102 protein-coding genes and 2 tRNA genes (1 of these 104 cut by a window edge) are annotated in these 115,343 nt (G+C 70.6%); 62 read left to right on the top strand and 42 right to left on the bottom strand.

Annotated elements, in window-relative coordinates; translation table 11 throughout:
- From D473_RS0106260 to D473_RS0106280, 5 genes are all read left to right on the top strand, one after another.
- Positions 1-618 carry the 3' portion of a DUF5941 domain-containing protein gene (locus D473_RS0106260; protein ID WP_017608229.1) on the top strand. The gene continues 27 nt to the left of window position 1, outside the view, so the window shows 618 of its 645 coding nt (coding positions 28-645); its start codon lies off the left edge, out of view; it ends in the stop codon at positions 616-618.
- A gap of 16 nt (positions 619-634) precedes the next feature.
- Positions 635-1,366, top strand: coding sequence for a phosphocholine cytidylyltransferase family protein (locus D473_RS0106265; protein WP_017608230.1), 732 nt, complete (start codon positions 635-637; stop codon positions 1,364-1,366).
- A 5-nt stretch (positions 1,367-1,371) separates the two neighbouring features.
- Complete coding sequence (locus tag D473_RS0106270) at positions 1,372-2,421, top strand: iron-containing alcohol dehydrogenase family protein (RefSeq protein WP_017608231.1); 1,050 nt, start codon at positions 1,372-1,374, stop codon at positions 2,419-2,421.
- Positions 2,399-3,169 carry a CDP-alcohol phosphatidyltransferase family protein gene (locus tag D473_RS0106275; protein ID WP_017608232.1) on the top strand — a complete coding sequence of 257 codons (771 nt, stop codon included), beginning with the start codon at positions 2,399-2,401 and terminating at the stop codon, positions 3,167-3,169. The genes D473_RS0106270 and D473_RS0106275 overlap by 23 nt, the downstream gene beginning before the upstream one ends.
- Before the next feature lie 340 nt (positions 3,170-3,509).
- On the top strand, positions 3,510-4,376 hold the full coding sequence (locus tag D473_RS0106280; protein ID WP_026126659.1) for a glycosyltransferase family 2 protein: 867 nt from the start codon (positions 3,510-3,512) through the stop codon (positions 4,374-4,376).
- A 355-nt stretch (positions 4,377-4,731) separates the two neighbouring features.
- Here D473_RS0106280 and D473_RS0106285 read toward each other — a convergent pair whose 3' ends face one another.
- The 4 genes from D473_RS0106285 to D473_RS0106300 form a co-directional block, all read right to left on the bottom strand.
- Positions 4,732-5,337, bottom strand: a complete 606-nt coding sequence (locus D473_RS0106285) for a malonic semialdehyde reductase (RefSeq protein ID WP_017608234.1) — start codon at positions 5,335-5,337, stop codon at positions 4,732-4,734.
- 104 nt (positions 5,338-5,441) lie between these two features.
- Positions 5,442-6,611 carry a glycosyltransferase gene (locus D473_RS0106290; RefSeq protein ID WP_017608235.1) on the bottom strand — a complete coding sequence of 390 codons (1,170 nt, stop codon included), beginning with the start codon at positions 6,609-6,611 and terminating at the stop codon, positions 5,442-5,444.
- Between the two features lie 271 nt (positions 6,612-6,882).
- Positions 6,883-8,244: a nucleotide sugar dehydrogenase gene (locus D473_RS0106295; protein ID WP_026126660.1), complete on the bottom strand. Its 1,362-nt coding sequence runs from the start codon at positions 8,242-8,244 to the stop codon at positions 6,883-6,885.
- A gap of 99 nt (positions 8,245-8,343) precedes the next feature.
- Positions 8,344-10,071 carry a glycosyltransferase family 4 protein gene (locus tag D473_RS0106300; RefSeq protein ID WP_017608237.1) on the bottom strand — a complete coding sequence of 576 codons (1,728 nt, stop codon included), beginning with the start codon at positions 10,069-10,071 and terminating at the stop codon, positions 8,344-8,346.
- Positions 10,072-10,262: 191 nt separating this feature from the next.
- Between D473_RS0106300 and wecB the strand changes: the two genes are divergently transcribed.
- The 3 genes from wecB (at position 10,263) to D473_RS0106315 (ending at position 15,623) form a co-directional block, all read left to right on the top strand.
- Positions 10,263-11,375: a non-hydrolyzing UDP-N-acetylglucosamine 2-epimerase gene (gene wecB, locus D473_RS0106305; protein WP_017608238.1), complete on the top strand. Its 1,113-nt coding sequence runs from the start codon at positions 10,263-10,265 to the stop codon at positions 11,373-11,375.
- A 233-nt stretch (positions 11,376-11,608) separates the two neighbouring features.
- Complete coding sequence (locus tag D473_RS0106310) at positions 11,609-13,351, top strand: hypothetical protein (protein WP_017608239.1); 1,743 nt, start codon at positions 11,609-11,611, stop codon at positions 13,349-13,351.
- Between the two features lie 55 nt (positions 13,352-13,406).
- A complete protein-coding gene (locus D473_RS0106315) occupies positions 13,407-15,623 on the top strand; it encodes a glycosyltransferase (RefSeq protein WP_241474717.1) in 2,217 nt (738 codons plus the stop codon).
- 6 nt (positions 15,624-15,629) lie between these two features.
- Here the strand turns inward: D473_RS0106315 and D473_RS0106320 are convergent, their stop codons facing one another.
- On the bottom strand, positions 15,630-16,916 hold the full coding sequence (locus tag D473_RS0106320) for a sensor histidine kinase (RefSeq protein WP_026126662.1): 1,287 nt from the start codon (positions 16,914-16,916) through the stop codon (positions 15,630-15,632).
- Between the two features lie 69 nt (positions 16,917-16,985).
- Positions 16,986-17,654 (bottom strand): response regulator transcription factor, encoded by a 669-nt coding sequence (locus D473_RS0106325; protein WP_017608242.1) that lies wholly within the window; start codon positions 17,652-17,654, stop codon positions 16,986-16,988.
- A 418-nt stretch (positions 17,655-18,072) separates the two neighbouring features.
- Here D473_RS0106325 and D473_RS27600 point away from each other — a divergent pair, with 418 nt between their 5' ends.
- From D473_RS27600 to D473_RS0106365, 8 genes are all read left to right on the top strand, one after another.
- Positions 18,073-18,855, top strand: a complete 783-nt coding sequence (locus tag D473_RS27600) for a hypothetical protein (protein WP_193373256.1) — start codon at positions 18,073-18,075, stop codon at positions 18,853-18,855.
- 322 nt (positions 18,856-19,177) lie between these two features.
- Positions 19,178-19,744 carry a hypothetical protein gene (locus D473_RS0106335; protein ID WP_017608243.1) on the top strand — a complete coding sequence of 189 codons (567 nt, stop codon included), beginning with the start codon at positions 19,178-19,180 and terminating at the stop codon, positions 19,742-19,744.
- A 138-nt stretch (positions 19,745-19,882) separates the two neighbouring features.
- Positions 19,883-22,108, top strand: a complete 2,226-nt coding sequence (recD2, locus tag D473_RS0106340; RefSeq protein WP_017608244.1) for an SF1B family DNA helicase RecD2 — start codon at positions 19,883-19,885, stop codon at positions 22,106-22,108.
- Between the two features lie 49 nt (positions 22,109-22,157).
- Positions 22,158-22,583 (top strand): (deoxy)nucleoside triphosphate pyrophosphohydrolase, encoded by a 426-nt coding sequence (locus D473_RS0106345; RefSeq protein ID WP_026126663.1) that lies wholly within the window; start codon positions 22,158-22,160, stop codon positions 22,581-22,583.
- Between the two features lie 106 nt (positions 22,584-22,689).
- Complete coding sequence (gene typA, locus D473_RS0106350) at positions 22,690-24,579, top strand: translational GTPase TypA (RefSeq protein WP_017608246.1); 1,890 nt, start codon at positions 22,690-22,692, stop codon at positions 24,577-24,579.
- Positions 24,580-24,687: 108 nt separating this feature from the next.
- A complete protein-coding gene (locus tag D473_RS0106355) occupies positions 24,688-25,353 on the top strand; it encodes a DUF6758 family protein (RefSeq protein ID WP_338044135.1) in 666 nt (221 codons plus the stop codon).
- 48 nt (positions 25,354-25,401) lie between these two features.
- Positions 25,402-26,277 (top strand): PHP domain-containing protein, encoded by an 876-nt coding sequence (locus D473_RS0106360; protein ID WP_017608248.1) that lies wholly within the window; start codon positions 25,402-25,404, stop codon positions 26,275-26,277.
- A 107-nt stretch (positions 26,278-26,384) separates the two neighbouring features.
- A complete protein-coding gene (locus D473_RS0106365) occupies positions 26,385-27,311 on the top strand; it encodes an MBL fold metallo-hydrolase (RefSeq protein ID WP_017608249.1) in 927 nt (308 codons plus the stop codon).
- A 77-nt stretch (positions 27,312-27,388) separates the two neighbouring features.
- Here the strand turns inward: D473_RS0106365 and D473_RS0106370 are convergent, their stop codons facing one another.
- Positions 27,389-28,303 carry an alpha/beta fold hydrolase gene (locus tag D473_RS0106370; protein WP_026126664.1) on the bottom strand — a complete coding sequence of 305 codons (915 nt, stop codon included), beginning with the start codon at positions 28,301-28,303 and terminating at the stop codon, positions 27,389-27,391.
- Positions 28,304-28,500: 197 nt separating this feature from the next.
- Complete coding sequence (locus D473_RS0106375; RefSeq protein ID WP_017608251.1) at positions 28,501-30,018, bottom strand: DEAD/DEAH box helicase; 1,518 nt, start codon at positions 30,016-30,018, stop codon at positions 28,501-28,503.
- Between the two features lie 560 nt (positions 30,019-30,578).
- Between D473_RS0106375 and D473_RS0106380 the strand changes: the two genes are divergently transcribed.
- The 3 genes from D473_RS0106380 to D473_RS0106390 all read left to right on the top strand — a co-directional run bounded on the left by D473_RS0106380 (position 30,579) and on the right by D473_RS0106390 (position 32,243).
- Positions 30,579-31,268 (top strand): ferritin-like fold-containing protein, encoded by a 690-nt coding sequence (locus tag D473_RS0106380; RefSeq protein WP_017608252.1) that lies wholly within the window; start codon positions 30,579-30,581, stop codon positions 31,266-31,268.
- Between the two features lie 148 nt (positions 31,269-31,416).
- Positions 31,417-31,728: a DUF6401 family natural product biosynthesis protein gene (locus tag D473_RS0106385; RefSeq protein ID WP_017608253.1), complete on the top strand. Its 312-nt coding sequence runs from the start codon at positions 31,417-31,419 to the stop codon at positions 31,726-31,728.
- Positions 31,729-32,000: 272 nt separating this feature from the next.
- Positions 32,001-32,243 (top strand): hypothetical protein, encoded by a 243-nt coding sequence (locus tag D473_RS0106390; RefSeq protein ID WP_017608254.1) that lies wholly within the window; start codon positions 32,001-32,003, stop codon positions 32,241-32,243.
- A gap of 112 nt (positions 32,244-32,355) precedes the next feature.
- Here D473_RS0106390 and D473_RS0106395 read toward each other — a convergent pair whose 3' ends face one another.
- The 3 genes from D473_RS0106395 to D473_RS0106405 form a co-directional block, all read right to left on the bottom strand.
- A complete protein-coding gene (locus D473_RS0106395) occupies positions 32,356-33,141 on the bottom strand; it encodes a mechanosensitive ion channel family protein (protein ID WP_017608255.1) in 786 nt (261 codons plus the stop codon).
- A 262-nt stretch (positions 33,142-33,403) separates the two neighbouring features.
- Positions 33,404-34,072: a TetR/AcrR family transcriptional regulator gene (locus D473_RS24305; protein WP_051042983.1), complete on the bottom strand. Its 669-nt coding sequence runs from the start codon at positions 34,070-34,072 to the stop codon at positions 33,404-33,406.
- A gap of 263 nt (positions 34,073-34,335) precedes the next feature.
- Positions 34,336-34,572: a hypothetical protein gene (locus tag D473_RS0106405; protein WP_017608257.1), complete on the bottom strand. Its 237-nt coding sequence runs from the start codon at positions 34,570-34,572 to the stop codon at positions 34,336-34,338.
- Positions 34,573-34,850: 278 nt separating this feature from the next.
- Here D473_RS0106405 and moeZ point away from each other — a divergent pair, with 278 nt between their 5' ends.
- From moeZ to nudC, 8 genes are all read left to right on the top strand, one after another.
- Positions 34,851-36,014 (top strand): adenylyltransferase/sulfurtransferase MoeZ, encoded by a 1,164-nt coding sequence (gene moeZ, locus D473_RS0106410; protein WP_017608258.1) that lies wholly within the window; start codon positions 34,851-34,853, stop codon positions 36,012-36,014.
- Between the two features lie 194 nt (positions 36,015-36,208).
- Positions 36,209-36,589 carry an SPW repeat domain-containing protein gene (locus tag D473_RS0106415; protein WP_026126665.1) on the top strand — a complete coding sequence of 127 codons (381 nt, stop codon included), beginning with the start codon at positions 36,209-36,211 and terminating at the stop codon, positions 36,587-36,589.
- Positions 36,590-36,678: 89 nt separating this feature from the next.
- Entirely contained in the window at positions 36,679-37,044 is a 366-nt protein-coding gene (locus tag D473_RS0106420) for an MGMT family protein (protein ID WP_083917922.1), read from the top strand.
- A 72-nt stretch (positions 37,045-37,116) separates the two neighbouring features.
- Positions 37,117-40,272 (top strand): ATP-dependent helicase, encoded by a 3,156-nt coding sequence (locus D473_RS0106425; protein WP_017608261.1) that lies wholly within the window; start codon positions 37,117-37,119, stop codon positions 40,270-40,272.
- Positions 40,265-43,663, top strand: a complete 3,399-nt coding sequence (locus D473_RS0106430; protein WP_017608262.1) for an ATP-dependent helicase — start codon at positions 40,265-40,267, stop codon at positions 43,661-43,663. The genes D473_RS0106425 and D473_RS0106430 overlap by 8 nt, the downstream gene beginning before the upstream one ends.
- Positions 43,664-43,751: 88 nt before the next feature.
- Positions 43,752-43,982: a hypothetical protein gene (locus D473_RS0106435; RefSeq protein ID WP_017608263.1), complete on the top strand. Its 231-nt coding sequence runs from the start codon at positions 43,752-43,754 to the stop codon at positions 43,980-43,982.
- A 179-nt stretch (positions 43,983-44,161) separates the two neighbouring features.
- Positions 44,162-45,538: a dipeptidase gene (locus D473_RS0106440; RefSeq protein ID WP_017608264.1), complete on the top strand. Its 1,377-nt coding sequence runs from the start codon at positions 44,162-44,164 to the stop codon at positions 45,536-45,538.
- A 112-nt stretch (positions 45,539-45,650) separates the two neighbouring features.
- On the top strand, positions 45,651-46,601 hold the full coding sequence (gene nudC, locus D473_RS0106445; protein WP_017608265.1) for an NAD(+) diphosphatase: 951 nt from the start codon (positions 45,651-45,653) through the stop codon (positions 46,599-46,601).
- 400 nt (positions 46,602-47,001) lie between these two features.
- Here the strand turns inward: nudC and D473_RS0106450 are convergent, their stop codons facing one another.
- Both D473_RS0106450 and D473_RS0106455 read right to left on the bottom strand, forming a co-directional pair.
- Positions 47,002-47,415 (bottom strand): ANTAR domain-containing protein, encoded by a 414-nt coding sequence (locus D473_RS0106450; RefSeq protein ID WP_193373258.1) that lies wholly within the window; start codon positions 47,413-47,415, stop codon positions 47,002-47,004.
- A 188-nt stretch (positions 47,416-47,603) separates the two neighbouring features.
- Complete coding sequence (locus D473_RS0106455; RefSeq protein ID WP_026126668.1) at positions 47,604-47,864, bottom strand: mycoredoxin; 261 nt, start codon at positions 47,862-47,864, stop codon at positions 47,604-47,606.
- Between the two features lie 272 nt (positions 47,865-48,136).
- Between D473_RS0106455 and D473_RS0106460 the strand changes: the two genes are divergently transcribed.
- The 6 genes from D473_RS0106460 (at position 48,137) to D473_RS0106485 (ending at position 53,116) form a co-directional block, all read left to right on the top strand.
- Positions 48,137-50,257, top strand: coding sequence for an ATP-dependent DNA helicase UvrD2 (locus D473_RS0106460; RefSeq protein ID WP_017608268.1), 2,121 nt, complete (start codon positions 48,137-48,139; stop codon positions 50,255-50,257).
- Positions 50,250-51,152 (top strand): acyl-CoA thioesterase II, encoded by a 903-nt coding sequence (gene tesB, locus D473_RS0106465; protein ID WP_017608269.1) that lies wholly within the window; start codon positions 50,250-50,252, stop codon positions 51,150-51,152. Before D473_RS0106460 ends, tesB begins: the two co-directional genes overlap by 8 nt.
- 198 nt (positions 51,153-51,350) lie before the next feature.
- Positions 51,351-51,716, top strand: coding sequence for a hypothetical protein (locus D473_RS0106470; RefSeq protein ID WP_017608270.1), 366 nt, complete (start codon positions 51,351-51,353; stop codon positions 51,714-51,716).
- A 198-nt stretch (positions 51,717-51,914) separates the two neighbouring features.
- Positions 51,915-52,193 (top strand): WhiB family transcriptional regulator, encoded by a 279-nt coding sequence (locus tag D473_RS0106475; RefSeq protein ID WP_017608271.1) that lies wholly within the window; start codon positions 51,915-51,917, stop codon positions 52,191-52,193.
- A gap of 40 nt (positions 52,194-52,233) precedes the next feature.
- The gene (locus tag D473_RS27605) at positions 52,234-52,398 is read left to right on the top strand and encodes a hypothetical protein (RefSeq protein WP_017608272.1); all 165 of its coding nucleotides are present in this window, start codon (positions 52,234-52,236) and stop codon (positions 52,396-52,398) included.
- A 154-nt stretch (positions 52,399-52,552) separates the two neighbouring features.
- A complete protein-coding gene (locus tag D473_RS0106485) occupies positions 52,553-53,116 on the top strand; it encodes a M48 metallopeptidase family protein (protein ID WP_017608273.1) in 564 nt (187 codons plus the stop codon).
- Between the two features lie 48 nt (positions 53,117-53,164).
- On the opposite strand, the gene D473_RS0106490 is transcribed toward D473_RS0106485, so the two are convergent.
- Genes D473_RS0106490 through D473_RS0106500 form a run of 3 tightly spaced genes read right to left on the bottom strand, consistent with a single transcriptional unit; the run spans position 53,165 to position 55,554 of the window.
- On the bottom strand, positions 53,165-53,500 hold the full coding sequence (locus D473_RS0106490) for a hypothetical protein (RefSeq protein ID WP_241474718.1): 336 nt from the start codon (positions 53,498-53,500) through the stop codon (positions 53,165-53,167).
- A gap of 29 nt (positions 53,501-53,529) precedes the next feature.
- Positions 53,530-54,108 carry an NUDIX hydrolase gene (locus tag D473_RS0106495; RefSeq protein ID WP_017608275.1) on the bottom strand — a complete coding sequence of 193 codons (579 nt, stop codon included), beginning with the start codon at positions 54,106-54,108 and terminating at the stop codon, positions 53,530-53,532.
- Positions 54,109-54,111: 3 nt separating this feature from the next.
- The gene (locus D473_RS0106500; protein ID WP_017608276.1) at positions 54,112-55,554 is read right to left on the bottom strand and encodes a zinc-dependent metalloprotease; all 1,443 of its coding nucleotides are present in this window, start codon (positions 55,552-55,554) and stop codon (positions 54,112-54,114) included.
- Between the two features lie 123 nt (positions 55,555-55,677).
- Here D473_RS0106500 and D473_RS0106505 point away from each other — a divergent pair, with 123 nt between their 5' ends.
- The 3 genes from D473_RS0106505 (at position 55,678) to D473_RS0106515 (ending at position 58,387) form a co-directional block, all read left to right on the top strand.
- A complete protein-coding gene (locus D473_RS0106505; protein ID WP_017608277.1) occupies positions 55,678-56,745 on the top strand; it encodes an NAD-dependent epimerase/dehydratase family protein in 1,068 nt (355 codons plus the stop codon).
- A 58-nt stretch (positions 56,746-56,803) separates the two neighbouring features.
- Positions 56,804-57,241: a molybdenum cofactor biosynthesis protein MoaE gene (locus tag D473_RS0106510; RefSeq protein WP_026126669.1), complete on the top strand. Its 438-nt coding sequence runs from the start codon at positions 56,804-56,806 to the stop codon at positions 57,239-57,241.
- An 81-nt stretch (positions 57,242-57,322) separates the two neighbouring features.
- Complete coding sequence (locus tag D473_RS0106515) at positions 57,323-58,387, top strand: YlbL family protein (protein ID WP_017608279.1); 1,065 nt, start codon at positions 57,323-57,325, stop codon at positions 58,385-58,387.
- A gap of 93 nt (positions 58,388-58,480) precedes the next feature.
- Here the strand turns inward: D473_RS0106515 and D473_RS0106520 are convergent, their stop codons facing one another.
- Positions 58,481-59,017 carry a PPA1309 family protein gene (locus D473_RS0106520; protein ID WP_241474719.1) on the bottom strand — a complete coding sequence of 179 codons (537 nt, stop codon included), beginning with the start codon at positions 59,015-59,017 and terminating at the stop codon, positions 58,481-58,483.
- A gap of 298 nt (positions 59,018-59,315) precedes the next feature.
- On the opposite strand from D473_RS0106520, the gene D473_RS0106525 reads away from it, so the two are divergent.
- From D473_RS0106525 to D473_RS0106535, 3 genes are all read left to right on the top strand, one after another.
- Positions 59,316-62,246 carry a UPF0182 family membrane protein gene (locus D473_RS0106525; RefSeq protein ID WP_026126670.1) on the top strand — a complete coding sequence of 977 codons (2,931 nt, stop codon included), beginning with the start codon at positions 59,316-59,318 and terminating at the stop codon, positions 62,244-62,246.
- A gap of 241 nt (positions 62,247-62,487) precedes the next feature.
- A tRNA-Met gene (locus D473_RS0106530) sits at positions 62,488-62,564 on the top strand.
- Positions 62,565-62,684: 120 nt separating this feature from the next.
- Positions 62,685-62,761: transfer RNA gene (locus tag D473_RS0106535), tRNA-Met, on the top strand.
- A 301-nt stretch (positions 62,762-63,062) separates the two neighbouring features.
- Here D473_RS0106535 and D473_RS0106540 read toward each other — a convergent pair.
- Together D473_RS0106540 and hisN are read right to left on the bottom strand one after the other, a co-directional pair.
- On the bottom strand, positions 63,063-63,572 hold the full coding sequence (locus D473_RS0106540; protein WP_033352846.1) for a hypothetical protein: 510 nt from the start codon (positions 63,570-63,572) through the stop codon (positions 63,063-63,065).
- Positions 63,573-63,650: 78 nt separating this feature from the next.
- A complete protein-coding gene (hisN, locus tag D473_RS0106545) occupies positions 63,651-64,457 on the bottom strand; it encodes a histidinol-phosphatase (RefSeq protein ID WP_017608283.1) in 807 nt (268 codons plus the stop codon).
- A 134-nt stretch (positions 64,458-64,591) separates the two neighbouring features.
- Between hisN and D473_RS0106550 the strand changes: the two genes are divergently transcribed.
- Together D473_RS0106550 and D473_RS0106555 are read left to right on the top strand one after the other, a co-directional pair.
- A complete protein-coding gene (locus D473_RS0106550) occupies positions 64,592-65,197 on the top strand; it encodes a TetR family transcriptional regulator (RefSeq protein WP_026126672.1) in 606 nt (201 codons plus the stop codon).
- A 24-nt stretch (positions 65,198-65,221) separates the two neighbouring features.
- Positions 65,222-65,512 carry a DUF2087 domain-containing protein gene (locus D473_RS0106555; protein WP_017608285.1) on the top strand — a complete coding sequence of 97 codons (291 nt, stop codon included), beginning with the start codon at positions 65,222-65,224 and terminating at the stop codon, positions 65,510-65,512.
- 126 nt (positions 65,513-65,638) lie between these two features.
- Here the strand turns inward: D473_RS0106555 and rsgA are convergent, their stop codons facing one another.
- Positions 65,639-66,646, bottom strand: a complete 1,008-nt coding sequence (gene rsgA, locus D473_RS0106560) for a ribosome small subunit-dependent GTPase A (RefSeq protein WP_017608286.1) — start codon at positions 66,644-66,646, stop codon at positions 65,639-65,641.
- Positions 66,643-67,935, bottom strand: coding sequence for a 3-phosphoshikimate 1-carboxyvinyltransferase (gene aroA / locus D473_RS0106565; protein ID WP_017608287.1), 1,293 nt, complete (start codon positions 67,933-67,935; stop codon positions 66,643-66,645). The genes rsgA and aroA overlap by 4 nt, the downstream gene beginning before the upstream one ends.
- A 74-nt stretch (positions 67,936-68,009) precedes the next feature.
- On the opposite strand from aroA, the gene D473_RS0106570 reads away from it, so the two are divergent.
- Positions 68,010-69,182, top strand: coding sequence for a cysteine desulfurase family protein (locus D473_RS0106570; RefSeq protein WP_026126673.1), 1,173 nt, complete (start codon positions 68,010-68,012; stop codon positions 69,180-69,182).
- 30 nt (positions 69,183-69,212) lie between these two features.
- Here D473_RS0106570 and D473_RS0106575 read toward each other — a convergent pair whose 3' ends face one another.
- Positions 69,213-69,866: a peptidylprolyl isomerase gene (locus D473_RS0106575; RefSeq protein WP_017608289.1), complete on the bottom strand. Its 654-nt coding sequence runs from the start codon at positions 69,864-69,866 to the stop codon at positions 69,213-69,215.
- 88 nt (positions 69,867-69,954) lie between these two features.
- On the bottom strand, positions 69,955-70,374 hold the full coding sequence (locus D473_RS0106585; RefSeq protein ID WP_017608290.1) for a PLD nuclease N-terminal domain-containing protein: 420 nt from the start codon (positions 70,372-70,374) through the stop codon (positions 69,955-69,957).
- Positions 70,375-70,559: 185 nt separating this feature from the next.
- Between D473_RS0106585 and D473_RS0106590 the strand changes: the two genes are divergently transcribed.
- The 3 genes from D473_RS0106590 (at position 70,560) to D473_RS27610 (ending at position 73,018) form a co-directional block, all read left to right on the top strand.
- Positions 70,560-71,390, top strand: coding sequence for a helix-turn-helix domain-containing protein (locus D473_RS0106590; RefSeq protein WP_193373260.1), 831 nt, complete (start codon positions 70,560-70,562; stop codon positions 71,388-71,390).
- Positions 71,391-71,457: 67 nt separating this feature from the next.
- Positions 71,458-72,672, top strand: coding sequence for an amidohydrolase (locus D473_RS0106595; protein ID WP_026126675.1), 1,215 nt, complete (start codon positions 71,458-71,460; stop codon positions 72,670-72,672).
- Positions 72,673-72,853: 181 nt separating this feature from the next.
- A complete protein-coding gene (locus D473_RS27610; RefSeq protein ID WP_017608293.1) occupies positions 72,854-73,018 on the top strand; it encodes a hypothetical protein in 165 nt (54 codons plus the stop codon).
- A 46-nt stretch (positions 73,019-73,064) separates the two neighbouring features.
- Here D473_RS27610 and D473_RS25555 read toward each other — a convergent pair whose 3' ends face one another.
- A complete protein-coding gene (locus tag D473_RS25555; RefSeq protein ID WP_017608294.1) occupies positions 73,065-73,934 on the bottom strand; it encodes a DUF3592 domain-containing protein in 870 nt (289 codons plus the stop codon).
- Between the two features lie 117 nt (positions 73,935-74,051).
- Positions 74,052-74,855, bottom strand: coding sequence for a TIGR03089 family protein (locus tag D473_RS0106610; RefSeq protein WP_017608295.1), 804 nt, complete (start codon positions 74,853-74,855; stop codon positions 74,052-74,054).
- Positions 74,856-74,997: 142 nt separating this feature from the next.
- On the opposite strand from D473_RS0106610, the gene D473_RS0106615 reads away from it, so the two are divergent.
- Genes D473_RS0106615 through D473_RS0106625 form a run of 3 tightly spaced genes read left to right on the top strand, consistent with a single transcriptional unit; the run spans position 74,998 to position 79,109 of the window.
- A complete protein-coding gene (locus D473_RS0106615; protein WP_017608296.1) occupies positions 74,998-77,049 on the top strand; it encodes a hypothetical protein in 2,052 nt (683 codons plus the stop codon).
- Between the two features lie 21 nt (positions 77,050-77,070).
- Positions 77,071-78,009 carry a glycosyltransferase family 2 protein gene (locus tag D473_RS0106620; RefSeq protein WP_017608297.1) on the top strand — a complete coding sequence of 313 codons (939 nt, stop codon included), beginning with the start codon at positions 77,071-77,073 and terminating at the stop codon, positions 78,007-78,009.
- A complete protein-coding gene (locus D473_RS0106625) occupies positions 78,006-79,109 on the top strand; it encodes a glycosyltransferase family 4 protein (RefSeq protein WP_017608298.1) in 1,104 nt (367 codons plus the stop codon). Before D473_RS0106620 ends, D473_RS0106625 begins: the two co-directional genes overlap by 4 nt.
- 23 nt (positions 79,110-79,132) lie before the next feature.
- Here the strand turns inward: D473_RS0106625 and D473_RS0106630 are convergent, their stop codons facing one another.
- Entirely contained in the window at positions 79,133-80,065 is a 933-nt protein-coding gene (locus D473_RS0106630; RefSeq protein ID WP_026126676.1) for a lysylphosphatidylglycerol synthase domain-containing protein, read from the bottom strand.
- Positions 80,066-80,228: 163 nt separating this feature from the next.
- Between D473_RS0106630 and D473_RS0106635 the strand changes: the two genes are divergently transcribed.
- Positions 80,229-82,856 carry a bifunctional FO biosynthesis protein CofGH gene (locus tag D473_RS0106635; RefSeq protein WP_017608300.1) on the top strand — a complete coding sequence of 876 codons (2,628 nt, stop codon included), beginning with the start codon at positions 80,229-80,231 and terminating at the stop codon, positions 82,854-82,856.
- A gap of 76 nt (positions 82,857-82,932) precedes the next feature.
- Here D473_RS0106635 and D473_RS0106640 read toward each other — a convergent pair whose 3' ends face one another.
- Complete coding sequence (locus tag D473_RS0106640; protein ID WP_017608301.1) at positions 82,933-83,961, bottom strand: chitinase; 1,029 nt, start codon at positions 83,959-83,961, stop codon at positions 82,933-82,935.
- A gap of 375 nt (positions 83,962-84,336) precedes the next feature.
- On the opposite strand from D473_RS0106640, the gene D473_RS0106645 reads away from it, so the two are divergent.
- A complete protein-coding gene (locus tag D473_RS0106645) occupies positions 84,337-85,290 on the top strand; it encodes a methyltransferase (RefSeq protein ID WP_083917923.1) in 954 nt (317 codons plus the stop codon).
- Here D473_RS0106645 and D473_RS0106650 read toward each other — a convergent pair.
- The 3 genes from D473_RS0106650 to D473_RS0106660 are packed head-to-tail and all read right to left on the bottom strand — an operon-like array spanning position 85,268 to position 86,826.
- Complete coding sequence (locus D473_RS0106650; protein ID WP_017608303.1) at positions 85,268-85,960, bottom strand: tRNA-dependent cyclodipeptide synthase; 693 nt, start codon at positions 85,958-85,960, stop codon at positions 85,268-85,270. The two genes, D473_RS0106645 and D473_RS0106650, sit on opposite strands and share 23 nt — an antisense overlap.
- Positions 85,961-85,973: 13 nt before the next feature.
- Positions 85,974-86,294 carry a DUF6092 family protein gene (locus tag D473_RS0106655; RefSeq protein ID WP_017608304.1) on the bottom strand — a complete coding sequence of 107 codons (321 nt, stop codon included), beginning with the start codon at positions 86,292-86,294 and terminating at the stop codon, positions 85,974-85,976.
- Complete coding sequence (locus D473_RS0106660) at positions 86,275-86,826, bottom strand: nitroreductase family protein (protein ID WP_017608305.1); 552 nt, start codon at positions 86,824-86,826, stop codon at positions 86,275-86,277. The genes D473_RS0106655 and D473_RS0106660 overlap by 20 nt, the downstream gene beginning before the upstream one ends.
- Positions 86,827-86,926: 100 nt before the next feature.
- Between D473_RS0106660 and D473_RS0106665 the strand changes: the two genes are divergently transcribed.
- Positions 86,927-87,970 (top strand): methyltransferase, encoded by a 1,044-nt coding sequence (locus D473_RS0106665; protein ID WP_033352858.1) that lies wholly within the window; start codon positions 86,927-86,929, stop codon positions 87,968-87,970.
- A gap of 39 nt (positions 87,971-88,009) precedes the next feature.
- Here the strand turns inward: D473_RS0106665 and D473_RS0106670 are convergent, their stop codons facing one another.
- A complete protein-coding gene (locus D473_RS0106670) occupies positions 88,010-89,305 on the bottom strand; it encodes a coenzyme F420-0:L-glutamate ligase (protein ID WP_017608307.1) in 1,296 nt (431 codons plus the stop codon).
- Positions 89,302-90,282, bottom strand: coding sequence for a 2-phospho-L-lactate transferase (gene cofD, locus D473_RS0106675; RefSeq protein ID WP_017608308.1), 981 nt, complete (start codon positions 90,280-90,282; stop codon positions 89,302-89,304). The genes D473_RS0106670 and cofD overlap by 4 nt, the downstream gene beginning before the upstream one ends.
- 272 nt (positions 90,283-90,554) lie before the next feature.
- On the opposite strand from cofD, the gene D473_RS0106680 reads away from it, so the two are divergent.
- The 4 genes from D473_RS0106680 to D473_RS0106695 all read left to right on the top strand — a co-directional run bounded on the left by D473_RS0106680 (position 90,555) and on the right by D473_RS0106695 (position 97,586).
- A complete protein-coding gene (locus D473_RS0106680; RefSeq protein WP_241474721.1) occupies positions 90,555-91,715 on the top strand; it encodes a hypothetical protein in 1,161 nt (386 codons plus the stop codon).
- Between the two features lie 238 nt (positions 91,716-91,953).
- Positions 91,954-92,241, top strand: coding sequence for a WhiB family transcriptional regulator (locus tag D473_RS0106685; protein ID WP_026118359.1), 288 nt, complete (start codon positions 91,954-91,956; stop codon positions 92,239-92,241).
- Between the two features lie 264 nt (positions 92,242-92,505).
- Entirely contained in the window at positions 92,506-95,994 is a 3,489-nt protein-coding gene (locus D473_RS0106690; RefSeq protein ID WP_026126680.1) for a glycosyltransferase family 2 protein, read from the top strand.
- A gap of 2 nt (positions 95,995-95,996) precedes the next feature.
- The gene (locus D473_RS0106695) at positions 95,997-97,586 is read left to right on the top strand and encodes a DUF5719 family protein (protein ID WP_017608310.1); all 1,590 of its coding nucleotides are present in this window, start codon (positions 95,997-95,999) and stop codon (positions 97,584-97,586) included.
- Positions 97,587-97,604: 18 nt separating this feature from the next.
- Here D473_RS0106695 and D473_RS0106700 read toward each other — a convergent pair whose 3' ends face one another.
- On the bottom strand, positions 97,605-97,991 hold the full coding sequence (locus D473_RS0106700; RefSeq protein ID WP_017608311.1) for a metallopeptidase family protein: 387 nt from the start codon (positions 97,989-97,991) through the stop codon (positions 97,605-97,607).
- Positions 97,992-98,213: 222 nt separating this feature from the next.
- Here D473_RS0106700 and D473_RS0106705 point away from each other — a divergent pair, with 222 nt between their 5' ends.
- The 4 genes from D473_RS0106705 (at position 98,214) to D473_RS0106720 (ending at position 101,768) form a co-directional block, all read left to right on the top strand.
- The gene (locus D473_RS0106705) at positions 98,214-98,579 is read left to right on the top strand and encodes a DUF3499 domain-containing protein (RefSeq protein ID WP_017575242.1); all 366 of its coding nucleotides are present in this window, start codon (positions 98,214-98,216) and stop codon (positions 98,577-98,579) included.
- Between the two features lie 80 nt (positions 98,580-98,659).
- Positions 98,660-100,012, top strand: coding sequence for a phosphomannomutase/phosphoglucomutase (locus tag D473_RS0106710; protein ID WP_017608312.1), 1,353 nt, complete (start codon positions 98,660-98,662; stop codon positions 100,010-100,012).
- A gap of 71 nt (positions 100,013-100,083) precedes the next feature.
- Positions 100,084-100,260 (top strand): Trm112 family protein, encoded by a 177-nt coding sequence (locus tag D473_RS26375; RefSeq protein ID WP_017608313.1) that lies wholly within the window; start codon positions 100,084-100,086, stop codon positions 100,258-100,260.
- Positions 100,261-100,418: 158 nt separating this feature from the next.
- On the top strand, positions 100,419-101,768 hold the full coding sequence (locus D473_RS0106720) for a serine/threonine-protein kinase (protein WP_026126681.1): 1,350 nt from the start codon (positions 100,419-100,421) through the stop codon (positions 101,766-101,768).
- Positions 101,769-101,793: 25 nt separating this feature from the next.
- Here D473_RS0106720 and D473_RS0106725 read toward each other — a convergent pair whose 3' ends face one another.
- Together D473_RS0106725 and D473_RS0106730 are read right to left on the bottom strand one after the other, a co-directional pair.
- A complete protein-coding gene (locus tag D473_RS0106725; RefSeq protein ID WP_017608314.1) occupies positions 101,794-102,924 on the bottom strand; it encodes a hypothetical protein in 1,131 nt (376 codons plus the stop codon).
- 114 nt (positions 102,925-103,038) lie between these two features.
- Complete coding sequence (locus tag D473_RS0106730; protein ID WP_017608315.1) at positions 103,039-103,464, bottom strand: MerR family transcriptional regulator; 426 nt, start codon at positions 103,462-103,464, stop codon at positions 103,039-103,041.
- A 128-nt stretch (positions 103,465-103,592) separates the two neighbouring features.
- Here D473_RS0106730 and ahcY (D473_RS0106735) point away from each other — a divergent pair, with 128 nt between their 5' ends.
- Positions 103,593-105,029 carry an adenosylhomocysteinase gene (gene ahcY / locus D473_RS0106735; RefSeq protein ID WP_017608316.1) on the top strand — a complete coding sequence of 479 codons (1,437 nt, stop codon included), beginning with the start codon at positions 103,593-103,595 and terminating at the stop codon, positions 105,027-105,029.
- Positions 105,030-105,046: 17 nt separating this feature from the next.
- Positions 105,047-106,309: an adenosylhomocysteinase gene (gene ahcY / locus D473_RS0106740; protein ID WP_017608317.1), complete on the top strand. Its 1,263-nt coding sequence runs from the start codon at positions 105,047-105,049 to the stop codon at positions 106,307-106,309.
- A gap of 43 nt (positions 106,310-106,352) precedes the next feature.
- Here ahcY (D473_RS0106740) and D473_RS0106745 read toward each other — a convergent pair whose 3' ends face one another.
- Positions 106,353-107,195, bottom strand: coding sequence for an RDD family protein (locus tag D473_RS0106745; RefSeq protein WP_088177545.1), 843 nt, complete (start codon positions 107,193-107,195; stop codon positions 106,353-106,355).
- 115 nt (positions 107,196-107,310) lie between these two features.
- On the opposite strand from D473_RS0106745, the gene D473_RS0106750 reads away from it, so the two are divergent.
- The gene (locus tag D473_RS0106750) at positions 107,311-108,318 is read left to right on the top strand and encodes a stage II sporulation protein M (protein WP_017608318.1); all 1,008 of its coding nucleotides are present in this window, start codon (positions 107,311-107,313) and stop codon (positions 108,316-108,318) included.
- A 40-nt stretch (positions 108,319-108,358) separates the two neighbouring features.
- On the opposite strand, the gene D473_RS0106755 is transcribed toward D473_RS0106750, so the two are convergent.
- From D473_RS0106755 to D473_RS0106780, 6 genes are all read right to left on the bottom strand, one after another.
- Complete coding sequence (locus tag D473_RS0106755) at positions 108,359-109,579, bottom strand: ATP-binding protein (RefSeq protein ID WP_152436779.1); 1,221 nt, start codon at positions 109,577-109,579, stop codon at positions 108,359-108,361.
- Positions 109,580-109,688: 109 nt separating this feature from the next.
- Positions 109,689-110,987 (bottom strand): DUF58 domain-containing protein, encoded by a 1,299-nt coding sequence (locus D473_RS0106760; RefSeq protein WP_017608320.1) that lies wholly within the window; start codon positions 110,985-110,987, stop codon positions 109,689-109,691.
- Entirely contained in the window at positions 110,987-111,973 is a 987-nt protein-coding gene (locus D473_RS0106765) for an AAA family ATPase (RefSeq protein ID WP_017608321.1), read from the bottom strand. The genes D473_RS0106760 and D473_RS0106765 overlap by 1 nt, the downstream gene beginning before the upstream one ends.
- Before the next feature lie 55 nt (positions 111,974-112,028).
- Positions 112,029-113,174, bottom strand: coding sequence for a DUF4350 domain-containing protein (locus tag D473_RS0106770; protein WP_017608322.1), 1,146 nt, complete (start codon positions 113,172-113,174; stop codon positions 112,029-112,031).
- Positions 113,171-113,806: a DUF4129 domain-containing protein gene (locus D473_RS0106775; protein WP_017608323.1), complete on the bottom strand. Its 636-nt coding sequence runs from the start codon at positions 113,804-113,806 to the stop codon at positions 113,171-113,173. The genes D473_RS0106770 and D473_RS0106775 overlap by 4 nt, the downstream gene beginning before the upstream one ends.
- The gene (locus D473_RS0106780; protein ID WP_017608324.1) at positions 113,803-114,798 is read right to left on the bottom strand and encodes a glycerophosphoryl diester phosphodiesterase membrane domain-containing protein; all 996 of its coding nucleotides are present in this window, start codon (positions 114,796-114,798) and stop codon (positions 113,803-113,805) included. The genes D473_RS0106775 and D473_RS0106780 overlap by 4 nt, the downstream gene beginning before the upstream one ends.
- Positions 114,799-115,343: the final 545 nt, after the last annotated feature.

Below are 115,343 nucleotides of genomic sequence, written 5' to 3' on the forward strand. Positions count from 1 at the left end.
CCACGCAGGCCGGACCTTCGCTTTCTCCGTGATGACAGTCACATCGGGCTCCTCCTGGGGAGGATCGCCCCGGGCGCCTTCCCACCTCTGCTCACCGCACTCACGGGCGCCCTCGTCGTCGGCATCCTCCTCCTTGCAGACCAAGGGCGGCTGACAGGCATTACCCTGTGCGCACCGGTCGCATCCCTGCTACTGTCCGGCCTGACCTCGGGCCACCCCCACGACGGACGGTTCGACTGGCTCGTCCCACCCGTGCTGCGCCTCACCGAGTACGGATTCCTGACGGTTCTGGGGTCGGCGTCCGGTGTACCCGGTCCCCTGGTGTTCGTACTCTTGGTGGCGGTCGTCCTCCACCATCGCGACGACGTCACCCGACCCGCGGTCGGTATGGTCCGACCCGGACGGGTACGCGCCGCAGCCCTCGGCTGGGACGGGCGCATGCTCGTCGTCGCCGCTGGGGGAGCGCTGGAGTCGCTCACGGCCGCCTACGGCTTGCTCGCCGCGTACCTGGTGGCACTGCTCGTCCGCGAGTCCGTGCGCACCTGGAGCGCGACACCGGTGACCGACGTTCGTGACGGCCACAACGACCGAGGAGGCGTGGACGCCTCCTCGACCTAAGGAGGAACACGCCCTCATGCTCGGAATGGTTCTCGCCGCGGGCGCAGGACGCCGGCTGCGTCCCTACACCGACACCCTGCCCAAGGCCTTGGTGCCCGTCGACGGTGAGACGACCATCATGGACATCTCGCTGCGCAACCTGGCAACTGCCGGGCTGACCGATGTGGTCGTGGTGGTCGGGTACGCCGCGCAGGCCGTCGAGGAACGCAAGGAGCTCCTCGAGGAGCGCCACGGCGTCAAGATCACCCTCAGCTACAACGACAAGGCCGAGGAGTGGAACAACGCCTACTCCTTGTGGACCGCGCGTGAGTTCTTCTCCGAGGGCGTCCTCCTCGTCAACGGCGACACCGTGCACCCGGTGAGCGTCGAGGAGACGCTGCTGGCCGCCCGCGGCCCCGAGCTGCTCCTGGCGGTCGACAACGTCAAGAAGCTCGGTGACGAGGAGATGAAGGTGACCCTGGACGAGTCCGGGAACCTGGAGAACATCACCAAGCTGATGGACCCGGGCGTCGCGTCCGGCGAGTACATCGGTGCCACCCTCATCGAGAGCTCCCTGGACGCCCGCCTGGCCGACGCGCTCAAGGCGACGTGGGAGCGCGACCCTCAGCTGTACTACGAGGACGGCTACCAGGAGCTCGTCAACCGCGGGGAGAAGCTCTCCATCGCGCCCATCGGCGACGTCGACTGGGTCGAGGTCGACGACCACGACGACCTGGCCGAGGCGAGGGAGATCGCGTGCCGCTACTAGCCCGAATGCTGCAGTCCCCCCTGGCCATCGACGTGCGCCGGGGGGCCATCGCCCGGCTCGGCGACGTCCTGGCCGACCGCCGCATCGCCACCGAGGGCCGCATCGCCCTCGTGGTCGGCCCCGGCCAGGGTGAACGTATCGAGCACGACGTCGACCTGCCCCAGTGCGAGGTCTTCCAGGTCAGTGAAGGCACCGTGGATGCCGCCACCGACCTCGGTAAGAAGCTGCGCTCGGGTGCCTACGAGGCCGTGGCCGGTATCGGTGGCGGCAAGACCATCGACGTGACCAAGTTCGCCGCGACCATGGCGGGCATCCCGATGGTGGCCGTGGCCACCAACCTGGCACACGACGGCATCGCCTCCCCGGTGAGCTCCCTGGAGCACGAGGGCGGCAAGCCGTCGATCGGCGTCACCATGCCGATCGCCCTGGTCATCGACGTCGACTACGTCCAGGCGGCCCCCTCCCACCTGGTGCGTTCCGGTATCGGCGACGTGGTCAGCAACATCTCCGCGATCGAGGACTGGGAACTGGCCGGCCGCGTCAACGGCGAACCGGTCGACGGCATGGCGGTGACCTTCGCCCGTGTCGCGGCCGAGGCGATCCTGCACCGTCCCGACTCGGTGGAGTCCGACGCGTTCCTGACCGTGCTCGCCGAGGGCCTGGTGCTCTCCGGCATGGCGATGTCGGTGGCCGGCTCCAGCCGTCCCGCCAGCGGCGCCTGCCACGAGATCCTGCACGCGGTCACGCAGCTCTACCCGGGCACCAGCAACCACGGCGAGCTCGCCGGTCTGGGGACGCTGTACGCGTCCTTCCTACGTGTGGACCGACTGGGCTGGTCCGAGCCGCGCATGCAAGAGATCCGCGACTGCCTGCTCCGCCACGACCTGCCCATCGTCCCCTCGGACGTGGGTCTGTCCCAGGAGGAGTTCGCCAAGGCAGTGGCCCTCGCGCCGGACACCCGTCCCGGCCGGTTCACGATCCTGGAACACCTGAACCTCTCCGAGGACGAGATCGGGCGGAGTGTCGCTGAGTATGTCGAAACCGTCGGTCGCTGAGGTCCGCGCGGGCGGCCAGCCCGTGGGGATCAAGGAGCGCACCAACGAGGAACACTGGGCCGGACGGCTCTACATGCGGGATCTCTCCCCGTACGTGAGTACCGTGTTCGTCCGTCTCGGAGTCCCCCCGAACCCCATCACCTACCTGATGATGGCCTTCGGCGTCCTGGCCGGTGTGGTCGTGGCCTTCGGCGGACTGTGGTCCGCGATCCTGGCCGCCGTGATGGTCCAGGTCTATTTGCTCCTGGACTGCTCGGATGGCGAGGTCGCCCGGTACACCGGACGCACCAGCGTCGCCGGGATCTACCTGGACCGCATCGGGCACTACGTGTCCGAGATCGCCCTGCTCATCGGTCTGGGCATCCGTGCCCAGGGTGAGTTCGAGGCGGGCGGCTGGCTCGTCCTGGGGATGGCGGCCGCCCTCGGCGTGGCCCTGATCAAGGCCGAGACCGACAACGTGGTGGTGGCCCGTGCCAAGGCGGGCCTGCCCGAGGAGGTCACCGATGCCGCGATGAGCCCGCGCTCGTCCGGTCTGAGCCTGGCCCGGCGCATGGGGTCGGCGCTGAAGGTGCACCGCGTGATCCAGGCGGTCGAGCTCTCCCTGCTCGTCGTCGTGGTCGCGGTCGTGGACGCCTTCCTGGGCGACCTCACCGCCACCAGGATCCTCGTCGCGGTCTGCGCGTTCGTGGGTGTGCTCATGAGCGCGGCCCACTTCGTGAGTGTGGTGGCCTCCCGCCGCCTCGAATAACACGATTGTGATGCTTTCGTCACATCGGGGCCGTGGACGATACCCTGTTCACGGCCCCTTACACTTCCACTTTAGGCTTTCGTTGGCCCGGGTCCGCGATTCCTTTAGGCCTTCGTTAGTCTGTTTCTGCGACCGTTGCTGGTACTTCACCTGCCCGTCGCACGTCGTCCACTGATCGGTCGAACACATGGCTACTCCTGTCATTCCGCCCGCATCTGGTTCCGGTACGTCCGAGGCGGAGGACACACGGTCCACCGCTTCCGTCCCTTCCGTACCGGGTCCCGGTACGCCCGAGGCGGTGGACTCCCAGCCCACCGCAGCTGAACGGAGCCGCTCCGAGGTGTCCGCACCCACGCTGTCCTGTGTCCTGCTCACGATGGGGACCCGCCCGGCCGAACTGCGCCGTGCGATCACCAGCGTGTTCGAGCAGGAGGGCGCCGATGTCGAGGTCCTCGTGGTCAGTAACGGCGCCGAACTGCCGGAGCTGCCCGAGGGCGTCCGGATCGTCCAACTGCCCGAGAACGTCGGTATCCCGGCCGGCCGCAACGAGGGTGTCCGCGCCGCCGAGGGCGACGTCGTGCTGTTCTTGGACGACGACGGCTGGTACCGCTCCACCGACCTGGCCCGCCACGTGCGGGAGCGGTTCGGCTCCGACCCGTCGCTGGGTGCGATCTCCTTCCGCATCGCCGACCCCGACGGCGGCCCCGACCAGCGCCGCCACGTGCCGCGGCTGTGGGTGGGCGATCCGCGCGAGTCCAGTGTGGTGACCACGTTCCTGGGCGGGGCGTGCGCGATCCGGCGTTCGGCCTTCGAGGCCGGGGGCGGGCTCCCGGGCGACTTCTTCTACGCCCACGAGGAGACCGACCTGGCCTGGCGCATCATGGACGCCGGCTACACGATCGAGTACGACGCCGACGCGGTCATGTACCACCCGGCGGTGGCCCCCACACGGCACGCCGACTTCTACCGCCTCAACGCCCGCAACCGGGTGTGGCTGGCGCGCAGGAACCTGCCGTGGGCGCTGGTGCCGCCGTACCTGGGCACCTGGGTCGGGCTGACGCTGCTGCGCGAGCGTGACGGCGAGGCGCTGCGGGCCTGGTTCCAGGGCTTCCGGGAGGGCTGGCGCGAGGACGCCGGGCCGCGTACGCCGATCGGTTGGCGCACCGTGTGGCGGGTGACGCGGGCGGGGGGCCCCCCGGTCATCTGACCCCGCCGCAGGGGCCTCGGACGAGGACGGAGGGTCCGCACACCTCGGGTGTGCGGACCCTCCGTCCGTGTGGTGACCTCCGGGTCAGGCGGGCCGAGGGGGCCTCCACCTCCGCTTCCTCGCCCTGGGCGGCCGCCTCCAGACGGTCGCAGAGCCTGCTGGTGGAGGGGGCGGTCGCCCCAGGCGCCCGGTGACGTTGCCGGACTCGGCCATCAGCTCCAGGAACCGTGCGGAGACGGCCCCGTTCTTCCTTGGAAAACGACACGGTGGTCGCAACCTCCTGAGAGTCAGGGTGTTGCGACCACCGCTAGAACCCAAGCGGGAGGGCCCCTCTCGTGTGTTCGGCTGCGGCCGATCAGATCTCGGTGACGACCTCGTCGTACTCCAGGCGCGGCTGGCGGTCGAACCAGGCGTCCGGGCCGGGCTTACCGATGTTCATGACCACGAGCGGCTGGAGAGTGGAGTCCTCGCCGAAGAACTCCTTGCGGACACCGTCCATGTCGAATCCGGTCATCGGGCCGGCGGCCAGGCCCGCGGCGCGCACACCCATGATGAGGTAGGCGACCTGCAGCATCGCGTTCTCGAAGGCGGCCTTCTCGCGGGCCTCGGCGGGCATGCCGGCGAAGGTCTCACGGGCGTCCGGGGCGACGGGGAAGGTCTTCGGGAAGAGCTCGTGGAAGGAGCTGTCGGCCGTCAGGATCAGGGTCAGCGGCGCGGCAGAGGTCTTGGGGGCGTTGTTGCCGCCCATGTACTGCACCAGGCGCTCCCGGGCTTCCGCCGAGCGCACGGCCGTCACACGCAGCGGCTGGTTGTTCATGGAGGTGGGGCCGTACTTGACCAGGTCGTAGATCGTACGCACCTGCTCCTCGGTCACCGGCTCGTCGGTGAAGGTGTTGGCCGTACGGGCGTCACGGAACAGCAGGTCCTGGGCGCTCTTGTCGAGGATCAGTGCGTCGCTCATGGGGAAACCTCGGTGGTCGTGGGTGCCGGGTGCGGGTCCCGGTCCTGTCACGATCCCCAACCTAGTTGACGAGGAAGATATTTCTGCAGCCACTAAATGTGGCCTCACTCACTCGCCAGCGCCGTACCCGTCGGCGCGCGTCTGCTTTTCCGGCGCTGGCGTGGCACTCGCACGGCCCGCCCGGCCGCCTCGTCCACCCAGCTCTCCAACCGCTTGACGAAGGTACGTGCCTGCACCGGCCAGTGGAAGGAGGTCTGGGCGATGGTGTGCCCGGTGCGGGCGTACTCGGCCCGCAGCTGAGGGTCACGGCGCAGCTGCAGGATCGCCTGCGCGGCGGCGAAGGTGTCCCCGAAGGGCACGACCGCGCCGGCCGGCCCCTCCGGGCGCTCTCCGACCAGGGAGGTGGCCACCGGGCCCGCGGTCGTGATCACCGGTAGACCGTGTGCCATGTACTCCACGATCTTGGTCGGCATCGAGTGACGGTAGTTGGGCTCGTCGTGCAGCAGGCTCACCCCCGCCATGGCACCCGCGCATATCCGCAGCGCCCGGTCGTTGGGCACGTAGCCGTACCAGTGCAGCGCGCCCTCCTGCGCGGCTTCCCGCAACAGGGGACGCACGCTCGGGTCCGCTCCGCCGATGACCTCCAGCCGGATGCCGTAGGGCCGCAGGAGCCGTCCCAGGTCGACCAGCTCGTGGGCGCCCCGGGCCACCGACACGTGCCCCAGGTAGACGACCCGGTCATTGCCGGGCGCGCGCGCCGGGCGTTCGGGGACCTCGGTCGTGTTGGGCACCACCGGGTGGTCGAAGCGGAACCGGGAACGGTATCCCTCCTCGGCCAGCAGCAGGCGCATGTTCCGTTCGGCCCGGCGCTCGAAGAGCCGCATGATCCCGCCCAGGGGCTTGCGCAGCGGTTCGGGCACCCAGGGTTTGGTCAGCAGCGCCGACGCGGTGTCCTCGTGCACGTCCCACACGGTCAGCGGCCGGTTCTCCGGAAGGGCCAGCATGAGTTCGGGGTCGTGGAACAGCAGCAGGTCCGCGCGGGGCGCGTGTTCTGCCAGGGTCGCGCGCGCCGCCCGCAGCGACGCCAGGCGTTCGCGCCCGGAGGCCCGGGGTACGTCGACCGCCTGCACCTCGTTCCACGGGATGACCCCGCACTCGCGGAAGGGAGCCACATAGGTGACCGTGTGCCCCGCGTCGAGCAGTGCCCGGATCTGGCGGTGCAGGATGCGCGCGTCCTCGGGGTGGTGCACGACCGTGGCCACGAGTACGTGCATGGAGATCACCTACCTGTATCGCCTGGAGCCTGTGTCGCTTGGAGAAGGGCCGCCTCAACCGATGATCTGCTCTCCGGCGGCGTGACCTGCTTTTCGACACGGTATTCACCTGCGGAAACGTGGCGAGAAAAGCCCGATGGACACAAGGGGGGCATTCGGTGAACCCTCGTGCAGGAGAAGGTGAACGGCGAAAGGCACGCCGGGGGACGCGAACCGTCCCCGACGTGCCGTCGGTGGTGCGGGGCCCTGACGGCCCCTGTGGGATCCGCTCTCAGAGCACCTGCAGACCCTCGCGGTCGACGTGCCGACGTACCTGTGCAGGTACGTCGGCCTCGGTCTCGGGCGGTGTGCGGCGCAGCACCCCGCGGGTGTCCAGCAGCAGGCGGGCGTACTCGGCCAGCCGCTTGGGTTCGTAGTCGGCGTGGTCGGTGAGCAGCACGGTCAGGTCGGCGTCGGCCAGGGCCTGGTCCAGATCGGTGGATCTGGGGACCTCCACGCCGTCGACCGTCCACGACTCCACGTGAGGGTCGTGGTAGGTCAGGGTGGCGCCCTTGGCAGCGAGCCTGCGCGCCACCGGGCGGGCCGGCGACTCGCGCTGGTCGGCGATGTCGGCCTTGTAGGTCACGCCCAGGACCAGCACCTTGGAACGCGACAGGGCCAGGCCGCTGTCGTTGAGCAGCTCCTGGGCGCGCTGGGTGACGTAGGCGGGCATGCGCCCGTTGATCTCCTGGGCCAGTTCCACGAACCGGAACGGGTAGCCCAGGGTCTTGACCTTGTACGACAGGTAGTTCGGGTCGATGGGGATGCAGTGCCCGCCCACGCCCGGTCCCGGGTAGAAGGCCTGGAAGCCGAACGGTTTGGTGGCCGCGGCCGAGATGGAGTCCCAGAGATCGACGCCGAGCTCCTGGCAGAAGACGGCCATCTCGTTGACCAGGGCGATGTTCACGTGCCGGTAGGTGTTCTCCAGCAGTTTGGCCATCTCCGCCTCACGCGTGCCGCGGGCGCGGACCACGGTGTGGACGAAGGAGCCGTAGAAGTGCGCGGCACGCTCACCGCAGGTCTCGGTGAGGCCGCCCACGACCTTCGGGGTGTTGGCCACGCCGAAGGCCGCGTTGCCCGGGTCGATGCGCTCGGGCGAGAACGCCAGGTGGAAGTCGGCGCCGGCGACCAGGCCGGACTCCTCGAGGAGCGGGCGCACGACCTCCTCGGTCGTACCGGGATAGGTCGTCGACTCCAGGATCACCAGCGTGCCCGGGGTCAGGTTCCCGGCGATGGACCCGGCCGCGGAGGTCACCGCGCTCAGATCCGGGCCGCCCTCGGGCGACAGAGGCGTGGGAACGCAGATGACGACGGTGCGGGCCGAGGCCAGGCAGGCCGGATCGGTGGTGGCGCTGAACCCCTGGTCGAGCATCATGGAGATGTTGTCAGGGGACAGGTCGTCGATGTGCGAGCTGCCCTGGTTGAGGCTTTCCACGACCGAGGTGCTGACGTCCAGTCCCACGACGCGCAGACCTGCGGCGGCTGCCTCCGCTGCCAGGGGCAGTCCTACGTAGCCCAGGCCCACGACGACGAGGTCGCTCGCTGGTGGCCCGGGCCGTTCGGCGTTTGCTCGGTTGGAGGATGCGGCATCCACTTCGCTGTCACACTCGCATTCGTTCGAGAACGGGCGTACGTCGGTGAGGTCTGCTTTGTCGGCGCCGGCCGTCCGAGTCTAGGCGTCCATTTGCCGGTATTACGGGATGTGGCCTGGTCCGGACATTTTTTGGATGAGACCTCTGTACGCCCCGTCGTAGCGGTATGCGGCTCCGGCCCAGGTTCGTTCCTCTTCGACGATCCTTCTACCTGCGCATCCGTAAGAGGTGCGCGTTTTATGACTATAAGAGAGCTTTGAGAGAACATCGGCGAGACATACCGATTGTCCTGCCGGAATTAACTCACCGGTCACTCCGGGTTCGACGATCTCTCGCAATGCGGGAAGATCACTGGCCACAATGGGAAGGCCTCCAGCCATAGCTTCCACGGGTTTGAGCGGAGTGACGACACGACACACCCGTTCGTCCCGACGCGGCACCACGAACACGTCCAGAGCACCGTGGTGTTCACGAACCCGGCCGGACGGGACACGGCCGGTGAAATGGGCCGACCCCGCCAGGCCCAGGGCCTCCGCCCGGGTGCGCAGAGCGGGCAGTTCCGGGCCGTCGCCGACCACCAGGGCATGGGCGTCCTCGCCGCGCTCCCGCATCAGGGCCACGGCCTCCAGCAGGGTGTCCAGCCCCTCGTAGCCGAAACAGCTCGTCGTCGTGCCCGCCACGAACGCTTCCGCACCGATACCGAGCGGCTCGCGCACGCTGTCGGCCGGGGGCAGGGGTTCCAGGAACGAAGGATCCACGGCGTTGGGCACCACGAGGATCCGCTCGGGGTCCACCCCGCGGTCGACGATGTCGGCGCGCATCGCCCCTCCCAGCGTCACCACGAGGTCGGCCGCGAGCATGCACGCGGTCTCGCGCGCCCGCTCGGCCCGGTAGAAAGCGTCCTCCGTGCTGCGCTCGGGATCGCGCGAGAGCCAGGACTCCTCCAGGAACCCGCGCACCTCGTAGACCACCGGCAACCCGAAACGTTCTCCCAGCGCCAGCGCCAACCGTGCGTTGTGGTGGTTGCTCGCCGCGTGCAGCACGTCCGGGCGCAACGCCTCCACCAGGTCCGAAGCCATACGCAGCCCCGCCTCGAACTCCGCGTCGGTGTCGGCGGGGGCCGTCCACGGGATCATGCGGTGGTAAGGAACCCCGTCCACCGTCACCAACGGACGCGGGTCGCTCACCCCCTTGGTCAGCGGATACCCCGTCCGCGTGACCACGTGGGCATCGATACCCAGCTCTCGCTGGGCCACCGCGATGCGGTGCGTGCGTTGTGTGTAACCGGCGTTGGTGTGCGGCAACGCGTTGGTGACCAGGTGCAGCACCCGCGGCGATTCTCCGGCGCCGGGCGGTCGCCGAGCGTTCACCGTGTCGTCGGGCCGCGTTCGGTCACCGCGGGTTAACGTGATCCCGTGATGATCAGGCGATACGGACGAAGCGGGAACGGCACGACCGGTGGCCAGCTCCGTTCTGTGTTCGGCCGTGTCCCTGGTCGTCCCCCGGGGCAGCCGCTCCACCAGCTCTCGGGCGGTGGCGGCGTCACCCGCGGCCAGGCAGGCCGTCACCAGACGGCCGACCGCGCGGTCCCCGGCGCCATCGGCCGCGGTGAGCACCGCCTCGCGGGCCTCCTCGCGCCGGCCCTGGTCCCACAACGCGTAGGCCAAGGGGAGACCGCCGAGCCGGGACGCGGTCGAGCGCACCGCCCGGCGAGGCGCTCCGGGGACCAACCGCAGCGCCAGCAACGGCAGCCGGGCCGGTTCGGCGCGCAGATGGCGCCAGGCCAGGGACGCGCTGAACGTCAGAGCGCGCGGCCATCGGGCGCGCACGTGCGGTACGTGGGCTTGGTGAGTCCGGTTCTCGTGCACGGTCAGAAACACAACCACGCGGACGTGGCCGAGCGGTGACGCCACGGCGACGCGCGGTGGACGGCTCGGGCAAGGCCCGGGCACTCCGCCGCGGGCCGACCGCGGCGCCGCACCGGCGAGCCGATCCACAGCAGAAGGAGACGTGAACAGTCGTGGCAGCGAGCGCTCCCCTCGGAACCAGGGAAACCGGGATCGTGCACGTCGTCGGCGCACGGCCCAATTTCGTCAAGGCCGCACCGGTCGTCTCCGCCCTCCGTGAGCGCGGGGCCCACCAGTCGGTCGTGCACACCGGACAGCACTACGACGACCGCATGTCCGCGGTCTTCTTCCGCGACCTCGGCCTGCCCACACCCGACATCGACCTCGGTGTCGGTTCCGGTTCGCACGCCTCCCAGACCGCCGCGCTCATGGTCGGGCTGGAGGAGGAGTTCACCCGCCGCGAGCCGGGTCTCGTCGTGGTCTACGGCGACGTGAACTCCACGGTGGCCGCCGCCCTGGTGGCTGCCAAACTCGGGGTTCCCGTCGCCCACGTCGAGGCGGGGCTGCGTTCCTTCGACGACAGCATGCCCGAGGAGATCAACCGCCGGGTCACCGACCAGCTCAGCGACCTGTGTTTCGCCACGAGCCCGGAGGCGGTGGGCCACTTGGCCAAGGAGGGGATCGACACCGACCGGATCCATCTGGTCGGCAACCCCATGATCGACACCCTGCTGGGCAATCTGGACCGCTTCGATGCCGACGCCCTGCGCGTACGGTTCGATCTGCCCGAGCGCTACGCGGCGGCGACCCTGCACCGGCCGGCCAACGTGGACGATCCCGACAACGTCGCCCGCTTGACCGGGCGCCTGCACAGCATCGCCGACCAGATCCCCGTGGTCATGCCCGTCCACCCGCGCGGCAAGACCGCCTTCGACCGGGCCGGCCTCGGCGACCATCCCGGTGTACACCTGCTCGATCCCCTCGGTTACCTCGACTTCGTCGCGCTCACCCGCGGCGCGGCCGCCGTGGTCACCGACTCCGGGGGCGTTCAGGAGGAGACGACCATCCTCGGTGTCCCCTGCCTGACCCTGCGCCCCAACACCGAACGGCCCGTCACCATCACACACGGAACCAACCAGCTCGTCACCGAGGACGACCTCGTCCAGGCCCTGGCCAAGGTCCTGGACGGCCGGCCCGAGAGCCGAAGCGGCGACGGCGTCCCGCCCCTGTGGGACGGACGCTCCGGCGAACGCATCGCCGCCGTGCTGTCGGGGTGGGTCCGATGAACCCCCGGCCCCGCACTCTCCCCCTACAACGAACTCCGGTCGAGGTGATCTCCCCATGCCAGGCCCACCAACCGCCGAGCGCGGACGTCCCACGAGTTCGGGCGTCCGGGACGCGCACAGCGGACACGCCCCGACCCGCCTGAAGCAGGGCATCCGCTCCCAGCCGGGGACGCGTCGGACCCACCCGCGCGCCCTGCTGATGCCGACCCGACCAGAACACAAGGTGGCAGACCGTGAAACGGCGTGAACAGAGCCAGACCGAACAGCTCCGACAGGCCCTGGCCGAGCGTGAGGCCCAGCTCCAGGAGGCGCAGGTGCGGCTGTCCTCCCTCGAAGGGTCGACGTCGCTCCAGGTCGGCCGTGCCCTGACCAACGCCGCCAAACGGCCGGGCCGCTCCCTGGTCCGTCTCCCACGCGACCTCTACCGGCTCTGGCGCAGCAGCGGCAACACCAACCACTCCAAGCGGCGCCGCGCGGAACCGGTGCGCTCCTTCGACGCCGACCGCCAGGAGGCGCGTCTGCTCAGCGGCCTCGTCGGCCAGGGCGAGGAGCACCTCGTGGCCGCCACCGTCGTCGGCGCCGGGATCCAACAGGCGGTCGACCCCTACCTGAGGTCGGTCCCGCTGCGTCCCCACGACGCGCAGATCGTCATGGACGGTGTCGACATCGACCTCGTCCTGGTCTCCTCGTCGGCCGCCGCCCCCGGCTCGCCGTGGGCGCATGTGGGTGACCCCGCCGTCGCCGACCGCACCCGCGCCCTGAACTGGGTCCTGGAATCGGCTGCCTCCCGCGGTGTTCCGGCGCTGCTCCTGGAGGACGCGCCCACCCCTCCGGCCCTGCGCCGACTGGGCTTCGACCGCATCCACCACGGCGACGCCGGTGTGCCGCTGCACTTGTTCAACCCCGTCGCCGCCGACCTGGCCCCCGGGCCCGAGGCGGTCTACGTGCGGGACGATCCCGGGGAACGGGTCCCCGACGTGCTCGCCGACCTGGGTGTACGCGTGGTCGACGCCGACGCCCCGGACCTCGCCGAGACCCTGCGTGCCGCCAACGTCGCCGTCGTCCCGGGCAGCGGCCCCGGGAGCGGACCCCTGCACCGCCGGGCCCGTGCGTGCGGAACGCGCACCATCACCCATTCCGCCGCAGCCGCCCTGGCGGGGGAGGAGGACCTGGCGGTGTCCGTGCCGCGCCTGCGCGCGGACGAGCCCACCGCCGCCGAACAACGCGAGATGCTGCGCCGGGTCTTCCTCGACGAAGCCACCCCCGTGCGCCTGTCCGAGGTCCTGGGCGGGCTCGACTTCCCGCCCGGCACCCCCGGCACCGAACTGCCTCTGCGCGGACGTGCCGTGGCGGTGCTGGCCGACCCCTCGGGGGAGGACGAGGCCGAACGCCTCGCCGACGACCTGCTCTCGTTCCGCCTGCCCCCGGCCGAGGTCGTCGTCCCGGCCTCCGCGGCCCGCCTGTCCGGGGTCCGCCGCCTGCGGGCGGAAGGCCTGACCGTGCGCACCGCGCGTTTCACCGCACCCGACACCCCGGAGGAACTCACCCGAGACACCGCCCGCGACGACGGGTTCGCCGTCGAACGTTGGGCCACCCTCGCCCACCGCGCGAGCGCCCGGTGGGCCCACCCCTGGACCGCGTCCTCGGGCCGGCACCGTCTCGCCGACCTGGTGTGCGCGGCCGAATGCTCCGGGGCCGACGCGGTCGGGGCCCGTCCCCGGAACGCCGTCCCGGACGGCGCCGGTGACCGCGGTTTCTTCGATCGTCCCCGGGACGAGGGGAACCAGTACGTTTTTGTCAGCGAGATCAGGCCCGAACTGGCCCGTACCGCCCTGCTCCGGCAGGGTTGGCCGCCCGTGCAGTGGTACCGCCGCGGCAGCCGCCTGCTCGCCCTGGGGCCGGAGACCGGGCCCGGCCGGGCCACCGGCGCCGACGGATCCACCCACACCTCCGCCGACGCGGGTGCCGTCGGTTGACCGCGGCGAACTCCGGCGCCGTCAGGGCCACTCGAAAGCATCCGAAGGGAAGATCGTGAGTACTCCTCCTCCGCGCGCGCTCCTGTACGGGGACGTGGATCTCAACATCATCGACGGTTCCGCGATCTGGGCCCAGTCCATGGCGCAGGCGCTGGCCGCCGCGGGGTGCGAGGTCACCGTGCTGCTCAAGGCACCCGTGCGCACCGACCGGCTCACCGAACCGCTGACCCGTATCCCGGGAGTCCGCCTCCTGCGCCCCTACGAGGACAAGCTGCTCGGGGACCTGGGCCCGCGCGGGCTCACCCCGGAGCAGGCCGTCGGCCTCATCCGAACCCGGGACGCCCGTGACCCCTTCGACCTGGTCGTGGTGCGCGGGCGGCGCCTGGCCGGGCTGGCCGCGCAGGAGGAGTCCCTCTCCGGCCGGTTGTGGACCTACCTGACCGACTTTCCGCACACCGTCGGGGAGATGAGTGCCACCGCTGCCGCCGAGCTCACCGAGATCGCCGTGGCCTCCCGGTTCCTGCTGTGCCAGACCGAGGAGCTGCGGGCGTTCCTGGAGTCGAACGTGCCGGCCGTGTGCGGGCGCGCGGAGCTCTTCCCGCCGGTGGTCGTGGTACCCGAGGGCGTGCGCGCCGACGGCGAGGTGCACGCCGGAGCCCGCCTGGCCTACACCGGCAAGTTCGCGCCCGAGTGGAACACCCTGGAGATGACCGGGCTGCCCGAGGAGCTGTCCCGCCGAGGCGTGGACTCCGAGGTCGTCATGATCGGCGACAAGATCCACGCGGAACCGGCCGACTGGGCCAAACGCATGCGTCGTGCCCTGGAGAGCACCCCCGGCGTGGACTGGCGCGGAGGCATGTCGCGGGCCGAGGCCCTGACACAGTCCGCCGAGTGCGGGTTCGGTCTCTCCTGGCGGGACGAGTCCATGGACGCCAGCCTGGAACTGTCCACCAAGGTCCTCGAGCTGGGTGCCCTGGGCCTTCCGGTCGTGCTGAACCGCACGCCCATGCACGAGAACCTCCTGGGCGCCGACTACCCGCTCTTCGTCGGCGAGGACGTCGACTCCGTCGCCGATGCCGTGGCCCGTGTCCACAACGACCGGAACGTCTACGCCGACGCAGCCGAGCGGTGCCGTTCGGCTGCGGCCGAGCACACACTGGACCGGGCCGCCGAGCGCCTGCGCGGTCTCCTCGACGAGGCGCTGCCGTCCGCCCCGGCCGGGGCCGACCCCGGCCTCCCGCTCAAGGTGGTCGTGGCCGGGCACGACATGAAGTTCTTTACCCGGCTGGCCGAATACCTGAGCTCCCTGCCCGGGCTGGACGTGCGCATCGACGAGTGGGAAGGGTTGCGCACCCACGACCAGTACCGCTCCCGTGAACTCGCTGCCTGGGCCGACGTGGTCATCTGTGAGTGGTGCGGCCCCAACGCCCTCTTCTACGCCAAGTGGAAACGTCCGGGCCAGCGCCTCATCGTGCGCCTGCACCGGTTCGAGCTGTACGCGGAGTGGCCGCGCAAGCTCGAGATCGACAAGGTCGACGCCGTCGTGTGCGTGAGCCCGCACTACGCGTCCCTGACCAGGGAGCTCACCGGCTGGCCCGACGACAAGGTGGTGGTGCTGCCCAACTGGGTCGACGACCGCCAGCTCGAGCGGCCCAAACTCGCCGGCGCCGAGTACTCCCTCGGCATGATCGGTATCGCGCCCTCACGCAAACGCATCGACCGGGCCCTGGACGTGCTCGCCGAACTGCGCCGTCTCGAACCCCGGTTCACCCTGTCGGTCAAGACCAAACAGCCCTGGGACTACTGGTGGGTGTGGAACCGGCCCGAGGAGCGTGCCTTCTTCGAGCAGGCCTACCGCCGTATCCAGCGCGACGAGGCCCTGGCCGGATCGGTGGTCTTCGACCCGTTCGGGCCCGACGTGGCCACCTGGCTGCGCCGTATCGGTTTCACGCTCTCCACCAGTGACGACGAGTCCTTCCACCTGGCCCCGGCCGAGTGCGCCGCCTCCGGCGGGGTGCCCGCCGTGCTGCCCTGGCCCGGTGCGGACACCATCTACGACACCGAGTGGATCCACGAGGACCCGGTCGCCATGGCCGAGGCGATCCACGACGTCGTCGCCGAAGGGCGGTTCACCGAGGCGGCCGAGCGTGCCCGGTCCCAGATCACGGGCTCCTACGGCCTGGGTCGGGTGCGATCGCTGTGGGTGGATCTCGTGGTACGGGGCAAACACCCCGACGGGACCGAGGCGACCACTGCCGCCGCGATCCCCTGATCGGAGTCACACGGGGCCGCTCGTCTTCGACAGTCCGTCGGCCCCGGCGGGCAGGAACACGGCGAACGTGGCGGGGCGGCTCTGCACGAGCTCGATGCGGGCCCCCTCGGACTCGGCGATGTGGCGGGCCAGCGCCAGACCGAGCCCGGTCCCTTCGTCGCCGCTGACCTCGCGGTCGAAGATGCGGCCGGACAAGTGGTCGGGCACGCCCTCGCCCTCGTCACTGACCTCGATGCGCACGGAGTGGCCGGTGTCGATACGACGGATCGTGACCTTGCCGGCGCCGTGTTTGTAGGCGTTCTCGACGAGGGTGGCGAGGATCTGCGCGAGGTCGGCGGGCACGGTCATCGCAGTGAGCCCGGGGTCGCCGGCGATGAGCAGGCGGCGGCGTTCCTGCTGGAGGACGGGTTCCCACTCGGCCTGGAGATTGTTGAGGAGCGGGTCGAGCTCGACCGGTTCGACCTCGGCGTTCTGGCTCTTGCGCGCCCGGCCCAGGAGGCTCTCGACGGTCTCCACGAGGCGTTCGGTCTGGGCGAGGGCCGCCTCGCCCTCCTCGCGGACGACCTGGGGGTCATCGGCCACGGCGATGATCTCTTCCAGGCGCATGGTGAGTGCGGTGAGCGGTGTGCGCAGTTGGTGGGAGGCGTCGGTGGCGAAGTGGCGTTCGGTGGCGATGAGGCCGGCGATGCGTTCGGCACTGCGGTCCAGGACCTCGGCGACCCGGTCGGCCTCGGGGATCCCGTACCGGTGCCCCCACGGAGTGGCCACGCCGGACCCGAGGCGTTCGGCGGTGGCGGCGAGGTCCATGAGAGGCAGGGTCAGGCGCCGGGCCTGGAACATGGACAGTCCTACCGCGACGCCGATCGCCAGCAGCGACAGCGACGCGATGCCCAACCAGGCACGTATCACGCTGTTCTGGTAGTTGTCGGAGGAGGCCCAGACCTCGACCTGGGTGCCGAGCGTCGTCGACGTGCTCCCGTGCACCGTGTCCGGGGCGCCGGGAGCCTCGGGGCTCAGATCGGGGTCACCGGCCGTCACGGGTTCCGAGCCGTCCGACGGGCTCACGCGGATGTACCGCTGCGGATAGTCCTGCTCGAATCTGGCCGTGTCGACCGCGCCCTCCAGCTCGAGCATCGTGTCGCTCTCGGCACCGATCAATTCCGCCTCGCCCTGCAGCTGGCGGGCGGCTTCCTCGTGGATCAGCTGATAAGTCAGCGCGCCCAGGGGCAGCCCGAGCAGCATGACGGCGATGACGGTCACCACCAGGGTGGAGAAAACCATCCGCCTGCGCATGTCACCTCATGTCCGTCCCACCCCGGAAACGGTCGACCGGCGCCGAGCGCGTCACATCCGGAGGTCGTGTCAGTCCTTCTCGAACCGGAAGCCGACCCCCCGCACGGTCGTGATGAACGACGGTTGGTTGGCGTCGTCCCCGAGCTTGCGGCGCAGCCAGGAGATGTGCATGTCCAGGGTCTTGGTCGAGCCCCACCAGTTGGTGTCCCACACTTCCCGCATGATCTGCTCCCGGGTGACCACCTTTCCGGCATCGCGTACGAGCACGCGCAGCAGGTCGAACTCCTTCGTGGTCAGTTGGAGTTCGTCGTCGCCCAGCCACACGCGGCGCGAGTCGTTGTCGATCCGCACACCGTGCACCACCGGTACCTCGGCACCGCCCCGGCGCAGCAGAGCCCTGACACGGGCCAGGAGCTCTGCCAGCCGGAACGGTTTGGTGACGTAGTCGTCGGCGCCGGCGTCCAGGCCGACCACGGTGTCGACCTCGTCGGCGCGGGCGGTCAGGATGAGGATCGGCGTTCCGTGGCCTTCGGCGCGTAGCCGCCGTGCCACTTCGAGGCCGTCCATTTCCGGCAGCCCGAGATCCAGCACCATGAGGTCGATGTCTCCCGCACGGGCACGGTCGAGTGTCTCAATGCCGTTGACGGTCACGTCCACCGTATAGCCCTCGCGGCGGAGCGCGCGCGCGAGGGGCTCGGAGATCGAGACATCGTCTTCGGCCAGCAAAACGCAGGTCATGATGCCGATCGTAGATCTGGGGTGGCGCATTTCCCTATTATGCGCGCCGGATGCCCCAAGGTTGGCCGAAAATGCGCTAATCACATACCTGGCGAAAAGGGCAATTGGCCGGTATCTGTCTTTTCTTTGCGCTTTATTGGTGAAACTGGGAAACTAGGGGCAGCGTTGGGGCGGAACCGCCCATCTGGAACGTCTCACCCCACGTCGTCCCTGACTGAACGCACCCCGAGGAGCCTGCCCAGTGAACCCCCACCACATGCCAGGAGCGGACGGGGGAGGACACGAACCCTCCGCCCATGGAACCCCGGAAGGTCCCGGCGCTCCCTCCCCGTACGCGTCGCAGGGACACCCGCAGCGCCCGAGTGGGGGGACCGGGCAGCCACCGCCGCAGGGCCCGCCGTACGGGGGCGGGGCGGGTATGCCCCCGCAGGGCCCGCCGCAGCAAGGGCCGCCTCCGCCGGGCCTCTACGGCCCCCAGAGCCACTACGGCCCACAGGGGCCGCCCCCGCAGGGGCCGTACGGCCCGCAGGGACCGCCCCCGCAGGGGCCCGGTGGCAGCGGTGCTCCCAGCGGCCCCGGCCGCTACGGCGCGGGCATGCTCGCGGTCCTCACGGTGATCGCCGTCCTCGCCGGCGCGAGCGTGGTCGGCGGCACCCTGCTGGCCGGCAACGCGGTCACCACAGCCATCGCCGGTGAGGACGAGACGGTCGAACCCACGGACGAGCCCTCCGCGACCCCTCCTGCCTCGGAGAGTCCCTCCCCGAGACCGTCGCCGACCCCCACGCCCACCGAGGAACCCTCCCCGACCGAGGAGCCCTCGCCGCCGGACATCACCGCACCCGAGGACCTGCTCACCGCAGAGGAGGTCATCAACGAGCTGCGCGGCGACCACGACATCCAGCAACGGGTGGACACCACCGAGGAGCAGTGCGAGGAGCAGGACGAGGAGAACCCGCTGGGCGACCTCTTCAGCTGCTCGAGCGCCGTGGACACCGACCTCGTCCGTGTCATCGCCTTCGACAGCGACATCATCGCCGGCTCCATCTCCGAGAACATGGTCGACAACCTCGACGACGGGGACGCGATCGACGTCCAGGACGCGTGCCACGTGGTGCTGGTGTGGTTCGAGGAGAACGGCACCGACCAGGATCAGCGCGACACCATGGCCGACGACGCCACCGAGGCCATCGGCTGCGCCTGAACCCCGGGCACAGGAAACGCCACGAGGCCGCACACAGAGGCGGGGCCCGCTCCACCGGAGAACCCACCGGAAGGGGCGGGCCGGCCAACGTGGTGCCGGTCGTGGGCAGGGCCCCGGTAGCGCTCTTGTCGCCCTCCTCGTGTCCGTCGCCGGGAGAGGGGCACCTCGAGGCGTGGGATGCGGGGAGGCACGGCCCGCACGGTGACGTTTTGCAGAACCTGCGGTTGCGGCGGCGGTTTCCGATACCGGTGTCGCTGTAGGACGGGGATCCGCACGCCTACCATGGGGACGAAAGCTCACGCCGAACTCCCTCGGAGGACCCGTGTTTCCCTCTGGCCACGACCCGAACGACCACGACGGGGCCCGGGACGGAGGCGAAGTGCCGCTGCAAGGGGGATTCTCCGGATTCGGGGGTCACCTGAACGCCATGCGGCCCGACGCACCCACCCCGAAGAAGGTCATGATGGTGCGCACGCTCATGTTCATCGGCGGTGCGTGCGGCCTCGGTCTGGCCCTCATGCTGTTGCTGTCGGTGAGCGTGCCCGAGGACGCCATGCGGGAGGCCCTCGCCGAGCAGGAACAGGCCATGGCCGAGCAGCAGGGCGTCGAGGTCGACATCGACGTCGGGCTGATGCGCTCCCTCATGATCAACATGCTTGCCGTGACCGGTGTCTACGGTGCGCTGTCGCTGTTCCTCGCGAGCCGGATCCGCAACCGCACCGTCGGTGTGTTCTGGGGCGTCGTCCTCTTCCAGGGGCTGGCTGCCGCGTTGCTCGCCTTCGCCCTGGTGTCCGGGGACTTCCTCATGCTCGTCCCGCTGGGCTTCACCGTGACGATGATCGCCTTCATGCTGTCCAAGGAGGGGCGGGCCCACTACGGGCTGCTCTGACCGGAGCTCCCCGCCCGCCCGGTCGGCGGCGCGGACCACCCCGTCCCGCAGCGGCCCTCCACCGGCGGCCGCACGGGCCGCCGTGTGTCGTAACGTCGGGGCAGGATCGGACTCCTCGGCGGACGAAGGGGTGGGCAGGTGTCGGAGCAGGGGCCCCGCGGGGCCGTCGTCCAGGGCGTGCTCGAACGCGTCACCTACGCCAACGAGGAGAACGGCTTCACCGTCGCCCGGGTCGACACCGGCCGCGGCGCTGACCTGCTCACGGTCGTCGGCTCCCTGCTGGGTGTGCAGCCGGGGGAGTCCCTGCGCATGCAGGGCCGCTGGGGCTCCCATCCCCAGTACGGGCGCCAGTTCCACGTCGACGACTACACCACCGTGCTCCCCGCCACCGTGCAGGGCATCCGCCGCTACCTCGGTTCCGGCCTCATCAAGGGCATCGGCCCGAAGATGGCCGAACGCATCGTGGAGTACTTCGGCACCGACGCCCTGGAGATCATCGAGGACGAGCCCGACCGGCTGATCGAGGTCCCGGGGCTGGGCCCCAAACGCACCGCGGCGATCGCCGACGCCTGGGAGGAACAGAAGGCCATCAAGGAGGTCATGGTCTTCCTGCAGGGGGTGGAGGTCAGTACCTCACTGGCCGTGCGCATCTACAAGAAGTACGGCGACACCTCGATCGACGTGGTCCAGAAGGAGCCCTACCGGCTCGCCACCGACGTGTGGGGCATCGGGTTCAAGACCGCCGACACCATCGCCCGGGCGGTCGGTATCCCGCACGACAGCCCCCAACGTGTCATGGCCGGGATCCAGTTCACCCTCTCGGAGTCCACCGACGACGGGCACTGTTACCTGCCCGAGGAACAACTCATCGCGAAGGCCGTCAAGATCCTCTCGGTCGACTCCTCCCTGGTCATCGACTGCGTCACCGAGCTCGTGGAGACCGAGGGCATCGCCGGCGAGACGGTGCCCGGCCCCGACGGGCTCCCCGTGCGTGCCCTGTACCTGCTGCCGTTCCACCGGGCCGAACTGGGCCTGGCCGGAGGGCTGCGCGCACTGCTCGGCGAACCGGCCGACCGCATGTCCTCCTTCGCCGGCGTCGACTGGGACGTGGCTCTGGACTGGCTGCGCGGGCGTACCGGCGCCGACCTGGCCGAGGAGCAGGAACGCGCGGTCCGCTTGGCTCTGACCGAACGCGTGTGTGTGCTCACCGGGGGGCCCGGGGTCGGCAAGTCCTTCACCGTCTCCTCGATCGTCACCATGGCCCTGGCCAAACGGCACACGGTGATGCTCGCCGCCCCCACCGGCCGGGCCGCCAAGCGCCTCTCCGAACTCACCGGGGTCGAGGCCTCCACGGTCCACCGCCTCCTGGAATTGCGCCCCGGCGGGGAGGCCGCCCACGACCGCGACCACCCTCTCGACTGCGACCTGCTGGTCGTGGACGAGGCCTCCATGCTCGACCTGATCCTGGCCAACAAACTCGTCAAGGCCGTACCGCCGGGAGCACACCTGGTCATGGTCGGCGACGTCGACCAGCTTCCCTCGGTCGGGGCCGGACAGGTCCTGCGCGACCTCCTCGACGACGGGGTGCACCTTCCCAACGTGCGCCTGACCCACGTCTTCCGGCAGGCCCAGCAGTCCGGCGTCGTGACCAACGCCCACCGCATCAACACCGGCGAACCGCCCCACGTGCGGGGCCTGGACGATTTCTTCCTGTTCCCCTGCGAGGAGGCCGCCGAGGCCGCAGAGATGACCGTGGACGTGGTCGCGCGCCGTATCCCCCGCCGGTTCGGCCTCGACCCGCGCCGCGACGTCCAGGTCCTGGCACCGATGAAGGGGGGACCGGCCGGTTCGGGCAACCTCAACGCTGCCCTGCAGGAAGCGCTCACCCCCGCCGCCGACCACGTGCCCGAACGCCGGGCCGGAGGACGGATCCTCCGTGTCGGTGACAAGGTCACCCAGATCCGCAACAACTACGAGAAGGGCCGCAACGGTGTCTTCAACGGCACCCTCGGAGTGATCACCGGTGTCGACCAGGTGGCGCAGGAGATCACCGTGCGCACGGACGAGGACGAGGAGGTCGCCTACGACTACGCCGAACTCGACGAGCTCTCCCACGCCTACGCCGTCACCGTCCACCGCTCCCAGGGCAGCGAGTACCCGGCCGTGGTCGTACCCGTCACCACCAGCGCGTGGATGATGCTGCAGCGCAACCTGCTCTACACCGCGGTCACCCGCGCCAAGAAGCTCGTGGTCCTCGTGGGATCGCGCCGTGCGCTGGCCCAAGCGGTGCGCAACGCCTCCTCCGGGCGCCGCCACACCGCGCTGGCCCACCGCCTCCGAAGCGCCGCCCCGGGTGCCGGCTGAGCCGGCCGGGGTCCCGAAGCTCTATTTCCTTCCCCTACCCTGGAAGACTGTGCAAGAGACTCTCGTCGTGGTCGGCGCCGCCGTCCTCCGGAACGGCCGTGTGTTGGCGGCCCAGCGTGCCCGGCCCGAGGCCATGCGCGGATTCTGGGAGTTCCCGGGTGGGAAGACGGATCCGGGGGAGACCCCGGAGGCTGCGCTGGTCAGGGAGTGCCGCGAGGAATTGGGCGCACACGTGCGGCCGTTGGAACGGGTGGGACCCGATGTCCCCCTGCCAGTGCGTGCGGCGGGTCCACGGGCCGTTCTGCGTCTGTGGACGGCCGAGCTCGTCGAGGGCGACCCTCGTCCCTTGGAGCATCTGGCCCTGCGGTGGTTGTCGGCCGGAGAACTGTGCACGGTCGACTGGCTGATCGCCGATCTGCCCTTCCTCGAACCGGTCGGGGCGCACTTGGCGCACCGGTCGGCACGGTCGGAGTGATGACCAGCACACACGCCGACCAGATACCACATTGACCACTTAAACTGGCGAGTGGGCCGTGGCACCCTGCGGTCTCTACCCAGTATCAGGAGATCGAGACTTACCCATGTCCAGCGCTACGCCCGTCGAAGGCTCCGCCCGCCGAACAGACATCCGCAACGTGGCCATCGTGGCTCACGTGGACCACGGCAAGACGACCCTCGTTGACGCCATGCTCTGGCAGTCCGGTGTGTTCCGAGAGAACCAGGACGTCGACGTGCGAGTCATGGACTCCGACGACCTGGAGCGCGAGAAGGGCATCACCATTCTCGCCAAGAACACCTCGGTGCACTACACCACGCCCGAGGGCGAGGACGTATTCATCAACATCATCGACACTCCCGGCCACGCCGACTTCGGTGGTGAGGTCGAGCGCGGCCTGTCGATGGTCGACGGTGTCGTCCTGCTGGTCGACGCCAGTGAGGGCCCGCTGCCCCAGACACGTTTCGTCCTGCGCAAGGCGCTCGCAGCCAAGCTCCCCGTCATCCTCGCCATCAACAAGGTCGACCGTCCCGACGCCCGGATCGCCGAGGTCGTGGACGAGGTCTACGAGCTGTTCATGGATCTGGACGCCGACGAGTCGCAGATCGAGTTCCCGATCGTCTACGCCTGCGCCCGCGACGGAAAGGCCTCACTGGAGCGTCCCGCCGACGGCTCGGTGCCCGAGAACGACAACCTCGTGCCTTTCTTCAGTACTCTGATGGAGACCGTCCCGGCCCCCGAGTACGTACCGGACTCGCCGCTGCAGGCGCACGTGACCAACCTCGACGCCTCCCCGTTCCTGGGCCGCCTCGCGCTGTGCCGCATCCAGCAGGGCGAGATCCGCAAGGGCCAGCAGGTGGCGTGGATCCGTACCGACAGGTCCGTGCAGCAGGTCAAGATCACCGAGCTGCTCAAGACCGACGGCCTGGAGCGCAAGTCCGCCGAGAGCGCCGGCGCCGGTGACATCATCGCGATCGCCGGGATCAGCGACATCATGATCGGCGAGACCCTCGCCGACCTCAACGATCCGCGGCCGCTGCCGCTCATCCAGATCGACGAGCCGGCCATCTCGATGACCATCGGGACCAACACCTCGCCCCTGGTCGGCAAGGCCAAGGGCACCAAGGTCACCGCACGCCTGGTCAAGGACCGCCTCGACAAGGAACTCGTCGGCAACGTGTCGCTGCGTGTACTGCCCACCGAGCGCCCCGACACCTGGGAGGTTCAGGGCCGTGGTGAACTGGCCTTGGCGATCCTGGTCGAGCAGATGCGCCGTGAGGGCTACGAGATCACCGTCGGTAAGCCGCAGGTGGTCTCCCACACCATCGATGGCAAGGTCCACGAGCCGGTCGAGCGCCTGACCGTCGACGCCCCCGAGGACTACCTCGGCGCCATCACCCAGCTGCTCAGCGTCCGCAAGGGCCGCATGGAGAACATGGTCAACCATGGCACCGGCTGGGTGCGCATGGACTGGCTGGTGCCCTCCCGCGGCCTCATCGGTTTCCGTACCGAGTTCCTCACCGAGACCCGCGGCACCGGCATCGCCCACCACGTCTTCGAGAAGTTCGAGCCGTGGTTCGGCGATCTGCGTAGCGGATCCAACGGGTCCCTGGTGGCCGACCGCGCCGGACAGGCCGTGGCGTTCGCGATGTTCAACCTGCAGGAGCGCGGCACTTTGTTCGTCGACCCGGGTACCGAGGTCTACGAGGGCATGATCGTCGGAGAGAACTCCCGCTCCGACGACATGGACGTCAACATCACCAAGGAGAAGAAGCTCACCAACATGCGCTCGGCCACCGGCGACGAGCTCGAGCGTCTGATGCCGCCACGCCGTCTCTCCCTGGAGCAGGCGCTGGAGTACTGCAGCGAGGACGAGTGCGTGGAGGTCACCCCGGAGGCCGTGCGCATCCGCAAGGTGATCCTGGACCACAAGGAGCGCGGCCGGAGGAGCGCCGGCAAGAAGCGCCAGTCCTAGAGGACCACAGGCCGGTCCTGAGGGCCGGCACACCACGGGGGGCGGGCCGCGCGTGCGGTCCGCCCCCTGCGTTTTACCGCAGGTCGGCCGGGTAGGGCCCTTACCAGCATGAAGTCTGATCCCTCGTGTCCCAGATGCGGGCGCATGGTCCGACCTCCGGGGTTGTGGACCAGCGCCTGGCAGTGTGACGCGCACGGTCCTGTCGCCCCGCTCCAGCCGGTGCGGGAGCCCAGGGCTGCCACCCTCGAGACGCTTCTTCCGCAGGCCCAGGTCCCGTTGTGGGTCCCGTGGCCGCTGCCGACCGGATGGGTGGTCACCGGTTTCGCGGACGCCGGCGACGAACGCTCGGGCGCCGTCGCGATCGCCGTGGCCCTGTCCGGCCCCGGACCCTTGGGCGGGATCGGCGAGTGTGTGGTGGTCGCAGAGGATCCGGGGGTGGGTCTGGGGGCGCGCCTCGCCGGGTTGGCCGGGACCGACCCCGATGCCGGGTTCGACCGCCGGCCCTCCGACGACAAACTCCGCTTCGACGGCCACGACATCGCTCTGTGGAACCTCGACCTGGGACGCGGGCGCGCCGTCTACACCGGTGAGGCGCTCGCCCACTGGTTGTGGATCGTCTTCGCCGACGCCGACACCGGCATGCTCATGGGCGAGATCCACGCTCTCAGGGACCTACGGGGCATCAACGACGGAGGCGTGGCGATGGAGCCCCCGTTCGGCGCCTTGAGCCCCTTCCTGGCCGAAGAACTCGCGGGCCGCGAAGAGACCGATTGACACCATCGGCGCCGGTGACAGGTCCCCCTTCTTACGTACAATCACTCAGTGACACGTATCGACCTGCATTCCCACAGCTCCGTCTCCGATGGGACCGACACCCCCGCCGAAGTCGTCGATCAGGCGGTCACTGCCGGTCTGGACGTGCTCGCCCTGACCGACCACGACACCGTCGGCGGGATCGGGGAGGCCGCAGAACACCTGCCACCCGGACTCACCCTCGTGCCCGGTATGGAACTGTCGTGCGCCCACGCCGGGTCGAGCGTGCACCTGGTCTCCTACCTCTTCGATCCCGATGACCCCGATCTGCTCGCCGAGCTGCGCAGAGTGCGTTCCGACCGTGCTTCTCGCGCTCGGGAGATGGTCGGGAAACTTCAGACCCACGGGGTCGAGGTGACCTGGGAACGGGTCCTGGAGATCGCCGGCGCAGGCAAGGGCGAGTACGCCGACGCCAACACCATCGGCCGTCCCCACCTGGCGCGCGCCGTCGTCGAGGCCGGGGCCGCGCGCGATGTGCAGGACGCCTTCGACCGCTGGATCGGATCGGGCGGGCCCGCCTACGCTTCGCGCTACGCCATCGACCCCGTGCGCGCGGTCGAGCTCGTACGGGGTGCCGGAGGGGTGTGCTCCCTGGCCCATCCCGGCCGTGCGGAGGGTGCGCTCAACGGGGCGGTCCCCCTTGACCTGGTGAAGCGCATGGCAGCGGCCGGGCTCGGCGGGATCGAGGCCGACCACCCCTCGCACAAATCCCGCGAGGCACGGTTCTGGCGCGGGGTCGCCCACGACCTGGGTGTGGTCGTCACCGGCTCCAGTGACGACCACGGAGCCCTGACAGGGCACCGCCTCGGCCGTTGTACGACCGCTCCCGAGGCCTTCGAACGCCTCGTCGCCCCCGCGACCGGAGCCTCCCTCATCGAGCGGTGAGCGTCGGTCCCCGGACGGTTCGGTACGGTACGGATCACTGCGCGGGGGCCGCCACAATGGGTCGCAGCGCGAAAACCCGTACCCGGACGATGCGAGAGGTCTGAGCCGTGTTCTGGAAGCGGAAGTCGAAGAAGAAGGACGGCCAGGAGGCCACCGGTTCCGCTGCGGAGGCGGCGGGGTCGACCGAGGAGGTCGAAGAGCCCGAGGAGACCGAGGAGACCGGGACGGCGGCCGGTGACAGGACCGACGGCGAGGCCGGGGACAAGGCCGAGGCCGCTGGTGCGGACGAGGCCTCCGAAGGCGGGGACAAGGACGACGGCGAGGAGGAGTCCGGCGGTGAGGCCGGGGCAGAGCCGGAATCCACCGACGTCTTCGCCGACGAGGGCGAGGAGCCCGGTGTGACCGGCCCCGACGACGAGGGCATCACCCGCGTCCGCACCGCCGGGACCTTCGAGTTCGACGGTGAGAAGTTCGAGGTCCTCAGCAACACCTGGATCGTCGATGCCGACAAGGACGGTGTCATCGTCATCGACCCGGCACACGACTCCGAGGCGATCCTCGAGGCCATCGGCGAGCGCGACATCTACCTCGTGGCCTGCACCAACGGCTACGCGCCGCACATCGAGTCGGCCATCGCCGTCGCTGAGGAGGCCGAGGCCCCCATCGCCCTCCACCCCCGCGAAATGCGTGTCTGGCGGCGTTTCCACGGTGCCGAGCACCGCCCCGAGATCGAGGTCGAGGGAGAGGGCGCCCTCGACGTGGGCGACCTGCACATCGATGTGCTCGCCCTGCCCGGAAGTTCCCCGGGCACCGTCGGTTACTACATCAGCCAGAAGGGCGTCGTCTTCAGCGGCGACATCGTCCGCGCCGGCGAGCCCGGCATGGTCGGTGACACCTACATCGACTACACCGCGCAGCTCGCCTCCATCGGCGAGAAGCTGCTCTCCCTCCCGCCGGAGACACGCCTGCTCCCCGACCGCGGGCCCGCGAGCACCTCGGCTGCGGAGAACCGTAACTTCGACTCCTGGGTCTGATCCCCGACCCGCACACGGACGCCGTGCCGCCGCCCGGACGATCGGGTGGGGCACGGCGTCCTCGTGTGTGGTCGGGTTCAGCGCTTCCCGACGGACTCGCAGTCGTTCCAGAACGAGGTCAGGGCGGTGGAGGTGGTCTCGGGGGCCTCGACGTTGGGGGAGTGCCCGGCGGCCGGAACGACGATTCGCCTGGCATCGAGCCGGCCGGCCATGTCCTCCTGCTCCTTCGTGGACCAGGCGTCGTCGTTCTCGCCGTACAGCACCATCGTGGGCACGTCCGCGGCGGCCAGCTCCTCGGTGCGGTCCGTGGCGCTCAGCAGGTCCTCGGCGCTGCGCAGCAGTCCCTCGGGGCTGCTGGAGAGCAGACGGTCCCGCAGGAAAGCACGGACCTGTGTGTCCGGGACCCGTGCTTCGAGTCCGTCGGCCATGTGTTCCTCCCACAGTTCCCGCATCCGCTCGGGTGTGGGTTCGGCGGCCGAGAGCGCCGCGATGAGCATCCGTACCCTGGCGGCGCCCTGCCCGCCGAGCGCGCCCGGGCCCGAGCACAGCAGGGTCAGCGAGGCCAGCTCCGTGCTGTGGGACAGGACGGTCTCCCGTGAGACCAGACCCCCCATGGAGTGGCCGGCCAGGTGGGTGGGGCCACCCGAGCCGACGCTGTCGCAGACCTCGGCGACCACCATGCCGAGGGACGGCAGCCGGTAGTCGGGCAGCAGTGTTCCGGGGGCGGGCGTGAGGGTCTCGAAACCGGGGGAGCGGTAGGTGCCGGGCAGGTCGATCGCGACCACTTCCCGGCCGACCTGCGCCAGGCTCAGCAGGAGCGCGATGAAGTCTTCTTTGCTCCCGGTGTAACCGTGCACGAGCACGGCGGGGCAGAGTTCGGGGCTGCTTCCAGAGGGAGGAGTCGCGCGCAACGCCGCCACCGGTCCGTGGGACAGCGGCAGCTCCACAGGGAAGACGCCCGGCGGCAGGGTCAGGAACTGGGGTGTACTCACGTCGGGACACCCTAGACGATCAGCGGTCCTGACGGAGTGAGGCCGCAACCGGGGGTGACGGGAAGATCCGTCCCGGCGCCGTCGGATCTCCGTGAGCGGGGCCTTCCGGGAACGTCCGTGGAGGGGCGGGGGGGGTCCGCCNGCACGTCCGCGTCAGCCGTGGCGCCCGCGGTGGAGCGGGCGCGGCACGGCCCTGATCAGGTGTTCTCGGGGTCCCGTCGAGCAGCGCGCACGCCCCCGCGGGTCCGACGGCGGCGCATACGGCGTTCGCCGCCTTCGCCGGAGGACCCCTTGTCGGCCTTGTCGCTCTTGGCGGCCGTGGTGGTGCGGTCCCCGCCCGAACGTTCGGCGGAGGCCTCGGTGGAGGCTCCACCGCGGGTGCGCTTGCGCGAACGGTTGCGGCCGCCGCGGCGGCCGCCGCCGTCCCCGCGGTCGTTGCGCTGCTCCTTGCGCTGTTCCTTGCGCTCGGACCGCTGGCCGGTGTCGCCGATGTCCTCGACCTTCTCGGCCTCCAGACCGGCGTGCTCACCACGCTTCTCGTCGGAGAGCCGGCCCTTGGTCCCGGCCGGGATCCGCAGGGCCTCGAAGAGGTGCTTCGAGGTGGAGTAGGTCTCCTCGGGCTCGGCCTTGTCCAGGTCGAGGGCGGCGTTGATGAGCTTCCACCGCGGCATCTCCTGCCAGTCCACGAACGTGACGGCGGTCCCGCTGCGGCCGGCACGGCCGGTACGGCCGATGCGGTGGGTGTAGGTCTTCTCGTCCTCGGGAGTCTCGTAGTTGACCACGTGCGTGACGTCGTCCACGTCCAGGCCCCGGGCGGCCACGTCGGTGGCGACCAGGATGTTGATCTTGCCGTTGCGGAACGCGCGCAGGGCCCGCTCGCGCTGGCTCTGGCCCAGGTCGCCGTGGACGGCGGCAGCGGCGAAACCGCGCGATTTCAGATCGCTGGCCACCCTGTCGCAGGCACGCTTGGTCTGGCAGAAGACCATGCTCTGGCCGTGGCCCTCGGCCTGTACCAGACGGGCCAGCAACTCCGGCTTGTCCATCTGGTGCGTACGGAACGCGTGCTGGGTGATGCCCCCCGGCATGCTGCTGCCGTCGATCTCGTCGTCGTCACCCACGCGCACGTGTGTGGGGCGCGTGAGGTAGTTGCGCGAGAGCGTGACGATCTCACTCGGCATCGTGGCCGAGAACAGCATCGTCTGGCGCTGCTCGGGGATCTTGGTGAGGATGCGCTCGATGTCGGGGAGAAAACCCAGGTCGAGCATCTTGTCGGCCTCGTCCAGGACCACGGCCGAGACCGCGTCCAGACGCAGGTGCTTCTGGTTCTCCAGGTCCAGCAGGCGGCCCGGGGTACCGACGACGACGTCGGTGCCCTCCTTGAGACCGTTGATCTGCGGTTCGTAGGAGCGGCCGCCGTAGACGGTGAGGATGCGGCTGCCGCTGCGCTTGCCGGCCGTGGTGAGGTCGGCGGCGACCTGGATGGCGAGTTCGCGGGTGGGGACCACGATCAGCGCGCGGGGGCGCTTGGCGGTACCCGGTTCCGCCTGCGCCGACTGGAGCAGGGGGAGCCCGAAGGCCAGGGTCTTGCCGGTGCCCGTACGCGCCTGCCCGATGATGTCGCTTCCGTTGAGCGCGATCGGCAGGGCCTGTTCCTGGATGGGGAAGGGTTCGATGATCCCCTCGGCCTCCAGGGCATCGGCGATCTCGGTGTGCACGCCCAGACCACGGAAAGTGGTCCGGGGTTTGTTGGTCTCGTCTGTACTGCTCAGGGTTCAAGCCTCCATCTTGGCGGGCCGCAACATCGGCGTGGCCGCGGCGTGCGGTCGCGGGCGGCGTTCTGCCGCCGCGGGGGCGCGGCTCACCGGCGTCACGACGTCGTGACGTCGCACGAGCACGGTGGCGCTGCCTCCTGGTCCCGGCCGGCTCGGGGGTGCCCGGCCGCGGATCGCCGGAAACCATCCGCAGGTCTGTCGTGTGTGGTCGGGGTCGACCGACCCCGCGTGGGCGGGATCGTCTCGGGCCGTCGTGGGGCGGTCGCGCGTGGCGCCGTGAACGAGGCCCGGGTGCCGCCGTCCTTCGGCGGAGCAGGTGGCCGCGTTCTCTGCACACGCTCGTCATCACGCAGAGTCTAGCCGCAGACCCCACCGGTCGACATGCCGGTTGACCGGCCCGTGGACGGCAGGGACCGTACCCTCTTCCACGCTGTGCAACCGTGTTGGCCGTCCGTTTAGTCCCCGCTACCGTCGAGACGAGCGCGGAAGATACTCTGACGAGCATGAATCCAGGCCCCTCCGCCGACCCGGCCGTGACCGATCTGCTCGGCCTGCTCGCCTACGCCGAGCTCGGCTCCTTCTTCCGACTGGCCGACGACGCGGCGCTGGCGCCCACCCTGCGGGACAAGGGGCGGCTCGCTTCGCTCGCGGCCGAGGAGGAGCGGCGCTACGAGCGCCTGCGCGAGCGGCTCGTCGAGCGCGGGGCCGACCCGGAGGAGGCCATGGAGCCCTTCGTGGCCCCGCTGGACGCCTGGCACGCGCGTACCGAGCCGCAGAGCTGGGTGGAGAGTCTGGTCAAGACCTGTGTCGGAGACGGCATCGCCGGTGATTTCTATCGCAAGGTCGCCGAGTTCGCCGACACCGGAACCAGCGCGCTGGTGGAAGGGGTGCTCGCCGAGGAAGGGCGCGGAACCCTCATTTCCGGGATGGTGCGCGCAGCCGTGCACGAGGATCCCGCGCTGGCCGGGCGCCTGTCCCTGTGGGCCCGCCGCCTGGTCGGTGAAGCTCTGAGCCAGGCCCAGCAGGTGGCCGCGGCCCGCCCGCGCCTGGCCGCGTTGCTGGCCGACGGCGGCGCGGGTGAGAGCGCCGTGGACGGCGCGGGGATCGGCGACCTCGCCTCGGTCACCCGCCTGTTCGGTTCCATCGCGGACCGGCATGCGGAGCGTCTGGAGGCCATGGGGCTGAGCGACTGACAGAGGCCGGGCCCCGGTTTGACCGACCGTTGGTGACGGCTTGGTCAAATACGGGTAATTTCCGACACTTCCGTGACGAGCGGTTGGTGGCCAGACATACAGTAGAGGACGCTCGTCCTCTCCCGACCAATTACTAGTAGGTACCTCCATGCCCATCGGCACCTCTGTGCGCCACCCGCTGGCCGGGCTCACCAGAGACTTCCACCGGATCGGTCCGTTGGACGCGCCGCTCGAGCCCTGGATGGGGGCTGAGCTGGACCAGCACGCCGCCGAGGTGAGCGACGGCATCACCGGTGCCGGCAGTGAGCTCAACGCCCGGACGCTCGGTACCTACCTCCACGGTTTCCTCGACGGGTGCCTCGAGCGCGGCTGGGACTCCGAGACCGCCGACTACGACTGGGAGACCCTGCGGGTCCTCGCGGTCTGCCGCCTGGCGAAGGAGCGCGGTTTCGTCCACTAAGGTCGTGACTTCCGCAGGACGGTGCGATTCCCGATCCGAAGCACGCCCCTTGGCACCTTCGCGCTCTCGGAGCCGGGCCTTTTCCCGTTCCCCGGCGAAATCCCGGTGTCGGGCGTAGGCTGAGAAACGGGCGGTCGCCCGGTCCACCCTGCTCGCTGCACGGGCCCTGCGGAATGCAACGTGGGACCCTCGGCGTTGTGCCGGTCCGGGAGACGGGGCAGGGCACCGCCGAACGGCGGAGCGGTCCTGGAGGCCGCGAGAAAGGAATGCGAATGAGGAGCGGTCGGCACGGGGCGGCGCGCCCACCGGTCGGCGTCCTGATCCAACAGGACCGCATCGACTTCGCGCTTTTCGTGCTCATTTTCGTCATCGCACTGGTCTCGATGGTCTTCAGCGGGCCCGGGAGCATCGTGTTCTGGTTGGGGCTGCCGACCATCGCCGCGAGTGTGGTGCTGACCTTCCGCAGGATGGAGCAACTGTCCAAGACGGAGCTGAGGGACTCGGAGTTCCTGTAGGTGTCGCTCACCGGCCCGGGGCCGGTGAGCAGACGACACGAGGGCGGAACCGGATGGTTCCGCCCTCGTCGTGTGCGGCCGCCGTACGTGCTCGGCCGCGCTCAGAGATGGATCACGGGGTGGACTCGCGCCCGGGGGCCGACGCGCCCTCGCGGCTCTCCTCCTCCGCCCCGGAGCGCTCCGTACCCGGGCGGCTCATCGCGGCCTCCCGGCCGGCACGGTAGCTGGACTCCTCGCTGAGCCGGCTGGTCTCGCGCTCGGCGACGTCCAGCCATCTGGCCCAGCGCTCCTGCATCGGCTTGATGAGTCCGCCGCCGGCACCGACGACGAGGATGCCGCCGACCGTTGCGAGCACGGCCACCAGCACCGGAACGGTCACGGCCTCGGCCACACCGGCCTGGTTCAGCGCGGCGATGATACCCAGGCCGAGGATGAACACGGCCGCCGCGTTGGCGAGCAGCCGACCGTAGGACAGGCCACCGAGGGCACCGGAGACGACGTTCCGGACCGCCTTGGCGATCATCGCGGTCACCACCACGATCACCAGTGCGATGATGCCTTGCGGGATCCAGGCGATGACCTCGTTGAGCAGGGTGCTGACCGGGTTCGAGCCGAACACGTTGAACGCGAACGAGAACGTGAACAACAATCCGACGTAGTAGATGATCTTGCCGCACAGCTCACTGGCCCCCCAGCGGCTGCGTTCGAAGTATTCGCCCACACCACCGCGGTGCAGGGCACGGTCCAGGCCGACCCCGTGGAGGCCCTTGCCGACGGCCTTGCCGACGAGCCACGAGATCAACCAGCCCAGTGCCAGGACGACCAGGAAGCCGATGAGCATCGGCACGAAGGAGGCGATCGCCTCCCAGGCCGACATCAGGCCCTGACCCATGTCCATACGTGTTCACCCCCGATTCGCTTGCTCCGCCGAGGCCCGGAGGGCCGGGGCGGATACGTCGCGGAGAAGTCGGTACTTCTCATTCCGGCGATACCCGTCGAAAGAGAATTGAACCACGGCACGGGAGGGGCCTGTGGGCAATTCTCTTTATTGGCGCATTCTTGGTCGTCTGTTGACCCTTCTCAGGAATGCGGGTGGGAAGAGTGGGAAGTGGGGATACGCGTCGTTATCGGGCGCCCTGGAAAAAGCGGCGGGGGGGGNTTCAGGAGGTGGGAGTCTCGCCCCCGTCGATCTCCTCGGCCTCCTCGGCCCCGCGCTGCAGGCCCCATCCACTGATACCGCGCCAGGCCAGGCGTGCCACCAGCTGCTCGGCAGCCTCCTTGGGCACGGTGCCGTGGTTGTTGAGCCAGTACCGGGCGCTGGTCTCGGCCATGCCGACCAGCCCGATGCTCAGCAGGTGCGCCTCCTCGTCGGAGATGCTGGTGTCCTGGCGGATCACCTCGCCGATGAGCTCGGCACAGCGCTGCATGGTCTGCTCGCTCTTCTCCCGCACCGCGGGCAGGTTGCGCAGGTCGGACTCGAAGACCAGGCGGAAGGCCTCACCGTCGCCCGCGACGAAGTCGAAGTAGGCCTGGAAGCTCGCAGCGACGCGCTGGGCGTTGTCCTCGGTGCCCTCCAGGGCCTCGCGCTGCTTCTCGACCAGGGACTCGGAGTGTTCCTCCAACAGCGCCAGATAGAGCTCCAGCTTCCCTGGGAAGTGCTGGTACAGCACTGGTTTGCTGACCCCGGCGCGGTCGGCGATCTCGTCCATGGCCGCGGCGTGGTACCCGCGGGCGACGAAGATCTCCTGAGCCGCGGCCAGGAGCTGGCGGCGGCGCCTGACCCGGGGCAAGCGGGTGCCCCGGGAGCGGGCGTCTGAAGGAGCTGTCACACCCACACCCTCCGAACTCGGCATGGCAGATGCACGCCATCACCGAACATCTGCGTGGCTAGTTCTGTACGCCGCGCCGTGTGTCGGTGACGCGCCGCACAGTTTCTTCTCATCCTACTCCGGCGTAAGTTCCTCATGGGTAGTGCCCGGGGCACGGATGTATCAGGGGACCTGGACGGGACCGCCCGTGCAGGGGCGATGCGCGCCGCGACCGGCGGCGCGGCCGGGTTCTTGCTGAGGGCGAGTTCACACACGCGCCGGTCTCAGCGGTACTCGTCCTCCTCCTCGTCGTCACCGGCCTCCCTGGCCTGCTCGACGACGTCGCCCTCCGAGCCCTCTGCGAAGGGGAGCCCTGCGGCACGCTCCACCCAGTCCTCCTCGTCGTCCCCCTCGGTGACGTCTGCGTGCTGCTCGGCGGAGTCGGCCTCCGGGGCGGCTCCGGCGGGGTCCACCTCATCCGGGTCCCGCTGCTGATCGTCGGTCTCGTCGTGAGTGTTCACGAGGTCCTCCCTACTGTCGCGGGTCTCGCGGACACTACTCTTCCCGCCCTCCGCAGGGGGCAACACCCCGGAATGAAGTCGGGGGAGGCGGTGGTTGTCAACGAGTGGGACGGGCTGCCGTGCGGCTGCGTGACCCACACCTCCCCGAGATGGGAATGGAATACCCCACCCGTTAGGTTGGGTATAAGTGCAAGCACGCTTCGCTCCCCGCCCCCTCGCCCGGTGGTCCTCTCGGATGCGGGCGGTGTGAAGCAACCAACAGACTTTGAGGAGTCACCGTGTCGCTGCCGCCGCTGGTCGAACCAGCCGACGAGCTGACCGTGGACGAGGTGCGCCGCTACTCGCGCCACCTCATCATCCCCGAGGTGGGGATGAGCGGGCAGAAGCGCCTCAAGAACGCCAAGGTCCTGGTCGTCGGTGCGGGCGGCCTGGGATCCCCGGCGCTGCTCTACCTCGCTGCCGCGGGTGTGGGCACACTCGGCATCATCGACTTCGACGTCGTCGACGAGTCCAACCTTCAGCGCCAGGTCATCCACGGCCAGAGTGACGTGGACCGTCCCAAGGCCGAGTCGGCGCGGGACAGCATCAAGGACGTCAACCCCAACGTCGAGGTCGTCCTCCACCAGGACCGCCTGGAGTCGGACAACGCCCTGGAGATCTTCCGCGGCTACGACCTGGTGCTGGACGGGACCGACAACTTCGCGACCCGCTACCTGGTCAACGACGCGTGCGTCATTCTGAACATCCCCTACGTCTGGGGCTCGATCTTCCGCTTCGACGGTCAGGTCAGTGTGTTCTGGAACGAGCACGGTCCCCAGTACCGCGACCTCTACCCCGAACCGCCGCCGCCCGGCATGGTCCCCTCCTGCGCCGAGGGCGGTGTCCTCGGTGTGCTCTGCGCCTCCGTCGGCTCGGTCATGGTCAACGAGGCCGTCAAGCTCATCACCGGCATCGGTGAGCCGCTGGTCGGCCGACTGCTGATCTTCGACGCCCTGGAGATGACCTGGCGGGAGGTCAAGGTCCGCAAGGACCCCGACACGGAGCCGGTCACCGAGCTCATCGACTACGAGGCCTTCTGCGGCACCGTGTCGGAGGAGGCCACCACTGCTGCGGCCGACTCCACCATCACTGCGCCCGAGCTCAAGGAGCTCCTCGACAAGAAGCCGGACGACATCTACCTCGTGGACGTGCGCGAACCCCACGAGTACGACATCGTCAACATCCCCGGCGCCACGCTCATCCCCAAGGGCGACTTCCTCAGCGGGAAGGCGCTCGAGCAGCTCCCGCAGGACAAGCGCGTGGTTCTGCACTGCAAGTCCGGTGCGCGCTCGGCCGAGGCCCTGGCGGCGGTCAAGTCCGCCGGCTTCGCCGACGCCGTCCACGTCGGCGGCGGTGTCCTGGCCTGGGCCAACCAGGTCGACACGAGCCTGCCGACCTACTGAGGCGGCGCCCGCGCGAGGCCGCTCCCGGCAGCGCGCGAGCCGTACCGGCAGCAGCCGGTCGGGCAGTACACGCAACGGCGCCCGGACTCCGGTCCGGGCGCCGTTGCGTGTCTTGTGAACTGTGACGAATGGGTACAAACCCTTCCAAGGCCACCGGGCCGACCGGCGGTGGCCCGCTGCTGGGAGGTGGCGCGATGCGAAGGGGACGTTGGGACAACTGGGTGGCGATCGCAGCAGGACTCGCCCTCGCACTGAGCTGGACCTGGCACTACGTGCTGGGCTTGCCCGGCGGGTTCATGATGGTGCTGGGCCTCATCACGATCTTGTTCTCCACCATCTCCATCACGCACCCCGGAGCGATCTCGAGCGAGGCCGCCGTGGTCGGGGCCGGTGTGTTGGCCTTCCTCCTGCCGTGGCTGCTGTCCTTCACCGGATCGACGGCGGCGGCAGCGACCGCCTGGGGGCTGGGCGCCTTCATCGCGGTCCTCGGGGCCATCGGGCTGCTCGCGGCTCGTGCCAACCGCAAGCGCGACCCCGAACTGGCCTGGTCCAATCACATGCCCGAGGCAGCCTGAGACCGCCGCGCACGGGGAGGCCCGACCGAGCCGCACACCCATGGGGCCGCTCCTTCCGGGGCGGCCCTCTTCCGTGGCGCCGGTTCCCGATGGCATGTGTCCCCGGTGCAGACACCGGTTCCTCTAGGGTTGGGCGCGTGGTGGACCCCGAACCCGACGAATACAGCCAGGACGTCCTCGACCTGGTGGAACGTATCCCCTCCGGGCACGTGATGAGCTACGGCGACATCGCCGAGTACCTCGAACGCGGCGGCCCCCGCCAGGTCGGCGCCGTCATGGCCGGCTGGGGCGGCGCCGTTCCCTGGTGGCGGGTGGTGCGCGCCGACGGCCGGCCTCCCCCCGGACACGAGGCGCGTGCGCTCCCTCACTACGCGGCGGAGGCCACACCCCTGCGTCCGCGCAGCGCCCGTGTCGACATGCGCAAAGCGCGGTGGGAGGGGCCCCAGGGCCCCTGAAGGGGACCGGGAACACCCCGTTCTTCCTGGGTGATGGCAGAGACGGTCTTTACCCTTTGATGAACTGGTGGAGTGAACACGTCCTCCTACCGTCTCGTGCGGCGCGCCCAACAGGTGCAGCCGCCGCCTGTGCTGGACGAGAACCAGGCCCGGGTGGTCGAACACAAGGGCGGTCCCCTCCTGGTGCTGGCCGGCCCCGGCACCGGCAAGACCACCACCATCGTCGAGGCCGTCGTGGACCGCATCGAGCACCGCGGCATCGACCCCTCCCGAGTGCTGGTGCTCACCTTCGGACGCAAGGCCGCCCAGGAACTGCGTGAGCGCATCACCGGCCGGTTGCGCCGGACCACGCGCGAGCCCCTGGCCATGACCTTCCACAGCTACGCCTATGCGCTCATCCGACGCGAGTTCCAGCGCATGGGCGACCTGCCGCCCCGGCTGCTGTCCGGGCCGGAACAGCTCATGGAGGTACGCGAGCTGCTGCGCGGTGAACTCGAGGACGGCGCCGACGGCTGGCCCGAACGCCTGCGCCCGGCCCTGGACACCCGCGGTTTCGCCGAGGAGCTGCGCGACTTCCTCATGCGCGCCCAGGAACGCGGACTGCATCCCGAGTCCCTGGACCAGCTCGGGCAGGAGCGTGACCGCGAGGACTGGCGCTCCGCCGCCGGGTTCCTGGACCGCTACACAGGCCGCTTCGACATCGCCCCGGCGCCCACCCTCAACTACGCCGAGCTCGTGCGGGTGGCCGCCGACATGCTGTCCGACCCCGAGATCCGCGAGCGCGAACGCAACGCCCACGAGGTCGTCTTCGTCGACGAGTACCAGGACACCGACCCCGCCCAGGAACAGATGCTGCGCGCGCTGGCCGGGAGCGGGCGGGACCTGGTGGCCGTGGGCGACCCCGACCAGTCGATCTACGGGTTCCGCGGTGCCGAGGTACGCGGCATCCTCGAGTTCCCGCAACGGTTCCCGACCGTGCGCGGGGAGGACGCCGACGTCGTGGCCCTGCGCACCTGCCGCCGCAGCGGGGTCGGCCTGCTCGCAGCTTCCCGTGCGGTGGCCCGCCGCCTGCCCGCCGTGTCCGGGGGTGCACCCGGGCTGATCAACGAACACCGCGACCTCGTCCCCGGCGGCGACACCGGCGACGGCACCGTCAAGCTCCTGCAGGCCGACAACGCCGCCCAGGAGGCCGCCGTCATCGCCGACACCCTGCGCCGCGCCCACCTCGTGGACGGGGTGCCGTGGTCGCACATGGCGGTGCTCGTGCGTTCGTCGGTCCGCCAGACCCCGGTGCTGCGACGTGCCCTGACCGCCGCCTCCGTGCCCGTCGTGGTCGGCGCCGACGACCTGCCCGTGGCCGACGAACCCCTCGTGCGGCCCCTGCTGTCGCTGATCCGGTACGGGCTCGCTCCCGCCGAACTCGACGACACGTCCGCACGCGAGCTCCTCACCAGCCCGTTCGGGGAGGCCGACACCGTGGGGTTGCGGCGGCTCCTGCGAGCCCTGCGCCGACTCGACCTGGACCGCGCCCGGTCCGAGGAGAACGAGGAGGGGTACCGCCCCACCGGGCGCTTGCTCGTGGACGCCCTCCTCGATCCCCGCGACCTCACGCTGGTCGACCGCGAGGTGGCCGCCCCCGCCACACGGGTGGCGCAGGCCCTGGCCACCGTGCGTGAGCTCGCCGCCGACGGGGCCGACGCCGAACAGGTGCTGTGGCGGCTCTGGCGCGACAGCGGCCTCGCCGACCGGCTCCTGCGCGCCAGCCTGGCCGGCGGGCGCCGCGGTGCGGCCGCCGACCGCGATCTGGACGCCGTCGTCGCGCTCTTCGAGAGCGCTGCCCGCTACTGCGACCGCCTCCCGCCCGGCTCACCCGAAGGGTTCCTGGAGGACCTGGCCGCCCAGGAGATCCCCGGGGACAGCCTCGCCGAACGCGCCCCCGAGGGCGAGGCGGTGCGGATCGTCACCGCCCACCGGTCCAAAGGGCTGGAGTGGGACCTGGTCGTGGTCGCCGGGGTCCAGGAAGGGGACTGGCCCGACCTGCGCCTGCGCGGTTCCCTGCTGGGCGTGGAGGAGCTCGTCGACGCCGACGTGCACTCGGCCGACACCTCGGGTGCGGCCCTGGCGTCCAAACTCCTGGTCGAGGAACGCCGCCTGTTCTACGTCGCCCTGACCCGGGCCCGCCACACCCTCGTCGTCACCGCGGTCGGAGGGCAGGACAGCGACCAGCGTCCCTCTCGTTTCCTCCACGAGATGGGGGTGGGCGACCCCGAACCGGTCGGTACCGGCATGCGCTGGTTGTCCCTGCCCGCGCTCGTGGCCGACCTGCGCTCGGTCGTCACCGACCCCGACGCCCCCGGGCCGCTGCGCGAGGGCGCCGCCACCCATCTGGCCCGTCTCGCGGAGGAGGGCGTGCGCGGCGCCGACCCCTCCGAGTGGTACGCACTGGTGCCCTTCAGCGACGACCGGCCCCTGGCAGGGGAGGAGGAGACCATCCGTGTCTCGCCCTCCCAGGTGGAGAGCTTCACCAACTGCCAACTGCGCTGGTTGCTGGAACGGGCCGCCGGGGCCTCCTCCGGCGACTCCGCTTCCGCGTTGGGCACCGTCGTGCACGCCGTCGCCGTGCTCGTCGCCCAGGGCAGCACCGTCGGCGAGGTCGGCCGCCGTATGGACGAGATCTGGGCCGACCTCGACTTCGGCGGCCCCTGGCAGGCCGACAAGCAGCGTGAACGCGCCGACACCATGGTCCGCAAGCTCCTCGATTGGGAGTCGGAGAACCCGCGCGAGCTCGTCGTCACCGAGCAGGGGTTCCGGGTCGAGGTCGGCGGTGTCGAGATCACCGGCCGCGTGGACCGGCTCGAACGCGACGCCGAGGGCCGTGCCGTGGTCGTGGACCTCAAGACCGGCGGGGCCAAGGCCGAGGAGCTGGGGCGCCATCCCCAGCTCGGCGTCTACCAGATGGCCGTCCTGCGGGGTGCCTTCGAACGCATCGGCCTGATCGAACCCGGGGGTGCCTCCCTCGTGCAGCTCGGCGAGAAGATCAAGAAGGCCCGGGAACAGGCCCAACCACCCCTGTCGCAGGACCCCGATCCCCGATGGGCCGAGAGCCTCGTGCACGAGGTCGCCTCCGGAATGGGCGGCTCCCGCTTCACCGCCACCCTCAACCAGGGGTGCAGGTCGTGCGCCGTGCGTGCCTGCTGCCCGGTCCAGGACGAAGGACGACATGTCTGAACCAGACCTCCCTCATCACCCCCACCCCCGCTTCACGCCCGCCGAACTCGCCCGTCTCCTGGGACAGCCCGAACCCACAGCAGAACAGTCCGAGGTCGTGGCCGCCCCGCTGGAGCCGGGGGTGGTCGTCGCCGGTGCCGGTTCCGGCAAGAGCGAGACCATGGCCTCGCGTGTGGTCTGGCTGGTGGCCAACGGGTACGTGCGCCCCGAGCACGTCCTCGGTCTGACCTTCACCCGCAAGGCCACCGCCGAGCTGGCCGAACGTGTGCGCAAACGCCTCGAACAGCTCCGCGCCACCGAGCAGCTGCCCGAGGAACTCCTGGACGGCGAACCCAGCGTCTCGACCTACAACGCCTACGCCGGGCGCATCGTCTCCGACCACGCCCTGCGCGAGGCCGTCGAACCCACCTCCCGGCTGCTCAGCGAGGGCCAGGCCTGGCAGCTGGCCTCCCGCATCGTCGGTGAGTACGACGGACCCATGGACCACATCACGGTCGGGGCGGACACCGTCACCCGCCGGACGTTGGAGCTCTCCGGACAGATCTCCGACCACCTCACCGGCACCGAGCAGGTGCGCGGCATCGGACGGTGGTTGCGGGCCGAGGCCGAGAACCTGCCGAAGAAACCCCCGGTGGCCACCCGCAACCTGCTCTCGGCCCAGCAGCGCCGCGAACAGCTCCTGCCCCTGGTGGAACGCTACGAACACGCCAAACGCGGCCGCGAGGCCATGGACTTCGGCGACCAGATGGCGCTCGCGGCGCGCATCGCCCAGAACCATCCCGAGGTCGGCCTCATCGAACGGGGCCGGTTCCGGGTCGTGCTCCTGGACGAGTACCAGGACACCAGCCACGCCCAGCTCGTGCTGTTGCGTGCCCTGTTCGGGGAGGGCCACCCCGTCACCGCCGTCGGCGACCCCTGCCAGTCCATCTACGGATGGCGCGGCGCCGTGGCCGCCAACCTCACCAACTTCCCGCAGGACTTCCCCGTCGGCCCCGGCCGGTCCGCGCCCGTGCGCCGCCTGGCCACGAGTTTCCGCAACGGCGAACGGGTCCTCGGGGCCGCCGAACGCATCTCCGAACCGCTGCGCGCCCAGGCCGCCGAGGTGCCCGTGCTCCATCCCGGTCCCGCCCGGCGCGGACGCGGCCACACCCATGCCGCTCTCTTCTCGGGTCAGGTCGAGGAGGCCGAGTGGATCGCCGGCCGCCTCGACGCCTACCTGAGCGCCGGCCCGCGCGCACCCGGCGGGGTGCGTCTGGCACCCGACGGCCTGCCCTGGCCCGAGGGGGAGACCGGGACAGGACCGGACGGCCGCACCGGTCCCGGCGACATCGCCGTGCTGTGCCGCAAACGCTCCCAGTTCCCCGTGTTGCGCGAGGCCCTGGAGGAGCGCGGCATCCCGGTCGAGGTCGTGGGCCTGGGCGGGCTCATGCTCGTACCCGAGGTCCGCGACATCATCGCGACCCTGCGCGTGGTCCACGACGCTTCCGCGGGCAACGAACTCGCCCGCCTGCTCACCGGTCCGCGCTGGCGCATCGGCCCCGGCGACCTGGCCGCGCTGGGCCGCCGCGCCGCCGACCTGGCCCGGAGCACCCGCCGCGACCTCACCACCGACGGCCCCGAGGAGGACGGCGGCGAGGAGGACCTGCTGCGCCGTACCGTCCTGGACCTGACCTCCGAGAGCGGCAGCCTCGTCGACGCCGTCGACGACCCCGGGGCGGCCGAGCACTACTCCGAGACCGCGTACGCGCGCATCACCCGCCTGGCCGAGGAACTGCGCCACCTGCGCAAACAGATCGGCCAGCCCTTGCCCGACCTGGTCACCGAGGTCGAACGGGTCCTGGGTCTGGACATCGAGGTCGGTGCACGCAGCGGCCGCGATCCCCTCTCCGCCCGTGCCGACCTCGACGCCTTCGTCGACCACGCCGTGCGGTTCGTCGGCAACAGCGACACCCCCACCCTCGGGAGTTTCCTCAGCTACCTCAACGCCGCCGCCGAGAAGGAGAGCGGCCTGGCTCCGGGCGAACGGGTCGGCGGCGGCGACACCGTCAAGCTCATGACCATGCACGCCGCCAAGGGCCTGCAGTGGCCGATCGTGGTCGTGCCCGGCATGAGTGAGGGCTCGGGCGCCCCGCTGTTCCCCACCAAGCTCAAGACGGGCGACATGTGGATCCAGGGCGAGCACTTGCTGCCCTACCGGCTGCGGGGTGACCGCCTGAACCTGCCCGAACTGCTGTCGGTGGACAAGAAGGGCGTCGACGACTTCAAGGCGGCCGAACAGGAACGCCACCGCCTGGAGGAACGCCGCCTGGCCTACGTCGCCGTCACCCGCGCCTCCTTCGCCCTGCTGTGCACCGGCCACTGGTGGGGACGCGACGCCGCCAGCGAACGCGGCCCCTCGCAGTTCCTGGAGGAGGTCCGCGACGCCTGCGCGGCCGGCGCCGGAACCGTCGAGCACTGGGAACCGCGCCCCGATCCCGACGAGGAGGGCCCGGGGGGCGACGAGGAGGAGTCCGCCGTCTGGCCGCCCGAGGACGAGCTCCCCGGCGCCGGTACCGCCGTACCCGCGGAGGGGCCGCGCACCCGGCGCGAGGAGATCCTGGAGGGTGCCGCGATGGTCGAGCACGCCCGCGCGCGCATGCTCGCCGGCGAGGAGGACCCCGACGACCGGCCTGCCCCGCCGGCCGGGCTGCGCAACCGCCTCGGCGGTTGGGAACGCGACACCGAACTCCTGCTCGCCCACCGCCATGAAGAGGGATCCGGGGCCCGGCCCGGTCCCGTCCAGGTCGAACTGCCCGACCACCTCTCGGTCTCGTCCATGGTGTGGTTGGCCCGCGACCCCGCCGCCCTGGCACGGCAGATCCGCCGTCCACTGCCCCGCCCGCCCGCGCCGCACACTCGCCGGGGCACCGCCTTCCACGCGTGGTTGGAGGAACGGTTCGGCCGGGGTGCGACCCTGCTCGACGAACTGCCCGGCGCCGCTGACGAGACCGCCGGGGAGGACGATGACCTCGCCGAGCTCCAGCGTGCCTTCGAGGAGAGCGAGTGGGGTCCGCGCGTGCCCGTGGAAGTCGAGGTGCCCTTCGAGACCGTCATCGGGGACCGCCTGGTCAGGGGCCGGATGGACGCTGTTTTCCACGACTCGGAGACCGGCCGCTGGGACGTCGTCGACTGGAAGACCGGGACCCCGCCCTCGAACAAGGGCGAGCGCCGCGCGGTGGGTGTGCAGCTGGCCGCCTACCGGCTCGCCTGGGCCGACCTGCAGGGGGTGGACCTGGCCGAGGTGCGCGCCGCCTTCCATTACGTGCGCGCCAACGAGACCGTGCGCCCGGCCGACCTGCTCGACCGCGACGGGCTCGCCGCGCTCATCGAGACCGTGCCCGAGCCGCGGTAGCCCCGTGCCCGGAACGGGTGTTCGTATGGTGGAGCGCGTAGTTGCCCCCGAAGTCCCCCCGCCCCCTGCTAGGTGAAGACCAGAAGCCATGAAGGATCTGAAGAAGAACATCCGGAGGTGGAGAACCTCCACCCTCGTGGCGGTCACGGTGGTGCTGCTGGTCGCCACCCTCACCCTGGGGCGGTCCCTGCTCATCTTCTTCGGCACGGGGGAGACGTGGGCGGCCTTCATGCCGGCTGCGGTCCTGGTGGTGTCCCTGGTTGTCACGGTCGTTCTGGTGCACGAGGTCATCGTGCGCTTCCTGGGGCGGGACAGGTGATTTCGGGGTTGCTGCGCCGAGCGGGCCGGTGGCACGGCCACTGATGACCCGTGGTCCTGCTCTCGACAGCGGGGGAGGGACCCTCCGCCCGGGAGGGTGGACTCCGCAGCGAAGGTGCGGTGCGTCCGGCCAGGTCCTAGTGTCATACCGGACAACGACGTCGACAGAAGGACGAACGGATGGACGCGCGCGCCTACATCGAGGCACACCGGGACGAGTTCCTCTCCTCCCTGGACGAGTGGCTGAGGATCCCCTCCATCTCCTCCGACCCCGAACACCACGAGGACGTACACGCCTCCGCGGACTGGCTCGCCGGCCACCTGCGCGCGACGGGCTTCCCCACCGTCGAGATCTGGCAGACCCCCGGCCTTCCCGCGGTCTTCGCCGAGTGGCCCGCAGCCGACCCCGACGCACCGACCGTCCTGGTCTACGGCCACCACGACGTCCAGCCCGTCGATCCCGTCGAGGCCTGGGAGAGCGACCCCTTCACCCCGACCCTGCGCGGCACCTCCCTGCATGCCCGCGGCGCCTCCGACGACAAGGGCCAGGTCCTCTTCCACGCCCTGGGTGTGCGGGCCGCCCTGGCGGCCTCCGGCGCCGACGCCCCTCCGGTCACCGTCAAGATGCTCATCGAGGGCGAGGAGGAATCCGGGTCGGTGCACTTCGCCGCCCTCATGCGTGAGCGCCGCGACCGCCTGGACTGCGACACCGTCGTCATCTCCGACACCACCATGTGGTCGGCCGACGTCCCGTCCATGTGCGTGGGCATGCGCGGGGTCACCGACGTGCAGATCGATCTGCACGGGCCCGACCGCGACCTGCACAGCGGCTCTTTCGGCGGCGCCGTGCCCAACCCCCTCAAGGCGATGTCCGACCTCCTGTCGGCCCTGCACGACGACGACAACCACATCACCGTCCCCGGCTTCTACGACGGTGTCGTCGAGGCCACCGACGAAGAACGCGAACTCATCGCCCGCCTGCCCTTCGACGAGAAGGAGTGGCTGGGCACCGCAGCCTCCGCCGCGACCTGGGGGGAGGAGGGCTACAGCACCCTGGAACGCATCTGGCTGCGTCCCACCGCCGAGATCAACGGCATGTGGGGCGGACACATCGACGAGGGCCGCAAGACCATCGTGCCCGCCTCCGCGCACGCCAAGGTCAGCTTCCGCCTCGTGCCCGGCCAGGACCCCGTGCAGGTCCAGCAGGGCGTTCAGGAGTTCGTCGACGCGCACACCCCGGCCGGGCTGCGCGCCGGGACCGACTTCAGCGGACCCGGTACCCGCGCCTGCGCCTCCGACCTCTCCTCGCCGGCCCTGAAGGCCGCCCGCTCCGCCATGGAACAGGCCTTCGGAAAGGAGGTCCTGTTCACCCGCGAGGGCGGCAGCGGCCCCGAGGCCGACATCGCCGAGATCCTCGACGCGCCGCTCGTCTTCGTCGCCGTCGGCCTCGACGAGGACCGGATCCACGCGCCCAACGAGAAGGTCGAGGTGCCGCTGCTGTTCAAGGGAGCCGAGAGCGCCGCCCACCTGTGGCGCGAGCTCGCCGAGCGTTCCTGACCCCGTGTGCCCCCGGGCACCCTCCTGTCCGGGCATGCACGGGGGCACGGCACTGTTGGCACCAGGAGGGCGCACCGACCGCACGCCCGAGACCGTCCAGGGAAAAGGAGCCATGGAAACCGACGCGACCCCATTGCTGGCCCGAGCCACCATCGACACCGCCACCCACCACAGGGTCGACCGCGAGTGGCTCGACAAGGCGTGGTCCGACCCCTCCACCCGCGTCCTGGTCCTGGACGGTGGTCCGCCCGGAAGCCGCGGCTGGAGCACACCCCACCCGCGCCGCTCACGCTCCCTCGTCACCACCGAGGGGCCCCGGCGCCTGGCTCTGACCACACCCGAGCGTGCCCCCGAGGGCGAGCGCTACTTCCTCGGCGTCGACGAAGGAATCGCCCACTTCGCCGTACGCAGCACCGATGCCCTCACCGAACCCGAGGGCACCGCCGCCGCCTCACTCGGCGAGATCGGCGCGCTCCTCGGCGACCGCGACACCGGGCTCCTCACCCGGGCCGTCGCCCTGGCCAACTGGAACGCCACCCACCGCTTCTGTCCCCGCTGCGGCGGACCCACCCGTATCGCCAACGCCGGACACATGCGCGTGTGCGAACGCGAGGGCGACGAGCAGTACCCGCGTACCGACCCTGCCGTCATCATGCTCGTGCACCGCGAGAAGGAGGGCCGTGAGGAGGTGCTGCTCGGCAACAACCCCCGGTGGGAGGCGGAGCGCTACTCCGTCCTCGCCGGCTTCGTCGATGCGGGGGAGTCCCTGGAGCAGGCCGTTGCCCGCGAGGTCGCCGAGGAAGCGGGCGTCGTCGTAGCGAGGCCCCGGTACCTGTCCTCCCAGCCCTGGCCGTTCCCGCGCAGCCTCATGATGGGCTACACGGCCCGCGCCGTCGGGGAGACCGAACGCACCGACGACGAGATCGGCGACCTGCGCTGGTTCACTCGTGCCGAACTCGCCGACGCCGTGCAGGAAGGACGGGTACGCCTGCCCGGACCGGTCTCCATCGCCCACACCCTCATCGAGCACTGGTACGGCGGTGAGCTCTCCGGCGGCTGGTGACTGTCTCGTTTCCGCCGGTGCTTCAGCCCACCAGCCGCCTGCAACCAGCCCTCGACGGACACGGGGATCGTTGGGGGGTCGTTGGTGTGCTTGGGTAGTGGGGTTTCTTGTGGTGCTGGGGGTGGCGGGTTCGTCGGGGTCGGGATCTTAGCCCGGCCGGGTCGAGCATCGCTCCCCCCTACCGGGGCCACTTCCGGGCTGTTTTCTGACCACGGAAGGGGGAACAGAGCCCCCGCAGGCAGGAGACGGTGACGCCGGCCGCCGACCGCGCACACGCCGATCGGCCCCGGCCTCAATGCCGCAGCCCAGAGAGCGGGGCCCGGTCGGAGAGCGCACACGCCGGACACCCCCGGCTTCAATGCTTCGCCGGCAGCACGGAAGACCCGGCCCCATCAACGGTCTAAGGGGAGACGCCGAGCTCGTCCGGGAGCGCGGTCAGGGGACTGTTGCTGCTCTCCACCACGTCCCGGGCCAGGTCGGCGACCTTGCGCCCGCGCGAGCGCGCCGACGACCGCAGCCGCTCGAACGCCTCCCGGGTCGGCATCGTGTTCCGTTCGGCCAGTACACCGATGGCCTGCTCGACCACCACACGCGAGTGCAGCGCGTGCTCCAACTGGGAGATCGTGTGCCGCAGGCGCTCCACCTCGGTCGCGTTCTCGGGTGCGCGCCCGGGTGCCTGCGTGCGCGGCCGGGGGCCGCCCGCCTCGCTGCCGAGCAGGTCCGCCAGCACCATCGCGCTGATCAGGTCCGGCACTTCCGGACCTCCCTCGACCCGCCACCCGGTCGGGGTGCGCCGCACCACGTCGGTGTTCATCTGGTGGGCGCCGCCTATGCCGTGAGGCCTCATCTCGTTGCCCAACTCCACACTCCCCGTCTTCGTCGAAGCCGTCCGCGGACGGCCCTTCTCGTCGTCGGCCGGGGGTGTCGTGGAACAGCACGACCCCATGCTCCGGACGGCCGCCGGCACCCGGGGGAGGGCACCGCCGGCCGTCCGGGGCCCGGCTACGACAGCTCGGCCAGTTTCTGCTTCACCTGAGCGAGAGACGGGTTGGTCATGGCCGTTTCGTCGGCGAAGACCAGGGTGGGCACGGTCGCGTTCCCACCGTTGACCTTCACCACGTACTCCGCGGCCTCCGCGTCCTGTTCGATGTCCACCTCGCGGCCCGTGATCCCCTCCCGGGACAGCTGGCTCTTGAGCCGCTTGCAGTAGCCGCACCAGGGGGTGGTGTACATCGTGAACTGCTCGGTCTCCGTGTTCGTCATCTCGCTCACGTCTTTCCGTCTCGAGGTCGGGGAGGTTGTTCCGTTCCCCCATCCCAACACTGGAGGGGGGCAGCGGCTTCCCGCGGCCTCGCGACACCACGTGGGACGCATCACAAGCCGATCTGGTTCGACCTGTGTGCAAATGCCCCCGTACCGATCCGCTCACCGTCACCGCCGATACTTGAGAGACTGTTTCCTCAGCACCCGCAGCCGTCCCCGGAGGGACCGTGCTGCCGATGCCCGCAGCAGCCCCGACCACACGCAGGAGCACCATGGACCCCGACCGTGTCCTGGAGGGACTCGACCCGGAGCAGACCCAGGTGGCGCGCGCTCTGCGCGGCCCCGTGTGTGTGCTCGCGGGTGCCGGAACCGGCAAGACCCGCGCCATCACCCACCGGATCGCACACGCGGTCGCGAGCGGGGTCGTGGCCGAACAGCAGGTCCTGGCGGTCACCTTCACGAACCGTGCGGCGGGGGAGATGCGTGGCCGATTGAGGTCACTGGGTGCGCCCCGGGTCCAGGCACGCACCTTCCACGCCGCCGCACTGCGCCAGCTCTCCTACTTCTGGGGTGAGGCCGTCGGAGGTGAGAAACCCACCCTCATCGACAGCAAGATCAAGGCCGTCGCGCAGGCCGCCCACATGGTGGGCCTCCAGCCCGACCGCACCGGTCTGCGCGACCTCGCCAGCGAGATCGAGTGGGCCAAGGTCACCCAGGTGCGCGCCATCGACTATGAGAAGGCCCTCGCCAAGGCCGGACGGCAGAGCCCGACCTCCTCACCCCAGGAGGTCGCCCGGGTCTTCGAGGCCTACGAGGACCTGTGCCGCGAGCGCAACCTCCTCGACTTCGAGTCCATGCTCGAACTGACCGCCGGGATGATCAACACCGACCCCGGCATCGCCGAGAAGGTACGCGGCCAGTACCGGTACTTCGTCGTCGACGAGTTCCAGGACGTCAACCCGCTGCAGAAACTCCTCCTGGACGCCTGGCTCGGCGACCGAGACGACCTGTGCGTGGTCGGCGACCCCAGCCAGACCGTCTACTCCTTCGCCGGCGCCACCCCCGGCTACCTCACCGGGTTCGCCGCCGGGTACCCGAACGCCACCGTCGTCGAACTGGTCCGCGACTACCGCTCGACGCCCCAGGTGGTGCGCGTGGCCAACCACGTCATCTCCCAGGCCCGCGGGTCCGCCGCGGGGAGCCACCTCACCCTGCGGGCCCAGCGCAAGGACGGCCCCGACCCCCTCTACCAGGAGTACGACGACGAACCCGCCGAGGCCACCGGCGTCGCCCGCAAGATCCGGGTGCTCATGGAGAACGGGACCCCCGCGAGCGAGATCGCCGTGCTCGTGCGCACCAACTCCCAGTCGGCCGCCTACGAACAGGCCCTCACCGACGAGAGCGTGCCCTTCACCGTCCGCGGCACGGCCCGCTTCTTCGAACGCCCCGAGATCCGCGAGGCCGTACATCTGCTGCGCGGGGCCCGCCACGGGGCCGCCGACGACGCCGGGGACGAACTCGTCTCCGGCGTGCGTCATCTACTCACCCAACTCGGCCTCACCGAGACCGCCCCCGAGGGGCGCCAGGCCCGTGAACGCTGGGAGTCCCTGTCCGCCCTGGCCCAGCTCGCCGAGGACATGGTCGCCACAGCCGGCGGTGGAGACCGCGTCACCATGGCCCACTTCGTGGAGGAGCTCGAGGCCCGCATGGCCACCGAGCACGCGCCCGGGTTCGAGGGGGTGACCATCGCGTCCCTGCACTCCGCCAAGGGTCTGGAGTGGGACGCGGTGTTCCTGTGCGGGCTCCACGAGGGCATGATGCCGATCATCTACGCCGAGACCGACGAACAGGTCGAGGAGGAGCGCCGCCTGTTCTACGTGGGGGTGACCCGCGCCCGTGAGCACCTGTCCATGTCCTGGTCGCTCTCGCGTTCCCCGGGCGGGCGCCGCACACGCAAACCCTCCCGGTTCCTCGACGGCCTGCGCCCGGCCTCGCCCTCCACCTCGCCGCACCGCAAGGAGCGCCGCAACAGGGTCGTACGCTGCCGGGTGTGCGGCCTCGCCCTCACCGATGCCGCCGAACGCAAGCTCGGACGCTGCGGCGACTGCCCCTCCACCTACGACGAGGCCCTGCTCGAACGCATGCGCGACTGGCGCCGTCTGACCTCCAAGGACCAGGCGGTGCCCGCATACGTCGTCTTCACTGACGCGACCCTCCAGGCCATCGCCGAGCAGGAACCCGGCAGTTTGGAGCAGCTTTCCACCGTGTCCGGTGTGGGCGCCCGCAAGCGCGATCGTTACGGTGAAGCGGTGCTGGCCCTGGTCCGCGGGGCCGACCCCGAGGAGCTGGTCGAAGCGCAGACCGCAGACATGGAGGACACGACCGATGACTGACCCCACCGGAAGGGCCGATTGGGGGCCGTCGCTGGACGACCTGCTCGGTGTTCTCGACCTCGAGCAGATCGAGGTGAACATCTTCCGGGGCAACAGCCCCTCCGAGGGACCCCAACGCGTCTTCGGTGGGCTCGTGGCCGGCCAGGCGCTGCTGGCCGCCGGGCGCACCGTCCCCGAGGACCGCCACGTGCACTCCCTGCACGCCTACTTCATCCGCCCCGGCGACCCCGAGGTGCCCATCGTCTACGACGTGGACCGGGTCCGCGACGGGCGTTCCTTCACCACACGGAGGGTCTCGGCGATCCAGCACGGAAAGCCGATATTCACCCTCTCGGCCTCCTTCCACAAGGAGGAACCGGGCCTGGACCACCAGCTGCCCATGCCGGACGTGCCTCCTCCCGAGGAACTGCCCAGTACCCGTGACCGTCTGCGCGCCGAGTTCGGCAAGGTGCCCGGTTTCGTGCGCTGGCACCCCATCGAGATGCGTCCGGTCGGGGCGCTCTCCTACGAGGCCGAACGCGACCCGAGACTGCGTACCGCCACCAACCCGGTCTGGCTCAAGGTCGACGGCAAGCTGCCCGACGACCGTCTCACGCAGGTCTGCATGATGACCTACGCCTCCGACCTGACCCTGCTCGACACCGTGCTGTTGCGGCACGGGCGCTCGTTCGCGGGGATCTCCATGGCCAGCCTCGACCACGCCATGTGGTTCCACCGGCCCTTCCGCGCCGATGAGTGGTTGCTCTACGCCCAGGAGACCCCGAGCGCCGGGGGAGCCAGGGGCCTGGCGCGGGGGCTCGTCTACACCCGCGACGGACAGCTCGTGTGCTCCGTCGTGCAGGAGGGGCTCATCCGCGTCGTCGACGCCGAGGACTGGGAAGACGCCCGGGAGTGACCGCGGCCGTGCCCCGGGGGTCGGCGACCGATGCCTGGAAACGCTCGTGAGTTCTGGCCGGATGCGGACGTTTTCCCAGGTCAAAAATGGGTTGCCGGGCCCATGGGGCCCCCGTAGTGTGTGAACCGTCGCCATGAACGCCATCCGGCGCAGGTGAAAGACCCTGACGCCCGACCGTGAAGGAGGTGCCCAGATCTGATGAACAGCACCACGATGACCAACGATCTCGCTGTCGGTTTCGACCTGCCGTTCGTGCACACCTGTGACCTGGGTGCCACCTGGCGTGGCCTGGGCGGCGCACTCGCCGGACACAGCGGTGAGCCCTTCACTGGGCTGCCGCAACAGTTCCGTTCCACGAGTGTGCGCACCGGTCTCGGCCTCCAGGACCGAGCTCGTGTGCAGGGACGGTCCGGATTGTCGGTGAAGGCAGGCAAGGGCGCCCATGTGCCCGAGCCCGGCGGAACCGTCCGAGAGCGTGGCGAGCGTTTCATCGAACTCGTCGAAGCTACCCCGCGCTACGGCGCACCGGGGCAGTGTCCACGGAGGAATTCCGGCCCAACGTAGAGGCCGATGGTTTCGTCCTGTGGCCGCGGACCCCGAGAAGGGGCCGCGGCTTTCTTTGTGTCCCGCTCCATGATCCTCCCCCGGGGAGGCCTCGTGAGCAGCGTCGGCCAACGCAAGTCAGGTCCCTGAACCGCCACCACCGGTGGCAAGCAACACCGACCGCGTTGCACGAAACGACACAGAGCTTGGAGGGCACCGATGCTTGCGTCGGTCCTGGAAACGCCCTGGTTGGGTGAGGTCTCCGTCCCCTGCCGATACGAGCCCGACCTGTTCTTCGCCGAGGCCCCCGCGGACGTCGAGGCCGCCAAGGCCGTCTGCGCCGAGTGCCCGGTCAAGGAACAGTGCCTGTCCGACGCGCTGGAGCGCCGAGAGCCCTGGGGTGTCTGGGGTGGACAGCTGCTCGTCTCCGGCCAGGTGGTGGCACGGAAGCGTCCCCGTGGACGGCCGCGCAAGAACCCCGCGTCGGCCGCGGCCTGACCGCCCGATCCCATTTCGTACGGACACGAAGGAACGAACGATGATGATGCTCGAACTCATGCGACTCACCCGGGAGACCGACGAGGAACGCCGGACGGAACTGCAGACCATGAAGATGGGTGCCCGTCGGCTGCGCGCCCGCCAGCGCCAAGAGCGCCGGATAGAGGAAGCGCTCATGGAACTGGCGTGGTCACGCCTGTGTTGACCGGCTGAGCGCCACGGGAGCGCACACGCACCGTGCACCGCACAGGGCCGGGCCGGGGGCGAGAGGAGGCCCCGGCCCGGCCGCGCAACGAACAGGCAAAAACTGGAGATGGCACACCTGTTCGCGAGGGTTGTGCTCGACTACCGTGAAGGGGGTGTCCTCGAACTCCAAGATCGAGGTGCGACGCAGTTCCCGTCGTCGGCGTACCGTGTCCGCCTACAGGGACGGGGACACCACTGTCGTCCTCGTGCCTGCTTCGTTCTCCCACGCTGAGGAACAGCGGTGGGTGAGTCGGATGCTGCGGAAGTTGGAGGCCAAACAGGGGCGCCGCCACTCCGGGGACGAAGAACTCCGTGCACGCGCCGTCGAACTCGCCCGCCGCTACCTCGACGGCACCGAGCTTCCCGAGAGCGTGCGCTGGGTCGACAACCAGCATGCCCGCTGGGGCTCGTGCACCCCCGAGAGCCGCACGATCCGTATCTCGCGCCGCCTGGTCGACATGCCCTCGTGGGTCGTGGACTACGTCCTCGTCCACGAGCTCGCCCACCTGCGCATCCCCACACACGGGCGCGACTTCTGGGACCTCGTGGCCCGCTACCCCAAGGCCGAGCGCGCCCGTGGTTACCTGGAGGGGTTCAGCGCCGGTGCGCGTGCCGAGACGGCGGAGGACGGGACCATGACCGAGGAAGAACTGCCCGAGGGAACCGTCGAGGACTGACCCGGGCCGACTGTCGCACAGCCCGAGCATGCGCGTTCGGGATGAGGCTCAGGAACGCAGGCGTGCGGCGCGCTCGCGCGCCTCGGCCAGCCGGACGCCGACCTGGATGCGGCCCAGGAGGACCACCAGGAGCAGGGCGCCGAAGAACAGCAGGTGGAACGGGGTCCACCCGCCCCAATCACCGGAGGCGAGGGCCTCCCACACCGTGACGCCGAGGAGAGCGGCCATCGCCGCGGCCAGAAGCGGGCTGATCCGGCGGGCCTGGCCCAGCAGCTCCTCCTCGGCCCGGGCGGCCTCGTGTTTGCGCAGGCGGCCGTCGAGCTTGTCCTCGACGATGCGCCGGTTGGCGCTCTCCAACCCGCGCGCCAGCATCACGGTGAGCACACCGGCGACCACCCCGGTCGCGGTGATGATCAGGGAGACGATGACGGCCTCCGCGGGCCGGCGGTCCCGCCTGCCACCGCGTGCGCGGCCGCGCGCACCAGTGCCCGTACCGATTCGTCACTCGGTTCGGGCAGCTCCCGGATCGGGAACCAGGCCAGGTCGCAGGACTCGTCCGGGTCGCGCACCAGAACGGCGTCCTCGGGCGCGACCGCCGCGAACTGCACGTCCAGGTGGTGGGTACCGCCCCCGCACGGCACCGCGTGCCGGTCCAGCCGCACGGGGGTGGGGAAGACACGTACACCGCGGATCCCCGATTCCTCGACGGCCTCACGCCGAGCCGCGGCCACCAACGTGGTGTCCTCCGGCTCGCAGTGACCGCCGGTCTGCAACCACATCCGCAGCGCCTTGTGCAGGGTCAGGACCACGTGCGAACCGTCCGAGGACATGATCGCGGCGCTGGCGGTGAGGTGGCCGGGCAGGCACTCGCGACGCATGGCGTCCTCGTGCTCGTCCAGGTGGGCGAGGTAGGAGCGACGCAGCTCCTCCTGTCCGGCGTCGGGGGCCGTCCACCCGGACAGGACCGAACGGGCATCGGCGTGCAGGGACACGTGTCAGGAATCCTCTCCGCGCTTGCCGCCGGTCTCCTCGCCGTCCTCACCGGACTCGTCGGTTCCCTCGGACCCCTCGGTCGCGGTGGGGCCCTCCCCGGTGATCTTGCTGATGTCGAAGTCGTCGAACTCGCCGCCGCTGACGAACGAGTCGGGGTCGTCGAGATCGTCGCCGGTGGGCATGAGGTCGGGGTGCTGCCAGACGGCGTCGCGGCCCTCGACCCCGCGGGCCTCCTCCAGCGCCGTCCACAGGGCCGAGGCCTCGCGCTGACGGCGCGGCCGCAGTTCCAACCCGACCAGGGCGGCGAAGGTGTGCTCGGCAGGGCCGCCGGTGGCGCGGCGGCGACGGGTCGCCTCGGCCAGGGCGTCGGCCTGCGGCAGACGGCCGTCGACCGCCTTGGAGACCACAGTCGAGACCCATCCCTCGATGAGGGCCAGGGCCGTCTCCAAACGGGCCAGGGCCGCCTTCTGTTGCGGAGTGTCCTCGGGCTGGAGGAGGTTCTCACCGCCCAGACCGCCGGACAGCGCCTCCTGCAGGGCCTCCGGGTTGTTCATGTCGATCCCGCCGAGCTTGTCCTCCAGGCCGCTGACGTCGAAGGACATCCCGGCCGCGTACTCCTCGACCAGGCGGTACACGTGCTGGCGCAGCCACGGCACGTGTGAGTACAGGCGGTGGACCGCGGCCTCGCGCGCGGCCAGGTACAGGCGGATCTCGTCCTCGGGGACACCGAGGCCCTCGCCGAACTTGGCCACACCTCCCGGGAGCAGGGCCGCGTGCCCCTCCCCGGCCATGGGCACGCCGATGTCGGCGGTACCGATCACCTCGCGAGCCAGCTCACCGATGGCCTGGCCGGCCTGCTGGCCGACCATCATGCCGCCCATCTGCTGGACCATGCCCAGCAGCGGACCGGCCACCGACTGCATCTCCTCGGGCAGGTTCTGCCCCATGGCCTCCACGGACTTGGAGGTCAGCGGGTCGCACAGCTGCGCCCAGGACCCCATGGTCCGCTCGATCCACTCCGACCGGGTCCAGGCCTGAGCGGTTTGGATACCGGAAGGCAGATCGGTGGCCTCGCCCAACCACAGGTCGGCCAGACGCAGGGCCTCCTCGATCTTGGCGTAGTCGGCCGGTGGCACACTGGGGTCGCCGTGCTCGGCGACGGCGTGCCGTGCGATGTTCTTGGCCGTGTCCCAGTTGATCCCCGACTTCGAGGACTGTTCTGCGCCACCGGAACCGGGGGCGGGCTGGGACGACATCATGTCCGCGAACTGGCGGAGCATGTCGGCCATCTGTTGCGGGTCACCGAACGGGAAGCCGCCCGGAGTACCGGAGTCCCCCCCGCCCGGGCCGCCGCTGCCGGCACCCGAGCCGGAGTCGCCGGAACGGCGCCCGGACTCGTCGTCGGGATCGTTCGGCATGCTGAAACCGAAAGGCAGGTCGCTCACAATCAGACCTCAGGCAGGATTAGGTTTGGTCTCCACTGTCACGTTAACTGGGAGTTGCCCGGAGTGAATACCGATAGCAGCCAGGTTCGCCCAGAGCACAGCTCACGCGATGGGGCGGGAACGGTGGCCGCGGTCACCGGTGCCGCCTCCGGCGTGGGCCGGCTCCTCGTGCAACGTCTGGCGGACTCGGAAGGTTCCTCCGTCCTGTCCGAGGTCGTGGCCGTGGACAGCGAGTTCGCCGACCTCCGCGGGGTCACGTGGCGTATCGCCGACGTGTGCGACCCCGCTCTGGTCTCGCGTCTGGACGATGTCGACGTGCTCGTGCACACCGCCGACGACCGCTCTCCGGAGAGCAGGCCGACCAGGCGCCGCCAGCACAACATCCGGGCGGCCCAGACCGTGCTCACCGCTGCCGCGGCCTCCGGCGTGTCCCGTGTGATCCTGATCACCAGCACCATGGTCTACGGCGCCGATCCCGCCAACCCCGTGCCGCTGGCCGAGGACGCCCCCCGGGTCTCCGACAACAGCGAGGGCCTCATGGGTGACTTCGCGGAGATCGAGGCCCTGGCCGAGCGTGCCCGCCGTGCCCACCCCAGTCTCTCCGTCACCGTGGTGCGGCCCGCGCCCTTGGTCGGCCCGGAACTCGACACGATCCTCAGCCGCCACTTCTCCGCGCCCCGCCTGCTCACCGTCAAGGGGGAGGAGCAGCACTGGCAGTTCTGCCACGTCGACGACCTGGTCAGCGCTCTGGCGTACTGCATCATCGAGGACGTGCGCGGCCGCGACGGTGTGGTCGCCGTCGGCAGCGACGGCGCCCTCACCCAAGCAGAGGTCGAGCAGCTCGCCGGTATGAAACCCTTCGAGGTCGCCGCGAACCTCGCCTTCGGGGCCATCCGGCGCCTGCACCGGGCCCGCATCACCCCCGCTGCAGAGGTCGAGCTCAAGTTCCTCGTCCACCCCTGTGTCGTCGACTGCGCGGCCTTGCGCGAGGCCGGGTGGAAACCCGCCCACACCAACGAGGAAGCCCTGGCCGCACTCCTGGAGTCCCGCGAGGGCAAGCACGCGATCGCGGGCCGCAGCGTGGGCCGCAAGGAGGTCACCATCACCGCCGCGGGGGCCGCCGGTGCCGCGGCCGCTGCCATCGGTACCGCCGCGGCCATCCGCCACCTGCGCCGGCGCAAGGGGAGCTGAGCAGGCTTTCCGCGCCGAGCGGACGCCGGCGCAGGAAACGGGTTGATACGGTCGAGTGGTGGAAGAGATCACCCTCGCAGCCGTACGTGAAACGCCCCTCTCGGTCGACGAGGTCCTCGACGCGGTCGCCGACCCGCGAGCCGGGGGTACCGCCGTTTTCCTGGGCACCGTCCGCGACCACGACCACGGACGCGGCGTCGCGGCGCTCGGTTACTCGGCGCACCCGACCGTCGAGGCCCAATTGCGCGCGGTCATGGAGAAGATCCTGGGTGAGGCCTCCGGTGAGGGCCGTTCCGTGGCCAAGCTCGCTGCCGTGCACCGGGTCGGTGACCTGGAGATCGGGGACACCGCCGTCGTGGTCGCGGCCTCCGCCGAGCACCGCGGAGAGGCCTTCGACGCGTGCCGTCGCCTCATCGACGACCTCAAGGCCCAGGTGCCCATCTGGAAACGGCAGTCCTTCGCCGACGGCGGGGACGAATGGGTCGGTTCCCCCTGAGGTGGTTCCCCGTCCGACCAGGGTGGTGCGCCCGTACCGTCCCGTGACCGCAATAGTCTGTAGGGCATGCTTCGTCGCGTGATGACCCTCGCTGTCGCCCTCGTCCTGCTCATCGGGCTGGGTGGCGGCAGCCTCTTCCTGCCCATGCCCTATCTGGTGGCCGCCCCGGGCACGATCGTCAATACCACCGGGAACCTGGAGGGCGAACCGGTCATCGAGGTCGCGGGAACCGACAGTTACGAACACGACGAGGGTTCGCTGTCGATGGTGACGGTCCAGTACGCGGGCGGCCCCGAGCACCGCCTCAACTTCTTCACCGTCCTCACCTCCTGGCTCTCCTCGCGCGATGCCGTCATGCCCGAGGAACTGCTCTTTCCCGCCGACCGCACCCCCGAGGAGGTCAGCGAGCGCCAGAGCGTCCAGATGAACGACTCCCAGACCGAGGCCACCGCCGCCGCCCTCAACCAGCTGGGCAGGGACTTCGAGGCAGTGCCGGTGGTCGCCGAGGCCATCGAGGGCATGCCGGCCGAAGGCGAGGTCGAACCCGAGGACATCGTCCTGGAGGTCGACGGCGAGGCCGTGCCCGTCCAGCCCCGGCAGGACGGGGACGCGGACTTCGGCAGCGAGGCCGTCGTCGAGATGGTCGGCGACCGTGAACCCGGCGAACCGGTCACGCTCCTGTTGGAGCGCGACGGCGAGGAGATCGAGGCCGAGTTCGAGACCGAGGAGGACGATGAGGGCTCCGCAGCCGTCGGGGTCTTCATCGCCGACGACATGGACTTTCCTTTCGACGTCGACATCACCGTCGGCCAGATCGGCGGCCCCAGCGCCGGCATGATGTTCTCCCTGGGGATCATGGACCGCCTCAGCGAGGACAACATCACCGGCGGCGCCGACATCGCGGGCTCCGGCACCATCGACGGGAAAGGCGAGGTCGGCGGCGTCAGCGGCATCCCCCAGAAGATGGTCAGCGCTCAGAACGCCGGTGCCGACTACTTCTTCGTCGCCTCCGAGAGCTGCTCCCAGGTCGCCCGGTCAGCTGCTCAGGGCGAACTCGACGTGGTCGCTGTCGACACCCTCGACGATGCAGTGGACGCATTGGAGACCATCCGCGACGGCGACGGCGGCCTGCCCCGCTGCGAGTAGGGCCGGCCGAGGCACCGGGGCCACCGACGAAGAACGGCGCCGCATCCCGAACGGATCGGGGCGCGGCGCCGCCGTGTGTGCGAGGTGAGCGGTTCAGCTCTCCGGGGCCCCCGGCTCGGTGGCCGACAGCTCGATGTCCAGGGTCAGGGCCAGGGCCGAGGTCAACGCGGGGACCAGGTCGTTCCCGTGCATCACGTCCTCGTCGGTGTCGTGGTCGCGCAGGCGCATCGCGCAGTAACGCGATCCGTCGCGTACGACACCGGCGACCATCCGGATCTCCTCGGTCTCCTTATCGGAGGCGTCCGGATCCTCGTCCACGGCCAGGGTCTCGTCCGTACCCTTCACCATCAGGCGTTCCATCACCAACGCACACCCGGTGACACCCTCGGGCCACATGATGCGCCCGAGAGCCTCCTCCAGGGGAACGTCGTCGGGCAGGCGTTCCTGCTGCACCGGGGTCAGGTCGTCCGGGGAGTCCGGTTCGGTGATCCCCAACATCTGCGCGGCGGCAGGCTCGGCCTTGAGCAGCTCGACCGTCGGCACGAGGGCATACAGCTCCAGCGGTTGGTCCCACCCCTGTTCTGCGACGTGGCGTTCCAGGTCCATCACGGCTTCACGAATGTTCGACACGTTTCCATGGTGGCCGATGTGGGGCCGTCGCTGTGCCCGGCACATCCCAGTAGGGTCGGCCCCGGCCCCCGCCGGATGCAGTTCCGATGCAGCAACGATGCACGCTTGTCACTCGCGTGGCGGTGATTTCGGGAACCTGACGGCCACCGTTTAAGTTTTCTGTAACAGGGCGCCACACGCGCACCGAAACGCACCTACCAAGTCAGAACGAGGGGGAGGCGTGAGCTTCCGATCGCCCGGCGCACCACCTGCGCGTATGCCTCGCCGATCAAGGTTGCTCGCGCCTGTCGCGGCGACCGTGGTCGTCATCATCGCGGTGCTGGTGTTCGCCGCGAATTTCTGGACCGACTTCCTGTGGTTCCAGTCCGTCGATTACACCTCGGTCTTCCTGACCGAGTTGTGGACCCGGGTGCTGCTGTTCGCCGCGGCAGGTCTGGTGATGGCGGTCGTCGTCGGCGCCAGTATCTACTTCGCCTACCGCGCCCGGCCCGCAATGCGCCCGGCCAGCCTGGAGCAGCAGGGACTGGACCGCTACCGGCAGTCCATCGACCCGCACCGCAAGCTCTTCTACTGGATCACCGTCGTCGCCCTGGCCGTGTTGGCGGGCGCCGCCGCCAGTGGGGACTGGCAGGCCTTCCTGCAGTTCATGAACGCGACGAGCTTCGGGGTGGCCGACCCCGAGTTCGACATGGACATCGGTTTCTTCGCGTTCACGCTGCCGTTCCTGGGGACCCTCCTCGGGTACGTGTACGCGGCCGTCATCCTGGCGTTCATCGCCGCGGTCGTCGTCCACTACCTGTACGGCGGTGTCCGTCTGCAGAACGACACCGGCCAGCGCGCCACCCCGTCCGCCCGGGTGCACCTGTCCGTGCTCCTGGGTATCTTCGTGCTGCTGCGCGCCGTCTCCTACTGGCTCGACCGCTACGGGCTGCTCTTCTCCGACCGCGGTTACACCTTCGGTGCGGCCTACACCGATGTGAACGCGGTCAAGACGGCACTGACGATCCTCACCGTCATCTCGGTGATCTGTGCGGTGCTGTTCTTCGCCAACATCTACTTCAAGAACACGATGGTCCCGATGGCCAGCCTCGGCCTCCTGCTGCTGTCGGCGGTGATCGTGGGCGTGGCCTACCCCGAGATCGTCCAGCGCTTCCAGGTCGACCCGAACGAGCAGCGCCTGGAGAGCGAGTACATCCAGCGCAACATCGACCACACCCGGGAGGCGTACGACATCGCCGACTCGGAGGTGCAGACCTACGACGCCACCACCGAGCTCACACCCCAGGAGTTGGCGGACGAGGCCGACACGATCCCGAGTGTGCGTCTGGCCGACCCGGCCGTGGTCTCGCAGACCTTCCAGCAGATGCAGCAGGTCCGCGGCTTCTACCAGTTCCCGGACGTGCTCGAGGTCGACCGCTACGAGGACTCGGACGGCAACCTCACCGACTCCATCGTCGCCGTCCGTGAGCTCGAGGGGCCGCCGGACGACCAGGACAACTGGCTGAACCGCCACCTGATCTACACGCACGGCTACGGCATGGTGGCCGCGGCGGGCAACGCCATCGACGACGAGGGCCGCCCGGTCTTCACCGAGTACAACATCCCGCCCCGGGGTGAGCTCAGCGAGGTCACCGGCGACTACGAGCCGCGCATCTACTACGGCAACGAGGGCGCCGATTACGTCATCGTCGGTGCCGAGGAGGAGTACGACTACCCCCTCGACGCGGAGGAGGAGAGCGAGGACGTCCCGACGCCCGAGGACGCGGTCGAGGACGAGTCCCGCGCGCCCAACGAGTCCGACGCCGAAGGCGGCGGCGAAGACGGCAGCGGTGAAGGCGGCGGCGAGGGAGCCGACGCCGAGGGGCAGGACGGCTCCCAGGCCTACACCTCCTACGACGGCCAAGGCGGCGTGCCTCTGGACAGCTTCTTCGACCGGATCCTGTACGCGATCAAGTACCAGGAGACGAGTGTCCTGCTCAACAGCGCGATCGACAGCAACTCGCGCATCCTCTACGAGCGGACCCCCGAGGAGCGCATCCAGAAGGTCGCTCCGTTCCTGACCACCGACAGCCGTCCCTACCCTGCGGTCGTCGACGGCAGGGTCCAGTGGATCGTGGACGCCTACACCACGTCCAACAACTACCCGTACGCCAACCGGCTCGACTTCAACCAGGCGGTCACCGACACCTTCACCGACGGTTCGGCGCAGCAGGTCGGTGCACTGCCCGGCAACGAGGTCAACTACATCCGGAACTCGGTCAAGGCCACCGTGGACGCCTACGACGGCTCGGTGCAGCTGTACCAGTGGGACGAGGAAGACCCGGTCCTCGAGACCTGGATGGGCGCGTTCCCGGAGGCCATCACGCCGCGGGACGAGATGAGCGAGGAGCTCGTCGACCACCTCCGGTACCCGGACGACCTGTTCAAGGTCCAGCGGGAGATCATGCGTGAGTACCACGTCACCGACCCGGACGCCTACTACGGCGGTCAGGACTTCTGGGAGGTGCCCACGGACCCGACCAACGAGACCGACGAGGCCGAGCCGCCCTACCGCCAGACCATCAACTTCCCCGGTTCCGAGGAAGCGAGCTTCTCGCTGACGTCGACCTTCGTGCCCCGGAACCGTGAGAACCTGTCGGCGTTCATGGCGGTGAGCAGCGACCCGCGCTCGGACGACTACGGTCAGCTGCAACTCCTGGAGTTGCCGCGCAGCACCGTGATCTTCGGTCCGGGACAGGTGCAGAACGCCTTCGACTCCGACGCCGACGTGCGTGAGGTCCTGCTCCCGCTGGAGCAGTCCAACGCCGAGGTGACGCGGGGCAACCTGCTCACTCTGCCGTTCGGTGGCGGTCTGCTCTACGTCGAGCCGCTCTACGTCCAGGCCGGCGGCGGCGGTGCGGCGTCCTTCCCGCTTCTGCAGCAGGTCATGGTCGGCTTCGGTGAGGAGGTCGCCATCGGCGGCACCCTCCAGGAGGCGTTGAACAACCTGTTCGAGGGCGGTGAGGGACCGCTGCCCGAACCCGAGAGCCCCGGGGGCACCACCGAGGAGGACCCCTCCGAGGCGGATGCCGGGGACCAGGATCAGGACACCGGCGACGCCGACCAGGACCTCGTCGACTCCCTGAACGAGGCCGTGGAGGCCTGGGAGGAGTCCCAGGAGTCCAGCGACGAGGCCAACGAGCGCCTGCGTGAGGCCCTGGAGGACCTCGAGGAGCAGATGGGCGAGTAGGAGCCCACAGGGCCGGGAGCCCGCGCTCCGGGAGCGTTCCGTGAGGCGTGTGGGGCGGCATCCGAAGGGGTGCCGCCCCACCGTCGTGCCGGGGGCCGATGCGGCCCGGGCCGGCCCGGGTGTGCGGTCCGGAAAGCGGTCGGGGCGGGCGGCCCTAGGCGTGTGGCCGAGCGCACGGTCCCGGCCCGGTCCACCGATTTGGGGTCCGTCCCCGATCCGCGCTACTATGAAGACACATCGACGCGGGGTGGAGCAGTTCGGTAGCTCGTTGGGCTCATAACCCAAAGGTCGCAGGTTCAAATCCTGCCCCCGCTACCAGGTCCCCGGATCCGAGTTCTTCTCGGGTTCGGGGGTTCAAAGGGTGGGCCTCATTCGGTTTTTCTCCGGGAAAGCCGATTTGCCACCCGGGCCGACAGGCCCTAAAGTAGAGGTCAGCGCCGCGGGGTGGAGCAGTTCGGTAGCTCGTTGGGCTCATAACCCAAAGGTCGCAGGTTCAAATCCTGCCCCCGCTACCAAGGAAACACCGGGTGGAAATTATTCCGCCCGGTGTTTTTTCATGTCCAGGGGCTCTCGAACCCGGAAGGCTTTCCCCGTACGGGCAGATTCCTCGGTGTTTCCCGGGCGTCCCCGTGTTTTCGGGGAACGTGTGTCCCGAAGATTCCGGGCGGCGCTGGTTCCCGCGAACCGGGCCGAGGGGCAGAGGAACCGGTGGCTCCGCCGAGGGGTCCTGTGGCGGCCGGCGGTAGCCACGGGGTTGCTGGGCCCGGCCGGGCGTCGGCCGGGCGCTCACGTCCGTCTGGCGGGCGCGGAGGGGCCTCAGTCGACCTCGAAGCCGTCACACGCCAGCTGGGCGCCGCTCTCCTCGTCGGCCCACAGGACCGTGTGCACCCCGGAGGTGAGCTCGGCGCCCTCGAAGTCGTCGGGGAACTCCGACACGGCCCACTCGTCCTCCTCGACCGCGGTCGCGGCTGTGAGGGGTTCCCCGTCCGGATCCACGACGGTGACCTCGGTGCCGGTGACGTCGGTCTCCTCGGAGGCCATGGCCCCCAGCTCGACGGGGCCTTCCTCCACGGCCTCGCGCGGCGCCTCGGTGCGCCAACCGCCGGAGGCGTCCACCGCCGGTTCGCACATGAGGGACTCGGGGTCGAACCGGGACTCGGGCGGGCCGCCCCCCTCCGCACCGTTCGACTCGCGCGCTTCTTCGGCGATCATGGCGTCGAGCTGCTCGGGAGAGTGGCCGTGCCCCTCGGAGCAGCCGGTGGCCAGCAGGAACAGGGGCAGGGCGGCGCACACGGCCAGGCGCCGCACGATGTCGGTGGTCAACACGCCGAGCACGCTACTACAAGCAACGGACCGGACCGCACCGAACGTTCGGCCCCCGGCCGGCCGACGCCTCGGGAGGGTTCACGTGGGGCGTAGCGGGGTGGGACCGCCGTTGAGCCAGGTCAGGGTCTGATCATGCAGGGTGCCGTTGGTGCACACCAGCGGACCGCCGTCCTCGAAAACCCCGCCGTGCAGGTTGGTGGCCCGCCCGCCGGCCTCCTCCAGGAGGATCGGCAACGGGGCGGCGTCCCACACCGACAGCTCCGGCTCCGCAGCGATGTCGACCGTGCCCTCGGCGACCATCACGTGCGACCAGAAGTCCCCGTAGGCGCGAGTGCGCCACACCGAGCGGGTCAGGCCGAGGAAGGACTCCAAGCGGCCCTGCTCCTCCCAACCGGTCAGTGAGGAGAAACTCAACGAGGCGTCGGAGAGCTCGGTGACCTGTGAGACCTGGCAACGGGAGGCCTTGGACAGGCTCCGGCCCGTCCATGTCCCGTTGCCTCGGGAGGCCCACCAGCGTCGCTGCAGCGCCGGGGCCGAGATCACACCCACCACGGGCCGGTCGCCCTCGAGCAGGGCGATGAGCGTCGCCCACACCGGGACACCGCGCACGTAGTTCTTGGTGCCGTCGATGGGGTCGATGACCCACACCCGGTTGCTGTTGCCGGTCTGCCCGTACTCCTCGCCGACCACGGCGTCGCGCGGGCGGGCGCGGGAGAGGACACTGCGCAGGGTCTCCTCGACCATACGGTCAGCCTCGGTGACCGGTGTGAGGTCCGGTTTGGTGTCCACCACCAGGTCGAGTGCTCGGAAACGCTTGAGCGCGATGTCGTCGGCAGCGTCGGCGAGCACGTGGGCCAAACGCAGATCATCGTCGAAGGACACCATGGGTGGTAACGGTACCCGGCTCGGTACGAACATGGCCAAAGGTGCACTCGTGCGTGACCCAAGTGTGACACCGGGCGGAAGGTGAGCCTGCGCTCGCGGAGGCCGTCCCGGCGGCGGATGAGATCATGGCGGGCATGGAACCCGTGAACGAAGAGCGTACCGAACGGATCCCGGTACGCGAGCGGCTCGTGGACGCCGCATACGCCGAGGTCGTGGCGGGCCGCTGGGCCCAGCAGCGCATGGCCGACATCGCAGCGGTCGCGGAGGTCTCCCGGCAGACGCTCTACAACGTCTTCGGCAGCAAAGAGAACCTCCTTCAAGCGGTCGTGGTGCGCGAGGCCGACGGCCTCCTCGACACGGTCGTCGCCTTGTTGGAGGAGAACAGCGCGGACCCCGCGCACAGTGTCAGCTGCACGACCGGGTTCGTGCTCCGTTCACTGCAGAACGACCCGCTGCTGCGCGCCGTCGTCACCGGCGACCGCGAACTGTTGCCCGTGGTCACCACCCGTTCCGGGCCCCTGCTGGACGTGCTCGGCGAACGGGTGGCCACGATGCTGGCCGGGAGCTGCCCCGAGCTGGACCGTTCGGTGACCGAGGCCGTCGCCGACGTCAGCCTGCGTCTCACGGTCTCTTACGCCCTGCAACCCATCGACCCCGACGAGGCGGCACGCCGCGTGGGGGCCGTCGTCCACGGAATGCTGGGCGTCGGCCTGCCGGAAGCCGGCCGCGTCGGGGGCTGAGCGGTCCGAGAGGAGGTGTGTCCCGTGTCGGACGGGTCCTACACGGAACGGCGCCGCCAGGAGGTACTGCGCTCGTACACGTCCGGTGGACGGATCACCGCCATGCCGGTCCGGCGCCCCGACCGCCTGGTCCTCCTCGACCACGTGGCGCGTGCCCTGGAACCGGGTGTGCGCTACACCGCGCAGGAACTGACAGCGGTCCTGTTGGAGTTCGGCTCCGACCTGGCCGCGCTCCGCGGCGGCCTCCTCGACGAGGGTTTCCTGGAATGCGACCATCGCACCTACTGGCGCTGCGGCGGTACCGTCGAGCTGTAGGTGCTCCGTGCACGGGCCCGGACACGGTGCCGGTGGCCTGTACCGCGGTGTAGCGGCCGGGGCACGCCGTGGTGTGTCCCATGAGCGTTGGAACTCCGGGGAAACTCCAGTGTTCCGCGGCAAGCCTCACTGCTCCGTGGTCTCTTCCTCACCCTCACGGCTGGTGAGCAGGCGCATCAGGGAAGCGACACGGTCGGCGTCCAGGGTTCCGGCGGCCAACCCCTTACGCACGGCGCAATCGGGGGAATCGGGCCGGTGCCCGCAGTCCTCGGGGCAGTCGCGGGCGACCTCCGCGATCTCCGGGAAACCCTCGACGATCTCCGCGGGGTCGATGTGGGCCAGCCCGAAGCTGCGCACGCCCGGGGTGTCGATGATCCAGCCGCCCCCGAACTGCAGGGCGACCGCGGAGGTCGAGGTGTGGCGCCCGCGGCCGGTCACGGTGTTGACACCGCCCACGGCCCGTTCGGTGCCGGGGATCAACCGGTTGACCAGGGTCGACTTTCCGACACCGGAGGAACCCACGAACACCGTCGTGTGCCTGGTCAGGTGCTCGGGCAGGTCGCTCAGGTCGTTCTCGGGGCTCAACACCACGTAGGGCAGTCCGAGCGGTTCGTACAGGCGCACCATGGGGGCCGGGGATCCGAGGTCGGCCTTGGTCAGGCACAGCAACGGCTCCAGGCCCGCGTCGTAGGCGGCGACCAGGCAGCGGTCCACGAACCGGGGCTGCGGCTCGGGGTCGGCCAGGGAACACACGATCGCGAGCTGATCGGCATTGGCCACGATGATGCGCTCGACCGGATCGGTGTCGTCGGCGGTGCGGCGCAGCACGGAACGGCGTTCCTTGACCCGCACGACCCGGGCGAGGGTGTCGGGCCGGCCGGACAGGTCGCCGACCACACCCACCCGGTCACCCACCACGATGGAACCGCGGCCCAACTCGCGGGCCTTCATCGCCACCACCGGCACGCCGTCGACCAGGCACCGGTACCGGCCGCGGTCCACGGCGGTGACCAGGCCCTCGACGGCGTCGGCGTGTTTGGGGCGGTTGCTGGTGCGTGGCTTGGACCCGCCCCGGGCGCGCACGCGCACGTCGCGTTCGTCCATGTGGCGGCCGCCGCCCTGGGTACGGCTCATGAGAGGACCTCCGACCACAGGCCCGGGAAGTCGGGCAGGGTCTTACGGGTCGTGGCGATGTCCTCCACCTCGATCCCGGGGACCGCCAGTCCGAGCACGGCCCCAGAAGTGGCCATCCTGTGGTCGTCGTAGGAGCGGAACACACCCCCGTGCAACTGTTGCGGCTCGATGGCCAGGCCGTCCTCGAGCTCCTCCACGTGCCCGCCGAGCCCGTTGATCTCCGCGGCCAGTGCCGCGATCCGGTCGGTCTCGTGGCGCCGTAGGTGGGCGATGCCGGTCAGGCGCGAGGGGGTGTCGGCCAGGGCGGCGAGCGCGGCGATGGTGGGTGTCAGTTCACCGACGTCGTGCAGGTCGGCCTCCAGGCCGCGGATCTTCCCGGTGCCATACACGGTCAGATCGGTGCCCTCGCGACCGACCTCGCCGCCCATGCGCGCCAGCAGCGAACGCAGGGCGTCGCCGGCCTGTGTGGTGTGCTCGGGCCAGTCGGCAACGGTGATCGCACCACCGGTGACCAGCGCTGCGGCCAGGAACGGGGCCGCGTTGGACAGGTCCGGTTCCACGGGGATCTCCGTGGCCCGGATCGGTCCCGGCTCGACCCGCCACTCGTTCTCGCCGGTCTCCACGCCCACGCCGGCGGCACGCAGCATCTCCACGGTCATGTCCACGTGCGGCTGGGAAGGTACCGGCGGGCCCTCGTGGCGCAGGCGCAGCCCCTTGTCGAAGCGGGCCGCGCTCAGCAGCAACGCCGAGACGAACTGAGAGGAACCGGAGGCGTCCAGAGTGACCTCGCCCCCCGGCAACGATCCCGTGCCGTGGACGGTCAGGGGCAGTGCGCCCCGGCCGCCGTCGTCGACGACGGCGCCCAGGGCCCGCAGAGCCTCCAGGAGTGCGCCGACGGGGCGCTCGTACGAGCGCGGGTCGCCGTCGAACCGCACGTCCCCGTCGGTCAGCGCCGCCATCGGGGGCACGAACCGCATCACCGTCCCGGCGTTGCCCACGTCCACCGTCGCCGGGCCGCGCAGATCGGCCGGGGTGAGGGCCACGTCGTCACCGTCCCGCTCCACACGCGCGCCCAGGGTCCGCAGGGCCCCCGCCATGAGGTCGCTGTCGCGGCTGACGAGTGGACGGCGCACCACGCACGGGGTCTCCGACAAGGTGGCCAGCACCAGTGCGCGGTTGGTCACGGACTTGGACCCGGGAAGGGACAGACGGGCGCGCACCGGACGGTCGGCCGTGGGCGCGGGCCAGTTGCCGGTGGCGGGAGGCTGCGGGGACGCGGTATCAGGCATGTTCCCAGGTTATGGGAAAGGGAATCGACGCGGTTCCGAGCGGCTCGCTGGTCCGGCGTATCCTTGATGTCGCCATGGTGTATCTGGATCACGCTGCCACGACCGGGGTGCGCCCCGAGGCCACCGCCGACGTCACGGCCGAGCTCGGCTCTCTCGGCAACCCTTCCTCCCTGCACGAGCACGGCCGCTCTGCTCGCCGCACCGTCGAGGAGTCACGCGAACGCATCGCGGCCGCCGTGGGGTGCACACCGCACGAGGTGGTGTTCACCGGCGGCGGGACCGAGGCCGACAACCTCGCGATCAAGGGCCTGTACTGGGCCCGCCACGCCCAGGACCCGGCCCGGCGCCGCATCCTGCTCAGCGCGGTCGAACACCACGCCGCTCTGGACCCGGCCCGGTGGACCGCCGACCACCAGGGCGCGGTCGTGGAGTTCCTGCCCGTGGACCGCCTCGGGCGAGTGAGCCCGCAGACCCTGCGCGGGGCCGTGGAAGAGGATCCGGGCTCGGTCGCGCTCATCTCGGTCATGTGGGCCAACAACGAGGTCGGTACCGTCCAGCCCGTCCGGGAGCTCGCCGGGGTCGCCGCCGAGTACGGCATCCCCATGCACACCGACGCGGTCCAGGCCGTGGGCGCCGAGGCGGTCGACTTCGCCGGGAGCGGGGTCGGAGCGCTCAGCCTCAGCGGCCACAAGCTCGGCGGTCCGGTCGGCGCCGGCGCCCTGGTGCTCGAACGCGGCCTGACCCCGGTGCCCGTCCTGCACGGGGGAGGTCAGGAACGCGACGTCCGTTCGGGCACCGTGCCCACCGCGCTCGTCCGGGGACTGGCCACCGCCGTCGGCCTGGCCGTCGACGAACGCGAGGAGCACGTCGAACACTTGAGGGGGCTGCGGGACGAGCTCGAGGCGCGGGTGCGCGAGGCCGTGCCGGACGTGGTCGTCAACGGCGACCCCGAGCGGCGTCTTCCCGGGATCGCGCACCTGTCCTTCCCCGGCTGCGAGGGCGATGCGCTGCTCATGCTCCTGGACGCCCAGGGCATCTCCTGCTCCACCGGGTCGGCCTGCTCGGCCGGGGTGGCCCAGCCCAGCCACGTGATGTCGGCCATGGGGGCCGACCCCGACACCGCGCTCAGCAGTCTGCGCCTGTCCTTGGGCCGCACCTCCACCACCGAGGACGTGGCGGCGCTGGCCGGCGCCATCGGCCCTGCGGTGGAGCGCTCGCGCGCCGCACGCGCCAAACGCCGCCGCTGAGGCCTTCCGGAAGGGGCCCGAGGGCACTGTCTAGCCGGCGCGCTCGACCTCGACCGACTCCAGGACCACGTCGTTGACCGGACGGTCCTGGGAGTCGGTCTCGACCGCGGCGATGGTGTCGAGCACTTCCTGGGAGCCGTCGTCGGCCACGTTCCCGAAGATCGTGTGCTGACCGTCCAGGTGCGAGGTCTCGGCGACCGTCAGGAAGAACTGCGAACCGTTGGTGTCCGGTCCGGAGTTGGCCATGGCGAGCATGCCGGGCTCGCCGAAGCCGTGGTCGGACTCGAGTTCGTCCTCGAAGGTGTAACCGGGGCCTCCTCGCCCTGTGCCTTCGGGGTCGCCGCCCTGGACCATGAAGTCCTCGATGACGCGGTGGAAGACCAACCCGTCGTAGAACCCGTCCTCGGCCAGCCCCACGAAGTTGGAGACGGTGGTCGGAGCGTCCTCGGGGTACAGGTCCAACCCGATCTCGCCCTCGTTGGTGTGCAGCACGGCGCCCTCGACGTCGGAGACGTCCACCTCCGGCGGGCCGTCGGCGTCCCCGGACTGCTGTTGCTGCTCCTGGCTCTGCTCTTCCTGGGGTTGTTCATCGGTCTCCGCGGAGGGGGCCTCGCCGCACGCCGCGGTCAGAAGCAGGGCCGAGGAGGCCAAGAGGGCCGAGACGGACTGGGGCAAGCGGTTCATCGGGTTCACTTCCGGGTCAGGTTCAGCGGCTGGGCGGTCCACAGGGTACTGCGGAGGACGGAGCACCGCGCGATGGGCCTCCCGATCCTCATCCCGCGTCGAGTTCGTCGCCGTCCTGGCCCCGGGCGCGCCGGTCACGGCGTTCCTGCTCCTCCCGGGCCTGCATCTCGCGGGCACGGCGGCGCTGGGCCTCGGCGCGCTCACGGCACCGGCGCAGGAACTCCTCGTCCTCCTCGGGGGTCGCGGCCCGAGCCCGGTTCGGATGGTCGTATTCAGGGAAAGGCGAGATTGGGGGTGCGGGTCCGAACGTGGCGAGGGTCTCCCTGGGAGGGCGTCCCAGAGTGAACCACAACAGCCCGCCGAACTTCGGCAGGAACAGCACGATCACGACCCACACGGGCTTGGACAGGAGCCGTGTCGTCCCGGCGTCGGCACGGATCACGTCGAACAGCGCGTACACCCAGACGGCCAGGGACATCACGGCGAGGAAGAGCGCGAGGTGGACCACAGGGACGTTCCAATCGGGGGACACCAGGGGATCGGGACCGCGGCGGCGGTCCCTGTCATGACTTATCACGCCGGGGGCCGCACCAGTCGGACACCGGAACACCCGGAACGGTGAGAGCGGGAGGCGACGAGATGGATCAGTTGCAACCGGGCGGGGCCTGCCCGGACCGGGCCGACCGGTCGGCCATGGACTCGGGGGGTCGGGTGAATGCCGCACTGCCGTCCGCGATGTGGCTGCCGTTTGCTGCGCGGGTCCTGCGGGCCCGGTCCGACCGAGGTCTGAGCCGGGCCGAGCTGGCCCGGTCCGTGGGGGTCAGCGATGACGAGCTCCGCGAGGTCGAGCGTGCGCACCGCCGCCCGGCGCGTTCCCTCGTGGCACGTGTGGAGACCGCTCTGGGCAGCGAGCACCAGCTCATGGAGGCATGGGCGATCACGCTCCAGGCGGAGGCCTTCCCGAACGATTTCGCCGACCTGTGCGAGCTCGGGGTGCACGCCGTCCACCTGTGGGAGCACCAGCCCGTCGCGATCCCGACGTTCCTGCGGGTGCCCGAGTACTCGCGTGCGGTGCTCAAGCCGCGGTTGGGCCACCTCGGCGACGAGGAGGTCGAGCTCATGGTCGAGGACGAGATGGAGCACCGGGCGGCGATGATCGCACCGGGCGGGCCGGGCCTGCGCGTGGTGCTCAACGAGTCGGTGCTGCGCCGTCCCCAGGGCGGGGTGCGCGTCCTCAACGCTCAGCGGGCGTTCCTCGCGGACCTCGTCGACGCCGGCATCGTCACGATCGCGATGATCCCGGAAGCCACCCCGGACCACCCGGGCCTGGGGGAGGCGTTCCGGCTCATGGAGTTCGCCGACCGGCCCAGCATGATCTATGCGTTCGGTGCCCGCGGCGGCGAGCTCACCGCCGAACCCGAGCAGGTCGCGGGCTGCACGATGGTGCGCGATGCCATCGAGGAGGTCGGTGTGGAACTGACCTCCGACTCCGAGCTGCTCACCGTGCGCAGTCCGGACCGCTGAGCGCGGCGTCCGATCGTGATCCAGGGGGGCTTTGGCGGCCCGGTCCGTGTGAGCTAGGTTTCGCGCCATGGATATCGCGATCACATCCGGATACGTAGTGCCCGTCGACGGGGACCCCATCGACGGCGGTACGGTCCTCATCTCCGACGGCCGGATCACCGCCGTCGGACCGGACGCCGACGTCGCCGTCCCTGCGGGCGCAGAGGTCGTCGACGCCGCAGGCACATGGGTCCTGCCTGGGTTCGTGGAGGCCCACGGACACATCGGCGTGCACGAGGAGAGCGTCGGCTGGGCCGGCGACGACACCAACGAACTGACCGACCCCAACGGTGCCCGTATGAGGGCCCTGGACGCGGTCAACCCCGCCGACCAGGGGTTCACCGACGCGCTCGCCGGGGGCGTGACCAGCTCGGTCATCAAACCCGGTTCCGGGAACCCCATCGGCGGGCAGACGGTGGCCGTCAAGTGCTGGGGCCGCAGCATGGAGGACCGCCTCCTCAAGCAGCCGGCCAGCGTCAAGAGCGCACTGGGGGAGAACCCCAAACGGGTCTACGGCACCAAGGACCGTCTGCCCTCCACACGCCAGGGTGTGGCCGCCGTCATCCGTGACGCCTTCACCAAGGCCCAGGACTACAAGGCCAAGCGCGACCACGCGGCATCCGAGGGCACACCCTTCGACCGGGACAACACCCTGGAGATCCTGGCTCAGGTGCTCGACGGCGAGGTGCCCTGGTGCCAGCACACCCACCGGGCCGACGACATCCAGACGGCGATCCGGCTGGCCGACGAGTTCGGGTACCGCCTGATCATCAACCACACCACCGAAGGCCACCTGATGGCCGACGAGATCGCCGAGCGCGACATCCCCGCCATCGTCGGCCCCCTCATGACGAGCCGGTCCAAGCTGGAGGTCTCCAACCGGACCCTGGCCGGGCCCGGGATCCTCGACCGGGCCGGTGTGAAGCTCGCGCTGACCACCGACCACCCGGTCATCCCGATCGACTTCCTCATCTACCAGGCGATCCTGTGCGTGAAGGAGGGCCTGGACCGCGACAGTGCGATCCGCGCCATCACCCTCAACCCCGCCGAGATGATGGGCCTGGGTGACCGGGTCGGGTCCCTGCGTCCGGGCCTGGACGGTGACGTGGTCCTGTGGTCGGGTGACCCGCTGGACGTGATGAGCCGCGCCCTGCGGGTGTTCGTGGAGGGCCGCGAGGTCTACACCTGGGACGACCAGAAGCGCGTGGGGACGGCCCGCGACCCCTACTACAGCGAGGCCTGAGGCCTTCCGCTCCTGACCGGGGCCTCTGAGGCCCCTCAGGGCGGCCGTGCGCGGGTCTGAGGCACGGCCGCCCCGCACATGTACGGCATCCTGCCGATGGTGGGACCCGGTGCCTCAGCCGGAGTCTGGAACCAGGCCGGAACGCACCCGGCCGGGAACCGACCCAGCGGAGGAGCCCGCCATGCACCCCGATCTCGCAGCCCAGGCCGCCGACCTCTACCGCGCCGAGCGCGAGCGCGAGGCCCGCGAGGAGAGGCTCGCCCGCGAGGCCCGCGAGGACGGGAACGACCGTGAGGCCCGTGCCGCACGCCGCGACTGCCCGCGTGTACGCCGGGGCCGGCTATGAGGACCGGCCCCGGCCCTCACCGGAGGAGCGGACGGCGCGCAGCCCCCTACGAGAGCCCGTCCATGAGTGAGGAAGCGCCGGAGAGGGCCCCGAACACGGTGAAGGCCGTGCCGATCAGCAGGAGCCCGCAGCCCCACTGGGCGGAGTTCGGGACCAGGCCGCTCACGGAGAAGTCGGGAGGATGCCCGGGGTCGTACTGAACGCTCATGTGCTCGTCGACGGCCGGCGCGTGGGTTTTGCTGTCGGTCTGGTATCGGCGGTGGACCTCCCGGCCGTCCCGGGATCGGAAGTGCAACGTGAACGGGTAGTGGGTGGTGGTGCTCCCGTTCTTCTTGTGGTGCCTGCGTGTCCAGGTCTCCGTGACGGTTCCGGTGGCGTTTCCGGTCCGACGTCTGCTCCCGCGGTGGGCGCGGACCGTGCTGACGATTCCACCGGCCAGGAGCCCCAGACCGACGAGGAGGAAGACGAACGGGGTGGAGCCGTCGAGGACGTTCGGGTCGCCGAGCATCGCTGTGATGACCGCCCCGAAGATGACGAGGGCGGTGGCGGGTACGAGGAGTGCGGTGAGTACGGAGAGGCCATCGCCCGGACGGCGGCCGGAATCCACCGGGTAGCTGCCGAGCCGGGGATCGGAGAACGCGGCGCGCTCGACCCGGATCGAGCTGGGATCCGCGGGCGCGTAGACCAGCTCGACCGGGGTTCCTTCCCGCACCAGGTACCCGTCCAGCCCGCTGGGATCCTCGGTGTCCCAGTGGTGGCCCCGGCCGCTGTCCACGGTGACCGTCACCTTGTGGCCGTGTCGGCTGCGCTCGAGGGGGTGGACCGAACGGATGACCCCGTGTGCGGAGACCCCGGCCTTGTCGAGCTGACGTTGTTCGCCCCGAGCGCGGAGGGCCGCCCCGCACCATGTGTACACCGCGGCGGAACGCGAGCACGGAAAAAACCGCCATGATCCCGCATACGAGGAGGGTTCCGATATCCATCGGGCCCTTCTACCAGAGGGGCAGCCCCCGCAAAACCGGGGGCGAACGGGTCAGACCACCGCCCTGAACCCCTCCCCCTCCACGGCCGCGGCCCCCGTCGTGTCCAGGACGGCCGTCACGTGCTCCATCGCGAGCCGGTCGCCGAGCCCGTCGGCGTCCGCAGGGGTGAGCACGAGCGGGGCCCCGGTGACCACCGCGGCCAGCAGTGCCCCGACGTCCTCGCCCAGGACGGTGAGCGGGGCATCGGGGGCAGCCAGTACGGCAATCCGGTCCCCGCTGCTCAGCCCCCACCCCTCGGCCCGCTTGCGGGCCGCGTCGACCAGTTCGGTGCCGGTACGGGCGCGGTCGGTCTCCAGGGCGGGCTCGGAGGGATCGACGGGATAGGGCGAGAAGTGGTCGCCGTGGCCGCGCACCTCCACCGTGTAGTCCAGAGCCATGGACGAGACCTCGCTCATCGGCAGGCCCAGCGGGTGCAGGGACGTGCTCACGATCTCCTCGGCGCCGCCGTCCAGCGCGGCCTCCAGCCGTTCGGCGTCGGTGACCGCGACCTGTGTACCGGGGGGCACCTCGCCGGGTCCGCCGAGGACCGCGGTGGCCCCGACCGACCAGCTCGCCAGCAGCCACACCAGCGATTGCCAGTGCAGTGGAAGGGCTACGGCGATCCGGTCATCGGGCTGTGTGCCGAGCCCGTCCACCAGCATGTTCGAGGTCTTGGAGACCCAGTTGTCGACGGTGGCGCGGGACAGCTCGACCCGGCCGCCGGAGGTGTCGTAGGCGGTCACGAAGGGGCGGGCGGGGTCGGCGGCCACGAGGGCGCGCCACGCCGGGCCCGGTGCGGCAGGTGTGTCGGACATGCCCCCAGCCTAGGAGGGACGGGGACGTGGCCCTTCACCGGAACACCACCGGGGGACGGACGGGCGAAGCCCCCTCAGCGAAGCTTCCCGCCCGAAGGGGCCTCGGCGTGCACGTGAAGGCGGGAACTGCCAGAGTGACCCCATGCGCCTGTCTCCCGGACGGTTCCTCGCCCGTGTCACCGCGCTCCCCGCGATCGCTGTCTCCGCATGGCTCCTGGTGACCTTCCCCCTCTTGGCTCTGGGCGCCTTCACGCCGTTGCTGTCGGCGATCTTCGGGATACCCGCAGTCGTGGCCGCCTGCGCCGTCGTGCCCCGGCTGATCCCCGAACCGGAGGAGGACCGAGCGCCCTGGTGGCCGGTCGTGCTCGTCCTGCTGATCGTGGCGGCCTTCGCGGCCGTGCAGATCGCCTACCACGCGGAGGCCCTGGTCATCCGCCGTGATCCGGCTTCCTACGCCATGTACACGGTGTGGATCGCCGAGAACGGGTCCCTGCCGATCCCGCGCATGCACGAACTCATCGCCGGCGACGACCCGGCCCTGAGTTACCAGAGTCTGGCCCACTACGAGCGCGGCGACGTGATCTGGCCCCAGTTCATGGCCGGCGCGCCCCTGCTCACCAGCATCGGTTACTGGCTGGGCGGACTCACCGGGATGCTCGTGACCACACCGGTGCTCGGTGCGCTCGGTGTGCTGGTCTTCTCCGGCCTGGTCGCCCGTCTGGTCGGGGTGCGCTGGGCCCCGCTCGCCGCCCTCGTCCTCGCGGTGTGCTTGCCGCAACAGTGGGTCAGCCGGTTCACCTACAGCGAGCCCGTCACCCAGATCCTGCTCCTGGGCGGCCTGGTCCTGGCCTTCGACGCCCTGGCCAGGTACAGCGGCCCGAAGGAACGCTGGGGGAGGAGCCACACCCTGGCCGCCGTCTCCGGCCTGGTGTTCGGCCTCGCCCTGGTCACCCGCATCGACGTCATCCGCGACCTGCTGCCCCTCGTCGGGTTCCTCGGACTGCTGCTGCTCGCCCGCCGGGGCCAGGCCGTGCCGATGCTGGGCGGGCTCGTGGCCGGTGTGGCGATGGGCCTCTACGCCGGGTACGGGCTCTCCTACCCTTACCTGGAGTACCTCTCGGGCTCCCTGGTCCCGCTCCTGATCATCTCCGCGGTCGTCATCGCCGTCACCGTGGTCGCCACCGCCGCCCTCTGGAAGAGGGGCCTGCCCCGGGTGTGGCGGGTGCGCCGGCTGCCCGACGCCGTCGCGATCGCCGCAGCGCTCCTCGTCATCGGCCTGGCCCTGCGCCCCCTCCTCTGGCCCGACTACGGCCACGGCAGCGACTTCACCGACCAGTGGGTGGCGGCCGTGCAGGAGATGGAGGGCATCAGGCCCATCGAGGGCAGCCGCACCTACTACGACTACAGCCTCTACTGGGTGGGCTGGTACGTCGGCCTGGGCACCGTCCTGTTCGCGACCTTCGGTGCGGCCCTGGTACTGCGCAGGCTCGCCCAGGGCCGCCTCGCCCAATGGCTGCTGCCCGCCATGCTCCTGAGCTGGACCGTGGTCACCACCCTGCTGCGGCCCGCCATCACCCCCGACCACCCCTGGGCCAGCCGGCGCCTGATCGTCCTGGTCATTCCGGCCTTCGTCCTCTTCGCCGTGTGGTTCACGGCCTGGCTCACCCGCTACTGCGCGCACGCCTCCCGGCCCGGCCACCGGCCGGTGACCCGCGCCCTGCCCGCCGTGGTCGCCGCAAGCGCGTCCGTGGCCATGATCGGCCCTGCACTCATCACTTCCGCGCAGGGGATCATGGGGTACAGACAGGACGTGGGAACCGTTGACGCGACCGAGGAACTCTGCGAGTCACTACCCGAGGACGGGTCGGTGATCGTGGTCGACTCCGGGATGGCGAGCAATTACATGCCGTTGTTCCGGAACGTGTGCGGCCTGCCCACAGCCGCGATGAACGAGCCCACCCCGGAGGACGTGGACCGCGTCGTCGGTTCCGTCCACGACCGCGACCGCACCGCCGTCCTGGCCGGCCCCGAATGGCGCCTCCTCGACGAGCTCACCGGTGTCGAACCCGAACGCCCGTTCCGGGTGGTCGCCGACATGGACCCGAGCACCCTCATGGAACCGCCGACGGGCAGTTGGACCTTCGACGGGAGCGTGTGGGTCTCCGTCGTGCCGCCCGAGGAAGACACCCGCTGACCGACCCCGCTGAGAAGAGGCATGAGCCACACACACGACCCCGCCGGACGGGGCACCGAGAGACCGGAGGACCGACCCCGGGTGACGATCGTGCTTCCTTGCCACAACGAGGAGAACCACGTCGTCGACGAGGTCAAACGCATCTGCGCGGCCATGGACCAGTCCGGGTGGACCTACGAGCTCCTGGCCGTGGACGACGCTTCCACCGACGACACCCTCGAACGCCTGCGCGACGTGCAGAACCTCTATCCGCACATGTGTGTCATCGCGTTCGGCCACAACGGCGGTGCCGGGACGGTGCGCCGGATCGGCAGCCGGAGGGCCCGCGGAGAATACGTGGTGTGGACCGACGCCGACATGAGTTACCCCAACGAGCGCATCCCCGAGCTCGTGAACATGCTCGACGCCGACCCCGAGACCGACCAGATCGTGGGGGCCCGCACCACCGAGACGGGGACCCACAAGGTGCTGCGGATCCCGGCCAAGTGGATCATCCGCAAGATCGCCGAAGGCCTGACCCGCACCCGCATCCCCGACCTGAATTCCGGTCTGCGGGTCTTCCGCAGCGACATCGCCCGCCCCTACCTGCGGCTCCTGCCGCCCGGGTTCTCCTGTGTCACCACCATCACGCTGGCATTCCTGTCCAACCAGCACCCGGTACGGTACGTCCCCATCGACTACGCGAAGAGGGCGGGACGCTCCAAGTTCCACTTCGTCAGCGACGCCTACCGTTACATCCTCCAGGTGTTGCGGATGGTCATGTACTTCCACCCGCTCAAGGTCCTGATGCCGCCCGCTCTGGCCCTCCTCGGCCTCGGTACCGGCAAGTTCGTCTTCGACCAGGTGCGCAACCCGCTCTACATGCCCAACAACACCGTCATGATCCTCATGACCGGGCTGATCATCGCGGCGATGGCGCTCCTGGCCGACCTGATCGTGCGCTCCAGGGAGCACTCGTGAGGATCACCCTCGTCGGGCCCGCCCACCCCTACAAGGGCGGAGGCGCCCGCCACACGACCGAACTCGCGCACCGGCTCTCCGCGCGCGGGCACAACACCGCGATCGAGTCCTGGCACGCCCAGTACCCGTCCCTGCTCTATCCGGGGCAGCAGACCATCGCCGACCCCGAGGCCGAGACCTTCACGGGCACCCGCCGCCGCCTGGCCTGGTACCGGCCGGACGGGTGGTGGCGTACCGGACGGCGGCTGGCACGCGAGTCCGACCTCGTGGTGCTCACCCTCTTCTCCCCGGCGCAGATCCCCGCCTACCTGGGGATCCTCGCCGGGCTGTGCTCACGCCGCGAACGCGCCCGGGCGGTGGCCCTGTGCCACAACGTGCTGCCGCACGAGCGCCGCTCCCTGGACGTCAGCCTCACCCGGGCCATGCTGCGCCGTGTCGACGGGATCCTCGCCCACGGCCCCGAGCAGGCCCACCTCGCCCGGGGCCTGCTGCGCGGGGACCAGCCCGACCCGGTCGCGGCCACGATGCCCCCGCATCTGCCCGAGACCGGCGGGGCCCGGGAACAGCCGTCCGGGGAGCGCCGCCACTTGCTCTTCCTCGGGATCGTGCGTCCCTACAAAGGGGTCGACCTGTTGTTGCGCGCCCTGGCCGAAGGGGCGCCCGAGGACGTCACCCTCACCGTCGCCGGCGAGTTCTGGGGCGGTACCGCGGAGCTCACCGAGCTCGCCGCCGACCTCGGGGTGAGCGGCCGTGTCCGGTTCCGCGACGGGTACGTACCGGCCGAGGAGCTGCCCGAACTCTTCGCCGGGGCCGACGCCGCCGTCCTCCCGTACCGTTCGGCGACCGCGACCCAGAACGTGTGGCTGGCCCACGAGCACGGTGTCCCCGTGATCGCCACCCGGGCGGGGACACTGCCCGACCACGTGCGCGAGGGTGTGGACGGACTGTTGTGCGACCCCGGCGACGCCGAGGACCTGGCGCGGGTCCTGGGCGAGTTCTACGCCCCCGGGGCGCCCGAGAAACTGCGCGCCGGTGTGCGCCCGGTCGACCCCGACCCGCACTGGGAGGCCTACATGCGCCGGCTGCTCTCCTCCGTCTGACCGGTCACCGGACCGGGGCCCGGTCAGGCGGCCCCCGCCCGGCGGCGGGAGGCCAGGAGGCCCACGCCGGCCCAGGCGAGGTCGGCCACCGTCATCACCAGGCGGGACAGAACCGCGAGCACGAGCGCCGCACCGGCCTCCACCACCGGGGCCAACGCCACCACCAGCACCGCCTCGCGCACACCCAGCCCCGCGGGTGCGAACACCACCAGCAGCCCGAGCGTCCAAGCGAGCGCGTAGGCGCCCGCCGCGGGGCCGAGCGAGGAGAGCGGGTCACCGCCGACGGCCCAGGTGAGGATCCACAGGTGGGCCCCCAAGGGCACCCACGCGAGCAGGGTCCATGCGAGGGCCGCCGCGATCGCACGTCCGCCCACGTCCAAGGGCCCGGCCCCGGCGACCGCACGGAACCGGGCGAAGGGACGCGCGGCCAGCCCGATGCCCCACGCCACCATCCGCGGGTGCAGAGCGGCCAGGAACAGAGGCGCCAGTGCCAGCGCCCACCACCAGCGCCGGGCCGCCTCGGCCGAGGACAACGGCAGGGCCACCGCTGCCACGGCCAGCCCGGTCGCGACCGTCACGGCCACGGCCAGCAGGGTGGCGGCCGCGCCCCGGCTGCGGGGCACGGCGTGATCGCGGGCCAGCTCCACCTGGGCGACGAAAGCCCACACCGAACCGGGCAGGTACTTGCCGAGCTGGCCGACGAACATCACCCGGGCCGCCAACCGGCGGGGGAGCGGGGACCCCAGACCGGCCAGCAGAGCCCGCCACGCCATCATCTGCGCGGCGAGACCGGCCATCCCGGCCAGGACCGCGGCCGGCGGGGCCCACGGCGGAAGATCGAGGAGGGCGTCGCGGGCCTGCTTCCAGTGGACGTGCAGAGCCCATCCGGCGGCCGCGCACACGAGCACCAGCAGCACCACCCGCACCGCGCGGTTGCGGCGCAGGCGGGAGAGGATGCCGAGGACCCCGGCGGCGTTCGCGGTGCTTTCCACGCCTCGACCTTAGGGCCTGTCCGGTGGATGCCTTCCGGCGCGCGCCGGAAGGTACTGCGCCGTGGGCGTCCTTCGAGAGTGGCGGTGCGGCGCTGGCCCGGGAAGTACCGGAGCGTAAGGTGCCCGTATGAGTGGTGCGAACGACCTGGATTCCGTCACGCCCCCGACCCCGTCGGCGATGCGCAGGGCCCTGGCCCGCGCACGGGACGGCAAGACCCTCGATGCGACCGAGGCCGAGGTACTCCTGCACGCGCGCGGGGAGGACCTCCAGACCCTGCTCGGCCACGCCGGCCGTGTGCGCGACACCGGACTGGAGGCCCATGGACGCCCCGGTGTGGTCACCTACAGCCGCAAGGTCTTCCTCCCCCTGACCCGTCTGTGCCGAGACCGCTGCCACTACTGCACGTTCGCGACCGTGCCCGGCAGGCTCGAGGCCCCGTTCCTGTCCCCGGACGAGGTTCTCGACATCGCGAGGAAGGGTGCGGCCCAGGGTTGCAAGGAGGCCCTGTTCACCCTCGGCGACCGGCCCGAGGACCGTTGGAGCCAGGCGGCCGAGTGGCTGGGCGCCCACGGTTACGACGACACCCTCTCCTACGTCCGGGCCATGGCGATCATGGTGCTGGAGGAGACCGGCATGCTCCCGCACCTCAATCCCGGGGTGATGACCTGGTCCGACCTGCAGCGCCTCAAACCGGTCGCCCCGTCCATGGGGATGATGCTGGAGACCACCTCCGAACGGCTGTTCACCGAGAAGGGACAGGCCCACTACGGCAGTCCGGACAAGGACCCGGCCGTGCGCCTGCGGGTGCTGGAGGACGCCGGCCGTTCCAGCGTCCCCTTCACCACCGGGGTCCTCCTCGGTATCGGCGAGAACCACACCGAGCGCGCCGAGTCGATCTTCGCGATGCGCGGGGCCGCCCGCCGCTACGGCGGGATCCAGGAAGTCATCGTGCAGAACTTCCGCGCCAAACCGGCCACCGCGATGATGCACCGCCCCGACGCCGAGATCGAGGAGATGGCCGCCACCATCGCGGTGACCCGTCTGGTCATGGGGCCCAAGGCGCACATCCAGGCGCCGCCCAACCTCATCGGCGGCGAGCACGGCGGCCGCGACGAGTACGCACTCATGCTCCGCGCCGGGATCGACGACTGGGGCGGGGTCTCACCGCTGACCCCCGACCACGTCAACCCCGAACGCCCCTGGCCGCAGATCGAGGACCTGGCCGCACGCTGTACCGAACACGGCTTCACCCTGCGCGAGCGCCTCACCGTCTACCCCGAGTACGTACGCGCGGGCGAACCCTGGCTGGACCCGCGGATCTCCGGTCACGTGGCCGCCCTCGCCGAACCCGGGACCGGTCTGGCCGCCGAGGACGCCCCCGTGCGCGGCCGTCCGTGGCAGGAGCCCGAGGCCGCTCTGGCCTCGTCCGGGCGCACCGACCTGCACACCGGGATCGACGCCGAGGGGCGTACCGGTGACCGGCGCGGTGACTTCGACGCGGTCTACGGCGACTGGGACGAGCTCCGCGAGGGTGTGGACCGCCGGGGTGCCGTGCCGCGGCGGTTCGACCCGGAGATCGCCGCTGCCCTGCGGGCCGCCGAGGAGGACCCGGCCGGGCTCGACGACGACCAGGCGCTCGCGCTGCTGCACGCCGACGGCCCCGAGCTGGAGGCCCTGACCGGGCTGGCCGACCGGGTGCGGCGGGACACCGTCGGCGACGACGTCACCTACATCGTCACCAGGAACATCAACTTCACCAACGTCTGCTACACGGGCTGCCGCTTCTGTGCCTTCGCCCAGCGCCGCACCGACGCCGACGCCTACACACTGTCCCTGGACCAGGTCGCCGACCGGGCCGAGGAGGCGTGGAAGGCGGGTGCGACCGAGGTGTGCATGCAGGGCGGCATCCACCCCGACCTGCCGGGCAGCGCCTACTTCGACATCGCGTCGGCCGTGCGTGACCGGGTCCCGGACATGCACGTGCACGCCTTCAGCCCGATGGAGGTCGTCAACGGGGCCGCGCGTACCGACCTGCCGGTGCGCGAGTGGCTGACCCGGGCCCGCGACGCCGGCCTGGGGTCCCTGCCGGGCACGGCCGCGGAGATCCTCGACGACGAGGTGCGGTGGATCCTCACCAAGGGCAAACTCCCCGCCCGCGAATGGATCGACGTGGTCACCACGGCCCACGACCTGGGGATGGCGACCACGTCCACGATGATGTACGGGCACGTGGACTCGCCCCACCACTGGGTGGCGCACATCAAGCTGCTCCGGTCGTTGCAGGAACGTTCACTGGAGCGCAACGGCCGTCCCGGCTTCACCGAGTTCGTACCGCTGCCGTTCGTGCACACCAACGCACCCATCTACCTGGCCGGACTGGCGCGCACCGGGCCGACCGTGCGGGAGAACCGGGCCGTGCACGCGTTGGCGCGGCTGTTGTTGCACGGGGCGATCGACAACATCCAGTGTTCGTGGGTCAAGCTCGCCGAGGACACCTGCCGGCAGTTGCTGGCCGGCGGGGTCAACGACGTCGGCGGCACCCTCATGGAGGAGACGATCAGCCGGATGGCCGGATCCGATGAGGGCTCGTACAAGACCATCAGCGACATCCGGGAGCTGGTGGAGCCCACGGGCCGTCCACTGCGCCAGCGCACGACGCTGTACGGAACGGTCCCGCAGGAGCGGGTCCGGGTGGCCGAGGAGAGCGACGGGGTGGCCCCCAGCATCCTGCGTCCGAACCTGCCGCTGGTCTGAGCCCGCGGTCACAGAAGAAGGGCGGGGCGCCGGGGGAGGGCGCCCCGCCCTCTCTTTCGGCGGATCGGTCGGCGGGTCAGTTCAATCGCGGCGAGACCGTGTCGGCGAACTCGTAGCCGTTCGCGGCGTCCCAGTTGATCGACCAGGTCATCACGCCGCCGATGGGTCCGTAGGGCGATTCGGGCGCGAAGGAGCCGCAGGACCGGCCTTCTTCGAGGCAGTCCAGGGCGTCGACGACGCCCTGGGGATCCATGTACCCGCCGCCGGCGGCGGCGGGGGTGGCGGGCAGCCCGAGGCCGACCTGCTCGGGCTCCAGGCCCATCTCGAGCTGGATGCAGGCGAGTGCGGCCACGAAGTCCGAAGTGCCCTGCTCGTACACCGAACCGTCGCAGCCCAGCATCGAACCGGAGTTGTAGTACTGCATGTTCACCAGGGTGAGGATGTCGGAGATGTTCTCCGCGAGCTGGTAGTAGCCCTGGCCGGGGGTCTGGAAGTCGATGGTCTGCGGCGCCATCGTGATGATCGGGTCGGTGCCGGACAGCTCGTCGAGCTGCCGCAGGGCGCCGGTCATGTGCTCGGCGTCGATGCCGTGCTCGAGGTCGATGTCGACGCCGTCGAACCCGTAGTCCTCCATGAGTTCGTGGGTGGTCTCGGCGAAGTTCTCGGCCTGGGCGGGGTTGGTGACGTCGACGTGCCCGAGCTCGCCGCCGACCGAGATGATCACGTTGGTCCCGTCGGCCTGGAGGGCGGCGAGGTCGTCACGGAACTCCTGGTCGGTGTAGCCGCCGAGCTCGTCGCCGGCGAGCTCGAAGGTGATGCCGCCGTCGAGTTCGGGGTGGTTCTCGGCGAAGGCCACGGCCACGAGGTCGTACTCCTCGGGGACGTCGCCGAGCGGCATGACCGTGGAGCCGTTGTCGAAGTTGTGCCAGTACCCGGTGAGCCACTGGCCGTTCTGCTGGGGTGCGGTGTCGGCGACGGTCTCGGCCTCGGCCGTCTCGGGGCCCTGTGCGGCGACGGTGACGCCTGCGGCGCCGAGCGCGAGGGCGGCGGTCAGAGCGAGCCCGGTGCGGGGTCCGGTCCTTCTCCTGTGGCGGTGGGTGCTCAAGGGGGGTCCTTCCGTCGAGCGGGGGGACGAAGGCGGGCTCCGGGGAGCCCCCGAATTGTGAAGAAACCTTAAAGTTGTACCGCCATCCCGTCAACGTAAACTGGAAAGTTAGTTTGCAGTTTTCTTGGGGACGCGGTCCCGGCTCTACCGGTCGCTCTCGGCGGTCGGGGCGGCCCTGTTCGCTTTCCTGGGCGGTCGCCCGGGGCGATGCGGGCCCATGAGGCCGTAGAGTAAAGGACTGATGACCGTAAGTATCGAACGCGGCCGCTCCGGTCCGGTCGAAGCGCAGGAGAAGGAAGGTACCGGGTGTTGGACCGAGGGACCACCCCCCACGAACGGACCGAGGCTCCCCTGGCGGAAATCGTTTCAGCGGCGATGCTCCTGCATGCCGTGTCGGCCCTGCTCGAACTGGGTGTGGTGGAACGCCTGAAGGAAGGCCCCCGGGACCTCCGTGAACTCGCGCTCGGTTCCGGCGCCCACGAGGAGCGCTTGCTCGCCGTCCTGCGCCCGGTCGCTGCGGCGGGTCTGGTCCACGAATCCGCACCCGGGACCTTCGAGCTGACCCCGGCAGGGCGGCATCTGCGCCGTGACGACCCTCTGGGGCTGCGCGACCTCTTCCGGATGTGCACCCACGGCGATTTCTTCCAGGCCTGGACCCGACTGGCCCGGTCGGTGGAGTCCGGCCGTACGGCCTTCGAGCTGCAGACCGGGAGCGATCTCTTCCTCTACCTGGCCGAACGGCCCGAGGAAGCGGAGCTCTTCCACCGGGCGATGAACGCCTCCGCCCCCGCCGACGTGCTCCTGGAGGCGGCCGACCTGTCCGGTGCCCGGGTGGTGGCCGACCTCGGTGGGGGAGAGGGGGCCACCATCGCCGCCGTCCTCCGGGCCTGTCCCGCGAGCACCGGTGTGCTCTTCGACCTGCCCGACGTGGTGGCCGGGGCCGGCCCACTCCTGCGCCGGGAACAGGTGGCCGACCGGTGCGACGTCGTGGCCGGTGACTTCTTCGACGGCGTACCGGACGGAGCCGACGTCTACGTCATGGCCCGTGTCCTGCAGAACTGGCCACCTGAGGAGGCGGTCCGGATCCTGCGTAACGTGCGTGCGGCGATGTCCGGCACGTCCCGCCTGCTCGTGGTCGGTCACCTCTCCGAGTCCACACGCCCCAGCCCCTTCGTCGAGGCCATCGGTCTGAGCATGTTCGTGCTCTACGGGGCGGTGTCGCGCACCTCCGAGCAGTACGAGGCACTCTTCGCCGAGGCGGGGCTGGCTCTGAGCAGGACGCACCGTGTCCGGGACGGGGAGTCGGTCATGGACGTTCGCCGCGCATAGGAGGCCGGACCACGACATGTCCCTGTCCGGGGTCGAAGCAGGTTCCGTCCTCGTAGAGTTCCGCCACGACCGGGAGCAGGTCGTGATAGCAGGACACCGAGGAGGGCACCCCCAGCACTCTCGGGGTGGCGACGAGGAAGGGGAGCTCCGAACGCAGGTAGGACAGGCCGGCACGGAACCGGTCGTCCTCGGCACAGAGCCGGCCTCCCAGTACACGGTTCACGTGTTCCTCGCATGCGCGGCGCACCTGCGGATTGCCGTCGAACTCCCGGTCCAGGTGCTGCTGGACGGCGCGGTAACCGGGCAGGTCGACGGTCTCCGACAGCGCCATGGAACGCAAGCGTGCCGGGGCGGTCCCGACCGCCTCGACCGCACGGCGGATGCGCCTCCGAACGTCCCGGAGGGCTCTCTTGGTCCTGCGCGCGGCCTGTTCCTCATCGGCCCCACCGGCCTGGTGCATCGTGTTCAGGTGGAGGTCGGTGTGGAGGACGTCGACGCGGTGGAAGCGCCGGACCGCCCAGTCCAGCAGCTGGGTGAGCCGCTCCTGATTGAAATAGCTGTTGCCGGTGCTGACCCCGATGAGAGCGTGGTCGCCACGGGTGAGCAGGTCGGCGCAGGAGGGCGTGAAGGGTCGTACCTCGAACCCGTCGCCGTCCCGGTGCTGGGGCACGGTCCGTACAGGTTCAGGCCGAGACGGCATCGGTCCCCTCCAACACGGACGCGAGCCGGTCGCACAGGTCGTCGAGGAGGACGTCGAGTTCACGGTCGGCCATCGCCCCGCACATGACGTCCTCCATCCGCGATCGCAGTTCCGGCAGTCCCGGGTGGTCCCCGTGCCCCAGGTCGGCGCGGAGGGAGAGCACACGGCGGGCGGCGTCCAGGCATCGCAGCGGGCCGTACTCGCGGGGCTCCTCCAACAGCCCGCGGCCGCTGCTGAGCAGGTAGGCGGAGAGCAGCAGGAGCTCCTCGCCGGTGCGGGGACCGTCAGCCTCGCCAGCGGTCATGGCTGATCACCTCGTTCCTGTCACGTCGTGGGGCGGACTCGATGGGCCGGGCCGGGTGCCCGATCGGAACCAGGAGCAGGGGTTCCAGGTGGTCGGGGAGCCCGAGGAACCTCTGGACCGGGCTCTTGCGGAAGCTGGCGGAAGGACACCCGCCCAGCCCGAGGGCGTGCGCCGCGAGCAGCAGATTCTCCACCGCCATCGCCACACAGAGCATCCCCTCGTCCCAGGCACCGCCGCCCACAGCGCGGGAACGGTCGAAACAGGCCGCCACGATCAGCGGAGGCGGTTCGATGATGCCCGGGGAGAAGGCCCGCACCAGCCGAAGGGTTCTGCTGCGGCGGATCGTGACGAAGGCCCATGCCTGCTTGTTGGAGGCCGAGGGGGCCGCGAGCATGGCGTCCAGCATGGGGTCGAGGAGCTCGTCCTCCACCGGCCGTCCGTCGAAGGAGCGGACCACACGCCGTGTGGTCAGTACTCGCAGAGCGGGGGTGGCCCGGTCCTCGGTCCGTGTCCCAGTGTCGGTGCTCAGCACCCTTACTCGCTCTCTGTGAATTTACGATTCCGAAGAGTAATATACAGTGCTGACCGACCCCTCCGACAACGTTCGGAACAGGGACGACCACCGGAAAGGCATCGCGAACGTGCCCACCGCTCCCCTCACCCGCGCCGGCTTCAGCGGCCCGGCCCTGCGCCTCTACGAACTGATCACCGCGAGCTGGGTGGCCTCCGCCGTCAGCGCGGCCGCCGAGCTCGGCGTGGCCGACGTGATGACGGCCGAACCCCGCAGTGCGGAGGAGATCGCCGCCGAGATCGGTGCCGACCCCGAGACCCTCCACCGGCTCCTGCGCGCCTGCACCGACCTGGAACTGGTCGATCTGGTGCCGGGGCGCGGGTTCGCACTGACCGGTCTCGGGCGGGCACTGCGCGGAGACGCTCCCGACTCCATGCGCGCCTACGCCCGGTGGATGGGCACACGGGCCGAGCGCTCCACCATGGCGTACCTGGCCGACGCCGTGCGCACCGGAGGCCCGGTCTTCGAGGACGTGCACGGGATCCCGGTCTGGTCCTACATGCGCAACGCTCCCGGGACCGCCGCTCTCTTCGACCGCGGGATGACCGACATCTCCGCCCAGCTCACCCGCAGCATCGTGGACGAGTACGACTTCGGTGGCATCGAGTGCCTCGTCGACGTGGGCGGCGGACACGGCCGACTGCTCTCGCTGCTTCTGGAGGCGCATCCCCGCATGCGCGGTGTGCTCTTCGACCGGCCCGAGGTGATCGCCCGACCGGAACCCGCACTCACCCGGGGGGACGTGGCCACGCGCTGTCGGGTCGAGGGCGGCGACTTCCTGGAAGGGGTTCCGGCCGGGGCGGACGCCTATCTTCTCGCGAGCGTCGTCCACAACTGGAACGACGAGGACGCGGCGCGGATCCTTTCCCGTTGCCGGGAAGCCGTCGCACCACGGGGGCGGGTCCTGCTCGCCGAAGTCCTGGTACCGGAGGGGCCCGAGCCCGCACCGACCGCCACGCTCATGGATCTGAGCATGCTGGTCCAATGCGGTGGCAAACAGCGCACGGAGCGCCAGTTCGCCGATCTGCTCCGGGACTCCGGGTTCCGGCTCGAACGGATCGTGCCCGCGCAGGGGATCGCCGTCGTCGAAGGGACACCGGCCTGAACCATACGGGGCCGGAGCGCGCGCATCCGGCCCCGGGAACTAACGCACGACGACGAAACCGTCCGGGTCACGCGGTGGACGGTCGCCCGGCGGCTCGGCCGGATACCCCACGGCCACCGATCCCATCGGCTGCCAGTCGGTCGGCAGGTCCAGGACCTTCCGGACCACGTCGGCGCAGAACATCGTCGAGGAGATCCACGCCGAACCCAGGCCCTCCATCGCCAGGCCCACGAGCAGGTTCTGCACCCCCGCACCCATCGCCACGTGGAACATCGTGCGTTCCGCGTCCGCGCGGCGCTCGTCCGGGTAGGGGTGGGCGCCGTCCGCCACCAGGAACGGGACGACCAGGGACGGGGCGCTGCGCAGCACGTCGCCGCGCCGGGTACGCCGGGCGATCTGCTCCTCGGTGAAACCGTCGCCGCGCAGATCCGCGATCCACGCCTCGAGCATCGCGTCCAGCAGGCGCTCGCGTACCTCCGGCGACTCCACCAGCACGAACCGCCACGGCGTCGTGTGGTGCGGCGCGGGTGCGGTCACCGCCGAGGCCACCGCCCGCCGCACCAGGGCCGGCTCCACCGGGGCGTCGGAGAAGGAGCGCACCGTGCGCCGGGCCGGCACCACGTCGCGCGAACCGAACCGGAACAGGTCCGCGTCGGCCGGCCGCACCAGTGCGGCCGCACCGGGACCGTCCTCCTCGGTGACCATGTCGGCCAGGCCGCCGACCACCGCCACGGGTACCCCCGCGGTCTTGCCCTTGACCAGTTCCCCGGCGCCGGCGATCTCGTCGGCGACCGCGTTGACCGTGGCCTCCATGATCTGTCCACTGCTGTCGGGGGTCCCGCGCAGGTCCTCCAGGGGCTGCATCCCGGACGCCCCGATGGCCACGTCGGTCTGACCGGTGCGCCAGGGACGGCCGAAGGTGTCGGAGACCACGACCGCCACGTTCACACCGAGACGCTCGCGCAGCCCTGCCCGCAGCGCCCGGGCCGAGGCGTCGGAGTCCTCGGGCAGCAGCAGCACCGTGCCCGGCTCGACGTTGGAGGCGTCCACCCCAGCGGCCGCCATGACCAGGCCCTGGCGGGTCTGCACGATGCGGGTGTGCCCGGCCCGGGCCACCACCCGCTCGGTCTCGGCGGTGATGGCGTCGTCGCGTTCCATCCGGCGCGAGCGCCCCTCGGCCTTGCTCACGATCTTGGACGTCACGACGAGCACGTCCCCGTCGACCAGGGGCGTGCCCGAGGAGCGGACGGCGTCGGCGATCAGGTGCGCCAGGTCGTCGCCCTCCCGCACCTCCGGAACGCCGGGCAGGCCGCGGACCCGCAGTTCGGTGATCACGCGCGCGCCTCCGAGAGTTCGGTCGCCAGGTCCACGGCGGCGCGGGCGAGGGCCTCGGTGGCCTCCGGGCCGTTCATGTACAGGGGCCGGGAACGCACCTCGATCCCCTCGACCCCGGTGCCGGCGTCGGCCTCGTCGACCAGCCACCCGTCGAGCAGGTCGGATCCCAGGTGCTCGGCGACCGCTCCCGCGTCGGTCTCCACCCCGATGGCGGACAGGCAGGCATCGGCCATGCCGCGTACGGGCGCGCCCCCGATGATGGGGGAGACCCCGACGACGGTCTTGTCGAGCATGGCCTCGCGGATCCCGGGGACCTGGAAGACCGAGCCCACACTCACGACCGGGTTGGACGGCGGCAGGATCACCGCGTCCGCCTGGGCGATGGCCTCCAGCACGCCCGGTGCCGGCTTGGCCGACTCGGCGCCCATGGCCACGAACCGGTGGGCCGGGAGGGCGGCACGGTGCCGGATCCACCACTCCTGGAAGTGGATCGCGCGCGTGCGGCCCTCCTCCTCCACGACCACGTGCGTCTCCACCTGGTCGTCGGTCATCGGCAGCAGCCGCACCCCCGGCTGCCACCGGTCGCACAGGGCCTCGGTCACCGCGGAGAGAGGGAAACCTGCGGCGATCATCTGCGCGCGTACGATGTGCGTGGCGGTGTCACGGTCGCCGAGGCCGAACCATGTGGGCTTCATCCCATAGGCGGCGAGCTCTTCCTTGACTGTGAAGGACTCGTCCTTCCTCCCCCAGCCCCGGTCGTCGTCGATGCCGTCGCCCAGGGTGTACATCACAGTGTCCAGATCCGGACAGATCCGGAGCCCGAACAGTGTGATGTCGTCGCCGGTGTTCCCGATGACGGTGATGGAAGGGTCTGTGGTCTGCTCTTCGGAGGCCGGCGCGTCCGTCCCGAGAGCGGCCTTGAGGCCGCGGAGGAAACGGGCGCCGCCGATACCGCCGGCAGGTACGACTATCCGCATGCGTCCAAGTCTGGCAGGCTGGGAACACGTATGGGTCGTCTGCCCCGCGGTGCGACCCGAGCGGCGTGTGACCGTACCGAGATCGGGGGTTCGCGAACCCCGGTACGTAGGCCGCCATCCCACTTCACGGCCCGGAGTGTCCGGCTGTCCCCATTTCTGTCTGGACCCGGCCGATTCACCCGACAGTCCGACGATATGCCAAGCTTCGACCGACGCGACGGCGATGCAGCGGAAGAGGGGAACCTCTCTTGAACAACGAAACACTAGAACGCTTGCGCCTTCCCGCGGCGTGGGTCCTGATCGGTGCGGTCGGGGCCTCGATGCTGTCGGGGCTGATCGGCCTGATCGCGCAGACGAGCGGTGCCGGGGAGTACCGGACCGAGGGGAGTTTCCCCTCGGCGGTGCTCTCCCACGCCAGTGACTTCTTCGGGCTCTCCGTCGTGGTCTTCCTGGCGGCGGCGGTCGCGCTGGTGCTGACGAGTGAGCGCACCAAGCCCTCCGCTCTACCGATCGTCGTCACCGCGATCGTCATGAGCGGTGTGGGCCTGCTGTTCGTGCTGATCAACGCCATCACCGTGTTCATGGTCGAGACGGGCTCCGTCGCCTACGGGTTCACCAACTTCATCGGCACCCTCGGCAGCGGTGCGGTGCTCGGCCTGTTCGGGTTCTTCCTCCTGAAGGCTTTCAACGACCCGAACCTGGTGCCGCGCCCTGTGCCCCAACCCGGCCAGTACAACCCGCAGGGTTTCCCGCCCGCGACCGGCGCCCAGCAGTCCTTCGCCGGCTACGGCCAGGACATGTACGGCCAGCAGCAGGGCTTCGGCCAGGACGCCTACGGTCAGCCGGTGGCCTACGGAACCGGTGCGCAGCAGGCCTACGGCCAGGACATGTACGGCCAGCAGCAGGCCTACGACCCGTCCGCCTACGGTCAGGACGCTTACGGTCAGCAGGTTTACGGCAGCGGTGCGCAGCAGGCCTATGACCCCTCGGCCTACGGTCAGGCCTACGGGACCGGCGGCCAGCAGGCCTACGGTCAGGACGCCTACGGCCAGCAGCAGGCCTACGACCCCTCCGCCTACGGCCAGCCGGCGGCCTACGGGCAGGGTTACGACCCCTCCCAGTACGCTCCCCAGCCCGGCGCCGACCAGCCCCAGTCGGCCTCCTCCGGCGAGCAGGCGGCCTTGGACGCCATCCAGTACGGCTGGTACCAGGGGGCCGACCAGCAGTACCAGCAGGGCCAGGACACACCGTCCGCCCCCGGAGTTGACCCATTCTTTAACTCCGGTGAGAACGCTGGTACCGATGCGTCCTCGCAAGGTGGCGCGGGCTACGGAGGTGCATACGGGAACTCCGGTGCATACGGCTCTGACCAGCAAGGACAGGGTGGCTCCGGGGGTCAGCAGGGTTGGTACGGCAACGACGGTCAGCGCTGAGCCCGACCTGGGCCTCCGTGCTCTCCGCCACCTCGGGTGCGCGTGAATTGCGTGGTAATCCACAGAACGGACATCGCGGGCCTGTCACAGGCAGTTCGCGACATGATATTCAGTGGATTACCACGCAGGGCGCTTGACGCACAGCGAGTGTCACGCGTGTAATTTCAAGGTGGGATTCAACCCGGCCCGGGGGATGAAAAGGGCCGGGGACATCTATGGGGGGCAACAGGAGGTGCGCATGAGCGAGGTCATCCCGCTGGCGCACGGCTCGGACGAAGATCTGGGCTGGCAGGAACGTGCCCTGTGCGCGCAGACCGACCCGGAGGCTTTCTTTCCCGAGAAGGGCGGCTCCACGAGGGAGGCGAAGAAGGTCTGCCAGTCCTGCGAGGTCCGGGCCGAGTGCCTGGAGTACGCACTGGAGCACGACGAGCGCTTCGGTATCTGGGGGGGACTCTCCGAGAGGGAACGCCGGCGGCTGAAGAAAGCCGTCGGGGGAGATTTCGATTTCCTCGCGGACATGCTCTAGGTAGGCCGGACAAGACGCGCACCCCGGTGGACCCATCGGGGTGCGCGTCTTTTGTGTGCGGATCGGTTCAGGACTGAGGTCCGGTTTGGTGCCGGTGGCCGTATCACGGGTGAATGCACCGATATGAGGCCTATGGAGCTACGCCGTCTCCGTGTGCGGAATAGGCACGTAATGGTGCCGAGTCGCGTATCGTGATGTCTCGTCTCAGCAGTCCCGCACCCCTCCGCGGGACAGCCCCTCTCCGGAAGTGAACCCACTACAGCCGTGCTTGACCAGGATTCCGCCCGCCACGTCGTCACCGCGGTCGTCGTGACCCACGACGGGGCCCGTTGGCTCTCCGAGACGATGACGGCGCTACGGGGACAGACCCGCCCGTTGCAGCGCGTCGTCGCCGCGGACACCGGGAGCACCGACGACAGCGTCGACATCCTCGCCGAGCACCTGCCCTCGGACTCCATCACGGAGCAACCGTCCGAGACCGGGTACGGCGACGCCGTGCGCGCCGCTCTGGACCTGCCGCGATCGAGCACCGGGGTACGGGACTCCGGCGAAGGGGCCACCGAGTGGCTCTGGTTGATCCACGACGACCTCACCCCCGAGCCCGATGCCCTCGAGCAGCTCCTCGCCGCCGCCGACCAGGACCCCCGCGCGGCCGTTCTGGGGCCCAAACTGCGGGACTGGTTCGACCGGCGGCTGCTCGTCGAGGTCGGCGTGACCATCGACGGCGCGGGGCGGCGCGAGACCGGCCTGGAACAGCGTGAGTTCGACCACGGCCAGCACGACGGCAACCGGCAGGTCCTGGCGGTATCCAGCGCCGGTATGCTCGTGCGCCGCGATGTGTGGGACCGCCTCGGCGGGTTCGACCCGTCCCTGCCGCTGTTCCGCGACGACATCGACTTCTGCTGGCGTGTGGGCGGCGCCGGGCTGCGCACGCTGGTGGTCACCGACGCCGTCGCCCACCACGCCGAGGCCTCCTCACGACGGCGCCGGGGGATCTCCGCGACCCGAAACCACCCCAGACGCGTGGACCGGCGCCACGCGGTGTTCGTGCTGCTGGCCAACCTGCCCGCCGGCGGCATGGCGGCGGCCCTGCTGCGCAACTCCTTCGCGTCGTTGATGCGCATGGTCATGTATCTGCTCATCAAACAGCCCGCGAACGCCCTCGACGAGGCCGCCGCGATCACGCTCATCTACCTGCGGCCGGTCAAACTCCTCCGTGCCCGGGCCCGGCGCCGCCGGGACCGCCGCCGCACCTACAGCGCGATCCGGCCCTTCCTGGCGCACGGGGTGGCGATGCGCCAGTTCGCCGACGCCCTCACCGCGGTGCTGACCGGTGACACCATCCGCAACACCCCCGGACGCCACCAGGCCGTGACCGCGCCCCCCGATCCCGACGACGAGGACGAGGCCCTCTCCGACAACCAGAGTTTCCTGCGCCGGGTCGTGAGCCGACCCGGGGTCGCGCTCGTCCTCGGTCTGACCGCGCTCTCCCTGACAGCCGGACGGTCCTTGCTCTTCGGTGACCTGCTCGCGGGCGGGGCCCTGCCCCCGGCGGCCGGCAGCGCCGCCGACCTGTGGTCGCTCTACCTGTCCGCCAACCCCGACAGCGGGATCGGCGCCGGCGGGCCTGTGCCGCCCTACGTCGGACTGCTGGCACTGCTGTCCACCCTCACCCTCGGCCAACCCTGGCTCGCGGTGACGGTGATCCTGCTCGGCTGTGTGCCCCTGGCCGGCGCCACCGCCTACCTGCTGGCCAAGGACGTACTGCGCTACACCCCTGCCCGCCTGTGGCTGGCCGGCACCTACGCGCTGCTGCCCGTCGCCACGGGAGCGGTCGCACAAGGACGCCTGGGCACCGCGCTGGTACACGTTCTGCTGCCGGTACTGGCTCTTCTGCTGGTGCGTGTGGTCAGCCTTCCGGAGAAGGCTTCCCGACGCGCTGCATGGGGGGCGGGCCTGATCCTGGCAGTGTCCACCGCGTTCGTGCCGATGGTGTGGCTGCTGGCCCTGGTCACCGGGGTCCTGGTCGCCGTGGCCTTCGGGCACGTCGGACGACGCCTCTACGTCAGTGTCGCCCTGAGCCTGGCACTGCCGATCGTCCTGTTGCTGCCGTGGTCGCTGGAGTTGCTCCTGCACCCCACGCTGTGGCTGTTGGAGGCCGGACTGCACCGGCCCGAACTCTCCGGATCCGGCGCCGGCCCGCTCGATCTGCTCCTGTTCTCGCCCGGCGGTCCCGGTATGCCGCCGGTCTGGGTCACCGCGGGGTTCCTGGTCGCCGCCCTCCTGGCACTGTTGCTGCTGCGCAACCGCATGGTCGTGGCCGCAGGGTGGTCGCTGGCCCTGTTCGGGCTGCTCGTGGCGGTCGTGACGAGTCGTTTGATCGTCGAGCCCTACTTCGGCGGCCCGCCCGCCCCGGTCTGGCCCGGTGTGGCGCTCTCCTTCGCCGCCACCGCCGTACTCATGTCCGCGGGCACCTCCGCCCGCGCGATCGGCGACATGCTCCGCGGCGACCACGGGGGCGCACGCGAGGACCTGCGGTGGTGGTCCGACTGGCGGCGCGGGTTCGCGCTCGCCGTCACCGTGCTCGCCCTGGCCACACCCGCCACGGCCGCTGCCCTGTGGATGTGGGAGGGCGCCGACGGGCCCGTCACGGCACACGCCCCCGAGACCGTTCCCGGGGCATTGCAGAGTCGCAGCGACGACGGAACCGAACCGCGTGCCCTCGTGGTCGCCCCCGACGGTGAGGGCCACGTCGACTACACCGTGGTGCGCGGCCGTGAACCGCATCTGGGGGAGGAGGCCGTCGTCCCCGACGAGTCCGGCGCAACGAGCATGGACCGCGCCGTGGCCCAGCTCAGCGCGGGCCAGGGCGGCGATCAGCTGCACACCCTTCTCGACCACGGGGTGCAGTACGTGCTCTACCCGCGCCCGGAGGACTCGGGGCCCGCGCGGGCCACCATGGTCGACGTGTTGGACGGCACCCCCGGCCTGGACCGGCAGTCCCTGTCCGACCACTACGGGCTCTGGCGTGTGTCCGAGGAGACCGGTGCCCTGCGCGAACTCCCCGAGGGCGGCCTGGACGCCACGGCCCTGACGGTCGAGGGCCGTGCCGGGGACATGACGGCCGAGGTCGGCGACGGTCCCACCGGCCGCCGTCTGGCTCTGGCCGAACCCGCCGACGGCACCTGGAACGCCACCCTCGACGGCGCCGAACTGTCCCCCGTCCCCACCGAGAACGGCACCCAGGCCTGGGCGCTGCCGGTCGAGGGCGGCCGACTGCAGGTGTGGCACACCGACCACGTGCACACCGCGTGGATCCTCACACAGGGGCTCCTGCTGCTCGTCGTCGCCGTCCTGGCGGCGCCCGGCGTGCGAACCGACGAGGAGGCCCGGCTCATCGCCGCCACCCCGCCGCCGCGCCCGCACCGCCCCGACCGCCTGCGCCGTTCCGGCCGCCGTGGCCGCGGAAGACGTGGTGCCACGGGCGAGAGCACGGAGGATGCCGGGCGGCAGAGCGCCGCAAAGGTGTCCGGCTCGCACACGGCGGCCGAAGCGGTCCCCGGGCCCGGGGAGGAGGACGCCGGTGTCCGTGCCGGGACCGATGACGGGTCCGCACGCGAAACGACCACCACGACCGGATCCCTCCCGGCCCTGAGGGGCGGGGGACGGCGCAAGGGCACCCGCCGCAAATCCGGCCGCCGCTCCGGCCCCCGAAGCCGCCGTGGCACCGACCGTTCCGAGGGTGAGGAATAACCGTGCGACTGATCGTGGAGAACCGGTTCGCGCTGTTCGGGCTGGTCGTGTTGTCCCTGGCGGCCCTGCTCGGCGCCGCCCTCCTCACCCGCCCGCTCACCGCCGAGGTGGGGGTGAGCGAGGCCGGGGCGGTGCGTCCGGACCGTGCCGTGCGGGTGTGTCCCCAACCCCATGAGGACTCCGACGCCGACAGCGCTGCCGCGGCCTTCGCCCCGAGGGTGAGCCGTGACGACGAGGGCGAGTTGTGGGCCGTGCCCGTTTCCGGGACCCCCGACGGGGAGGACGGTGCAGACGCCGACGAGGACACCCGCGCCACACCCGGCCCCGGCGCCGACCACCTCGACGAGGACGACCTCATCGGGGAACAGATCACCGAACCCGGCCTGGTCTGGAGCACCGGGACCGACGAGGCCGACGACCCCACCGCCGTGCACGCCGCAGGAGACCTCGCCTCCGGACTCGAGGTGTCCCAGGTCACCTCCTCCGACGACGAGGCCACCGAGGTCGTGTGCGCCCAGCCCTCCATCGGTACGTGGTTCGCCCTGCCCGGCGGTGACGACCCCGACGGCGTGGACCTGGACGGCCTCACCGCGCACCTGGCCAACCCCGAGGACTTCCGCGCCACCGTCAACGTGGACATCTACACCGCCGACGGCCCCTCCCATTCCCCGGAGAGCCGCGGGATCCCCTTGGGCCCGGGGGAATCCACCGAACTCGACCTGACCGAGTCGGTGCACAGCACGAGCGCAGCCGGGGTCCACGTGCGCACCAGCACCGGGCGGGTCGCCGCGTCCCTGCTGGCCGAGCACTCCTCGGGCGGGACCGACTGGGTCAACCCCACCACCGGACCGGCCGAGAACGCGGTCGTGCCCGGGGTGCCCGGGGGCGAAGGTGTGCGCCGTCTCCTGCTCGCCGCCCCCGGGGACGAACCCGTCACCGCACAGGTGCACGTGCTGACCTCCGAGCGTGCGGAGGAGGACGGCGAGAACGGGGGCGACGGGGCCGGGACGCCCGGTGACCCGTACACGGTCACCGTTCCCCCGGCCGCGTCCGCGTGGCTCTCCCTCGAGAGCGCTCTGGCGGAGGAGCCCGGCACGGCCGTGATCGAGGCGGACGGCGAGGTGGTCGCGGGCGCCGTCGCCGAGACCGACGGTGGTTCCGAGACCGCCTACAGCGCCGCCGCCGACCCGCTCAGCAGGCCGCTGGACACCATGGCGGTGCTCCCGGACGTGCCGCGCGAGGCCGAGACCGAGGTCGTGGTGGGTGCCACCGAGCGCGACACCGAGATCATGGCCACGCCCGTGGGCGACGAGGGCGACCAGGGCGACGCCGTCAAACTGAGGATCCCCGCCGGAACCACACAGGTGCTGGGCACCGACACCGAGGACGTGGCCTGGGAGCCGCCGCCCGGCATCGGATCCGGCGACGGTTACGCCGTCCGCCTCGATCTGGTCGACGAGGACTCCGGGCCCGTGCACGTGGCCAGGGTGCTGCGGACCGACGACGGGATCGGTGCGGCCCCGGTACGTCCCGCACCGGTCGAGGTCCCGCTGCCCGTGGTCCGCGACAGCTCGGTCGCCCTCACCCCCTGAGTCCTGGACGGGGGAGGCTCAGCCCTCGGGGTCGACCGACTCCGGCTCCAACCCGAGGAGGTTGGCGACCTCCTCCACGACCGTCTCGTGGACCAGGAGGGCCATCTCGTCGGGGTCCTTGGTACGGATCTCGACCGGACGCCGGTACACCACGATGCGGGCGCGGCCGTCGGGGTCGGTCTCCAAGCGGGAGAAGGGGATCGTCTCCGCCATCGGCGGTACCGGTGGGACGTCCTCGACGAGGAAGTCGACATTGGCCAGTTCACGGGACCACAAGCGCTCCAGGCGTTCGACCGCGTCCAGGACGAGATCGTCGAACGCCTGCGCTCGGCTCCGGAAGACCGGCAGGTCAGCAGGGACGAGAGGGCCGCGGATACCACGTCCTCGGCGGTCCCTTCGCCGCACACGGTTTGGTTGCCCACTGGAAAGGCGCACTCGTCGCACACTCCGAGACTAAGCCATCGGCGGGCTCCCGCGTAGCCCGCTCGGCCGCACACCGAAGGCCCCGCGTCCGCACGGGGCCTGCCCGGCGGGGCAGGGCACACAACGGGCCGGTTGTCCACCGAACGCGCCTGGGCTTGGGCCGAAGCTGGCATGTCCTTGAGGAAGGGCATACAGTCGTTGCCTGTGAGCCATGTTCGACGCTGTTCCCGCACCGCGTGCAGGCAACCCGCCGTTTTCACGCTCACGTACGTCTACGCCGACTCGACGGCCGTCCTCGGTCCGCTCGCCGCCTACGTCGAGCCGCACTGCTACGACCTGTGCGCCATGCACGCCGACCGGCTGACCGCCCCCCGCGGGTGGGAGGTCGTGCGCCTCCCGGTCGAGTCGGTGGGCGGTGGTCCCGGCAGCGACGACCTGGAGGCCCTTGCCGACGCTGTACGTGAGGCGGCGCGGCCCCCTGCGCAGAACGAACCCGAGGGCGAGGACACCACTCGCCGCGGGCACCTGCGTGTGGTGCGTTCCGACCAACAGCCGCCCCGGCAGTCCTGAACACCCCGGCCGGGCGCGCTTGCTAACTTTGTTACGCGCACCCGGCCCCCAGCAGGACCCACCGGAGAACCGGAGAAGACGTGGCTGATCTCGCAAGCATCTTCAAGGCCTACGACGTACGCGGCCTCGTGCCCGACACCCTCGACAGCGCGACCGCGCACGCCATCGGCGCCGCCTTCGCCCGTGTGGTGGGCGGAGCCGCCGTGGTCGTGGCGTACGACATGCGTCCCTCCTCACCGGGGCTGACCGAGGCCTTCGCCGAAGGGGTGACGAGCCAGGGCGTGGACGTGGTCGATGCCGGGCTCGGCTCCACCGACCTGCTCTACTACGCCTCGGGCGAGCTCGACCTGCCGGGGGCGATGTTCACCGCCAGCCACAACCCCGCTCAGTACAACGGCATCAAGATGTGCCGGGCCGGGGCGGCCCCCTTGAGCTCCGACACCGGGCTCGAGGAGATCCGGCGGCTCGCCGAGCAGGGGGTGCCGGCCCACGACGGCCCGGTCGGCACCGTGACCCGCCGCGACCTGCTCCAGGGGTACGCCGAGTACCTGCGCGGCCTCGTCGACCTGTCCGGCATCCGCCCCCTGAAGGTTGCCGTGGACGCCGGCAACGGGATGGGCGGGCACACGGTCCCCACCGTGCTCGGGCAGGGTCTGCCGTTGGAGATCGTGCCCCTGTACTTCGAACTCGACGGTACTTTCCCCAATCACCCCGCCAACCCGCTCGATCCCGACAACATCGTCGACCTGCAGGCGAAGGTCCGCGAGACCGGGGCCGACATCGGCCTGGCCTTCGACGGTGATGCCGACCGGTGCTTCGTCGTGGACGAGCGCGGAGAACCGGTCCCGCCGTCGGCCGTGACCGCGTTGGTGGCGGTCCAGGAGCTCGCACGCGAACCCGGGTCCACCATCATCCACAACCTCATCACTTCGCAGGCGGTCCCCGAGATCGTCGCCGAGAACGGTGGTGATCCCGTGCGCACGCGCGTGGGGCACTCTTTCATCAAGGCGACCATGGCCGAGACCGGTGCGATCTTCGGCGGGGAGCACTCCGCCCACTACTACTTCCGCGACTTCTGGCGCGCCGACACCGGTATGCTCGCGGCGATGCACGTCCTGCGGGTCCTGGGCGCCGACATCCGGCCCCTCTCGGAGATCACACGGGAGTACACCCGTTACGCGGCCTCCGGCGAGGTCAACTCCGAGGTCGCGGACGCACCCGGGCGCATGGTGGCGGTCCGGGAGGCCTTCGAGGGGCGTGACGGGGTCACTGTCGACGAACTCGACGGGCTCAGCGTGTCCCTGCCCGACGGGTCCTGGTTCAACCTGCGCGCCTCCAACACCGAACCGCTGTTGCGGCTCAATGTCGAGGCGCCCGACGACGACGGCGTCGCGCAGCTGCGCGACGGGGTCCTGGCGATCGTGCGGTCCTGACCAGCCATGATGGGGGTGCGGGGTGGTTGCGGCCGACCCGCACCCGCACACCGAGACGAGGAACGAGAACCATGAGCACGAAGATCGACGGCTGGCTGTTGGAGATCCTGGCCTGCCCTCAGAGCCAGGCCCCGCTCCGCCACGACCCGGAGACCGACGAACTCGTCTGTGAGGAGAGCAGACTCGCCTACCCGATCCGTGACGGCATCCCCGTGCTGCTCGTGGACGAGGCGAGAAGTATCGATTGAGGGTCGGACGGAACGGGATCGGCGTTTCGGCAGTCTTATCGGGTAACGCCAGAGTGGGACGAACCCTCACGGGGCGGGCGTAAGGCGCCGCCGTGTCCGGGGAGACCCGTACCCTGGCACTCGCCCTCGTAGTACGACGACCTCCCTGGAGGAGACCGATGGCCGGCCCCCAAGCGCTCACGCCGAGCGACCCCTCGGCGTTCGGTGAGTACAGCGTGACCGGTCGCCTGGGAAAGGGCGGCCAGGGGGTGGTCTATCTCGCCGAGGACGGCGACGGTGAGGAGTACGCCGTCAAGGTCCTCAACGACCAATGGGCCGAGGACTCCGATCTGCGCAAGCGGTTCGTCAAGGAGGTCCAGGCCGCGCAGAAGGTCGCCTCCTTCTGCACGGCCGCGATCATCGACGCCCAGCTCGACGAGGACCCGCCCTACGTCGTCAGTGAGTTCGTTCCCGGCAAGGATCTGCAGGAGACGGTCTCCCAGGCCGGCATCCAGCGCGGCAGCAAGCTGCAGCGCCTGGCGGTGTCCACGGCCACGGCGCTGGTGGCCATCCACAAGGCCGGGATCGTCCACCGCGACTTCAAGCCCGGAAACGTACTCCTGGGCCCGGACGGCCCGCGGGTCATCGACTTCGGTATCGCCCGGGTCGACGACGGCACCGCCACCATGACCAACTCGATCGTGGGCACCCCCTCCTACATGGCGCCCGAGCAGATCGAGGGCCGCGGCATCACCGACAAGTGCGACATTTTCGCGTGGGGCTGCGTCATGGCTTTCGCCTCCACGGGGCGGGCCCCGTTCGGTTCCGACACCGTGCCCGCGGTCGTGCACCGGGTGGTGACCGCACCGCCGGACCTCGACGGGCTCGACGAGAACCTCCGCACGATCGTCGAGTCGTGCCTGGACAAGGACCCGCAGAACCGGCCCAACGCCCAGACCCTGCTGATGCGTCTGCTCGGCCACGACGACGTCCCCGCGGGGAGCAGCTCCACCGACGAGGCCGTCAAGCAGGGCGAGCAGATCGCACAGACCGGTGTGCTGACCGGCGGGCAGACCCCGTTCCCCCAGCCGCCGCCGCAGTACCCCACGGGCGGGCAGCCCCCCATGACCTCCGACCCGCGGACGGCCCCCGGCCCGGGGGTGTCCGATCCCCGGCACGGCATGGGTACGGCACAGCCGCCCATGACTTCCGACCCGCGCCAAGGGTTCGGCCCGCCCCCGGCTACGTCGAACCCGCAGCCCGGTTTCACCGGACCGCCTCCGGGAACCTCCGACCCGCGCCAGGGCATGCCGCCGAACCCGTACGGGCCCGCCACACCGCCGCCGCACGGGGCACCCATGGCCGGGATGAACCCGAACCAGACCTACGCCCGGCCCGTGCCGCAGCAGCCGATGCCGCCCCAGGAGGAGCAGGACTCCCTGCTGCAGCAGAGCTGGCTGATCCCGGCGGTGCTCATCACCATCGTCATCCTGCTCCTGGTGCTGGCACTGGTGGCGCTGAGCGGCTGACCGGGACCGGACGGCAACGCCGGGTTCACGCTCGGGTGAGCTGGTCCATCGCCCGCGACAGGGCCTCGTCGATGAGATCGCGGATGAGCGGCCGACGATCGTCCGCGGAGTCGTTGGGCATCACGGTCACCCCGTCGACATCGGCCATGAGCGGGGCCTCGCGCGCCCCTGCGCCGGTGGTCGCACGCGCGTCCGCCGTCACCGCGAGCACCCCGGCCGAGGCGGGACCCACCTCCTGCACGATGACGTACAGGTCCAGGGCCGCCTCACCGAGGGCCAGGGACAGGCAGCCCCACCAGTGGTCGGCCCCCGGTGTCAGCAACGCCCGTTCCGGCGGCGCGGCCACCGCCTGAGGGACCTGCTGCGCACTTCCCGCGTGTACGTCGGCGCGGGCGTCCGTGTCCAGGGATCCGAGTACCTGCAGCAACGGACCGCGGCGCTCGTGCAGGTGCTCCAGGGCCCGCCGGTGGATCGCGGCGGCCAGCGGCGGGGCCGAGACGCGTGCCGTACCCGGACGGGACGGCGACCGGCTCAGTTCGGTGCGCAGGGACGTGGCCACGAGCCGGGCGAGGTGGCGGGCGCACAGATCGATCCGGCGCGACCCTCCCGCCGCCGTACACGCAGGCACCCCCGGATCGGGCACCAGCGGTGGGAAATCGGCCCGCTGCAGGACGAGGGAGGACAGGACCCACGGGAGTATCCACCCGGGGCCGCCGTCGGCCTCCTCGGGTGCGGTCTCGCGCAGGGCCTCCACACACGTCACGTAGGTGTGCACCGCGCGAACGACCGGGTGCCCCGGAGCGGAGGCGGCCCGGGCGATGTCCGCGGCGTGTGCTTCGGCCAACCGGGGGCAGCGGCCGGTCCCGGGACCGGGAAGTGACGTGGCACGCTCGGCGAGCTCGGCGACGTAGTCGGACGTGATCGCACGCCCGGACATCTCCTCGGAGGCGGTGGCCTCCAACAACTCGGCCAGGGCGGGGCCGCCACCGAGATCGTAGGAGCTGCGGCGGGCCGGCTCCCGGCGGGCCAGGGCGCGTTCCTCAGGCGAGCCGCGGTGCTCGGCCCAGACCGTACGCAGCCTGTCCAGGTCGTCGAGGTCGGGGCGCAGATGCCCTTCGATGGCCCGGGAGGTCGCGTCGCCGCTCAGCGTATCCACGTCAGTGTCCGTAGCCCGTGGGCCCTTTGCCAAAACATGTCCGGAAGCTGAACCGGTGTCCGTGACCGGACGCGGACGTCCGTGAACCCGGGGTGGCCCGTGCGCGTCGCGGGTTCAGAGCCGGGGCCGGGGCCGGGATCCGTGCAGGAGCCGCATCGCCTTCTCCTTCTCGAAATCCATCGCGCGGGCGGGAGCGGCGCTCAGACGGCCCAGGCGTTCGCCGTGCCGGCGCACGCGGACCAGCAGTTCCGGTTCGGCCAGTACCCGCAGCGCGAACGCGAGCGCGGCCGGGGGGATGTCGAGCTCGCGTTCCATCTCCAGGCCGGCCCCGATGGTGGCCAGGTCCTCCTCGGTGAAGCGCCGGTGCCGGTGCCCGCGCCCGGTCGGCGAGTCCTGGGTGCGGGGGAGCAGTCCCAGGGCCTCCCGGTAGCGAAGCATGCGCGCCGTGGTGCCCACGAGCTCGGCCGCGGTGGAGATCGGCACTGCACCGGACGCGTCGTGGATCGGTGCGTGCAGGTGCGAGGTGTCGTGGGCGGCCATGCCCGTGACCCTAACTCACGGCCGTCCCCCGCAACGGCAAATCTGACAACGCAACGTCAGGTTTGTGCTGTAGAGCGGTGTACGACCCTAGAATCATGGAGCCACCACAAGTCACGAGTGAGGAATGCATGGCTTTCGACTACAAGGTCGCCGATCTTTCCCTGTCCGACTTCGGTCGCGACGAGATCCGTCTCGCCGAGCACGAGATGCCCGGCCTCATGGCCACCCGTGCTGAGTACGGGGACAGCAAGCCGCTCCGGGGCGCCCGGATCATGGGCTCGCTGCACATGACCGTGCAGACCGCGGTCCTCATCGAGACCCTGGTCGCTCTCGGCGCCGAGGTGCGCTGGGTGAGCTGCAACATCTTCTCGACCCAGGACCACGCCGCTGCCGCTGCCGTCGTGGGGCCCGACGGGACCCCCGACAACCCCAAGGGTGTGCCGGTCTTCGCCTGGAAGGGCGAGACGCTGGAGGAGTACTGGTGGTGCACCGAGCAGGCGCTGACCTGGCCCGGCGGTGAAGGCCCCAACATGATCCTGGACGACGGCGGCGACGCCACCATGCTCGTCCACAAGGGTGCCGAGTTCGAGCGCGCCGGCGCGGTCCCCGAGCCCTCGGCCGACGACGCCGATGAGTTCAAGGTCGTCCTGGGCCTGCTCAAGAAGAGCCTGAAGCAGGACTCCGGCAAGTGGACCAAGATCGCCGAGGGCATCAAGGGCGTCTCCGAGGAGACCACCACCGGTGTCCTGCGCCTGTACGAGATGCAGCGCGAGGGCACGCTGGCCTTCCCCGCGATCAACGTCAACGACTCGGTCACCAAGAGCAAGTTCGACAACAAGTACGGCATCCGCCACTCGCTGCCGGACGGCATCATGCGTGCCACCGACGTCCTCATCGGCGGCAAGATCGCCGTCATCTGCGGTTACGGTGACGTCGGCAAGGGCTCGGCCGACGCCATGCGCGGCCAGGGTGCCCGGGTCATCGTCACCGAGATCGACCCGATCAACGCCCTGCAGGCCGCTATGGACGGCTACCAGGTCGCCAGCCTGGAGTCCGTGATCGACACTGGTGACATCTTCATCACCACCACCGGTAACTTCAACGTGATCATGACCGAGCACATGGCCGGCATGAAGCACCAGGCCATCATCGGTAACGTCGGCCACTTCGACAACGAGATCGACATGGCCGGCCTCGAGCAGGTCAAGGGCATCACCAAGAAGGAGATCAAGCCGCAGGTCCACGAGTGGACCTTCCCCGAGGGCAAGTCGATCCTGGTGCTGTCGGAGGGCCGACTGCTCAACCTGGGCAACGCCACCGGCCACCCCAGCTTCGTCATGTCCAACAGCTTTACCAACCAGGTGATCGCGCAGATCGAGCTGTTCGCCAAGACCGACGAGTACCCCACGGGCGTCTACACGCTGCCCAAGATCCTCGACGAGAAGGTCGCCCGCCTGCACCTGGACGCTCTCGGTGTCGAGCTCACCACGCTCACCAAGGAGCAGGCCGAGTACATCGGTGTCGACGTCGCCGGCCCCTACAAGCCCGAGCACTACCGCTACTGAGGGACCGCAGCGACCACATGAAACTACCCTCCCACGAGGTGGCGGACCTCGGCCTTGCTCAGGCCGGGGTCCGCCGGGTCGATTGGGCCGAACGCTCGATGCCGGTCCTGCGCAGCGTCCGCGAACGTTTCGCGGAGGAACGCCCCCTGGAGGGATTGCGCGTCGCCGTGTGCATGCACGTCACAGCCGAGACCGCGAACCTGCTGCGGGCGATGCGGGCGGGTGGCGCCGAGGTGTGGCTGGCCGCGTCCAACCCGCTCTCCACCCAGGACGACACCGCAGCCGCGCTCGTCACCGAGTACGGGGTGTCGGTGCATGCCTGGGCCGGGATGGACACCGCCGCCTACGACCGCAACCTCGTCACCATTCTGGAATCCCGGCCGCACCTGCTGCTCGACGACGGGTGCGACCTGGTCAACACCGTGCATCTGCTCCGCCCCGACCTCCTCGACGGGGTGCTGGGCGGCTGCGAGCAGACCACCACCGGGGTCATCCGGCTGCGCCGCATGAGCGCCGAGGGCGAGCTGCGGATGCCCATGGCCGCGGTGAACGACACCGCCACCAAGCGGATGTTCGACAACCGCTACGGCACCGGACAGTCCACGATCGACGGGATCCTGCGTGCCACCAATGCCCTGATGGCCGGCCGCACCTTCGTCGTCGCCGGGTTCGGTTATTGCGGCCGCGGCCTCGCCGAACGCGCCCGAGGTATGGGCGCCCGCGTCGTGGTGACCGAGGTCGACCCGGTCAAGGCCCTGGACGCCGTCATGCAGGGCTACACCGTCACCACCATGGACGAGGCCGCCTCCATGGGCGACGTCTTCGTCACCGTCACCGGCAATCGCGACGTCATCGCCGCCCGCCACCTGGCCCGGATGCGTGACGGTGCGGTGCTCGCCAACTCCGGCCACTTCGACCTCGAGATCGAGCTGGACGCCTTGGCGCGGATGGCGGTCGAGGTCAACCCGGGCGTACGTGAGCAGGCCGACGAGTACGTGCTCGCCGATGGGCGGCGTTTGTTGTTGCTCTCCGAAGGGCGCCTGGTCAACCTGGGTGCCGCCGAGGGGCATCCGGCCGCCGTCATGGACCTGTCGTTCGCGGTGCACGCACTGACCACAGCCTGGCTCGCCGCCAACCACACGGAGTTGGAACCCGGCGTCGTGGAGGTTCCCGACGCCACCGACACCGAGGTCGCCCGGCTCGAACTGGCCGCGCTGGGCGTGGGCATCGACGCCCTCAGCCCGGAGCAGGAGGACTACCTGCGCTCCTGGCACGTCTGAGGCGCAGGCGCACTCGGGGCCGTGCCGGAACCGGGGGACCGGATCAGGCCGGGAAGCGGCCGCCGGAGAACCGCTCGTGCCCCTGGCCCGGGGCACCGTTCCCGGCCTCGGAAGCCATGCCGCGCCGGCGCCGCTCCGCCAGCACCGCCGCCAGGAAGTAGGGCGGTGAGGTTCCCGGAGGCGGGGGCGGGCTCACCTGCGCGGCGACCGTCTCCGCCAACCGGATGCCCAGTTCGTACCGGGTGTGCTCGGCCAGCTCGTCGTAGCGCAGCACGTACTGGCGCGCGTCCGCGGCCGTCTCCGGGGACAGGCCCGAGAGCTCGGCGTTGGCGGCCCAACCCGCCAGCTGCGGCGGCATGGTGATGGTCTCGTTGCGGCGGCGGCCCGTGCGCTCCTCCACCACGGTCGTTCCGGCCACGAAGTCGCCCAGACGGCGCCCGTCCCGGTTGATCAGGGAGGTGATGAGCGCGACCATGCCCGTGGTCATCCACACTTCGACGACGGACATGAGCGCACGTCCCAGCGCCTGCCGGAACCGCTCGGGGGAGCCGTCCGTGCCCACCACGCGCAACCCGAGTGCGAGCTTGCCCAGGGACCGGCCCCGGGAGAGGGTCTCGAAGGCCGTCGGATACCCGACGAGCACCAGGATGGAGAGTCCCAGCGTCAGTGCCGCCAGTGCCGCCTCGTCCAGGCCCGTGCTCATCCACGACCCCAGCATCCCCAGTGCCACCAGCAGGATGACCTGCAACAGCATGTCGATGACCAGGGCGATCGCTCGGGTGGCGAACCCCGCCGGACGCAGTTCGAGGACCACGGCATCACCCGTGACCAGGGGTGTCGACCCGTACGGATCGTCGTGGACCGGGCCACCGCCGGGATAGGACACCAACTCACGCTCCCTCGGGCTCTGCCGCGCACGTACCCGTCGACACTACCCGCCCACCAGGAACGCCGTACCGCCCCGGGGCGTGCCCCGGGAACGATCGAGTAGGGTCCGAAGTGTGGATATCGACGTGTTCGCGGCGACACACGCCCAGGAGTGGAAACGACTGGACGAACTGGTCCGGCGGCGGCGCTCGCTCTCGGGTGGGGAGGTCGACGAGCTCGTCGACCTCTACCAGCGCGTCTCCACCCATCTGTCCGCGGTGCGTTCGGCCGGGCAGGACCCCAACCTGGTCGCCCGCCTCTCGGCGCTGGTCGCCCGGGCCCGATCCGCCGTGACCGGCGCTCACTCCTCCTCCTTGGGCGAGATCGCCGGTTTCTTCACCCGTACCTTCCCCGGCACCCTCTACCGCCTGCGCTGGTGGTGGATCGGGGCCAGCGCGGGGACCCTGCTCGTGGCCTTCCTCGCCGGCGCCTGGGTGGTGCTCAACCCCGACGTCCTCAACGCACTGCAGACCCCGGAGGCCATGCGGCAGTACGTGGAGCACGACTTCGCCAACTACTACGCCGAGAACCCGGGGACCTCCTTCTCGGCCCAGGTGTGGACCAACAACGCCTGGGTCGCGGCACAGGCCATCGTCTTCGGCGCGTTCCTGGCCCTGCCGACCATCGCGGTGCTCGCGATGAACGGTGCGGGCATCGGCTCCTCGGCCGGGATGATGATCGCGCACGGCCGCGGAGAGGAGTTCTTCTCCCTCATCCTCCCGCACGGCTTCTTGGAGTTGACCGCCGTCTTCGTCGCCGGAGGTGTGGGCCTCAAGCTCGGGTGGACGATCATCGCGCCCGGCGACCGCCCGCGCCTGCGCGCGCTCGGAGAGGAAGCACGCGCCGCCATGGCCGTCGCGCTGGGTCTGGTCGTGGTGCTGTTCGTGTCCGGTCTCGTCGAAGGCCTGGTCACCGGGAACATGGTGCGCGGCCACATCGCCACCCCGGTGGGCCTGGGGATCGGCTTCCTCGTCGAGGTGCTGTTCCTGGCGTACGTGTACACCGTCGGCAAGCGCGCGTACGGCGAGGGCGAGACCGGTGACATCCGGAGCGCGCCCGAGTCCGTGCCCGTGGCGGCCTAGGTCCGGAACCGGCGGGTGCGTTCTGCGGCCCGAGGTGCGCTCACGCCGAGTGGCCTGAATCCGGGGAAGGGCTTCCCTCCGCCCGCGCCCGGACGGCTTCGGACACCAGAGGATGCAGGTGCAGTTCCGTGTCCTTCTCGTTCCGAACGAGCCGGACCAGGCCGTGGAGGGCGAGCGTGTCGACGGCGCGAGCGCCTTCGGCCCCGTCGTCCAGGCACAGGGTCTCCTTTCGGAGAATCTCCGGGGCGAGGCGGCGCAGGGGGACCGGTGTCCCCTCGCCGCCGAGGTCCGACAACAGCCGGAGGATCGGGAGCGCTGCCGGCTCCCGGTCCACGACCAGTTCCAGGGACACGTGCAAGACCCCGGAGAGCAGGTCCTTTTCCTCTGGCGCGAAGGGTTCGGCGAGCGAGTCGAGGTGGGTCACCCCGTCCTCCTCCAGCCTCTTCAACAAGGCCCGGGCGTCGGGGAACAGGACCCGGTGCGCGGCCAGGATCCGGCCGGCGAGCGCGAGGGCCAGCGGTATTCCGCTCAGCCTCTCGGCCAGCTCCTCAGCGCCCGGAAGGGTCTCTTCACCGGCGTGGTCCGCGAGCGCCGCACCCGCCGCCGCGTTGCTGAGCTCACCGACCGTGTGCAGCTGAGCCGGAGCCCACAGCGCAGGATCGTCCACCCGGCTCGTCACCAGCACGAACCCGGCCGGGCTCGTCCGCAACCGGCCGACCTGTTCGCCGGGGCGATGGAGGGGGTCGAGCTCCTCGGGCCGGTCGGCGTTGTCGAAGACCAGGAGCCAGGGTTCGGGGGAGCGGTCCAGGTGCTGCCACGCCCAGCGTGCGGCGCGCTGGGGCGAGTCGCGTACCTCCTCGGCCTCGGACCGGGGACCGCCCGCCTCCACGGCGGCCTCGAGGAGCCCGGCGGAGACGTCGCCCGCGCGCACCCAGAACACCCGCCTGCCTTCGCCGCGCGCATGTGCGGCCAGCGCGGCGGCCACGGTGGTCTTGCCGAACCCGCCCGGGCCGGTGAGCACGTGCGGGACCGAGGTGCCCGAGCCCATCGCCGTGATGAGTTCCTCGAGCAGCCGTGTGCGCCCTCGGACGGCGGTCGCTGGGAGGGGAGGGGCGAGGGAGATGTCGGGGACAACGGTATCGGGGGCGTTTGTCTCCGGGACGGACGCCACGGTGAGGTGGTGGATGTCCCGTGCTTGCAGGAGCTGGCCATGGACGGTTCCTCGGGTGGTGTTGCCGAGGCGCGGGTCGCGAGGGGGCATGCCGTCCATGGTGCCCAACACGCAAGGTGGGTGGAAGCCCGCTCCGGTCCCGGACCCGTTGGGGAGGCCGGGGCCCGCGCGGGAGGTGCACCTGCCGCGCGGGCCCCGGCTACAACCGTCCCTGGGCCTTCAGGTTGATGTAGGCGTCGGCGAGGGCCGGAGCGATGTGCTCGGGGCCGGCGTCGACCACCTCCGCGCCCATCTGCCGCAGATCCGCCGTCACACGGCGCCGCTCGGCGAGGGTGCGTTCGGCCGAGGCGGCACGGTACAGGGCCTCCGGGGTTCCGCGCTCCTCCGCCATCGCGTCGACCTCGGGGTCGCGGACCGAGGCGACCAGGAGCAGGTGGCGCGAGGTCAGCGCGGGCAGGCGGGGGAGCAGGTTCTCCTCCAGCGCGGCCGCGTTGAGGTCGGTCAGCAGTACCACGAGCTTGCGGGTACGGCCCTGCGCCATGACGGTGCCTGCCATACCCGCCGGGTCGGATTCCACCAGCGCGGCCTCCAGCGGGGCCATCGCCGTCACCAGCTGCTCGATCTGGCTGCCCTTGCTCCCCGAACGCACCTGGGCGCGCACGCGGCGGTCGTAGGCGAGGAAGTCCACCCGGTCACCCGCACGCCCGGCCAGTGCCGCCAGCAGCAGCGCCGCGTCCATGGAGTGGTCCAGACGCGGGGTGTCGCCCACCCGGCCCGCGGAGGTGCGGCCGGTGTCGAGCACGATGAGGATCCGCCGGTCCCGCTCCGGGCGCCACGTACGTACAACGACCCCGTCGTTGCGGGCGGTCGCACGCCAGTCGATGGAACGCACGTCGTCGCCGCGCACGTAGTCCCGCAGGGAGTCGAACTCGCTCCCCTGGCCCCGCACCATCGCGGTGTGCTGGCCCTCCAGCTCCCGCAGCCGCGAGAGCTTTCCGGGCAGGTGGCGGCGGCTGTGGAAGGGCGGCAGCACCCGCACGGTCCACGGCGCCGACAGGGTCCTCTGCCGCCCCGCCAGGCCCAGCGGCCCGAGGGTGCGCACCGTGACCCCCGCGGCCCGGACGTCGCCGCGCCGGGTCGGGGTGAGTACCACACCGACCCGCCGGCGCTCGCCGCCCGTGACCCGCACCGGCGCCGACCGGGGTTCCACATGTGCGCTCGGCGGCCACGCGTCGCGCACACGCCCGCGCAGGGTGCGCCGTGTCGGGTTGTGCAGCACCAGGGACAGCGTCGCGGCCTCACCCAACCGCAGAGACGTGTCGCCCTCGCGTGTCAGACGCATGGCGCGCGGGCTCGCCGCGAGCAGCACGTCCAGCACGAGCAGGGCCACCACCACGGCCAACGAGACCGCTGTGACCTGCGGACTGATCTGGCCGGAGACCAGCACCGCCCCTACCGCGAGCAGAGCGAGTGCCACCGACCGGCCGGTGACCACCATCAGCGCGGCACCGGGACGGAAGCGAGCACGCCGTCGAGGACCCCGTCGGCCGTCGCGCCCTCCAGCTCCGCCTCGGGACGCAGCGAGACACGGTGCCGCAGGGTGCCCTTGGCGAGCGCCTTGACGTCGTCGGGGGTGACGTAGTCGCGGCCGCACAGCCACGCCCACGCCCGGCTGGTGCGCAACAGCGCGGTCGCACCACGGGGGGAAACACCCAGCCGCAGGGACGGCGACTGCCGGGTGGCCTGGGCCAGGTCCACGATGTAACCCAGTACCTCCGGCGCCATGTGCACGTGCTCCACGGCGTTCTGTGCGGCCTGCAGCTCACGGGCGCCGGCAACCGGGCGCACCCCCGCAGCGGCGAGGTCGCCGGGGTCGAAGCCCGCCGCGTGCCGGCCCAGCATGTCGACCTCGGCGGCACGCGGGGGCAGCCCCACCGTGACCTTGAGCAGGAACCGGTCCAGCTGCGCCTCCGGCAGCGGGTAGGTGCCCTCGTACTCCACCGGGTTCTGCGTCGCCGCCACCAGGAACGGCTCGGGGAGCGCGATCGGGTCGCCCTCCACCGTGACCTGGTGCTCCTCCATGGCCTCCAGGAGCGAGGCCTGCGTCTTGGGCGGGGTCCGGTTGATCTCGTCGGCCAGCATCAGGTTGGTGAAGACCGGGCCCCTGTGGAACTCGAACTTCGCGGTGTGCTGGTCGTAGACGAGGGAACCCGTGACGTCCCCGGGCATCAGGTCCGGGGTGAACTGCACCCGCTTGTGGTCCAGTGCCAGGGCCTCGGAGACGGTGCGCACCAGCAGCGTCTTGGCCACACCGGGCACACCCTCCATGAGGATGTGGCCCCGGCAGAGCAGTGCCACGACCATGCCGGTGACGGTCTCTTCCTGTCCCACGACCGCCTTGGCGACCTCGTGGCGCAGAGCGGTCAGAGCCTCTCGTGCCTGTTCGGCGGAGGGCAGCCCCTCGTCGGGTGTCAGGGCGCTCACGTGCGGCCCACCTCTCTCGAATACCTGTCGGTTGCGTGTGGGGTACCGGCCGGGATCACCGCAGCCTCCGGGACCGCTCGTCCAGCTCTTCCGCGAGCCGGTTCAGCGCCTCGTCGTCTCCGGCGTACGGGTCGGGGTGATCGGGGTACAGCAGCGCCCGTACACGCGCCGGGTCCTCACCCAGCCGTGCGGCGAGCGCGGAGACCACGGTCTCCGGGGGATCGTCCGGGCGGAGCCCGAGTTTGCTCGAGACACGGTCCAGGAACCCGGCCCGCAGCGCGGCGGCGGCCCGGTCCCGTGCCTTGCGCGATTGGTACAGCCCGGCGCGGCCCTCGGTGGTCTCGGCGGCACGCACCACCACGGGCAGCGCCTCGGGCACGAGCGCCCCGAGGCGGCGGCCGTGCCACAGCGCCAGCAGGAGCAACGCGCCCACCAACGGGACCGCCGACCAGAGCAGGCTCTCGGGCAGCAGTTCCGTCAGGGTGGCGCTGTCCTCGGGTACATGCGCGTCGGGGCGCAGCCACACCACGTCCTCGGCATCCATGAGGTTCATGGCCAGCGCGGCGTTGCCCTCGTCGGCGAGCTCGGTGTTGGTCATGAAGTGGTCGGTGCCCACGACGGTGGTGGTCCCGGAACCGTGCTCGACCTGGACCACCGCGGATCCGGCCGCGGCCGCGTAACATTCGGTCGCCGCCTGTCCGGGCGCGGCCTCGTACACTTCCCCCGCCACGTCGGCGGGGCCGGCCGCCTCGACGGCGGGCAGGCCGCACTCGCCGTCGAGGGTCTCGTCGGACTCGGTGCGCCCGCTCATGTCCACACCGGGTGCGAACGCGTCCAGCGTCTGCAGGGTGGGTCGGACCAGGAGGGTGTCGGCCTCCAGCTCGGCCAGGGACCGCACTTCGCCGGGTTCCAAGCGGTGATCGAGGAACACGGCCAACACGCTTTCGTCGCCGGCCGCATCCAGGGCCTGCTCGGCGTCGTCGGCCGAGCGCACCACGTGGACGTCGCGGTCCTCCTGCATGGTCTGCACGAGTGCGCGCCCGCCCTGGGGGTCGACGCTCCCGGGTTCCATCCGTCCTCCGGGGAACTGTTCGTCACCGAGCGATGCCAGGACCGCGACGACGACCAGCAGGATCAGGACCGCGCCGGGGACCCGGGCTGCCCGCCACACGCGGCGCCACCCGGTTTCCGAGGTGCTCATCGTCGCTCCTCCTCCACGGGGACCGGGCGCGCGGCGCGCAGGTGGTCGTCGAGTTCACGCAGGGTCCGGGCCGTCTCCGCGGTCGCTTCGCGGCGGCCGTAGACGACGTCGTTGAACAGCCCTGCGGCGTCGGAGAGCCGTCCGGCCTGTTCGGGCAGGCTCCGGCCGGCCTCGGTGGCGAGTTCGGTCGCGGTGCGTCCGGCCGACGGGGTGAGCAGGGCGCGTTCCTCCAGGTCGACGTCGATCGCGCGCAGGCGCTCCACGACGGCCCGGTCGTAGGCACCGGAGGACTCGTGCTCGTCGGCCGCGGCGCGGTGGTCGGCGGCCGTGCGTTTGGTCTCCTCGTGCACGGGTGCCCCGGCCCTGCGGTTGCGGCCCGGCCGCAGGTACGCGACGAGCCCGACCACGAGCAGTGCCAGGACCAGCAGAACGGGCAGCAGCAGCCACCAGTCGCCGGGCAGGCCGCTGCCGAGTTGCATGAGGTCGTCGACGAGGTCGGACAGCCACTGCAGGAATCGGTCGAGGAGGGAGGGTTCGCGGTCGCCGTACACGGGATCGCCGAGTTCCTCGATCGCGCGGCGGCGGCCCTCCTCCCCGGTGATCTCCGAGGAGGAGGCGGTCGGTGCTCTCACGCGTGCTGCTCCGGGCGGTAGATCTCGGGGCCGACGGGCACACCCTGCTGGGCGATCCAGTGCAGGCGCAGGTCCAGGCCCTCACGGCGCATACGCAGGTCGATGTAGAGGAGTGTGGTGACGGCGGCGAGGAAGGGTGCGGTGATGCTGTAGGTGAGTGCCTCGGCCACGACGCCGAGGGTGTTCGCCGCGGTCAGGCCCCAGTCGCCGCCGGCCAGGATCATCGGCAGTCCCGCGAGGGCACCGAGCGCGAGCATCAGGATGAGGGAGACGCCGAGGACGATGAGCATGGTGAGAGCCACGATGCCGAGCATCCGCCACCAGTTGCCCTGCGTCAGGCGCCAAGAGCGTGCCAGCGCCCTGCCCGGGCCGAGGCGCTCCAGGACCACGATCGGCATGGCCAGGTAGATCCGGATGCCGATCCACGCGAAGAGCGCCAGACCGCCGAGGAGCCCGAGCAGTACCGACGCCAGCGCGATGAGCGCGCCCAGGGCCTGGGAACCGGTCGCGGCCAGGAAGGCACCGACCAGGGCACCGCTCAGCACGAGGACGACCATCACCATCGCCAGTGCGAAGTGGATGAGGTACTGGAGCACGGACAGGCCCAGGATCGACCAGAGACGGCTGCGGACCGCCGTCCAGACCTGCGAGACCGTGTGCTTGTGGCCGAGAACGGCCATGCCCACCACCGAGGTGAGCAGGGCGGTCAGAAGTGTCACCGCCAGGTAGTTGACCGCCGTGCCGAGCATCATCAGCAGTATGGAGTCGCCCGAGACCGGCATCACCGGATCTTCGGGGGAGATCTGGCCACTCATGAGCTGTTCGAGGGAGCGTTCGTACTCGGTCAGGAACCCGTTGCTCAGCAAGGTGGAGAGGGTCGCGGAGATCGCGATGACCACGAACGCCAACCCGAGCGTGGTGGCCGGGTGGTTGCGGATCAGTGCGAAGGCGCCGTTGAGGATGTCACCGAGACCGAGCGGGCGCAGCGGCACCAGGCCGGGTTTGAGGGGCTGGCCGCTCTGCGGCTGCGGTTGACCGTAGGGCGCGGGGCCGTGACCCGGGGGCGGGCCCTGTGGTCCGCCGTAACCGGGTGGCGGAGGGCCTGGCGGCGCCCCGTAACCGGGGGGAGCCCCCTGCGGCCCGCCGTATCCGGGGGGTGGCCCCTGCGGAGCGCCGTATCCGGGGGTCGGCCCCTGCGGTGTCCCGCTCCCGGGCGCGGACCATCCGTCTCCGGGCACTGACCAACCGTCGGACCGACCGGGCTGTTGGGGCTCGTCCCTGCGGTCGCCCTCATGGCTCATGTGGTCCCGCCCTCCCTGAGGCTTCGGTTACGCTGCGCGAACGAGGTCACGTGGTTCTCACGGCACCGGATCCCAACCTACCGGCCGGTTCAGGCCATTCCACGCACGGTCGGGTACTCCGGGAGGGAGTCGACGCACTTCATTCCTTTTGTATGCTTTCTGTTATCAACAGGCCAAGTCAGCCTTGATCCATCGCCTGGTACGACCCCCCCGTACAGGTGGCACAGTGGGTCCAG

Source organism: Nocardiopsis xinjiangensis YIM 90004 (genome assembly GCF_000341145.1).
In the GTDB taxonomy this organism is placed as follows: Bacteria; Actinomycetota; Actinomycetes; order Streptosporangiales; family Streptosporangiaceae; genus Nocardiopsis; species Nocardiopsis xinjiangensis.

Excerpts from the sequence above, each read along its gene's own strand:
- D473_RS0106455 (WP_026126668.1), bottom strand. The coding sequence starts at position 47,864 with ATGACGAACACGGAGACCGAGCAGTTCACGATGTACACCACCCCCTGG.
- D473_RS0106420 (WP_083917922.1), top strand. The coding sequence starts at position 36,679 with ATGGCATGTGTCCCCGGTGCAGACACCGGTTCCTCTAGGGTTGGGCGC.
- D473_RS26375 (WP_017608313.1), top strand. The coding sequence starts at position 100,084 with ATGAGCACGAAGATCGACGGCTGGCTGTTGGAGATCCTGGCCTGCCCT.
- D473_RS0106570 (WP_026126673.1), top strand. The coding sequence starts at position 68,010 with ATGGTGTATCTGGATCACGCTGCCACGACCGGGGTGCGCCCCGAGGCC.
- D473_RS0106435 (WP_017608263.1), top strand. The coding sequence starts at position 43,752 with ATGAAGGATCTGAAGAAGAACATCCGGAGGTGGAGAACCTCCACCCTC.
- D473_RS0106325 (WP_017608242.1), bottom strand. The coding sequence starts at position 17,654 with ATGACCTGCGTTTTGCTGGCCGAAGACGATGTCTCGATCTCCGAGCCC.
- ahcY (WP_017608317.1), top strand. The coding sequence starts at position 105,047 with ATGAAACTACCCTCCCACGAGGTGGCGGACCTCGGCCTTGCTCAGGCC.
- D473_RS27610 (WP_017608293.1), top strand. The coding sequence starts at position 72,854 with ATGCACCCCGATCTCGCAGCCCAGGCCGCCGACCTCTACCGCGCCGAG.
- hisN (WP_017608283.1), bottom strand. The coding sequence starts at position 64,457 with ATGGTGTCCTTCGACGATGATCTGCGTTTGGCCCACGTGCTCGCCGAC.
- D473_RS0106475 (WP_017608271.1), top strand. The coding sequence starts at position 51,915 with ATGCTTGCGTCGGTCCTGGAAACGCCCTGGTTGGGTGAGGTCTCCGTC.
- D473_RS0106265 (WP_017608230.1), top strand. The coding sequence starts at position 635 with ATGCTCGGAATGGTTCTCGCCGCGGGCGCAGGACGCCGGCTGCGTCCC.
- D473_RS0106275 (WP_017608232.1), top strand. The coding sequence starts at position 2,399 with ATGTCGAAACCGTCGGTCGCTGAGGTCCGCGCGGGCGGCCAGCCCGTG.
- D473_RS0106720 (WP_026126681.1), top strand. The coding sequence starts at position 100,419 with ATGGCCGGCCCCCAAGCGCTCACGCCGAGCGACCCCTCGGCGTTCGGT.
- D473_RS0106575 (WP_017608289.1), bottom strand. The coding sequence starts at position 69,866 with ATGAACCGCTTGCCCCAGTCCGTCTCGGCCCTCTTGGCCTCCTCGGCC.
- D473_RS0106730 (WP_017608315.1), bottom strand. The coding sequence starts at position 103,464 with ATGGCCGCCCACGACACCTCGCACCTGCACGCACCGATCCACGACGCG.
- D473_RS0106460 (WP_017608268.1), top strand. The coding sequence starts at position 48,137 with ATGGACCCCGACCGTGTCCTGGAGGGACTCGACCCGGAGCAGACCCAG.
- rsgA (WP_017608286.1), bottom strand. The coding sequence starts at position 66,646 with ATGAGCCGTACCCAGGGCGGCGGCCGCCACATGGACGAACGCGACGTG.
- D473_RS27600 (WP_193373256.1), top strand. The coding sequence starts at position 18,073 with ATGCCCCCGCAGGGCCCGCCGCAGCAAGGGCCGCCTCCGCCGGGCCTC.
- D473_RS0106390 (WP_017608254.1), top strand. The coding sequence starts at position 32,001 with ATGAGGAGCGGTCGGCACGGGGCGGCGCGCCCACCGGTCGGCGTCCTG.
- D473_RS0106610 (WP_017608295.1), bottom strand. The coding sequence starts at position 74,855 with ATGTCCGACACACCTGCCGCACCGGGCCCGGCGTGGCGCGCCCTCGTG.
- D473_RS0106450 (WP_193373258.1), bottom strand. The coding sequence starts at position 47,415 with ATGAACACCGACGTGGTGCGGCGCACCCCGACCGGGTGGCGGGTCGAG.
- D473_RS0106320 (WP_026126662.1), bottom strand. The coding sequence starts at position 16,916 with ATGCGCAGGCGGATGGTTTTCTCCACCCTGGTGGTGACCGTCATCGCC.
- D473_RS0106515 (WP_017608279.1), top strand. The coding sequence starts at position 57,323 with ATGACCCTCGCTGTCGCCCTCGTCCTGCTCATCGGGCTGGGTGGCGGC.
- ahcY (WP_017608316.1), top strand. The coding sequence starts at position 103,593 with ATGGCTTTCGACTACAAGGTCGCCGATCTTTCCCTGTCCGACTTCGGT.
- D473_RS0106770 (WP_017608322.1), bottom strand. The coding sequence starts at position 113,174 with ATGAGCACCTCGGAAACCGGGTGGCGCCGCGTGTGGCGGGCAGCCCGG.
- D473_RS0106615 (WP_017608296.1), top strand. The coding sequence starts at position 74,998 with ATGCGCCTGTCTCCCGGACGGTTCCTCGCCCGTGTCACCGCGCTCCCC.
- D473_RS0106380 (WP_017608252.1), top strand. The coding sequence starts at position 30,579 with ATGAATCCAGGCCCCTCCGCCGACCCGGCCGTGACCGATCTGCTCGGC.
- D473_RS0106595 (WP_026126675.1), top strand. The coding sequence starts at position 71,458 with ATGGATATCGCGATCACATCCGGATACGTAGTGCCCGTCGACGGGGAC.
- D473_RS0106550 (WP_026126672.1), top strand. The coding sequence starts at position 64,592 with ATGGAACCCGTGAACGAAGAGCGTACCGAACGGATCCCGGTACGCGAG.
- cofD (WP_017608308.1), bottom strand. The coding sequence starts at position 90,282 with ATGCGGATAGTCGTACCTGCCGGCGGTATCGGCGGCGCCCGTTTCCTC.
- D473_RS0106655 (WP_017608304.1), bottom strand. The coding sequence starts at position 86,294 with ATGACCGCTGGCGAGGCTGACGGTCCCCGCACCGGCGAGGAGCTCCTG.
- D473_RS0106355 (WP_338044135.1), top strand. The coding sequence starts at position 24,688 with ATGAAGTCTGATCCCTCGTGTCCCAGATGCGGGCGCATGGTCCGACCT.
- D473_RS27605 (WP_017608272.1), top strand. The coding sequence starts at position 52,234 with ATGATGATGCTCGAACTCATGCGACTCACCCGGGAGACCGACGAGGAA.
- D473_RS0106395 (WP_017608255.1), bottom strand. The coding sequence starts at position 33,141 with ATGGACATGGGTCAGGGCCTGATGTCGGCCTGGGAGGCGATCGCCTCC.
- D473_RS0106635 (WP_017608300.1), top strand. The coding sequence starts at position 80,229 with ATGAGTGGTGCGAACGACCTGGATTCCGTCACGCCCCCGACCCCGTCG.
- D473_RS0106620 (WP_017608297.1), top strand. The coding sequence starts at position 77,071 with ATGAGCCACACACACGACCCCGCCGGACGGGGCACCGAGAGACCGGAG.
- D473_RS0106290 (WP_017608235.1), bottom strand. The coding sequence starts at position 6,611 with ATGCACGTACTCGTGGCCACGGTCGTGCACCACCCCGAGGACGCGCGC.
- D473_RS0106685 (WP_026118359.1), top strand. The coding sequence starts at position 91,954 with ATGAGCGAGGTCATCCCGCTGGCGCACGGCTCGGACGAAGATCTGGGC.
- D473_RS0106645 (WP_083917923.1), top strand. The coding sequence starts at position 84,337 with ATGCTCCTGCATGCCGTGTCGGCCCTGCTCGAACTGGGTGTGGTGGAA.
- D473_RS0106755 (WP_152436779.1), bottom strand. The coding sequence starts at position 109,579 with ATGCCCCCTCGCGACCCGCGCCTCGGCAACACCACCCGAGGAACCGTC.
- aroA (WP_017608287.1), bottom strand. The coding sequence starts at position 67,935 with ATGCCTGATACCGCGTCCCCGCAGCCTCCCGCCACCGGCAACTGGCCC.
- tesB (WP_017608269.1), top strand. The coding sequence starts at position 50,250 with ATGACTGACCCCACCGGAAGGGCCGATTGGGGGCCGTCGCTGGACGAC.
- D473_RS0106270 (WP_017608231.1), top strand. The coding sequence starts at position 1,372 with ATGCTGCAGTCCCCCCTGGCCATCGACGTGCGCCGGGGGGCCATCGCC.
- typA (WP_017608246.1), top strand. The coding sequence starts at position 22,690 with ATGTCCAGCGCTACGCCCGTCGAAGGCTCCGCCCGCCGAACAGACATC.
- D473_RS0106385 (WP_017608253.1), top strand. The coding sequence starts at position 31,417 with ATGCCCATCGGCACCTCTGTGCGCCACCCGCTGGCCGGGCTCACCAGA.
- D473_RS0106430 (WP_017608262.1), top strand. The coding sequence starts at position 40,265 with ATGTCTGAACCAGACCTCCCTCATCACCCCCACCCCCGCTTCACGCCC.
- nudC (WP_017608265.1), top strand. The coding sequence starts at position 45,651 with ATGGAAACCGACGCGACCCCATTGCTGGCCCGAGCCACCATCGACACC.
- D473_RS0106440 (WP_017608264.1), top strand. The coding sequence starts at position 44,162 with ATGGACGCGCGCGCCTACATCGAGGCACACCGGGACGAGTTCCTCTCC.
- D473_RS0106590 (WP_193373260.1), top strand. The coding sequence starts at position 70,560 with ATGGACTCGGGGGGTCGGGTGAATGCCGCACTGCCGTCCGCGATGTGG.
- D473_RS0106760 (WP_017608320.1), bottom strand. The coding sequence starts at position 110,987 with ATGGTGGTCACCGGCCGGTCGGTGGCACTCGCTCTGCTCGCGGTAGGG.
- D473_RS0106470 (WP_017608270.1), top strand. The coding sequence starts at position 51,351 with ATGAACAGCACCACGATGACCAACGATCTCGCTGTCGGTTTCGACCTG.
- D473_RS0106415 (WP_026126665.1), top strand. The coding sequence starts at position 36,209 with ATGCGAAGGGGACGTTGGGACAACTGGGTGGCGATCGCAGCAGGACTC.
- D473_RS0106285 (WP_017608234.1), bottom strand. The coding sequence starts at position 5,337 with ATGAGCGACGCACTGATCCTCGACAAGAGCGCCCAGGACCTGCTGTTC.